Origin of the sequence: Rhodanobacter sp. C05, assembly GCF_002001165.1 — a bacterium.
Lineage (GTDB): Bacteria > Pseudomonadota > Gammaproteobacteria > Xanthomonadales > Rhodanobacteraceae > Rhodanobacter.
The window spans coordinates 517110-615867 of record NZ_MUNQ01000005.1 but is presented as its reverse complement, the minus strand read 5'-3'; the positions used below and the strand labels follow the sequence as shown (position 1 = coordinate 615867).

The 98758-nt window shown below is 63.1% G+C and carries 95 protein-coding genes (1 of these 95 running past the window's edge); 56 read left to right on the top strand and 39 right to left on the bottom strand.

The features are described from left to right. The 4 genes from B0E51_RS02655 to B0E51_RS02640 all read left to right on the top strand — a co-directional run. The coding region (locus tag B0E51_RS02655; protein ID WP_077443244.1) for an energy transducer TonB at window positions 1–439 on the top strand (439 nt) is incomplete at its 5' end. A 119-nt stretch (window positions 440–558) separates the two neighbouring features. Continuing rightward, entirely contained in the window at window positions 559–1287 is a 729-nt protein-coding gene (locus tag B0E51_RS02650; RefSeq protein ID WP_077443243.1) for a MotA/TolQ/ExbB proton channel family protein, read from the top strand. A gap of 11 nt (window positions 1288–1298) precedes the next feature. Then, the gene (locus tag B0E51_RS02645) at window positions 1299–1721 is read left to right on the top strand and encodes a biopolymer transporter ExbD (RefSeq protein WP_077443242.1); all 423 of its coding nucleotides are present in this window, start codon (window positions 1299–1301) and stop codon (window positions 1719–1721) included. 6 nt (window positions 1722–1727) lie between these two features. Then, window positions 1728–2132 carry a biopolymer transporter ExbD gene (locus tag B0E51_RS02640; RefSeq protein WP_077443241.1) on the top strand — a complete coding sequence of 135 codons (405 nt, stop codon included), beginning with the start codon at window positions 1728–1730 and terminating at the stop codon, window positions 2130–2132. A 114-nt stretch (window positions 2133–2246) separates the two neighbouring features. On the opposite strand, the gene B0E51_RS02635 is transcribed toward B0E51_RS02640, so the two are convergent. The 8 genes from B0E51_RS02635 to B0E51_RS02600 form a co-directional block, all read right to left on the bottom strand. Next, complete coding sequence (locus B0E51_RS02635; protein WP_077443240.1) at window positions 2247–2990, bottom strand: pyridoxine 5'-phosphate synthase; 744 nt, start codon at window positions 2988–2990, stop codon at window positions 2247–2249. A 90-nt stretch (window positions 2991–3080) separates the two neighbouring features. Further along, on the bottom strand, window positions 3081–3725 hold the full coding sequence (locus B0E51_RS02630) for a 4'-phosphopantetheinyl transferase superfamily protein (protein ID WP_077443239.1): 645 nt from the start codon (window positions 3723–3725) through the stop codon (window positions 3081–3083). A 68-nt stretch (window positions 3726–3793) separates the two neighbouring features. Next, window positions 3794–5734 carry an acetate--CoA ligase gene (acs, locus tag B0E51_RS02625; RefSeq protein WP_077443238.1) on the bottom strand — a complete coding sequence of 647 codons (1941 nt, stop codon included), beginning with the start codon at window positions 5732–5734 and terminating at the stop codon, window positions 3794–3796. A gap of 224 nt (window positions 5735–5958) precedes the next feature. Then, complete coding sequence (locus B0E51_RS02620; RefSeq protein ID WP_077443237.1) at window positions 5959–6804, bottom strand: transporter associated domain-containing protein; 846 nt, start codon at window positions 6802–6804, stop codon at window positions 5959–5961. A gap of 104 nt (window positions 6805–6908) precedes the next feature. Next, the gene (gene ybeY / locus B0E51_RS02615) at window positions 6909–7376 is read right to left on the bottom strand and encodes an rRNA maturation RNase YbeY (protein WP_077443236.1); all 468 of its coding nucleotides are present in this window, start codon (window positions 7374–7376) and stop codon (window positions 6909–6911) included. Continuing rightward, window positions 7373–8353: a PhoH family protein gene (locus tag B0E51_RS02610; RefSeq protein ID WP_077443235.1), complete on the bottom strand. Its 981-nt coding sequence runs from the start codon at window positions 8351–8353 to the stop codon at window positions 7373–7375. The genes ybeY and B0E51_RS02610 overlap by 4 nt, the downstream gene beginning before the upstream one ends. A gap of 79 nt (window positions 8354–8432) precedes the next feature. Then, entirely contained in the window at window positions 8433–8696 is a 264-nt protein-coding gene (locus B0E51_RS02605; protein ID WP_254424372.1) for a GlsB/YeaQ/YmgE family stress response membrane protein, read from the bottom strand. 177 nt (window positions 8697–8873) lie between these two features. Beyond that, window positions 8874–9128 (bottom strand): hypothetical protein, encoded by a 255-nt coding sequence (locus B0E51_RS02600; protein WP_254424371.1) that lies wholly within the window; start codon window positions 9126–9128, stop codon window positions 8874–8876. Window positions 9129–9258: 130 nt separating this feature from the next. On the opposite strand from B0E51_RS02600, the gene B0E51_RS02595 reads away from it, so the two are divergent. Beyond that, entirely contained in the window at window positions 9259–10374 is a 1116-nt protein-coding gene (locus B0E51_RS02595) for a PA0069 family radical SAM protein (protein WP_077443311.1), read from the top strand. A 35-nt stretch (window positions 10375–10409) separates the two neighbouring features. Here the strand turns inward: B0E51_RS02595 and B0E51_RS02590 are convergent, their stop codons facing one another. The 8 genes from B0E51_RS02590 to B0E51_RS02555 all read right to left on the bottom strand — a co-directional run bounded on the left by B0E51_RS02590 (window position 10410) and on the right by B0E51_RS02555 (window position 18277). Continuing rightward, window positions 10410–10592 (bottom strand): hypothetical protein, encoded by a 183-nt coding sequence (locus B0E51_RS02590; protein ID WP_174570562.1) that lies wholly within the window; start codon window positions 10590–10592, stop codon window positions 10410–10412. Between the two features lie 193 nt (window positions 10593–10785). Then, window positions 10786–11130 (bottom strand): hypothetical protein, encoded by a 345-nt coding sequence (locus B0E51_RS02585; protein ID WP_077443232.1) that lies wholly within the window; start codon window positions 11128–11130, stop codon window positions 10786–10788. Between the two features lie 10 nt (window positions 11131–11140). Continuing rightward, a complete protein-coding gene (locus B0E51_RS02580) occupies window positions 11141–12613 on the bottom strand; it encodes a hypothetical protein (protein ID WP_077443231.1) in 1473 nt (490 codons plus the stop codon). Beyond that, on the bottom strand, window positions 12610–13503 hold the full coding sequence (locus B0E51_RS02575) for an ABC transporter ATP-binding protein (RefSeq protein ID WP_077443230.1): 894 nt from the start codon (window positions 13501–13503) through the stop codon (window positions 12610–12612). Before B0E51_RS02575 ends, B0E51_RS02580 begins: the two co-directional genes overlap by 4 nt. 1 nt (window position 13504) lies before the next feature. Continuing rightward, entirely contained in the window at window positions 13505–13888 is a 384-nt protein-coding gene (locus B0E51_RS02570; RefSeq protein ID WP_077443229.1) for a GntR family transcriptional regulator, read from the bottom strand. Between the two features lie 160 nt (window positions 13889–14048). Further along, a complete protein-coding gene (locus B0E51_RS02565; RefSeq protein ID WP_077443228.1) occupies window positions 14049–16106 on the bottom strand; it encodes a S9 family peptidase in 2058 nt (685 codons plus the stop codon). Window positions 16107–16198: 92 nt separating this feature from the next. Further along, window positions 16199–17125, bottom strand: coding sequence for a patatin-like phospholipase family protein (locus tag B0E51_RS02560; RefSeq protein WP_077443227.1), 927 nt, complete (start codon window positions 17123–17125; stop codon window positions 16199–16201). A 120-nt stretch (window positions 17126–17245) separates the two neighbouring features. Continuing rightward, window positions 17246–18277: a class 1 fructose-bisphosphatase gene (locus B0E51_RS02555; protein WP_077443226.1), complete on the bottom strand. Its 1032-nt coding sequence runs from the start codon at window positions 18275–18277 to the stop codon at window positions 17246–17248. 259 nt (window positions 18278–18536) lie between these two features. Between B0E51_RS02555 and B0E51_RS02550 the strand changes: the two genes are divergently transcribed. From B0E51_RS02550 to B0E51_RS02510, 9 genes are all read left to right on the top strand, one after another. Continuing rightward, on the top strand, window positions 18537–19148 hold the full coding sequence (locus B0E51_RS02550; RefSeq protein ID WP_077443225.1) for a DJ-1/PfpI family protein: 612 nt from the start codon (window positions 18537–18539) through the stop codon (window positions 19146–19148). 10 nt (window positions 19149–19158) lie between these two features. After that, window positions 19159–19371, top strand: a complete 213-nt coding sequence (locus B0E51_RS02545; RefSeq protein ID WP_077443310.1) for a hypothetical protein — start codon at window positions 19159–19161, stop codon at window positions 19369–19371. Further along, window positions 19368–19772, top strand: a complete 405-nt coding sequence (locus B0E51_RS02540; protein WP_077443224.1) for a GFA family protein — start codon at window positions 19368–19370, stop codon at window positions 19770–19772. Before B0E51_RS02545 ends, B0E51_RS02540 begins: the two co-directional genes overlap by 4 nt. Before the next feature lie 67 nt (window positions 19773–19839). Beyond that, window positions 19840–20205 carry a VOC family protein gene (locus tag B0E51_RS02535; RefSeq protein ID WP_077443309.1) on the top strand — a complete coding sequence of 122 codons (366 nt, stop codon included), beginning with the start codon at window positions 19840–19842 and terminating at the stop codon, window positions 20203–20205. A gap of 25 nt (window positions 20206–20230) precedes the next feature. Continuing rightward, window positions 20231–20863 (top strand): glutathione S-transferase C-terminal domain-containing protein, encoded by a 633-nt coding sequence (locus B0E51_RS02530; RefSeq protein ID WP_077443223.1) that lies wholly within the window; start codon window positions 20231–20233, stop codon window positions 20861–20863. Window positions 20864–20947: 84 nt separating this feature from the next. Then, window positions 20948–21652: a YafY family protein gene (locus B0E51_RS02525; RefSeq protein ID WP_077443222.1), complete on the top strand. Its 705-nt coding sequence runs from the start codon at window positions 20948–20950 to the stop codon at window positions 21650–21652. A gap of 95 nt (window positions 21653–21747) precedes the next feature. Beyond that, window positions 21748–22359 carry a ParB/Srx family N-terminal domain-containing protein gene (locus B0E51_RS02520; RefSeq protein WP_077443221.1) on the top strand — a complete coding sequence of 204 codons (612 nt, stop codon included), beginning with the start codon at window positions 21748–21750 and terminating at the stop codon, window positions 22357–22359. Continuing rightward, window positions 22356–24023 (top strand): SulP family inorganic anion transporter, encoded by a 1668-nt coding sequence (locus tag B0E51_RS02515; RefSeq protein ID WP_077443220.1) that lies wholly within the window; start codon window positions 22356–22358, stop codon window positions 24021–24023. The genes B0E51_RS02520 and B0E51_RS02515 overlap by 4 nt, the downstream gene beginning before the upstream one ends. 23 nt (window positions 24024–24046) lie before the next feature. Next, a complete protein-coding gene (locus tag B0E51_RS02510) occupies window positions 24047–25804 on the top strand; it encodes a DUF885 family protein (protein ID WP_254424381.1) in 1758 nt (585 codons plus the stop codon). 25 nt (window positions 25805–25829) lie between these two features. Here B0E51_RS02510 and B0E51_RS02505 read toward each other — a convergent pair whose 3' ends face one another. After that, a complete protein-coding gene (locus B0E51_RS02505; RefSeq protein WP_077443219.1) occupies window positions 25830–26372 on the bottom strand; it encodes an SRPBCC family protein in 543 nt (180 codons plus the stop codon). Between the two features lie 119 nt (window positions 26373–26491). Here B0E51_RS02505 and B0E51_RS02500 point away from each other — a divergent pair, with 119 nt between their 5' ends. The 8 genes from B0E51_RS02500 (at window position 26492) to B0E51_RS02465 (ending at window position 33534) form a co-directional block, all read left to right on the top strand. Further along, complete coding sequence (locus B0E51_RS02500; protein WP_077443218.1) at window positions 26492–26884, top strand: MbcA/ParS/Xre antitoxin family protein; 393 nt, start codon at window positions 26492–26494, stop codon at window positions 26882–26884. Between the two features lie 336 nt (window positions 26885–27220). Further along, complete coding sequence (locus tag B0E51_RS02495) at window positions 27221–27907, top strand: RES family NAD+ phosphorylase (protein ID WP_077443217.1); 687 nt, start codon at window positions 27221–27223, stop codon at window positions 27905–27907. A gap of 26 nt (window positions 27908–27933) precedes the next feature. After that, window positions 27934–28599 carry an SGNH/GDSL hydrolase family protein gene (locus B0E51_RS02490; RefSeq protein ID WP_077443216.1) on the top strand — a complete coding sequence of 222 codons (666 nt, stop codon included), beginning with the start codon at window positions 27934–27936 and terminating at the stop codon, window positions 28597–28599. A 159-nt stretch (window positions 28600–28758) separates the two neighbouring features. Beyond that, entirely contained in the window at window positions 28759–29118 is a 360-nt protein-coding gene (locus B0E51_RS02485; protein WP_077443215.1) for a DUF805 domain-containing protein, read from the top strand. Further along, entirely contained in the window at window positions 29115–31382 is a 2268-nt protein-coding gene (locus B0E51_RS02480) for an FAD-binding protein (protein WP_077443214.1), read from the top strand. Before B0E51_RS02485 ends, B0E51_RS02480 begins: the two co-directional genes overlap by 4 nt. Further along, window positions 31379–32443 (top strand): hypothetical protein, encoded by a 1065-nt coding sequence (locus B0E51_RS02475; RefSeq protein ID WP_077443213.1) that lies wholly within the window; start codon window positions 31379–31381, stop codon window positions 32441–32443. The genes B0E51_RS02480 and B0E51_RS02475 overlap by 4 nt, the downstream gene beginning before the upstream one ends. Before the next feature lie 174 nt (window positions 32444–32617). After that, window positions 32618–32971, top strand: a complete 354-nt coding sequence (locus tag B0E51_RS02470) for a hypothetical protein (protein WP_077443212.1) — start codon at window positions 32618–32620, stop codon at window positions 32969–32971. A gap of 80 nt (window positions 32972–33051) precedes the next feature. Next, a complete protein-coding gene (locus B0E51_RS02465; protein ID WP_077443211.1) occupies window positions 33052–33534 on the top strand; it encodes a hypothetical protein in 483 nt (160 codons plus the stop codon). A gap of 63 nt (window positions 33535–33597) precedes the next feature. Here B0E51_RS02465 and phhA read toward each other — a convergent pair whose 3' ends face one another. Continuing rightward, complete coding sequence (gene phhA / locus B0E51_RS02460; RefSeq protein WP_077443210.1) at window positions 33598–34491, bottom strand: phenylalanine 4-monooxygenase; 894 nt, start codon at window positions 34489–34491, stop codon at window positions 33598–33600. A 141-nt stretch (window positions 34492–34632) separates the two neighbouring features. On the opposite strand from phhA, the gene B0E51_RS02455 reads away from it, so the two are divergent. The 5 genes from B0E51_RS02455 to B0E51_RS02435 all read left to right on the top strand — a co-directional run bounded on the left by B0E51_RS02455 (window position 34633) and on the right by B0E51_RS02435 (window position 42427). After that, window positions 34633–35109 carry an Lrp/AsnC family transcriptional regulator gene (locus B0E51_RS02455; RefSeq protein WP_077443209.1) on the top strand — a complete coding sequence of 159 codons (477 nt, stop codon included), beginning with the start codon at window positions 34633–34635 and terminating at the stop codon, window positions 35107–35109. A 29-nt stretch (window positions 35110–35138) separates the two neighbouring features. Next, window positions 35139–35954, top strand: a complete 816-nt coding sequence (locus B0E51_RS02450; RefSeq protein ID WP_077443208.1) for a lysophospholipid acyltransferase family protein — start codon at window positions 35139–35141, stop codon at window positions 35952–35954. Then, a complete protein-coding gene (locus tag B0E51_RS02445; protein WP_077443207.1) occupies window positions 35951–36964 on the top strand; it encodes an alpha/beta fold hydrolase in 1014 nt (337 codons plus the stop codon). The genes B0E51_RS02450 and B0E51_RS02445 overlap by 4 nt, the downstream gene beginning before the upstream one ends. Before the next feature lie 118 nt (window positions 36965–37082). Then, the gene (locus B0E51_RS02440) at window positions 37083–38855 is read left to right on the top strand and encodes a peptide-N4-asparagine amidase (protein ID WP_077443206.1); all 1773 of its coding nucleotides are present in this window, start codon (window positions 37083–37085) and stop codon (window positions 38853–38855) included. A gap of 269 nt (window positions 38856–39124) precedes the next feature. Then, window positions 39125–42427, top strand: a complete 3303-nt coding sequence (locus tag B0E51_RS02435; RefSeq protein ID WP_254424370.1) for a GH92 family glycosyl hydrolase — start codon at window positions 39125–39127, stop codon at window positions 42425–42427. Between the two features lie 11 nt (window positions 42428–42438). Here the strand turns inward: B0E51_RS02435 and B0E51_RS02430 are convergent, their stop codons facing one another. The 4 genes from B0E51_RS02430 to B0E51_RS02415 all read right to left on the bottom strand — a co-directional run bounded on the left by B0E51_RS02430 (window position 42439) and on the right by B0E51_RS02415 (window position 45427). Beyond that, window positions 42439–43053 (bottom strand): 2OG-Fe(II) oxygenase, encoded by a 615-nt coding sequence (locus B0E51_RS02430; RefSeq protein ID WP_077443204.1) that lies wholly within the window; start codon window positions 43051–43053, stop codon window positions 42439–42441. Window positions 43054–43194: 141 nt separating this feature from the next. Then, the gene (locus B0E51_RS02425) at window positions 43195–43407 is read right to left on the bottom strand and encodes a DUF3820 family protein (protein WP_077443203.1); all 213 of its coding nucleotides are present in this window, start codon (window positions 43405–43407) and stop codon (window positions 43195–43197) included. 19 nt (window positions 43408–43426) lie between these two features. Next, complete coding sequence (locus B0E51_RS02420) at window positions 43427–43849, bottom strand: VOC family protein (protein ID WP_077443307.1); 423 nt, start codon at window positions 43847–43849, stop codon at window positions 43427–43429. 102 nt (window positions 43850–43951) lie between these two features. Beyond that, window positions 43952–45427 carry an AAA family ATPase gene (locus tag B0E51_RS02415; protein ID WP_077443202.1) on the bottom strand — a complete coding sequence of 492 codons (1476 nt, stop codon included), beginning with the start codon at window positions 45425–45427 and terminating at the stop codon, window positions 43952–43954. Window positions 45428–45517: 90 nt separating this feature from the next. Here B0E51_RS02415 and B0E51_RS02410 point away from each other — a divergent pair, with 90 nt between their 5' ends. The 8 genes from B0E51_RS02410 (at window position 45518) to B0E51_RS02375 (ending at window position 51817) form a co-directional block, all read left to right on the top strand. Beyond that, on the top strand, window positions 45518–47161 hold the full coding sequence (locus B0E51_RS02410; RefSeq protein ID WP_077443201.1) for an MBL fold metallo-hydrolase: 1644 nt from the start codon (window positions 45518–45520) through the stop codon (window positions 47159–47161). Between the two features lie 70 nt (window positions 47162–47231). Then, window positions 47232–48320, top strand: a complete 1089-nt coding sequence (locus B0E51_RS02405; protein WP_077443200.1) for a PQQ-dependent sugar dehydrogenase — start codon at window positions 47232–47234, stop codon at window positions 48318–48320. Window positions 48321–48448: 128 nt separating this feature from the next. Beyond that, entirely contained in the window at window positions 48449–49072 is a 624-nt protein-coding gene (locus B0E51_RS02400; RefSeq protein WP_077443199.1) for a YbhB/YbcL family Raf kinase inhibitor-like protein, read from the top strand. 127 nt (window positions 49073–49199) lie between these two features. Beyond that, the gene (locus tag B0E51_RS02395; protein ID WP_077443306.1) at window positions 49200–49355 is read left to right on the top strand and encodes a DUF1328 domain-containing protein; all 156 of its coding nucleotides are present in this window, start codon (window positions 49200–49202) and stop codon (window positions 49353–49355) included. A gap of 53 nt (window positions 49356–49408) precedes the next feature. Beyond that, a complete protein-coding gene (locus tag B0E51_RS02390; protein ID WP_077443198.1) occupies window positions 49409–49768 on the top strand; it encodes a DUF883 family protein in 360 nt (119 codons plus the stop codon). 23 nt (window positions 49769–49791) lie between these two features. Then, window positions 49792–50271 carry a hypothetical protein gene (locus B0E51_RS02385; protein ID WP_077443197.1) on the top strand — a complete coding sequence of 160 codons (480 nt, stop codon included), beginning with the start codon at window positions 49792–49794 and terminating at the stop codon, window positions 50269–50271. Continuing rightward, entirely contained in the window at window positions 50268–50633 is a 366-nt protein-coding gene (locus B0E51_RS02380) for a hypothetical protein (RefSeq protein WP_077443196.1), read from the top strand. Before B0E51_RS02385 ends, B0E51_RS02380 begins: the two co-directional genes overlap by 4 nt. Before the next feature lie 134 nt (window positions 50634–50767). Beyond that, window positions 50768–51817, top strand: coding sequence for an AI-2E family transporter (locus B0E51_RS02375; protein ID WP_254424380.1), 1050 nt, complete (start codon window positions 50768–50770; stop codon window positions 51815–51817). Between the two features lie 6 nt (window positions 51818–51823). Here B0E51_RS02375 and B0E51_RS02370 read toward each other — a convergent pair whose 3' ends face one another. The 6 genes from B0E51_RS02370 to B0E51_RS02345 form a co-directional block, all read right to left on the bottom strand. After that, window positions 51824–52741 (bottom strand): PD40 domain-containing protein, encoded by a 918-nt coding sequence (locus B0E51_RS02370; protein ID WP_077443194.1) that lies wholly within the window; start codon window positions 52739–52741, stop codon window positions 51824–51826. Window positions 52742–52839: 98 nt separating this feature from the next. Further along, window positions 52840–53835: a hypothetical protein gene (locus B0E51_RS02365; RefSeq protein ID WP_077443193.1), complete on the bottom strand. Its 996-nt coding sequence runs from the start codon at window positions 53833–53835 to the stop codon at window positions 52840–52842. Continuing rightward, a complete protein-coding gene (locus B0E51_RS02360) occupies window positions 53807–54565 on the bottom strand; it encodes a response regulator (RefSeq protein WP_077443192.1) in 759 nt (252 codons plus the stop codon). The genes B0E51_RS02365 and B0E51_RS02360 overlap by 29 nt, the downstream gene beginning before the upstream one ends. Then, the gene (locus B0E51_RS02355; protein WP_254424369.1) at window positions 54562–55770 is read right to left on the bottom strand and encodes a histidine kinase; all 1209 of its coding nucleotides are present in this window, start codon (window positions 55768–55770) and stop codon (window positions 54562–54564) included. Before B0E51_RS02355 ends, B0E51_RS02360 begins: the two co-directional genes overlap by 4 nt. Before the next feature lie 8 nt (window positions 55771–55778). Then, the gene (locus B0E51_RS02350) at window positions 55779–56309 is read right to left on the bottom strand and encodes a DUF1579 family protein (RefSeq protein ID WP_077443191.1); all 531 of its coding nucleotides are present in this window, start codon (window positions 56307–56309) and stop codon (window positions 55779–55781) included. Further along, a complete protein-coding gene (locus B0E51_RS02345; RefSeq protein WP_168172556.1) occupies window positions 56306–57106 on the bottom strand; it encodes a PD40 domain-containing protein in 801 nt (266 codons plus the stop codon). The genes B0E51_RS02350 and B0E51_RS02345 overlap by 4 nt, the downstream gene beginning before the upstream one ends. A gap of 702 nt (window positions 57107–57808) precedes the next feature. On the opposite strand from B0E51_RS02345, the gene B0E51_RS02340 reads away from it, so the two are divergent. After that, window positions 57809–58246, top strand: coding sequence for a nuclear transport factor 2 family protein (locus B0E51_RS02340; RefSeq protein ID WP_254424368.1), 438 nt, complete (start codon window positions 57809–57811; stop codon window positions 58244–58246). 294 nt (window positions 58247–58540) lie between these two features. Here B0E51_RS02340 and B0E51_RS02335 read toward each other — a convergent pair whose 3' ends face one another. From B0E51_RS02335 to B0E51_RS02320, 5 genes are all read right to left on the bottom strand, one after another. After that, window positions 58541–59272, bottom strand: coding sequence for an SDR family oxidoreductase (locus B0E51_RS02335; RefSeq protein WP_077443189.1), 732 nt, complete (start codon window positions 59270–59272; stop codon window positions 58541–58543). Further along, window positions 59269–60717, bottom strand: a complete 1449-nt coding sequence (locus B0E51_RS02330; RefSeq protein WP_077443188.1) for an efflux transporter outer membrane subunit — start codon at window positions 60715–60717, stop codon at window positions 59269–59271. The genes B0E51_RS02335 and B0E51_RS02330 overlap by 4 nt, the downstream gene beginning before the upstream one ends. A 1-nt stretch (window position 60718) precedes the next feature. Continuing rightward, window positions 60719–60886, bottom strand: coding sequence for a hypothetical protein (locus B0E51_RS19430; RefSeq protein WP_168172555.1), 168 nt, complete (start codon window positions 60884–60886; stop codon window positions 60719–60721). Between the two features lies 1 nt (window position 60887). After that, window positions 60888–64079 carry an efflux RND transporter permease subunit gene (locus B0E51_RS02325; RefSeq protein WP_077443187.1) on the bottom strand — a complete coding sequence of 1064 codons (3192 nt, stop codon included), beginning with the start codon at window positions 64077–64079 and terminating at the stop codon, window positions 60888–60890. 197 nt (window positions 64080–64276) lie between these two features. Further along, window positions 64277–65524 (bottom strand): efflux RND transporter periplasmic adaptor subunit, encoded by a 1248-nt coding sequence (locus B0E51_RS02320; RefSeq protein ID WP_143525762.1) that lies wholly within the window; start codon window positions 65522–65524, stop codon window positions 64277–64279. Window positions 65525–65667: 143 nt separating this feature from the next. Here B0E51_RS02320 and B0E51_RS02315 point away from each other — a divergent pair, with 143 nt between their 5' ends. Beyond that, window positions 65668–66633 carry a LysR family transcriptional regulator gene (locus tag B0E51_RS02315; protein ID WP_077443185.1) on the top strand — a complete coding sequence of 322 codons (966 nt, stop codon included), beginning with the start codon at window positions 65668–65670 and terminating at the stop codon, window positions 66631–66633. A gap of 26 nt (window positions 66634–66659) precedes the next feature. Here B0E51_RS02315 and B0E51_RS02310 read toward each other — a convergent pair whose 3' ends face one another. Continuing rightward, window positions 66660–67457 (bottom strand): undecaprenyl-diphosphate phosphatase, encoded by a 798-nt coding sequence (locus tag B0E51_RS02310; protein WP_077443184.1) that lies wholly within the window; start codon window positions 67455–67457, stop codon window positions 66660–66662. A 286-nt stretch (window positions 67458–67743) separates the two neighbouring features. On the opposite strand from B0E51_RS02310, the gene B0E51_RS02305 reads away from it, so the two are divergent. The 3 genes from B0E51_RS02305 (at window position 67744) to glnA (ending at window position 74119) form a co-directional block, all read left to right on the top strand. Then, window positions 67744–69798, top strand: coding sequence for a tetratricopeptide repeat-containing sulfotransferase family protein (locus tag B0E51_RS02305; RefSeq protein WP_077443183.1), 2055 nt, complete (start codon window positions 67744–67746; stop codon window positions 69796–69798). Window positions 69799–69840: 42 nt separating this feature from the next. Beyond that, window positions 69841–72399 carry a TonB-dependent receptor gene (locus B0E51_RS02300; protein WP_174570576.1) on the top strand — a complete coding sequence of 853 codons (2559 nt, stop codon included), beginning with the start codon at window positions 69841–69843 and terminating at the stop codon, window positions 72397–72399. Between the two features lie 310 nt (window positions 72400–72709). After that, entirely contained in the window at window positions 72710–74119 is a 1410-nt protein-coding gene (gene glnA, locus B0E51_RS02295) for a type I glutamate--ammonia ligase (protein WP_077443182.1), read from the top strand. A gap of 185 nt (window positions 74120–74304) precedes the next feature. On the opposite strand, the gene B0E51_RS02290 is transcribed toward glnA, so the two are convergent. Next, a complete protein-coding gene (locus tag B0E51_RS02290; protein ID WP_217333053.1) occupies window positions 74305–74748 on the bottom strand; it encodes an HIT domain-containing protein in 444 nt (147 codons plus the stop codon). Window positions 74749–75143: 395 nt separating this feature from the next. Between B0E51_RS02290 and phnG the strand changes: the two genes are divergently transcribed. The 12 genes from phnG to phnN all read left to right on the top strand — a co-directional run bounded on the left by phnG (window position 75144) and on the right by phnN (window position 87962). Next, window positions 75144–75590, top strand: coding sequence for a phosphonate C-P lyase system protein PhnG (gene phnG, locus B0E51_RS02285; RefSeq protein WP_077443181.1), 447 nt, complete (start codon window positions 75144–75146; stop codon window positions 75588–75590). Beyond that, window positions 75587–76165 carry a phosphonate C-P lyase system protein PhnH gene (gene phnH, locus B0E51_RS02280; RefSeq protein ID WP_077443180.1) on the top strand — a complete coding sequence of 193 codons (579 nt, stop codon included), beginning with the start codon at window positions 75587–75589 and terminating at the stop codon, window positions 76163–76165. Before phnG ends, phnH begins: the two co-directional genes overlap by 4 nt. Further along, entirely contained in the window at window positions 76165–77286 is a 1122-nt protein-coding gene (locus B0E51_RS02275) for a carbon-phosphorus lyase complex subunit PhnI (RefSeq protein ID WP_077443179.1), read from the top strand. The genes phnH and B0E51_RS02275 overlap by 1 nt, the downstream gene beginning before the upstream one ends. After that, the gene (locus tag B0E51_RS02270) at window positions 77283–78122 is read left to right on the top strand and encodes an alpha-D-ribose 1-methylphosphonate 5-phosphate C-P-lyase PhnJ (RefSeq protein ID WP_077443178.1); all 840 of its coding nucleotides are present in this window, start codon (window positions 77283–77285) and stop codon (window positions 78120–78122) included. Before B0E51_RS02275 ends, B0E51_RS02270 begins: the two co-directional genes overlap by 4 nt. Beyond that, window positions 78119–78889: a phosphonate C-P lyase system protein PhnK gene (phnK, locus tag B0E51_RS02265; RefSeq protein ID WP_077443177.1), complete on the top strand. Its 771-nt coding sequence runs from the start codon at window positions 78119–78121 to the stop codon at window positions 78887–78889. Before B0E51_RS02270 ends, phnK begins: the two co-directional genes overlap by 4 nt. After that, window positions 78886–79587, top strand: a complete 702-nt coding sequence (gene phnL / locus B0E51_RS02260) for a phosphonate C-P lyase system protein PhnL (protein ID WP_077443176.1) — start codon at window positions 78886–78888, stop codon at window positions 79585–79587. The genes phnK and phnL overlap by 4 nt, the downstream gene beginning before the upstream one ends. Before the next feature lie 51 nt (window positions 79588–79638). After that, on the top strand, window positions 79639–80781 hold the full coding sequence (locus B0E51_RS02255; protein ID WP_077443175.1) for an alpha-D-ribose 1-methylphosphonate 5-triphosphate diphosphatase: 1143 nt from the start codon (window positions 79639–79641) through the stop codon (window positions 80779–80781). A 319-nt stretch (window positions 80782–81100) separates the two neighbouring features. After that, on the top strand, window positions 81101–83749 hold the full coding sequence (locus B0E51_RS02250; protein ID WP_077443174.1) for a TonB-dependent receptor: 2649 nt from the start codon (window positions 81101–81103) through the stop codon (window positions 83747–83749). Window positions 83750–83833: 84 nt separating this feature from the next. Beyond that, window positions 83834–85867, top strand: coding sequence for a tetratricopeptide repeat-containing sulfotransferase family protein (locus B0E51_RS02245; protein WP_077443173.1), 2034 nt, complete (start codon window positions 83834–83836; stop codon window positions 85865–85867). 144 nt (window positions 85868–86011) lie between these two features. After that, complete coding sequence (gene phnF, locus B0E51_RS02240) at window positions 86012–86743, top strand: phosphonate metabolism transcriptional regulator PhnF (protein ID WP_077443172.1); 732 nt, start codon at window positions 86012–86014, stop codon at window positions 86741–86743. Continuing rightward, window positions 86743–87420 (top strand): DUF1045 domain-containing protein, encoded by a 678-nt coding sequence (locus B0E51_RS02235; protein WP_077443171.1) that lies wholly within the window; start codon window positions 86743–86745, stop codon window positions 87418–87420. Before phnF ends, B0E51_RS02235 begins: the two co-directional genes overlap by 1 nt. Further along, entirely contained in the window at window positions 87417–87962 is a 546-nt protein-coding gene (gene phnN, locus B0E51_RS02230) for a phosphonate metabolism protein/1,5-bisphosphokinase (PRPP-forming) PhnN (RefSeq protein WP_217333052.1), read from the top strand. Before B0E51_RS02235 ends, phnN begins: the two co-directional genes overlap by 4 nt. A 76-nt stretch (window positions 87963–88038) precedes the next feature. Here the strand turns inward: phnN and B0E51_RS02225 are convergent, their stop codons facing one another. The 3 genes from B0E51_RS02225 to B0E51_RS02215 form a co-directional block, all read right to left on the bottom strand. Further along, window positions 88039–89340: a DUF5690 family protein gene (locus tag B0E51_RS02225; RefSeq protein WP_077443169.1), complete on the bottom strand. Its 1302-nt coding sequence runs from the start codon at window positions 89338–89340 to the stop codon at window positions 88039–88041. A gap of 297 nt (window positions 89341–89637) precedes the next feature. Next, entirely contained in the window at window positions 89638–90276 is a 639-nt protein-coding gene (locus B0E51_RS02220; protein ID WP_077443168.1) for a response regulator transcription factor, read from the bottom strand. Then, on the bottom strand, window positions 90273–91439 hold the full coding sequence (locus B0E51_RS02215; RefSeq protein ID WP_077443167.1) for a histidine kinase: 1167 nt from the start codon (window positions 91437–91439) through the stop codon (window positions 90273–90275). Before B0E51_RS02215 ends, B0E51_RS02220 begins: the two co-directional genes overlap by 4 nt. Before the next feature lie 133 nt (window positions 91440–91572). On the opposite strand from B0E51_RS02215, the gene B0E51_RS02210 reads away from it, so the two are divergent. The 3 genes from B0E51_RS02210 (at window position 91573) to B0E51_RS02200 (ending at window position 94836) form a co-directional block, all read left to right on the top strand. Further along, complete coding sequence (locus B0E51_RS02210) at window positions 91573–92061, top strand: DUF4440 domain-containing protein (RefSeq protein WP_077443166.1); 489 nt, start codon at window positions 91573–91575, stop codon at window positions 92059–92061. 989 nt (window positions 92062–93050) lie between these two features. Then, window positions 93051–93974, top strand: coding sequence for a type IV toxin-antitoxin system AbiEi family antitoxin (locus B0E51_RS19855; RefSeq protein ID WP_343124652.1), 924 nt, complete (start codon window positions 93051–93053; stop codon window positions 93972–93974). Then, window positions 93967–94836, top strand: a complete 870-nt coding sequence (locus B0E51_RS02200) for a nucleotidyl transferase AbiEii/AbiGii toxin family protein (protein WP_077443164.1) — start codon at window positions 93967–93969, stop codon at window positions 94834–94836. Before B0E51_RS19855 ends, B0E51_RS02200 begins: the two co-directional genes overlap by 8 nt. Before the next feature lie 262 nt (window positions 94837–95098). Here the strand turns inward: B0E51_RS02200 and B0E51_RS02195 are convergent, their stop codons facing one another. Continuing rightward, window positions 95099–97471, bottom strand: a complete 2373-nt coding sequence (locus tag B0E51_RS02195) for a DEAD/DEAH box helicase family protein (RefSeq protein WP_077443163.1) — start codon at window positions 97469–97471, stop codon at window positions 95099–95101. 293 nt (window positions 97472–97764) lie between these two features. Between B0E51_RS02195 and B0E51_RS02190 the strand changes: the two genes are divergently transcribed. After that, window positions 97765–98758, top strand: partial view of a bifunctional nicotinamide-nucleotide adenylyltransferase/Nudix hydroxylase gene (locus B0E51_RS02190; protein ID WP_077443162.1) — the 5' portion only. It continues 56 nt past the right edge of the window; the window shows 994 of its 1050 coding nt (coding positions 1–994); its start codon is at window positions 97765–97767; the stop codon falls past the right edge of the window.

Sequence of the window (98758 nt, the reverse complement as noted above, 5' to 3'; positions counted from 1 at the left end):
GCCGCCGAAGCAGCCGCCGCCGAAGATCATCCAGCAGATCAAGCCGCCGCCGACGCCGCCGCCGCCGACGCCGCCGCCACCGGTGGAAGAGGTTTCGCAGAACGCGGTTGCAGCAGCACCGCCGTCACCGCCGGCACCACCTGCTGCACCGACCGATATCAGTGCGGGTCAGGATCTGAGCTACAACAGTCAGATCAAGCCGAACTATCCACCGCAGGCTCTACGCCAGCGTCACGAGGGTACGGTTTATCTGTTGGTGACGGTTGGAATTGACGGTAGCGTGGTGGATGTGCAGGTCGACAAAACCAGCGGTTACCGCGAGCTTGATCGTGCGGCCATGGAAGCAGTCAGAAAGTACCGATTCAATCCAGAGGTCAGAAACGGGCGGAAGGTGCAAGGATTGGCACGTGTTCCAGTCACCTTCCACATGGACGGCTAGTTAAATATTCACATGCTGTAATCGACCCAATATTGATTACAGTTACAGTTCACGCTTGACTTCCCTAGGGTAGCGTTATGTTCCTACAGACTCCTGCAACAACCGATGCCGCACAGGCTATGGGTGGCAATACCAACGCCGAAGCCATGAAGCAGATGGGCTTCGCCAACCTGATGCAGAACTTCGACTGGCTCGGCTGGGTCGTGTTCGTCACGCTGGTCGCGATGTCGTTCCTGTCGTGGTACTTCATCATTGCCAACGGCATTCGCAACACGATGGTGCGTGGTCGTGCCGACAAGGTCATTGACGGCTTCTGGGGCAATGGCTCCACCCAGGACGCAATCCGTGAACTGGAAGCGCAGCCCAAGGGCGAACCGTTCTCCAAGATCGCGCTGGACGCCGCTTCGGCGGTCGCCCATCACCAGCAGACTGCCGCCGCTGGCACAACCGGTCGCCTGGCTGAATCGTTGAGCCGCTCGGAGTTCATCGACCGCGCCTTGCGCCAGGCTGTGGCTCGCGAGAGCCTGCGCCTGGAAGGTGGCATGACCTTGCTCGCCACCGTTGGCTCGGCCGCACCGTTCGTCGGTCTGCTCGGTACCGTGTGGGGCATCTACCACGCACTGATCGGCATCGCTGCGACCGGCAACGCCTCGATGAACGCGGTGGCTGGTCCGGTGGGTGAAGCACTGATCATGACCGCCTTCGGTCTGTTCACCGCCATCCCGGCCGTGCTTGCCTTCAACTTCTTCAACCGTTCGAACCGCCTGACCTACGCCCGCTTCGACGAGTTCGCGCATGACCTGCACGATTTCTTCGCCACTGGTTCGCGCGTCGAAGGCCAGAAGTGAGGGTTTGACCCATGGCAATGAGTTCCGGAGGCAATTCCGGTGGCCCGATGTCGGAAATCAATGTCACGCCGCTGGTCGACGTGATGTTGGTACTGCTGATCATCTTCATGATCACCGCACCGCTGATGTCGCACACCATCACGATTGACTTGCCTACCGCCAATCCGAAGACCAAGGATGAGGAAATGCCGGTGCCGCCGCTTGATCTCGCGATCAAGCCGGATGGCAGCCTGTACTTCAATGATCATCAGTTCACGGAGTCCGAGTTGAAGGCAAGGCTCTTGGTGGAGGCGCAGAAGACTCCGCAGCCGGAGTTGCAGATCCGCGCCGACAAGACCACCGAATTCAAGATCGTCAAGAAGGTGATCGGTGATGCCAAGGACTCGGGCATGGTGCATGTCGGCTTCATGACCACTGACGCGCCGAAGGGGTGATGAGAGATGGCCTTCACTAGCAACACCAGTGGACCGATGTCGGATATCAACGTCACGCCGCTGGTCGACGTGATGTTGGTGCTGTTGATCATCTTCATGATCACGGCGCCGGTGCTCGCGCACAAGATCAAGGTCGATCTGCCGCAGCCGAATCCGAATGTCGTCAATCCGCCCAATCCGCTGGATCCGATTCATCTGAAGATCGATCAGGGTGGTTCGTTCTACTGGAACGATACCCCGGTCGACGAGTTGGGCCTGAAGGCGCAGCTTGCGGTAATCGCCCAGCAGAGCAACCAGCCGGAAATCCAGATTGCTGCCGACGATGCCGTCGCCTACCAGTACGTGGCACGCGTACTGGCCGACGCCAAGAGCTACAACCTGACCAAGATAGGTTTCACCGAAGCCGATTGATCGGACAGGTTGCTGGCCGCTCCAGGCAGCAAATGGACGAAATGCAAAACCCCCGCCTTGCGCGGGGGTTTTTGTTTGGGTCGTGCCGACTTTATGCCGGTACGCAGACGTTGCTTAGCGCAGAATCTGCAGGTAGTTGCGCACCGTGATGGCCAGTCCCTGGTAGAGCGCCTCGCCGATCAGCGCGTGGCCGATCGAGACTTCCGCCAGGCCAGGAATCGCTGCCTTGAAGGCGCCCAGATTCGCCTGGCTGAGATCGTGCCCGGCATTGACGGCCAGTCCCGCCTGCTGCGCCCGGTACGCAGTATCGGCACACGCGGCGAGCATGCTTGCCGGTTGCCCGTCGGCGAAGGCCTGCGCATACGGGCCGGTGTAGATCTCGATGCGCTGTACGCCGATCGCTGCGGCCAGGGCGAAGTCCTGCACACCGGCATCGACGAACAGGCTGACCCGGCAACCAAGTTCGTTCAACTCGGCAACCAGCGGACGCAGGCGGTCGATATCATGCGCCAGATCGAAACCGTGGTCGGAGGTGATCTGGCCATCGCCATCAGGCACCAGAGTCACCTGGGTGGGCCGCACCTCACGCGCCAGCGCCACCAACCCGGGATATTCGCCGCGCGCCGGTGCGAACGGATTACCCTCGATGTTGTATTCGGCTCGGCCGACCAGCATCGCAGCCAGCGCGCGCACATCATCCGGCCGTACATGGCGCTGATCCGGTCGCGGATGCACGGTGATGCCACCGCAGCCGGCATCGATGCAGGTCTGCGCGGCGTGGCAGATGTCCGGTTCGTGGCCGCCGCGCGAATTGCGCAGCACGGCGATCTTGTTGAGGTTGACGCTGAGCAGGGTCATCGCAGAGAGACAGTCTTTGACGGTGGAGTCGGCATGGTACGACAGTGCCAGCAGGCAGCCAGTAGCGAGCGAACGCAGACAGTGCGCCGATCAGTCCATGCTGGCAAGCGTGCCAAGCAGGATCTGTCGCGGGAGTCCGCGCCAGGCCAGTGCGGCCAGCAGTGTCGTGTCGACTGGCAGCCGCCGTAATTGCCAGGCGAGGACATCGTCATCTTCGAGTTGCAGCAGGATCAGCTGCTCGCTGGCGTTCGCAATGCTGAGCCGATGCAGCCCGAAGGCGATGCCATGCCCGAGCGCCTTGAGTACAGCTTCCTTGGCCGTCCACAGCTCGAGGAACGCAGCACTGCGGTTCGCTGCCGGCAGTGCCGCAAGTGCAGCCGCCTCGTCAACACTGAAATAGCGTTGGGCAATCTCCAGTGCACGTGGCCGCTCGCGCCGACGTTCCACATCAATGCCGGGTGAGACATGTCGCCCAATCGCAATCAGGGCCTGGTCACCACTGTGCGACCAGTTGAATCCCAGGGACTGGTCATGGCCGGCGGCGAGCGCCGGCCGGCCATGTTCCCCGGCAACCAGTGCAACAGCGTCGGCGTCGATGCCGAGATAGGCCGCCAGCACACGGCGTAGCGGTGCCCGACCCTGCGTGGCCTGATAGGTCAGATGCCAGACATGAATCTCGTCATCGCGCAGGCACCCTGCCAGGCTCGCCAGCGTCTGTGCATGGGTTGTGGTCATCCATGCATGGTGCCGCTGCCACTAGCCATGTACAAGCGCACGCGCACATGGCACGCCGCGATCAGCGTTTATTTGATCAACCGTTCGTCGACCAGATTCTTCACCACGCCGGGATCGGCAAGCGTGCTGATGTCGCCGAGCTGGTCAGGCAGGTTCTCGCCGATCTTGCGCAGGATGCGCCTCATGATCTTGCCCGAGCGGGTCTTCGGCAGGCCGGGTGCCCATTGCAGAAAATCCGGCGTGGCGATCGGACCGATTTCCTTGCGTACCCACGCCACCAGTTCCTTGCGCAGTTCGTCGCTGCCTTGTTCGCCGGCGATCAGGGTGACGAAAGCGTAGATACCCTGGCCCTTGATGTCGTGCGGAGCACCGACCACCGCTGCCTCGGCAACCTTGGGATGCGAGACCAGCGCGCTCTCCACCTCGGCGGTGCCGATGCGATGACCACTGACGTTGATGACGTCGTCGACGCGGCCGGTGATCCAGTAATAGCCGTCCTCGTCACGGCGCACGCCATCGCCGGTGAAATAGTTGCCGGGATAGGCACTGAAGTAGGTTTCGATGAAGCGCTGGTGATCACCGTAGACGGTGCGCATCTGGCCCGGCCAGGAATCGGTGATGATCAGGTTGCCCTCGGTGGCACCTTCCTGCAGTTCACCATTGGCATCGACGATGGCCGGCTTCACGCCGAAGAACGGCAGCGTGGCGGAGCCGGGCTTGGCATCGATCGCGCCGGCCAGCGGGGTGATCAGGATGCCGCCGGTTTCGGTCTGCCACCAGGTATCGACGATCGGGCAGCGCTCGTCGCCGACCACGCGGTAGTACCACTCCCACGCTTCCGGATTGATCGGCTCGCCGACCGAGCCGAGCAGGCGCAGCGATTTTCGTGATGCCTTCTTTACCGGTGCCTCGCCTTCGCGCATCAGTGCGCGGATCGCGGTAGGTGCGGTATAGAACAGGCTCACCTGATGCTTGTCGATCACCTGCCAGAAGCGGCTGAAATCCGGATAGTTCGGCACGCCGTCGAACATCACGGTGGTGGCGCCGTTGGCCAGCGGCCCGTACACCACATAGCTGTGGCCGGTGACCCAGCCCACATCGGCGGTACACCAGTAGACGTCGTCCTCGCGCAGGTCGAACACCAGTTCATGCGTGTAGCTGGTGTAGACCAGATAGCCGGCGGAGGTGTGCAGCACGCCCTTCGGCTTGCCGGTGGAGCCGGAGGTGTACAGGATGAACAGCGGGTGCTCCGCTTCCATCGGCTCGGCCGGACAATCGGTCGACTGGCCGTCCATCAGGTTGTGCCAGTAGCGGTCGCGTGGCGACTGCATCGGCACGGCGGCGCCGGTGCGACGCACCACCACCACGGTTTCCACGCTGTTGGTGCCGGGCCGATCCAGCGCGGCATCCACGTTCGTCTTCAGCGCGATCCGCTTGCCGCCACGCACGCCTTCGTCGGCGGTGATCACCAGCTTGCAGGCCGAATCGGCGATACGACCGGCCAGCGAATCGGGCGAGAAGCCGCCGAACACCACCGAATGCACCGCGCCGATGCGCGCGCAGGCCAGCATTGCCACCGCGGCCTCAGGGATCATCGGCAGGTAGATCGCTACGCGGTCGCCCTTGGCTACGCCGAGGTTCTTCAGCGTGTTGGCGAACTTGCAAACTTCCGCATGCAGCTCGCGATAGCTGATCCGGCGCGAATCGCTCGGGTCGTCGCCCTCGAAGATGATTGCCGTCTTGTCGCCACGCTCGGCGAGGTGGCGGTCGAGGCAGTTCGCCGACACATTGAGTTTGCCGTCCTCGTACCAGCGGATGTGCAGGTCCTTCGGATCGAACGAGACATCCTTGATCTTCGTCGGTGGCCTGATCCAGTCCAGCCGCTGGCCGATGCGCCCCCAGAAGCCTTCCGGATCGCTGACCGATTCGGCATACAGGCGCGTGTAATCGTCATGGCGGACGCGTGCTGCAGCGGCAAACGCGGGATTGACCGGATAAAGCTTGGACATGGCAGGGCTCCTGCTGGCATCGACTTGAAGGATGCAGAACCGCGACAGGCCGTAGTGCCCGGCGGCGCTTGAACTTCGAGTGTAGCAAGGAGTGCGATGATGCAGCTGCACGGATGGCGTTTGCGATCGGCGCAAGCGTGTCCGAGACGATCCAGGGATTTGGACGTCCGTATCAGATCTCACGGATCGTCCCTCACTGCTTGCAGGAGAAGGGTATCGAGGCCCTAGCGTTTGTCGTGCTTCGCCACGCGGAACTGCTGCACGCGGCGATCGTCGGCCTCGGTGACATGAAACAGGAAACCGCCGATCGCCACTTCCTCGCCGACTTCGGGCAGGTGGCCGAATTCGGAGGTGACCATGCCACCGACGGTGTCGTATTCCTCGTCGGAAAACTCCGTGCCGGCCTGTTCGTTGAAATCCTCGATCGGGGTCAGCGCGCTGACCAGCCAGTCGCCGCCGGGCTGCTCGTGCATCAGCTCGGGTTCGTCGTCGTCGTGTTCGTCATCGATCTCGCCGACGATCTGCTCGAGCACGTCCTCGATGGTGATCAGGCCGGCGACGCCACCGTATTCGTTGACTACCAGCGCCATGTGGTTGCGCGAGCGGCGGAACTCGTCCAGCAGCACGTTCAGGCGCATGGATTCGGGAATCAGCACGGCCGGGCGCAGGATCGCGTGAATGTCGAAATGCCCGGCGGAGCCGAAGAACTTCAGCAGGTCCTTGGCCAGCAGGATGCCGAGGATCTCGTCCTTGTCCTCGCCGTGCACCGGGAAACGCGAGTGGCCGGACTCGACCACGGTGGCGAGGATCTCGGTCAGCGGCGATTCGGCCGCGAGCATCACGATCTGCGCGCGCGGCACCATCACGTCGTCCACGCTCAGCTCGTTGACCTTGAGCGCACCCTCGACCATGGTGAGGGTGTCAACGGACAGCAGTCCGTTGCTTTGGGCGGCGCGCAGCTCCTCAAGCAGTTCGCTGCGGTTGCGTGGCTCGCCGGAAAACATGTGGCCCAGCCGGTCCCACCAGGTGCGGTGTGCCGGGCCGCTGGTACTGCCAGGGTCGTCGTTCATTCACGGTTGGAGTGCTGCCCGCAAGCGGGCGGTATCCACGAGTCTAGCGGAAAATCCGTGACAATTCAGAGCACAAGCCTAGACTACGCAGCTCGTGAGAACGATCAGGCGTACGGATCGGCGATGCCGAGACCGGCCAGGATGCGGGTTTCCAGAGCCTCCATCGCTTCGGCCTCGCCATCCTCGACATGGTCGTAGCCGAGCAGGTGCAGCACGCCGTGAATGGTCAGGTGGGCCCAGTGATCGCGCGGCAGCTTGCCCTGTTCGGCGGCCTCGCGCAGTACTACCGGGGCGCAGATCGCCAGATCGCCAATCAGCGGCAACGCCACACCGGGCGGCAGTTCGGCAGGAAACGACAGCACATTGGTGGCGTAGTCCTTGCCACGATAGTCGCGATTCAGTGCGCGACCTTCATCGGCATCGACGATACGGATCGCCAGCTCGGCCGGCTTGCGCCGCTTGGCGCCGCGCAGCGCAGCCTCCACCCAGCGGCGGAAGCTGGCCGGCGCGGGCAGCCCGGCACGTAGCACGGCGTAGCCGACCGCCAGCACAATTTCAGGTGGCCGACTCACTTGCCGTCCTCTTCCTTCTGCTCGAACGCCTCGTAGGCGCGCACGATCTTCGCCACCAGCGGATGGCGCACCACGTCGCGCGAAGTGAAGAAGGTGAAGCTGATGCCGCCTACGCCACGCAGCACTTCCACCGCCTGGCGCAGGCCCGAGCGGGTGCTGCGCGGCAGGTCGACCTGGGTGACGTCGCCGGTGATCACCGCCACCGTGCCAAAACCGATCCGGGTCAGGAACATCTTCATCTGCTCGACGGTGGTGTTCTGCGCCTCGTCGAGGATCACGTAGGAATCGTTCAGTGTGCGGCCGCGCATATAGGCGAGCGGCGCGATCTCGATCACGTTGCGCTCGATCAGCTTGGCCACCTTCTCGAAGCCGAGCATCTCGTACAGCGCGTCGTACAGCGGACGCAGGTACGGATCGACCTTCTGCGACAGGTCGCCGGGCAGGAAGCCGAGCTTCTCACCCGCCTCCACTGCCGGGCGCACCAGCAGCAGGCGCTGCACGCGGTTCGCCTCCAAAGCCTCGACCGCACTGGCCACCGCCAGATAGGTCTTGCCGGTACCGGCCGGACCCACGCCGAAATTGATGTCGTGGCTGGCGATCGCGTGCAGGTAGCGCGCCTGGTTCGGGCCGCGGCCCTTGATCACGCCGCGCTTGACCTTGATCGTTACTTCCTGCGCGCCTTCGGCCGCTTCGGCCGTGATCGCGTCGATACCGGATTCGGCCAGATGCAGGTTGATCCTGGCGCCGGTCAGGGCCTCGTCTTCGGTTACGGCATACAGCGCAGCAAGCACTTTCTGGGCGGCCCTGGCGGAGACCTCCTCGCCAATCACCTGAAAGATGCTGCCACGGTGGTTGATCTCGACGCCGAGGCGCAGTTCGATCTGGCGCAGATGCTCGTCGAACGGCCCGCACAGGTTGGCGAGGCGGGCGTTGTCTTCGGGCTCGAGGGTGAATTCGCGCTGATTGAGTTCGCTCATAGGCGTGCGAGAGTAGCGCGCCGCCTGTGCGAGGGCCACCGCGACATGGCCGGCGGTGGCCCTGTTCGGACAGCAACGATCAGGCGCGCCTGATCAGGCCGAGGATGACCAGCAGAACAACGGCGCCAATCATCGCGTAGACGATGCTGGTGACCAGCGGGCTGACGAGCATGAAGCTGATTCCCAGCCTGGGCAGCAGCCAGCCGGCGAGGAAGGCGCCGATGATGCCGACCACGATATTGCCGAGCAGGCCGAAGCCGAAGCCACGTACGATCAGGCCGGCGAGCCAGCCGGCAATCGCGCCAATGAGCAGAAAGACGATCAGGCCGGATGCAGTCATCATGAACTCCCAGGTTTGAGCAGGCAGCTGGACAGCGCCGCGCCAGGGGAAGAGTCCGTGTTCCGCCGTGCAGCGATCGTGATCGAATGGTGATCTGCCGGCTCATTGCCGTGCACGAACTGCCGCGATCCGGGTGTGAACGCCGCACTACGTGCGTTTCTACGATGGATTCGATTCGCTCTACCGCCCGAGGCGATCGTGTCCGAGCGGATCCTTGCCTTCGCGCAGTCGTTTCAAGTCGTATTCGGACAGACTGTCCTCACGCGAGTTGCCGGTGATGCGTGCCTGCGCGAAGGTCAGCGTGGTGGCGACGATGCCGACGAAGCCCACCAGCAGCCAGAAGCCCCAGGCACCGGCACTGTGGCGGGTGAAGCACAGCGCAAAAGCGAACAGGGTGAGAACAAGCAGCAGCCAGCGCATGATGGACCCCGACATACGAAGATCGTGCCGCGTCAGCGGCCGTACCTGCACATCATAACGTCGCCATGGCAGACCGGAGCGGCGCCATATCACGTTGCCGCAGAGTGTCGCGAAGACTGAGACGTCGCCGCGGCAAACTGTACCGATGGATGATTCGCTGCCACCGCCAACCCCGCACGATCAGGCCCAGACGAGTCGCATGATCAAGGGCCGCGGTGCTGCGTCCAACCCCGAGGGTCGTTTCGAAAGCATCCGCCATCAGGCCGAGAATGACGGCTGGCAAAGCGTGTTGCTTGACGAAGATACGCCGCGCCCACGCACCGAGGTCACCGAGGAACGCGCGCGCAGCGTGATCAGCCGAAACGACTCGCCGGACATCGCCTTCAGTCAGGCGATCAACCCATATCGCGGCTGCGAGGGATGCATCTACTGTTTTGCACGACCCTCGCACAGTTATCTCAACCTCTCGCCTGGCCTCGATTTCGAAACCAAGCTGCGCGCTAAGGGCAATTTCGCCGAGGTGCTGCGCGCCGAGCTGGCCAAGCCCGGCTACGTGATCAGCCCGATCAACATCGGCAGCAATACGGACCCCTACCAGCCGATTGAGAAGCAGTGGCGACTGACCCGTGCCGCGCTGGAACTGCTCGCCGAATGCCATCACCCGTGCACCATCGTCACCAAGAACGCGCTGGTCGAACGCGACCTCGACCTTCTGGTGCCGATGGCGCGTGAGCGACTGGTGCAGGTGTTCGTCTCGGTCAACTCGGTGGACAATCATCTAGCCGCGAAACTCGAACCGCGCGCCAGCGCGCCGCATCGGCGGATCAAGGCGATCCGCACGCTGGCCGACGCTGGCGTGCCAGTCGGCGTGCTGGTGGCGCCGATCATTCCAGCGCTCAACGACAAGGACATGGAAACGGTCATGGCTCAAGCTGCCAACGCCGGTGCGCGCTGTGCCGGCTACACCACGCTGCGTCTGCCGTACGAGTTGAAGCAGCTGTTCCGCGAGTGGCTCGCCCTGCACGCGCCGCACCGCGCCGAACACGTGATGAGCCTGGTGCAGCAGATGAACGGCGGCCGCGATTACGACAGCAACTTCGCTACCCGCATGCGTGGTCAGGGCGTGTTCGCCGATCTGCTGCGCCGCCGCTTCGAAGTGGCCTGTCGCAGGCACAGCTTCGGTCGCGCCCGCGAACTCCAACTCGACACTTCGCGTTTCGTGCCACCACGAAAATCGTCGCCGCAGGGCGAGTTGTTTTGACAGAAGCGCGGGTACCGAAGCGCCAGGTCAGCGCATCATTTCCCCGGGCGCCCACGCAATGCGCCGAACATGGCGCCCAGCGCGACACCAAGGCCCACGCCGAGAGCGAGATTGTGCAGCGCGACGCCGAGACCGCTGCCGATCGCCACGCCGATGGCAATACTCGAGCCCAGCGCCAAACCCTGAGAGCGCTTCGGATCCTTGGGTTGTTCGTCCACGTGCAATGCTCCTTTTTACTGGCTGGATGCGAGGGAAGCCGCTAGTTTGTGCGCTTGCTGCTGACAGCATCGGTACACAGCACGGGTAATCGGTGACGCTGTCAGAACGGATGAGTTTGTTCGCGAATGATCTGTTCGGCCGCGGTCCACGAAAGTCCGAATTCGCTCGGCAGCTTCTTCGATGTGATCCATTTCATGCGTCGGCCTTTCCCTTGATGTCGATGCCCAATCGTCGTGCCTTGGCTATGGCGGCAGCAAGCATGGCCGGTCCGGCCAGCCATCGCGCGATGCATATCCAGCCCATCATGGCAGTAACCATGAGCAGTACGAACATCCCGCTGTGGATCAGCTGGCGATACGACGGCATCCAGTGAATCCAGCCGGCAAGCGCTGGCAGCAACAGCCAGCACAGCAGCCATGCCCACGGCTGCCAGCGGTGCAGCAATGCATGTCGCGTCTGCTCGGCATCGATTTCCTGCACCAGCGCGGGCGGCAGCTTGAATTCATCCTGCAGTCGTCGAGTGGTGATGTAACCCATGGACGACACCTCAGTTCGTCAGGAACGGATGCGGTCGCTGCATCAGGTCATGCCAGCCGCGCCGGCCGAGCCAGACCATCGCACCGACCAGCAGCAGCCAGCCGGCACCCAGCGCGGGCAGCCATGGCGCGACCCAGACCACCGGATGACGACCCCAGGCCATCACCGGCAACAGCATGCTCAACAGGGTGAGCACGAAGGTGGTCACCAGCACCATGCCGGTCATCCACAGCCGCAAGGCGCGACCGCCGAACAGGTTCAGCACGGCGGCGGCAGTCACGGCGGCGGAACCTACTTGCGCCAGCAGCGGAAACAGCAGCAGGTTCGCGTGGCTGCGCCAGTACAGCATCGCAGCCACCGCGAGCAGTGCCAGCAGCGCATGCAGGCCGAGCGGCAGACCGAGTCCGGCACGCAGCAACTGCCGCTTGACCCGCTCACTGTCGCCGAGCCCGGGCAACAGTGCCAGCAGCGGCAGTTCGGCGTTGGCACGCTGCCAGCGCTTGCGCAGCCATTGCAGGCTGATCAGGCAGGTCATCGGACCGGCGATGATCGAAAACGAGGAGAGCGCGCCGATCAGGCTGCCGCGCAGGATTTCCGCGGCATGGGCCTGGCGGTCGCCGAGCAGGACGAGTGCGACGATGCAGGCCAGTGGCACGGCGACGATGGCGAGCACGAGGCCCAGCTGGCGGATGTAACTGCGCAGGGTCTGCGGCATGTACCAGCCACCCAGCGCCACGCGCAGCGTCATGTACGGCGCGCCTGGCCCGACGCCGTCGAGGTTCGGCTGCAACTGCAGCCATGCCGGACGCAGGCGCAGTTGCCGTTGGTCGCCGAGATTGCCCCAGTGGCCCCAGCTGCCATTGCGGAACTGCAACACCATCGGCGCCGACCAGCCCAGCGGCTGGCCGGGGCCGGCGCGTAGCAGCTGGCGCCAGCGCCAGGCCAGCGCCGGCAGCAATGCCAGCACGATCCATGCTGCACCGGTCGCGAAGTGTGGATCGCTGATGCCGGGAAGGTTGAGGCGAAGCCACAGCGCGTGCATCAGCGAGGGCGCCATGCCCATGAACGCAGCCACGTAACGCGGCAGCAGGGCGATGGCGAGGCCGCCGCTGCTGCACAACACCAGCAAGGCGGCGGCACCTCGCAACGGCATGCCGGCCGCACCCATCACGACCAGCGGCAGCGCCGGACACAGTACGCCGTACAGCAGCAGGCTGGCCACGATCTGTCGCTGGATACGCGGTACGCGCAGTTGGCGGGCATCCATCGCCACCAGCAGGCTGGACGGAAAGAAGATTGCCCACAGATAGGCAAGGCCGAGACCGTACAGGACCACCGAGCCGACCCAGCGATCCGGGTTGTCCGCGAACAGGCCGATGGCCACGGCGCCACCACTGCACAATGCGAGCACCACCAGCGACAGCCAGCGCAATCCGTGTTGCGTCGCTTGCCAGGGCATCTGGAGCAGCTGCAGCAGGTTCATTCCGCAATCTCCACGAACAGATCCTCCAGCCCCAGCGCATCGACGCGCGCGCCGGGCAGGTTCGCCGCTTCCGGCCATTGGCCGTGCGCGTCGCGCTCCACCACCAGACTGAGACTGCCGTCGTCGTGGCGGCGCCGGCTCAGGGAGTTCATTGGTGCGGCGGCGCTCATCTTGCCCGGCAGCCACAGTCGCGCGTAACGCTCCTTGGTTTCGTCGACACTGCAGCGCATCAGCAGCTTGCCCTGGTGCATGAAGGCGATCTCCGAAGCGACCCGCTCCAGGTCCGACACGATATGCGTGGAAAACAGCACGGTGGTGCCGGACTCGCCGGCGCGCAGCGCCACCTCGCGCAACAGTTCACGGCGGGCTACCGGATCGAGCGCGGCGGCCGGTTCGTCCAGTACCAGCAGCTCCGGCTGCGAGGCGAGCGCGCGGATCAGGTCGACGCGCTGGCGTTCGCCCGGCGACAGTTTGGCCAGCAGCTTGTTGGGCGGGATCTGCCAGCGTTCCAGCATCCGTTTTGCGAAGGCCACATCCCAGCGCGGATAGAAACGGCCGATGAAATCGAACATCTGCTGTGCGGTAAGCCATGCCAGCGCTTCGGGCTGCTGCGGAACATAGGCGATGCGCGCCTTGGCGGCATCGCTGAGTTTCAGTGCCGGTTCGCCGAATACGAAGGCTTCGCCGGCCAGCGGCTGCAGCAGGCCGAGCATGATGCGGATCAGGGTGGATTTGCCGGCGCCGTTGCGGCCGATCAATCCCAGCACGCTGCCCGGTTCCAGCGCCAGGTCGACGCCGGTCAGCACGTTGCTGCCTTCGTAGCAGTGGACGAGCCCGCTGACGGCGAGCGGAGCGACAGTGGATTCCGTTTCGCGAAGTACGGCGTTCATCTCATTCCCCCAGCAGTTTGGTCAGCCGCCGCAGTACCGGTTCGGCAGGCAGTTCGAGTTCACGGGTGTGGCGCACCAGCGCCTGCAGTTGCGGTTCCAGCAGGGCGAGCCGGTGACTTTCGGTCTGCGTGGCCTTGCGCGTGACCGCCACCACCATGCCCTTGCCGCGCTGGCGCTCCAGCAGGCCTTCGCTTTCGGCGATGCCGTAGGCACGCGAAACCGTCATCGGATTGATTGCATGGAAGCCGGCTACGTCGCGCACCGACGGCAATGGATCACCGGCAACGAGCTGGCCGCCGGCAATCAGCCGGCGCAACTGCTCGACGATCTGCCGGTAGATCGGCTCCGGCGCGGTGGGTTGAACGGTAAGCAAAGAAGCATCCATGTGTATCAGTACAGCAATACACTAGGGTGCATGTCAAGCATGACTTGTGGCTGCGGGCATGAACCACCGCGCGTTTCGTTGCCATGGCACTAGAAAGGCCGCCGGTGCCTGGCACTGGCGGCCATGAATCAAGCCATCAGAAAAATCTTTGCAATGCGAACTAGTTTGTTGCGGGCAGGTATTTCTCGAACCAGCCCAAGGCCCGCTGCAGTACATCGCGCTGGTGCACCGGGTCGACGAAGTGATGCCCCTCGTTCGGGTACACCACCAGCGAGGTCGGCACGCCCTGCGCGCGCAGCGCATGCCAGTACTCGAACGATTGCGGTGCCGGGCATTCGGCGTCGCGGTCGCCGACCACGATCAGGGTGGGTGTCTTCGCCTGCCTGATGAAGTTGATCGCCGAGCTCTTCGCGTATACCGCCGGGTCGTCGTACACGCTGGCGCCGAAGAACGGCGGCATCCACTGGTCGATCAGGTTCTCGCCGTAATAGCTCTGCCAGTTGGAGATGCCGGCACCGGCGACCACCGCGCGGAAGCGCTGGGTCTGCGTCGGCGCGAACATGCTCATGAAACCACCGTAGCTCCAGCCGGTGAGGCCGAGGCGCTTGTCATCGACCGGGAGTTTCTTTTCCACGGCATCGATGCCGGCGAGCGTGTCGCGCAGGTCGCCGTAGCCGAAGTCCTTGCGGTTAGCCTGCACAAACTTCTCGCCCTGGCCGTAGCTGCCGCGCGGGTTCGTCATCAGCACGAAATAGCCCAGCGCCGACAACGGCGCACCGCCGTAGCCCACGCTCGGCCAGCTCGGAATCACCGCGCTGGACGGACCGCCGTGCACCACCACGATCATCGGATAGGTTTTCTTCGGGTCGTAGTTGGCTGGATACAGCAGCCAGCCCTGCACATGGAGGCCCTGGTTGTTCCATTCCACCGATTCGGCGTTGCCCCAGCCCGGCTTCAGTGCGGCATTGATGGTGGTGACCGCGGGCGGCGGCGTGCTGGAGAGTGCACCGGCATGCACTTCGGGCGCGGCGGCATAGGAACTCTGGATGAAGGCGATCTGTTGCTGGTCGTGCGACAGCGATACCGCCAGGGCGGCCGTACCATCGCCGACGCTGGCGGGCAGGGTGAACCAGACTTTCTGCTGGGTCGCGCGGTCGCCATGCACGGCATAGTCGGCCAGCTGGATCTGGCCGTTGCTGATCTGGTTCACCAGCAACGATTGCGGGCCACTCCAGTTGAGCCACGCCGGCGTGACATGAATGCCGGGCGTGAGATTGCCGAGCGTGCCACCTGTACTTGGCACCGCATAGATATCGCCGCCGGTGGCACCCTGGTCGCTCATCAGGCCGCCGATGAAGGCGATCCGCGAGCCGTCCGGCGACCAGCGCGGCAGTGCGATCTGCAGGCCGTGCAATGAACCGCTGCGGGCATCGGTCGGGTCGACCAGCACGGTCACGGCGGCATTCGGTTGCGCCGGTTGCACGTACAGTTTGGCAATCCACCAGTTGTTGTCGCCCGGCGGCAACGCAGCGGTGTAAGCGATCCGCGAACCGTCCGGCGACCAGTGGAATTCGTACGCGTACATGCCTGCCGGGGTGAGTTCGCGCAGCGTGCCGCTGGCGACATCGAGGCTGGCCACGTGCTGTATTTCCACGCCGGCCACGCCCACCTCACCGGCCGCCGGCTTCGCCGCCGCCAGCGCGCTGGCGTGGCGGGTGGCCCCGGGCACATACAGAAAGCCGAGCGACCTTCCGTCGGCGGTCCATTGCAGCGCATGCGCGTAGCCTTTCAGCTGTGCCAGTCGCGCAGGTGCATCGTCGCCAGCGGTATCGGCCAGATAGATGTCGTTCTGCATCGTCTTGGTGCTGGTCAGGTCGATGCTGCAGTTGGATACGAACGCCAGGTGGCGTGAATCGGGTGCCCATGCGATACCGGATTCGGCGCAGCCGCCGGGCCTGGTCGCGGCGCTCACCGGATGCACGTGACTGCCATCGGCCGCGGCCACTTCAATCGTCGACTTGCCCTGCTGTTCGATCACCCAGGCCAGCTGCTTGCCGTCCGGCGAGATCGCCACGGCTTCGATCGGCTGTGTCTTGCCCAGCTGGGTCAGCAACTGCCCGATGCGCGGATCAACGCTGGCCGGCTCGGCGAACGCCGCAGGCGTCAACGCCATGGCCAGCAACAGCATCGGGACGGGCAGATGCGGACGTTTCAGCATGGTGGGCTCCGGCGTGGCGAAATCATCACGCTACAACCGGGCCTTATGCGCGCCAAGTGCAGGAGGGCATGGCCTGTCTATGTGGCTGTGGATCAGTGCGCCGGTGCTGGCGCGACAGTGGTCTGACGTGCCGCCGCCATCGCGGCGAGCTTGGCGCGGATGCTCGGGATTGCCGCCAGTGCTGCCCGCTCGCCTTCGAGGATGGCCTGGTTCTTCAGCTCGAAATCGGTCGAACCGATACCGCTGATGTTCGGTCGGATCACCACGTCAGCGCGCGCCATTTCCTGTGCGCCCAGTTGCTGGCCCATGATTGCGATAGTCTGGCCGACGATGTTCACCATGCCCTGCGGATTGCTGCCGCTGGGCTTGGTCGAGATGTCCACCGCGATCACGAAGTCGGCGCCGAGCTGGCGTGCTGCGTCCACCGGTACCGGGCTGACCACGCCGCCGTCGACATAGTGCGTGCCGCGAATGTCGACCGGCTCGAACACGCCGGGAATGCTGGAGGAGGCGCGCACCGCCTGACCGGTATTGCCACTCACGAACACCGTGCGCTGGCCGGTTTCCAGCTCGGTGGCGACGGCGGCGAACGGGATTTTCAACCGTTCGATCGGCCGCTGACCAACCAGCTGGTTGACGTAATCCTGCAACGCCTGGCCCTGCACCAGGCCACCGGAAAACAACCGCACGTCGCGGATCTTCGTTTCATCCAGACCGAACGCGGTCTGCTGCAACTGGAACGCATCCATGCCACTGGCGTACAGCGCGCCGACCACACTGCCGGCGCTTGTGCCAGCGACTACGTCGGGATGGATGCCGCTGGCTTCCAGCATCTTGATCACGCCGATATGCGCGAAACCTTTCGCGGCACCCCCGCCGAGGGCGAGGCCGATCTTCAACTTCACTGGTGCCGGCGGCGGCACAATGACTGGAGGTGCCGGCGTGGGCTTGCTGCCACCGAAGCATGCGCTCAGCGCGAGCGTGGCGAACAACAGCAGCAGTAAGCGGCGGGAGGACATCGGTGGTATCGCGCTGGAGAGGATGCGGAGGTGTAAGTCTATGGCCGGATCATGGCGTGACCGGGGCACGGAACGGGCCATGTGCTTGCGCCCTCTCCATGGGAAGAGGGCGCTGCTGCATCAGCTCTGTGCGCCGTCGGCTTCCTGGTGGTAATGCGTGGCTACCTCGACTTCCTTCTTCGAACCGAGGAACACCGGCACACGCTGATGCAGCCCGGTCGGCTGCAATTCCATGATGCGCTCACGCCCGGTGGTTGCCGCGCCGCCGGCCTGTTCGATGATGAAAGCCATCGGATTCGCCTCGTACATCAGGCGCAGCTTGCCGCCCTGCTTCAGGATTTTCGCGTCCAGCGGGTAATAGAACACACCGCCGCGGGTCACGATGCGGTGCACGTCGGCCACCATCGAGGCGACCCAGCGCATGTTGAAATCCTTGCCGCGGGGACCTTCCTTGCCGGCCAGCAGCTCGCCGACATAGCGCTGCATCGGTGCCTGCCAGTGGCGCTGGTTCGACATGTTGATGGCGAACTCGGTGGCTTCCTCGGGGATCCGGATGCCGCGCCGGCTCAGCATGAAGCTGCCGACCTCGCGCTCCAGCGTGAACTCATGCGTGCCGTGGCCGAACGTCAGCACCAGCACCGTGGCCGGGCCGTACACCACATAACCTGCGGCAAGCTGGGTGGTGCCGGGCTGCAGGAAGTGTTCGGCCTTAGGCTCGGTGACGTCGTCCGGGCAGCGCAGCACCGAAAAGATCGTGCCGACCGAGATGTTCACGTCGATGTTCGAGCTGCCGTCCAGCGGATCGAACAACAGCAGGTGGTTGCCCTTCGGATAGCCGTCCGGAATCTGTTGCGGGTCTTCCATCTCTTCCGAGGCGCAGGCGGCAAGGTGGCCGCCCCAGGCGTTCGCTTCCAGCAGGATCTCGTTGGAGATCACATCCAGCTTCTTCTGTGCCTCGCCCTGGATGTTCATGCTCAGCGCATCGTCGCTGCCGGCCATGCCCAGCACGCCGCCGAGCGCACCCTTGTTGGTGGCCACCGCGATGCGCTTGCAGGCGCGCGCGACCACTTCGATCAGCAGTGAAAGTTCGGCATTGATATGGCCGGCGCGGCGTTCCTCGATCAGGAACTGGATCAGCGAGATGGGCTTCATGTCGAGTCCGGGCAAAAGGAAGGTGCATTGTCCCGGCTCCAGCTGAACGGCGCCAGCGATAGTCAGCGGTCATCAACAAGAGCCGTCATTCCGGCGAAGGCCGGAAGAGCTCTATAACAGCGAAGCTGGTCATCCGGTCTTTGTGGCTGAAGAGCGATTCAGGCCTTCGCCGGAATGACGAGCAAAAAAGCCCCATTGCTGACACTACGTTGGCAGCAGGGGTTGCGCATGCTGAACCTCCACAGCGGAGGGATACGACATGCGCGATACAGTTTACTTCCTGATTTTTGACGGCTTTGCCGACTGGCAGGCCGCGCTGGCCCTGTGTGAGATCCGTCGTCCGGGCGATTGGCGGGTGCAGACGGTGGGCTTTTCGCGGACGCCGGTGGCATCGATGGGTGGCCTCATCGTTCAGCCCGAGCTGTCGCTGTCGCAGCTCGATTTCCAGCGTGCGGCATTGCTGATCGTGCCTGGCGGCCATCTGTGGCAGCGCGGTGAAGGCGCGGCGGCAGTGACCGCCATCCGGGATCTGCACGCAGCCGGTGCACCGGTAGCCGCCATCGACAGTGGCGTGCTGGCGGTGGCCCGTGCAGGTTTGCTCGACGAATGCCGCCACACCGGCAACTGGCCCGGTCAGATCGCCAGCCAGGTGCCCGGCTATGCCGGCGCCGAACAGTACGACAGCGAGGTGCTTGCGGTCAGCGATGGCGGCGCCATCACCGCCAGTCATCTCGGCAGCGTGGAGTTCGCCCGAGAGGTGATCCACACACTCGATCTGTACAGCCCCAGCGATCGCGAGCACTGGTACCGGCTGTTCAAGCATGCACAGCTGCCGCCGTGGTGCGTCGGCGAAACCGTGGCTGCGGCCTGAGGACATCGACATGAAACCGTTCCTTCACCGTACCCTGATGGCTTATCGACTGCTGTATCTGCGTGGTCTGCTGATGGATGGTCAATACAAGTTCCCGATATCGGATGGAACGAATGTCCCGCAGTCATCGACGACGGCGGGCCGACCGCGTCAGCGCATGTTGCTCGCCGCACTGACGGGCCTTTGCCAGCACGGCATCTTTCACCGCCGGAGCAAGTCATGAACAAGATCTATCACGGCAGCTGTCACTGCGGCGCGGTACAGCTCGAAGCCGGGATCGACCTCGCTGCCGGCACCAGCCGCTGCAACTGCTCGATCTGCACCAAGACGCGGTCATGGGGCGTGATCGTGAAACCGGAGGCGTTTCGCCTGCTGTCGGGAGAGGAGGCACTGTCCGATTACCAGTTCGGTTCGAACAGCATGCATCACCTGTTCTGCCGGCACTGCGGCGTGCGTCCGTTCGGCCGCGGTCATCTTGATGTGCTCGGCGGCGACTTCTACAGCGTGAATCTTGCCTGCCTCGATGACATCGAGCCGCAGGAGCTGATCGATGCGCCACGGCATTACGCCGATGGTCGCAACAACAACTGGCAATCGACGCCGGTCGAGACGCGGCACTTGTGATTCAGCACCGCCGGTGCTTCGACGTTCTTGGCACCATCAATCTCGCCAATTTTAGGAGTTCCACATGATCTTTGACCACGTCAGCCTAGCCGTCAGCGACCTCGTCCGCAGCCGTACCTTCTTCAGCCAGGCCCTGGCCCCACTGGATATCGGCGTGGCGATGGAGTTTCCGGATGCGATCGGCCTTGGTCGCGATGGCCAGCCGCAGCTTTGGCTGGCTGCCGGCAGCGGTCAATCGTCACCGCTGCACATGGCGTTTGCCGCGGTAAATCGGGCACAGGTGGACGCATTTCACCAGGCTGCGGTACTCGCTGGTGGCACCGATAACGGTGCCCCTGGCCTGCGCCCGCATTACCACGCCAACTACTACGCCGCCTTCGTGATCGGTCCCGACGGGCACAACGTCGAGGCGGTCTGCCATCAGCCGGATTGAATCCACTCCCAGGAGTCCTGCAGACATGAACACACCAGCACGCGTCACCTTTTTCCATGCCCCGAACAGCCGTTCCGGCGGCACCCGCGCATTGCTTGAAGAAATCGGCGTGCCGTACGGCCTGCACGTGTTGAGCTTCAAGAAGGGCGAGCAGCGCCAGCCGGAATACCTGGCGATCAATCCGATGGGCAAGGTGCCGGCGATCCGTCACGGCGAGGCGTTGATCACCGAGCAGCCGGCGGTGTTCATGTATCTCGCCGACCTCTACCCCGAGGCGAAGCTGGCACCGCCGATCGGCGATCCCTTGCGCGGCCCGTATCTGCGCTGGCTGGTGTTCTATGGCTCGTGCTTCGAGCCGGCGCTTATCGACAAGTCGATGCAGCGCGAACCGGCGGCGCCATCGACCTCCCCGTATGGCGATTTCGACACCATGCTGAAGACGCTCACGGATCAGCTGGAAAAGGGTCCGTACATGCTTGGCGATACCTTCAGCGCAGCCGATGTGCTGTGGGGCACCGCACTGAACTGGACCACGATGTTCAAGCTGGTGCCGGAGCTGCCGGTGATCCGTGCCTATATCGATCGTGTGCTCGCGCGCCCGGCGATGCAGCGCGCAGCGGCCGCCGATGCCGAACTGGCAGCTGCGCAGGCAGCCTGAGTTCGATGGCCTTGCTGTCATGAGTTGCGACAGGCGTGACGTTCGGCGCTGTTCGCCATCACTCGGCTCGGCGATGATGTACGGATGCGTCGTGCCGATCGTCTGTTCCTCATCATCAACGCCCTGCGCGGCCGGCGCACGGCCTTGCAGGCGCGCCAGCTTGCCGAAACGCTGGGCGTTTCCCTGCGCACGATCTATCGCGACGTGGCCGACCTGCAGCTTTCCGGCGTGCCGATCGAGGGCGAGGCGGGTGTCGGCTATGTGCTGCGCAAGGGTTCGGACATCCCGCCGCTGATGTTCACCGCCGACGAGCTCGAATCACTGGTGGTCGGCACGCGCTTCGTGCGCGCATTCGCCGGGGCCAAGCTGGCTGAGGGCGCACAGACCGCTTTGATGAAGATCGAGGCGGTGCTGCCGCCGGAACTGCGCGAGCGTTCGGCGCGCACGCGCATCTATGCACCGATCTGGCGCGACGAGCACAAGCTGGCATTCGCCGCGCGGATCGACCGGCTGCATGCGGCGATCGAGGCGCGCCAGGTATTGCAGCTGGCCTATCGCGACGAGGTCGGCAGCATCAGCACGCGCGAAGTCGAGCCGTTGTGCCTGGCATTCTGGGGTGGCAAGTGGACGCTCGGTACGTGGTGTCGGCTACGCCTGGATTTTCGCAACTTCCGGCCCGATCGCATCGACGAACTCGCCGAGACCGGCGAAGTGTTCGACGAAGGGGACGGCCGCAATCTGGACGCCTATCTGCTCGCGATGCGCGGTTACTACGCTGGCATGGAATAACCGGTTCGCAGAAAATTACGCGTGATAAACAGCCCCCATGCGATACCGGCTCGGGTACGCTCGGCAGCACTGCGTCGATCCCAAGGAGTCGTGCCATGTCAGGTGTGCGCCATCCGTTGTTGACGATTGCTCCGGCCAAGCTGCGGCCGACCCAGCTGACCGTGGGCAAGGCCGAGGTTGCGGCCAAGCGCGCGGAGTGGAAAAAGCTCGGCAAGAAGAAGCGCAAGGAACTACTCGATTCGCACTGGTTCCCCGGTGTGCTGGGCCCCAAGCAGCATGTCTACATCGTTGACCACCATCACCTCGGCCTGGCACTGATGGAGGAGGGCGTGAAGAGCGTGCCGGTGATGATCCAGCGCGACTTCTCCTGGCTGGAGCCGGAGGTGTTCTGGCGCACGATGGAATTCAGCCGCTGGGCGCACCCATACGACCAGCACGGCACCCGTACCGACTACACCGCGATCCCGGCCAGCCTCACCGACTTGGCTGACGATCCGTACCGCACGCTTGCCGCACGGGTGCGCGTCGCCGGCGGCTGTGCCAAGGACGCCACGCCGTACGCGGAGTTCCTGTGGGCGGATTTCTATCGCCGCCATCTCAAGCTGCCGGGTGGCAAGGTCAGCGCGAAGGTGGTGCAGCAGGCGCTGCTGCTTGCGCACAGCCATGACACAGCGTATCTGCCGGGCTGGAGCGGGACGATCGAATGAACGCGAACCCGGCACCTGCTTCCGCGCCGGGTTTCACCATCGGCGTGGATGTACTGGCCGGGTTGTCGATTGCCGGTCTGCTGCTACCCGAAGCGGTGGCGTATTCCGGCATTGCCGGGTTGCCGCCGCAGGCCGGCGTGATTGCGCTCTTCATCGGCCTGGTCTGCTACGGCCTGCTCGGACGCAGTCGCTATGCGATCGTCTCGGCCACCTCGTCCTCGGCTGCGGTGCTGGCTGCAGGCACCTTGGCGCTAGCCGGTCCGGAGGGCGCGACACGTGCCGCAGTGGCGGCCACCTTGGTGCTGCTCACCGGCGGTTGTTTTCTGATTGCTGGTGCAGCACGTCTCGGCGGCCTTTCGCATCTGATCGCGCGGCCGGTGCTGCGCGGCTTCACCTTCGGCCTCGCCTGCGTGATCGCCTTGAAGCAGTTGCCGAACCTGCTCGGCTTGCCGGCCTTGCATGGCGATTTCGTACCGCTGTTGCTGGCGGCGCTCGTCAAATCGACGGGCCAGATCCAGCCGGTCACGATGGGGGCGGGCATCGTGGCGCTGTTGCTGCTGTTCCTGTGCGAGCGGATACGTCGTCTGCCCGGCAGCCTGCTGGTGATCGTGCTGGGCGTGGCGGCCTCCGGCTGGCTGGCGCAGCACGGTGTAACGCTGACCGGCGCGATCAATCTCACCCCGGACTGGTCGATGCCGGCATGGCCATCGAGCGGCCAGTGGCTGCCCAGCATCGAACTGGCGGCGGCGTTGCTGCTGGTGCTTTACGCGGAGTCGTACGGGGCGATCCGCGCGTTTGCGCTGAAGCACGGCGACCCGGTCGATGCGAACCGTGACCTGCTGGTGATCGGCATGGCCAATGCCCTGTCGGGCCTGTTGCATGGCATGCCGTTGGGTGCCGGCTATTCCGGCACTTCGGCCAACGAGGCGGCCGGGGCGCGCTCGCGGCTGGCTGGGTTGGTGGCTGCAGCCAGTGTGCTGCTGATGGTGTTGTTGTTGCTGCGCTGGATCGAACGCATTCCCGAACCGGTGCTGGCGGCGATCGTGATCCATGCAGTGAGCAAGTCATGGCGGCTGGCCGTGTTCCGGCCTTACCTGCAGTGGAAGCGTGACCGGCTGGTGGCACTCTCCGCGGTACTCGCCGTGCTCGCGCTGGGCATCCTCAACGGCCTGCTGGTGGCGATCGCGTTCAGTCTGGTGATGCTGTTGCGCCAGCTCGCCACCCCGCGCCTCAGCGTGCTCGGCCAGCTGCCCGACAGTCATGATTTCGTCGATATCGCGGAACATCCGAGTGCTCATGAGCAGGCCGGCATGTTGATACTGCGGCCGGAGGAGCCCTTGTTCTTCGCCAATGCGGAATCGATGCTGGCGCTGGCGCGCCAGCGGATCGACGAGCATGCCGGGACCCGTGTGGTGGTGCTGAGCCTGGAGGAATCTTCCGACCTGGATGGCACCGCGCTGGAGGCGCTGGCGGATTTCGCGACGTGGCTCGGCACGCGTGACATCATGCTGCGCGTGGCGCGATTGAAGGACGCCGTGCGTGACCTGCTGTTGCGGGCAGCGCTACCCCAGCTTTCGCCACAGGCGCTCGACTTCTGGAGCGTGGAAGATGCTGCCCTGGCGACAGCACCTGCACCGCCACCGACGGGGAAACCACGGCAGTGAAGATCATCACGGGCAAGCAATGGCTGGTACTGGGCGCACTGTGTCTGGCGGTTCCGGCGTGGGCGGCGCAGGACGCGGATGCGCGCTTCAAGCAGATCTACACCGCCGAATGGGCCTGGCGCACCGGGCAGGCCGGAGTCAGCACCTCGGGTGAGGCGCAGCCGAACAACGGCCGTCTCGACGATGTCGACGCGGCCAGCCAGCAGCAACGGCTGGATTACTGGCAGCACGTGCTCAAGCAGCTTGATGGCATCGACGTGGCGCAGCTGTCGCCGGCCAACCAGGTCAACGAGGCGGTCTATCGCGAGCAGATCGGCAACTTCGTCGCCGACCAGAAGTTCATGAACTGGCAGATGCCGTTCAACAGCGACTCGGCATTCTGGTCCGACATCGACTACGACCTTGGCAGCGACAAGCTGCGCACGGTCGACGACTATCGCAAGTACCTTGACCGCCTGAACCAGATTCCCGCCTATTTCGACCAGCAGATCGCGAACATGCGCGCCGGTCTCCAGCGTGGCTTCAGCGTGCCGCGTGAAGTACTCAAGGGTCGTGATGTGTCGATCGCCGCCGTGGCCGAACTGAAGGATCCGACCCAGAGCAGCTTCTACGCACCGTTCAAGCAGCTGCCGGCATCGATTCCGGCCGAGCAGGCGCAGGCCCTGCAGGGCCAGGCGCTGCAGCGCGTTCGTGACGAGGTGATTCCCGCCTATGCGAAGCTGCTGGTGTTTTTCCGCAACGATTACGTGCCGCATGCGCGCACTACCCTGGCCGCCGAGGCGATGCCGGACGGCAAGGCGTTCTATCACCAGCAGATCCACGAATACACCACGCTCGACCTGAGTCCCGACGCGATCCACCAGATCGGGCTGGAGCAGGTGACGAAGATCCACGCGCAGATGCTGCAGGTAATGCAGGACTCAGGCTTCAAGGGCAACTTTGCGGAGTTCCTGAAGTTCCTGCGCAGTGATCCGCAGTTCTACGCGAAGACGCCGGATGAGCTGCTGATGCGCAGCGCCTGGGTGGCCAAGCAAGTGGACGGCCAGATGGCCAGGTTCTTCGGTCATCTGCCGCGCGAGCGCTTCACCATCGAGCCGGTGCCCGACGCCATCGCGCCATACTACACCTCCGGTCGCGGCGGTCCGGACGTCTATCTGGTCAACACCTACGACCTGCCGTCTCGTCCGCTGTACAACATGCCGGCGCTGACCCTGCACGAGTCCTATCCCGGACATGCCTTGCAGCTGGAGCTGGCCGAGGAAGACCACAATCAGCCCGCGTTCCGCCGCAATGGCTATATCTCCGCCTACGGCGAGGGCTGGGGCCTGTACTCGGAATACCTCGGCAACGAGATGGGCATCTACCAGACGCCGTACCAGCACTTCGGCTTCCTCAGCTACCAGATGTGGCGTGCCTGCCGGCTGGTGGTCGACACCGGCATCCATCACCTGGGCTGGACGCGCCAGCAGTCGATCGATTACCTGACTGTCAACACCGCACTGTCCGCGCGCGAGATCGCCAACGAGGTGGACCGCTACATCAGCTGGCCCGGCCAGGCACTGTCGTACGAACTCGGCTACCTGAAGATCCTGGAACTGCGCGCCAAGGCGGAGAAGGCGCTGGGCGCGAAATTCGACTTGCGCCACTTTCACGACACATTGTTGTCCACGGGGTCGGTGCCGCTTCCGGTGCTGGAGCGGCGCATCGACCACTTCATCGCCGAGGGTGGGCCGGAGCCAGACTACGGCTGCGACTGCGCGAAGGGTGAGAAGGCCCCGTAGCAGTACACAGCCGAGTCCGGCGATTTCACGGCCTGGCGGAATCTGCGTGACCGGTTTCCGCATAACGCTGCAGCCGGTCCAGCTGCTGCATCAGGACTTCGTTCACGCCGGCAGCAAGCTTGTCCAATCCACTGCCGCTGGCGCCGTTCACGCGGTACTCGAATTGCAGCGTGCTGCCACCATCGCCCGGTTTGAGGTTGAACGTCATCACGCCTTGCACGGCCATGTTCTGCAGAGGCCCCAGGGCGCCCTGCAAGCGCAGCAGGCGATCCTTGCTGGCCCATAGCACCTGCATGTGCTGCGCGCTGTTGTCCTTCCACCGCTCGCAGAAGCAGCCACCGGCTTCAGGCTTGAGGCTGAGATTGGCGGCACTGCCGGACCAGGTGTGTTCGCTATTCCACCAGTGCGCCACATCGATGAGTGCCGCATAGGCTTGTGCGGGTGTGGCGTGAAGCACGCGGCTGTCCTGGATCAACACGCTGTCGGCGGCGGCCTGCTTTACCGCCGCATGGCCGGGCACGGGCAGAGCGGACAGCAGGGCAAGCGCGAACAGGGTCGGCAGGCGCATGAAAGTCTCTCCATCTGGCAGGTGGCATGTTTTAGCACGCCGGGATTGCGCCGGCTGTAGTTGCGCAAAACTGCACAAATGGAGTATTTTTACATCTAACTTTCCAAGGAGAGTTCTGCATGCTGGCCCGTCCGCTGCCTGAAACCCCTCCCGCCGACGCACTGGGCGGCCCTGCGCTGCGTGCTTTCTTCCAGCTGGCCGAACAATGGAAGCTGCGTATTGCCGACCAGCGCAAGCTGCTGGGTGATCCGCCGGAGTCGACGTTCTACAAATGGAAGCGCCAGCGCGAGGGTGTGCCAGGTCGCGACACGATCGAGCGGATCAGCTACCTGCTCGGCATCTGGAAATCGCTGCAGATCCTGTTTCCTGATCCGGCCCAGGCTGACGCGTGGCTGCACAAGCCGAACCAGGCGCCGCTGTTCGGTGGCCACTCCGCGCTGGAGCGCATGTTGTCGGGCAACGTCGCTGACCTTTACGTGGTGCGCCAGTATCTGGATGCTCAGCGCGGTTGAACGGGATTGTGTGGACGGTCGCGGCCAGCGAGACGGGCCCTTGCGATGCTGAAGGACGTGCACTGCAGAAACGACCTCTTGGCCGTCATTCCGGCGAAGGCCGGAGGAGCTCTATAACAGCGAAGCTGGTCATCGCTTTATGCAGCTGAGCTGTTTGCTCTTCACAAGATTGATGAATCGATGACCCGCACTATCGTCATGAAGCGATGACCAGCTTCGCTGTTATAGAGCTCCTCCGGCCTTCGCCGGAATGATGCCGTTGAGAAGTTTCGATGTCCTTGTCGCTATTTCGGATATAGGACTTTCGATGCAAGGATTCAGTTCACTGGAGATTCCATGCTGATCGATCTGCCACCGGTCAAACGCATCCGCTGGAATCAGGCGTATCGCATCGTGCCGAGTCGCTTCCCGCCGGTGGGCGTGTATGACCGCATCGCCGATCCGGCGGATCTCGATGCAGTATTTGCGATCGAGGCCATGACCAACCCGCGCCTGCGCGAGGAAGCGGGTGCGTTGAAAATGGTGCCAAAGGAGCGCCGCATCAGCGGGCCGGGTTCCACCCCGGTGATGGCCGCGTTCACTCATCTCAATCCGGAAGGCAGCCGTTTCTCCGACGGCAGCTGGGGCGTCTTCTATGCCGCGCACAGCGTCGCCACCGCGGTGGAGGAAACCGTGTACCACCGCGAGCAGTTCCTTGCGGCTACCGCCGAGCCGGCCTGTGACATCGAGATGCGCTGCTACCGCACCAGCATTGTCGGCAAGCTGCACGACGTGCGTGATGGCTGGCCTGAGGCGCAGGATCCGCACAGTTACATTGCCAGCGTCGCGTTGGCGCAACAGCTGCGCAAGGCCGGCTCCAACGGCATCGTCTACAACAGCGCCCGCCATGCCGGTGAATGCGTGGCCGTTTTCTATCCGGACCTGGTGGCGCCGTGTGTGCAGTCCGAGCACATGATCTACCGCTGGAACGGACAACGCATCGCGATGGTGCTCAAGGTGTCCGAGCTCTCGCGTCCGCGGTAGTCTCGGGGCTTGCCCTAGAGACGACGATGAAACGACTGATCATCCTGCTGTTCGCATTGTTGCCGCTGCTGGCACATGCCCGCGAGAACGATCATGCGCAGTGGAATCCGGCCATCGCCGCCTTCGAGGCTGCCGACCAGACGCATGCACCAGCAGCGGGTTCCATCCTGTTCATCGGCAGCTCGTCGATCGAGCGCTGGAAATCGCTGGCAGCGGATTTCCCGGAAGTGAAGGTGATCAATCGTGGCTTCGGCGGTTCCGTGATCAGCGATTCGACCTTCTTCGCCGATCGCATCGTGGCGCCGTACCACGCACGCGCCATCGTCATGTATGCCGGCGACAACGACCTGCAGGAAGGCAACAGCCCGGCACAGGTGCGCGACGATTTCGCCGCCTTCGTACGCAAGGCGCGCGCGGTCGATCCCGGTGTGCCGATCGCTTTCATCGCGATCAAGCCGAGCGTGGCGCGCGCGGTACTGCTGCCAAAGATTCGCCAGGCGAATGCGCTGGTCCGCACGTATGCCGCGACACAGAAGGGCGTGACTTATCTGGACGTCTTTACACCGATGCTTGGCAAGGACGGCGGCCCGCAGCCTGGGCTGTTCGGCGAAGACGGGCTGCACATGAACCGCAAGGGCTACCTGCTGTGGATCAACATCATCAAGCCGTGGGCGGATGGTGTGCCGCGCTAAGCCAGCCTCATCAGCCTTGATGCGCATCTGGACCACCGTACCGTTTCCCGGTATGAATGCGCTTGAAGGCAGACCGAAACACTGCAGGTCAGCGACGGGTCACGCGTTTGACGGCAAATTCTTCTTGATCAGCCAGAAGCTTCCATAAGGAATGTGTGCATGCGGATGAAAGATGTGTTCCTGTCCTTCCGGGGACGTCTGTTGCGTTCGACCTTCTGGGCGTACTCCCTCGCAACATGGATAGTCTTCATCTTTCTGTTTGTGGGTTTCGAGCGTGTGTTCGGGCACGCCAGCACGCTGTTGCTATACCCACCGCTCCTTATAGTACTCGTCGCCCTCATCACCAAACGCCTGCATGATCGCAACAAGCGTGGCGCGTGGATTCTCGTCGTTCTCATTCCTATCGCCGGACCGATTCTGCTGGTGACCGAGCTTGGATTCCTGCGCGGAAGCGCGGGGCCCAACCGCTACGGACGCGATCCATCCGAGTTCTATCCTGATTACCAGGTCGTCAAATGAGCGCCGTTCCGCTGACCACGGGCGACGCCCGGCAGATCGTCAATGACGTCACCGGTCTCAATCCGGTACCTGTGTGGGCGGTAGTGACACCCACGAGCACGGAAGACATACGGGTCGCCATCGAGCGAACGAGCGGCCCCATTTGTATCGGGGGCGGACGTTTCAGCATGGGTGGCCAGACTGCCAGCCCTGGTGCCTTGCATGTCGACATGCGCCGGATGAATGCCGTGGTGAGCTTCTCACCTTTGCATCGTACGATTCGTGTGCAAGCCGGTATTCGCTGGTGCGACCTGCAACGATTTCTCGATCCGCATGATCTGTCGATCAAGATCATGCAGAGCTACGCCAACTTCACTGTCGGCGGTTCGTTGAGTGTCAACGTGCATGGTCGGTACATGGGCCAGGGTCCGTTGATTCTGGCCGTCCGCTCGATTCTTGTCGTACTGGCTACGGGTGAAAGCGTGGAGGCCTCGCCAAGCGTCAATAGCGAGATTTTCTACGGCGCCATCGGTGGCTATGGTGGTCTTGGCGTCATTGTCGAGGCGGAACTCGATCTGGCCCGTAACACACGCGTCAAACGCGTGACGACTAAGCTGCCGCCCAATACGTATCTGGCCCACTTCACCGAGAAAGTGCGCAATGTACCTCAGGCGATCTTCCACAACGCCGATCTTTATCCGCCGCAGTTCACAAGGGCACGCTCGATCACCTGGGAGGAAACGGATGATCCCGTTACCGTGCCGTACCGTCTGGTTCCGACGCGGCGTACTTATCCGATCCAGAAGTACTTCATCTGGGCGATTTCCGAAACGCCGCTGGGCAAGTGGCGCAAGGAATACCTGATCGATCCGCTGCTGTATCTGAGCAAGCGCGTGCATTGGCGCAACTATGAGGCTGGTGCCGATGTGGCCGAACTGGAACCTCGTTCGCGCGTCTTCCGTACCTTTGTGCTCCAGGAGTATTTCGTACCGGTAGCGCGATATCAGGATTTCGTGACCAGGATGGCTGAAATCCTGCAACGCCATCGGGTCAACGTGCTGAATATTTCGGTGCGTCACGCGACGGCTGATCCAGGCTCGCTGCTGGCCTGGGCGCGCAGCGAGACGTTTGCCTTTGTTCTCTATTACAAGCAGCGAACGCGCGTAAACGCCAGGAATCGCGTAGCGGTGTGGACCCGCGAGTTGATCGATGCGGCCATCGAGTGCAGCGGCGCCTACTATCTGCCCTATCAGGTACATGCCACTCCGGAGCAGTTCCACAAGGCATATCCACGCGCACATGAGCTGTTCGCGCTCAAGCGCCGGCTGGATCCTGATTTTCGCTGGCGCAATGTCATCTGGGATACCTATTACGCACCGACGTTGGCCACCGCGAACCAGCCTGCTGGCCACACGCCCACCTGTGAATTTCATCGCGTGTTCGACGACAGGCGCATGCACGATGGCTTCTACCGCTTCCTGCAGAACATCTATCGCCTGTATCCGGAAGATCGCTTCCATGCCCTGATCAAGGCTACCTGCGCCGAACACAAAGACGACGAAGCCATATACCGCCAACTCCAGCGTGACCTCCCCGGCATCAAACCGCTGCTTTCCGAGCTGACTTACGCCGTCCCCGCCTTGCTCAAGCAGAAGCGCGAGATGGCACGCCAGACGCTGCAATTGCTGGGCGATCGTCGCCATATTCATGGTTACGTCGAAATAGGCACCACGGGTCGCTACATCAGTGAGCTGCGAAAACACGTGCGCGTGGAAGGTGACATCGTTCTCGTGAATGATGTCGCCCCGGGTGGTTCTCCGGTTGATATTGTGGAGCGCGGCCAGATCGGCAAGCTCGGGCGATTCGTACCCATGAACGATTACGCGCCGATTGCCGAGGCCGATGTGGCGAGTGCGAGCGTGGATGTGGTCACCTGCTACATCGGTCTGCACCATGCACAACCCGAACGGCTGCGGGATTTCATCCTCTCGATCGAGCGCATCCTGCGCCCTGGCGGTGTGTTCATTCTCCGTGACCACGATGTCACCACGCCCCTGATGCACGATTTCGTGTCGCTTGCGCATACCGTGTTCAACGCAGGCCTTGGCCTGCCATGGGAAAGCAACCGCAACGAATTGAGGTTCTTCGCCCCGGTGGCCAGCTGGAGCGAACGTTTGCAGGCGGCTGGGCTCATCGACTCCGGCAATCGCCTGCTGCAGGCAAACGACCCTTCCGACAACGTCTTGATGTCGTTTGTCAAAGACTCGCGCGAGCGTGCAGCATGATTCGCAAACGCGCCTGGATGCGTCGCGGTTGGCTTGTGATCCTTGCATCGATGCTGGTCGCGATGTTCGCTGTGAATTCGTTCGCTGCCGACGAAGTCATCGTGACGCCGCAGGAGCATCGCCGCGGGCCCGAGCAAACCTTTCTCACCTATCCGGAATGGTTTCTGGTCTTCAGCCCGGCCGAGTATGCGGTGTTCGTTCGCGAGCACAATCCGAGCGATTTCCCCTTCCTTGGCCACATCGGACAGTTCTGGCAAGGCTATGGAGCTGTCTACGAGGCAACCCGGAATCGATACCCCATGAACTGGGGATATCACGTCATGATCATGGTCATTGGCGTGAGTACCACCGTCGAATACGGCCTGCGCGCCGGTTACGAAACGCTGATCGGCCGCATAGCCGAGCTCACCCGCACGCATGGCCAGACCGAGGAGGATCGCTACGCCTCACGCGTGGCGCAGGATTACGTCGATTTCATTCGCGTCGAGCCTTGGTACAAATTCGATTTTCGCAGCAGGTTGATCGGCCTGTGGAAGGACACCAGCCTGTGGGGACCCGATGCCATAAGGAAGTGGGAGCGCAAGTACGCGTTGACGACGGAATACGGAGTCAAGGCGGCGTACGGCTGGTTGATTGGCGTGGCCACCAAGGCGAGCTACGACGAGCCGGTTCCCGTCACGGCCGTCATCCTTGATCGTTTGCCCGATGGCGCAAGCGCCGAACTTCCGAACATGAAGCTGCTCAGGCAGGATGCCGGCGGCACGGCGCTGGTAACGCTGCCACGCTATCAGGAGTTCACCAATGAAGCCGCTGTGCTTGCGAAACTCGGTGCGCAGTTTGAAGAGATCGCGGGGAATCGTGGTCCGATACTGCTGAGCCTGATTGCACCCACCGCTTGGGCTCCCCCCGTGCCTGCGCGGGACATCCTGTTCACGCAGTCCATTCGTACAGTTCCAGGGAAAAAACGCGTGGTACTTGCCGTGCAGGTGGATTCACTGGGCGCACTGCTGCGTAGTATCAACGGACAGTCACTGTCCATAGAGCACATCTACGACTACTAGATAGCGGGTGTCTTGAAGATCACCTCGCGGACCTTTCCAGGGCGATCCGTTGAAAAGGAATTACCAATCGTGTGTTCTGGAACATCTGTATTAAGCCGTCCTATAACCGTCGCCGTCCTTGCGTTGTCCGTGATAACCAAGGTGAATGCGAGTGCCACGACGACGGATGTGGTTATGCCAACCACCTACGAATCCGGGCATTTTTACGCCACACCAGTACTCGATAACGGCAAGGCCATGCGCATGGTCTTGGATACTGGGGGCGGCTTCTGGCCGAGTTATTGGATCAACAAGGTCCAGGCTGACGCTCTGTCCCTGTCTGCCAGTGACTCGTGCGAGGTGGATGGCAGACGTATGCGCTGGCTCATCCCCGGTTCAAACCGGGCAAAGGTGTACCCAGTTTCTCAGGACCTTGCCAAGGAGTCGTCATTGTCCCCACAGGCGATGAAGCGAAAGCAGATGGCCAGCTGGTACCGCTCTACTTTTCCCAAGGCGTCTGGACGTATGACTATCCGGGCCGCAAGGTGACTGTGAGGGCCAATGGAGCACTGCCTCCCAGAGGTACCCACAAGACAGCACTCGGGTTTCGCGTTTCTCCGACGGGTCTCATGTTCGGATGGCCGCGCATTGCCCTGACTGTGGATGGTCAGGCACTCGATATGTTGCTGGATACGGGGGCGACTGCCCACCCAACCGCCGAAGGTCTGAAAGCCAGCGGCATCAGCACTACTACCGAGGGAATCGGTGTAACCAGCTACATCACCAAATCGACCATGGATGTCTGGCGCAAGAAACATCCTGACTGGATGGTGATCGAGCAGGGTGACGACCTGATTCCCCAGAAAGTCTTCCCCATCATCCGCGTTCCCAAGGTGCAGATTGCTGGCTGGGAAGTGGGGCCGGTGTGGTTTACCGAGCGACCGGACAGTGCTTTCCACGACATGATGGCGTCATTGATGGATCGGCCTCCGGAAGGTGCCGTGGGTGCCAATATTCTTGAACACTTCCGGATGACCATCGATTACCCGCACAGGGACGCGTGGTTCGAGTGCGTATCTGACTGCGTGCCACCTTCAGGTGCGAAACCTTAAGCCCGGCCGATTTTCTGGCCGGCATATTCGCCGGCCTTCAATTTCACGGTTCGAAATGGATGCTCAGGTATCCGCGTTGGTCGCCCAACCCTCGCGATTGCCGCGCGTGAACACGCGATCGCCATCCAGCACATCGCCGGCCGCGTGCGCAGGCAGCTCATGCAGCTTCGCGTAGATCGGCGTGAAGTCCGGATGCGTCGCCTCGAACAACTGCTCGAAGCCGTCGATCACGAAGTAGGTCTGCTGGTAGGTGTCGATGCGGTAGCGCGTGCTCATCACGCGTTCCAGGCCGAAGCCGATGCGGTTCGGTGAGGCCGAATCCAGCGAGTAGATCGACTCGCCCTTGGAGCTGACGATGCCCGCGCCGTAGATGCGCATGCCCTCGTCGGTGTTGATCAGGCCGAACTCCACCGTGTACCAGTACAGCCGCGTGAGGTTCATCAGCGCTTCGGGCCCGATCGCGAAGGCCTTCATGCCGCCGCGGCCATACGCCTGCATGTAGTCGGCGAACACCGGGTTGAGCAGCAGCGGTACGTGGCCGAACAGGTCGTGGAACAGGTCCGGTTCGCTGAGGTAGTCGAGCTGATCGGGTTTGCGGATCCACCAGCTGACCGGGAAGCGGCGGTTGGCCAAGTGATCGAAGAACACTTCATCGGGGAGCAGGCCTTCCACCGCGACCACTTCCCAGCCGGTGGCGGCGCCGAGCACCTTGTTGAGTTCAGCAAACTTCGGGATGCCGCCGTCGCCGAGGCCGAAGCGCTCGACACCGGCCATGAACTCCTTGCACGCGCGGCCGGGCAGCATCTCGCGCTGGCGCTTGAACAAGGTGTCCCACACTTCATGGTCGGTCTGGCTGTAGCTGGCCCACGGTTGCTCAACCACGCCGGTGGCGTACACCGGCACGTAGCCGCGATCGGTCTGCTGGTGTTCGACCTTGCGGGGTGTGGTGTTTTCCATGGCGGGAGGCTCCGGGGCAGGGATGATCCAGCCCACAGCATACGGGGGATTCGACGCACGAAGCTTGTTTTATTGCCACAGAAGGGCTATTGATTGCATCATCCTTGCGTAGCAAATTATATTAATGAAGTTTTATTGCACATGACGTCACTCGACCGTACCGACCTTCGTCTGCTTGCAGTGCTGCAGAGTGAGGGCCGCATCACCAATGCCGAGTTGGCCGAGCGGGTCAGCCTGTCCGCATCGGCCTGTCTGCGCCGGCTGCAGCGGCTGGAAGCGGACGGCATCATCACCGGCTATGCCGCGCAGATCGATCCACAGGCGGTGGGCTTGGGCCTGCAGGCTTTCGTGCGGGTCCAGCTGACCAAACATGAGGCTGAGGCGATCGAGCATTTCGTCGAACACGTCAACGGTTGGGACGAAGTGGTGGCCTGCCATGCGCTGACCGGCGACATGGACTACCTGCTGCACGTCTATGTGGCCGACCTCAAGGATTTTTCGCGCTTCCTGCTCGACCATCTGTTGAATGCGGCGGGTGTTGCCGATGTCAATTCCAGCTTCGTGCTGCGCACGGTGAAACGTTCGCCGTCACTGCCACTGAGCCAGCTGGAGCGTTGAGCGCCTGTGCCCGCTAAACTAATCGACTGATGAGCATCGATACCACCACCGTCCCCGAACGTGACCTGTTGCGCCCGCTGCGCTATCTGTGGCGTGTGCCGCTGGTGCTGCTGCATATCGTGCTGGGCATCCTGCTGTGTTCGCTGATCCTCAGCTGGAACCAGCATGTGGTGATGAAGGATGGCAGGGAGCCGTTCGCACACAGGATGATCCGCTGGTGGTCGGTCAAGCTGCTGCGCATCTTCGGCATGCGCTCGGTCCGGGTCGGCCAACCGTTGGCCGACCCGGTGCTGTTTGTTGCCAACCACACCTCGTGGATCGACATCGAGCTGCTGCACAGCCAGCGCGCGGCCTGCTTCGTGGCCAAGGCCGAGATCGCCGGCTGGCCGCTGGTCGGCTGGCTTGCGGCGAACGGAGGCACCATCTTCCATCGCCGCGGCAGCAACCATTCGCTGTCCACCGTGATGCAGGTGATGGTCGAGCGGCTGCGCGATGGCCGTTCGGTGGCGGTGTTCCCGGAAGGTGGCACCGGCTACAACGGCGTGCTCAAAGTGTTCCATGCGCGCATCTTCCAGGCTGCGCTGGATGCCGAAGTGCCGGTGCAGCCGGTGGCGCTGCGTTTTGCCCGTGGCGGCCGGCGCGTGATCGATGCCGGCTTCCGTGTAGACGAGAGTTTCATGGGCAACATCGTGCGCATGCTGGGTGAGGCGCCGATGGATGCCGAAGTACATTTCCTCACGCCGGTGCCGGCCAGTCCGGATGCGCGACGTCGCATGGCCGAGCAATCGCGCGAGCGCATCGATGCGGCGCTGCAAGATGCCGCGCCGGACGACGGTCGCGCATGAGCCTGCCCCGCGGAAAGGATTTCCGTCCGCCCTGGCCGCTGCGCAGCGGTCACATCCAGACCATGCTGTCCTCCAGCGGCGTGCGCCGCATGTTGTTGCCGCGTGCCGCGCAGACGGTAATGGACGGTGCCGAAGCAATCGTGGTCGATGGCGGTGGTGGCGTGCGCCTCACCGGTGCCTATACCGCACAGAAGATCCGCCCGCAGGCACGTGGTCTTGCCGTGCTGTTCCATGGCTGGGAGGGCAGCGTCGATTCCACCTATGTGCTGCAGACCGGCAGCCGCCTGCTCGCCGACGGCTGGGACATCGTCCGGCTGAACTTCCGCGATCACGGCGACAGCTACAACCTCAACGAGGCGCTGTTCCACTCCTGCCGCATCGACGAAGTGGTGCATGCGCTGGGCGACATCGCGCAGCGCTGGCCGGCGCGCCCGATGGCGCTGGCCGGGTTCTCGCTGGGCGGCAATTTCGCGTTGCGCGCCGCGTTGCAGACTTCGCGTACCGGCATTCCACTGAGTTACGTGCTGGCGGTGTGCCCGATCATCGATCCTGGCGAAGGCCTGTTCTCGCTGGAGGAATCCGCGCCGTGGTTCTACCAGGCCTACTTCATGCGCAAGTGGCGCCATTCGCTGCAGGCCAAACAGAAGGCCTTTCCGCATCGCCAGTACTTCGAGATGTCCGAGCTGAAGCAGAACCTGCGTGGCCTGACCGAGGCGATGGTGCTGCGGCATACCGACTTCCCGTCGCTGCAACAGTATCTGGACGGGTATTCGGTGGCTGGTGACGCGCTGCTGGCGATGCAGATACCGGCCACCATTCTTACCGCGCGCGATGATCCGGTGATCCCGGTCGACGCCTTCGAAAAACTCCAGCTGCCGCCCAACGTGGAACTGGACATCGCCGACTTTGGCGGTCACTGCGGCTTTATCCGCGGCTACGGCATGACCAGCTTCACCGACGACTACATCGCCGCACGCTTCAACACGCTGGTCGACGGTGGAGCCGCCTGAAAAGCCCGGCCCGGCCCTCTGTGACCGGCAGCGGAATTTACGCAATATTTGACCCCTGGGCTGCAATCCGCGTGCTAGCGTCATTGGACAGGGGGCACCATCACGCGGGGATTTGCGCATGTTACCGAAGCGATTCGCTGGTCGTTGCCTGGCGCTGGCCGGGTTGTCTCTCACGTTTGCCTGCGGCGCATTTGCCGCGCCGGCCACTAGTAGTCCGGTCGGTTCGAACAACGTCACCGTGGCCGATCCCAGCGTGCCGCGCCCGTCAGGCACGCCCTGCGTGGTGCAGCTGTTCCAGGACGATACGTTCACCGATTTCAACACGCGTCCCTACAGCTACACACCGCCTAGCGGTTGCGGCAAGCATTGGTCCAAGGTGGTGCTGGAGGCGGATTTCTCGGTGACCGCCGGGCGCCAGTTCGACCGCACCGCCACGTTGTGGCTGGGTGGCGTGAATCTTTATTTCGGTACTACCGAGGAGCCGTCGTCGACGGTGGCACCGAGCTGGCATGTGGAACGTGACCTCACCGACTACAGCACACTGCTGTCCGCGGCAGGCAACGGCCAGGCGATCATCGGCAACGTGGTCAACAGCACCTATACCGGGGTCATCCACGGCAGCGCACGGCTGCTGTTCTATCCGGCCTCGATGCTTGCACCGGCGGCACAGGTACCCGATGCGGTGTACCCGTTGGGCAGTGACGCGGTAGGGAATACCACCGAGCTCGACAGTTCCACCAGCCAGTTGGCGAAGACGTTGACCCTGCCACGCAATGTCGAGCGCGCCTATCTTGATGTGTTTGTGCAGAGCCAGAACGCCGACGAGTTCTGGTACACCTGCGTGCCGGATCAGTATGCCGCCGAGGTGCAGGAATGCGGCGGTGGCAATTTCCGCGAGGCCGAAGTCAGCATCGACGGCCAGCCAGCCGGCGTGGCACCGGTGTATCCGTGGATCTACACCGGCGGCATCGATCCCTACCTGTGGCGGCCCACACCCGGCGTGCAGACGTTGAACTTCATGCCGTACCGGGTCGATCTCACGCCGTTCGCCGGCGTGCTCAGCAATGGCTCGCCGCACACGGTCGCGCTGAGTGTGGCGGGTGCCGACAACTATTTCTCGGCCACTGCCAGCCTGCTGGTGTATCTCGATCCGCATGCGCAGCAGGTCAGCGGCCAGCTCGTGCGCAACACCCTGGTCAGCCAGCCACCCACACCGACCATCGGCGACACGTTGCAGCAGGATTCTTCCGGAAATATCACCGGCAACATCACCACCAACCTGAGCCGGCATTTCGTGATCGAGGGTTATGCCGATACTTCGCGCGGTCGTGTGCAGACCACGGTGGATCAGACCGTGGGCTTTGCCGATACCCAGGGTTTCACCATCAACGCCACCACCTACCGCCAGGTCACCGACCAGCTCACGTCGGTGGACGGTGTCAGCCGCAGTCGCATTGGTCACACCGTCGTCGGCGAGTACCGTGAAAAGCTGAGCTACCCGCTGCATCTGGACATCAACGAACAGGTGGCCACGGACGGCAGCTTTACCCTGGCCACCATCGCGCACCAGGACTACCAGAAGCACAGCGCACACCAGCTGTTCGGTATCTCCGTGTATTCGGCAAAAGTGGGTAACACGGTGGATAGCGCCGACACGCTGGATTTCGATGCCAGTGGCAACCTGACAGCGCACACGGGCCAGCACAGCACGCAGACATTCGCGTTCCACGACTCGCTTGGAGGCTGCTATCGCGCTGACGTGGGTACGCTCGATGGCGTGGTTTCCAGCTATGACAGCGGCCAGGGTTGCCCGGACCATCGCAACCGCGTGTACTGGTTCAGCCATCCGGATGGTTCGCCGGACAACGGTGACATCGTCCAGGCCTGGTAAGGCTCATGGCGGTCGTCACCTGATCGGTGGCGGCCGTCGCATCCTTCCTCGTTATAGCAATGCCGTTTGACACGATTGATTTGGATCGCTTCAAATCACTGGCCATCCGCGTCTGGCGCCAGGGGCAACGGTCCTCTCGGTCGTTGACGGTAAATTGAGTGCACGTGCATCGGCGAATCAGTGAGGAACGGGGCATGAAGGCATCGGCGTGGCATCGTGCGGGTTGCTGCGCCTGGTTGGCTGCAAGCGCATGTCTCGGCTGGATGCCCATGCCGACGTACGCGCATGACGGCAACTTCCACACTTCCTTCGAGACAGGCGAGCCCGCATCCGGACCGGTTGCGGCGCAGGCAAGTTTTACGGCGCAGGTTGCGGGTGGCCCGGATCAGTCCAGCGCACTCACCGCCAAACCCGGGGTCGGTTTCAGCGGGCTGCACGCGCTGCATTACCGCGGTAGCGTGGCCGGGCCGCAACAACAGCGCCTGTTCGATGTCGACTTGCCGGTGCAGACCGACACCCAGTTGTCGTACCTGATCTTTCCACAGCGTGTCGAAGGTGATCTGCGCGATCCGGCCAACTACGTGGCGGTGGATCTGCTGTTCGATGACGGCAGCCGGTTGTCCACCCGCGGCGCAGTCGACCAGCATCGCATCGGTGCTTCGGCACGGGCGCAGGGCGAAGGACGCGTGCTGTATCCGGATCAATGGAATCAGGTGACGATCGATGTCGGCAGCATTGCCGCGGGCCGCACGATCAAGCGCATCGTGCTGGCGTACGATGGCCCGGCCGCGGCGTTCGAGGGTTACCTGGACGATCTGCGGATCGGCCCGGCTGTGGCCGATGCGCGCCAACGCCCCAGCGACTTCGTCGAGACGCGTCGCGGCACCAACTCCAACGACCGCTTCTCGCGCGGCAATAATTTCCCCGCAACGGCCATGCCGCACGGCTTCAACTTCTGGACGCCGGTCACCGATGCCGGTTCCAACTGGATCTACCAGTACCAGCAGCGCAACGGCGCGGACAACCGGCCGCGGCTGGAGGCGTTCGCGCTGTCGCATGAGCCCAGCCCGTGGATGGGCGACCGTCAGACGTTTCAGCTGATGCCGGCAGCAGTCGCGAACGGTGCACCGAATGCAAACCGAACGGCGCGCGCCTTGAGCTTCAGCCATGCGAACGAGGCCTCGCATGCATATACCTACCGCGTCGCATTCGACAACGGCATCGTCACCGAGCTGGCGCCGACCGACCACGCCGCGATGTTTCGCTTCACCTTCAAGGGCGATCGTTCGCAGCTGATCTTCGACAACCGCGACGACCGCGGCGGCATCACGCTCGATCCGTCCGGCCGCAGCTTCAGCGGCTGGTCGGACGTGAAGAGCCGGCTCTCCACCGGAGCCACGCGGCTGTTCTTCTACGGCGTGGTCGATCGACCGGTCAGCGAAAGCGGCCGGCTCACCGGCGAGGGTCGCGACCATGTCGGTGCGTGGTTCGGCTTCGACACGCACACGCAAAAGGTGGTGAACCTGCGCATCGCCACTTCGCTGATCAGCCTGGCACAGGCGCAGCACAATCTCGCGCTGGAGATTGCACCCAGCGACAGCTTTGAGGACGTGCGCGAACGCGCGCAACGGCAATGGGATGCACAGCTCGGCATCGTCAGCGTGCAGGGCGCCAGCCGCGACGAGCTGGCCACGCTGTATTCCAACCTTTACCGTCTGTTTCTGTATCCGAACGAGGCGTACGAGAACACCGGCACGGCAGCGCAACCACACTATCGCTACGCCAGCCCGTTTTCCGCGCCAGCCGGTGCCGACACGCCCACGCAGTCCGGTGCGCGCATCGTCGACGGCAAGGTATTCGTCAACAACGGTTTCTGGGATACCTACCGCACCGCGTGGCCCGCCTATGTCTTGCTCACGCCGACGCAGGCCGGCGAGATGATCGACGGTTTCGTGCAGCAGTACCGCGACGGCGGCTGGATCGCGCGCTGGTCGTCACCCGGTTACGCCGACCTGATGGTAGGCACCAGCGCCGACGTGGCGTTCAGCGATGCGTGGCTGAAGGGCGTGCACAACTTCGACGTGCGTTCGTTCTATCAGTCCGCGCTGAAGGACGCCACGGTGGTCAGTCCGCTCGCAGGCACCGGCCGCAAGGGCCTGCAGAACGCGATCTTCAACGGCTACACCGACACCGGCGTAGATGAAGGACTGTCGTGGTCGATGGACGGCTATATCAATGACTTCGCGATCGGCAACCTGGCCACCGTGCTGGCCCAGCAACCGACGGCGGACGATCCGTACGCCGCGCACTACGCCGATGATGCGGCGTACTTCCACAACCGCGCACTCGACTACGTCAACCTGTTCGATACCGCCGTGGGCTTCTTCGTCGGCCGCGACGCCGCGGGGCACCGGCGCTACGATGCCAAGGATTTTGATCCGCTCCGCTGGGGCGGCGACTACACCGAGACCGACGCGTGGAACATGGCCTTCCATGCACCGCAGGACGGTGCCGGCCTCGCCGCGTTGTACGGCGGCCGCGCGGAACTGGCTGCCAAGCTCGATGCGTTCTTCGCCACGCCGGGCAACTTCCACGTCGGCAGCTACGGCGAGCCGATCCACGAGATGCTGGAGGCACGCGCGGTGCGCATGGGTCAGTACGGCCACAGCAACCAGCCCTCGCACCACATCATCTACATGTACGACTTCGCCGGGCAGCCGTGGAAGGCGCAGGACAAGGTGCGCGACGTGCTGTCGCGCCTCTACGTCGGCAGCGAGATCGGCCAGGGCTATCTCGGCGACGAAGACAACGGCGAGATGTCTGGCTGGTATGTGTTCAGCGCCGCTGGTTTCTACCCGTTGCGCATGGGCACGCCCGACTACGTGATCGGCGCGCCGTATTTCCCGCACATGGATATCCGGCTGGAGAACGGTCGACACATCGTGATCAATGCGCCTGCGGTCAGCGACAGCAACCGCTATATCCAGAGCCTGCGCGTCAACGGCCAGCCGTGGAACCGGCTGACCCTGCCGCACGCGCTGCTGGTGCAGGGCGCCATGCTGGATTTCGCGATGGGGCCGCGGCCCTCGACGTGGGGGAGCGACGAGGCCGCGTTGCCGCCGTCACTGACTGCTCGCGGCAAGCCGCAACCGCTGCGCGATCTCACCGATGGCGACCAGGGTGAAGTCAGCAGCTCGCCAGCCATCCCGCAGTTGGCGGCACTGTCCGACAACGACAGCAACACCGAAGCCACGCTACCCGCGGTAGTGACCACGATCAGCTGGCACTTCGCACAACCGCGTGAGGTCGCGATGCTCACGCTCACTTCTGGCGCCAGCACCGCCGCACCCTCGGACTGGCAGCTGCAGGCATCCAGCGATGGCCAGCACTGGCATACGATGGATACGCGTCAGCACGAGCGCTTTGCATGGCCGCAGCAGACACGCGCCTTTATCGTGCACGCGCCGGGCAACTATGCGTATTACCGATTGCGCCTCGATCCATCGACAGGTGCGGCGCCAACGGCGCTAGCCGAAATCGAACTGCTGGGGTCAGACGCGGCGAGCCCGTAGGCGGCGGAGTTTCAAAACGTCGGCGCGAGTGCCCGCTGCCGCATCCAACAGGCGATGCTCATGCGGTCGCGCGTAGCCGGCAACACTTCGTGCTCGAACTGCGCCGAGAGAAACAGCAGCAACTTGCCCGCGTGCGGATAAATGTCACGATGCGAACCGCCGTCCAGATACAGCCGCAGCGCACCGCCATCAGTGTCCTGCCAGTCTTCGTTGAGGTAGAACACCGCCGACACCACCCGCGCATCGCTGTCACGCAGTCGGTCGATATGCCGTGTGTAACCGGCGCCCGGTGGATACACCGCGTAGTGCGATTCGCATTCGATCAGGCCGAGCATCAGCTCGCGATTGAACGCAATGCGCAGCGTATCGAGGCGATCGGTGAACGCCTGCTGCGGTGTGCTCATCGCCCCAGCCTGGAACCAGTGCGTGCTGTCGCCACGCAATGGCGTGGCGGTGCGTGCGGAACCGACTCGCGCGGGCGCCAGCTGTCGCGCCTCGTGCATGGCGCGGCATTCGGCTGCCAATGCCTGCGTCTGTGCGGCCGGCAGCAGATCCGGCACCACGCACCAGCCATCGGTGGTCAGTGCGTTCACCACACTGCTGAATTCATGGGAGTCGGTATTCATCGGGCGCCAGTGTAACCAGCGGTGCTAGGCTAAGGATGCTCTAAAAGGTCGTCATGCCCGCGAAAGCGGGCATCCATTGCGAACATCCACTTGGATGCCCGCTTTCGCGGGCATGACGGCAGAAGGCTTGTTCAGATCTTTCTAACGCTTGCGCAGCGGATCGAGCAGCGACGACAGTCCGTTGTGATCCAGCTCGAGCATCAGCGCCAGCAGCCGGCCCAGCTCGCCGTTCGGAAAGCCCTTGCGCGCAAACCATGCGAGATACGCACCGGGCAGATCGGCGATCAGCCGCCCCTGGTACTTGCCATACGGCATGCGCACGCTTACCAGCTTCGGCAGGTCTTCCGGATCCATCACGGTTGCTCCTGCCGTGCTACTTCGCGAACAACTGCGCGCGATCCGCGAACGCCTTGAATTCCAGCGCATTGCCGCAGGGATCGAGCAGGAACATCGTGGCCTGCTCGCCGGGCTGGCCCTTGAAGCGGATATGTGGCTCGACCACGAAACGCGTGCCGGCCGCTTGCAGCCGCTCTGCCAATGCCTGCCACGCATCCATCGACAACACCACCCCGAAATGACGTACCGGCACGTTGTCGCCATCCACGTCGTGTGCTGCCACAGCGCGCGCTTCCTCCGGCGCCAGATGCGCCACGATCTGGTGACCGTGAAAATCGAAGTCCACCCAGCTGTCGCTGGAGCGGCCCTCGGGGCAGCCGAGCAGATCGCCGTAGAACGTACGGGCCGTGGCCAGAGATGTCACCGGGAAGGCAAGGTGAAAGGGTGGCAGCTCGTGCATGGTCGGGCCTTGGTAGAAAAGTGCGCAACTCAGCGATGATGATTTCGCGGTCAACACAGAATACATAGCAACCTTGATGTAGACAGGTGCGGCTGGAAGACATCAATCCGCCGCCACGCACCGCCCTTGCGCCCACGCCCGCAATGCTTCCACCTGTTCGCGCATCAGCACCGACAACGGCCGCGTCTGCTTCAGCGCATTGAGCAAGGTCGCCTGATCCGGTGGCGTGCCGTTGCTAGCTGCGTCATACAGAGCGCTGACGATGGTCTGTTCGATTTCGGCGCCGGAATAGCCATCGCTGGCTTCAGCCAGCGCGGACAGCTCGAAACCGGCGACATCGAGCTTGCGGCGGCCCAAGTGCATCGCGAAGATCTCGCTTCGCACGGATTCCTTCGGCAGGTCGACGAAGAAGATCTCGTCGAAACGCCCCTTGCGCAGCAGTTCGGCGGGCAGCTCGTTGACGGCATTCGCGGTGGCGACCACGAACACCTTGGCCTTGCGCTCGGCCATCCAGGTCAGCAGGTAGCCGAGCACGCGGCGCGACACGCCGCCATCATCGCCGCCGCCGGCGAGGCCTTTCTCGATCTCGTCGATCCACAGCACGCACGGTGCCAGCAGCTCGGTGCTGCCGAGTGCCTCGCGCAGGTTCTTCTCGGTCTCGCCCTGGTATTTGTTGTACAGCGTGCCGAAGTCCAACCGCACCAGCGGCACGCCGAAGCCGCCGGCGATCGCCTTCGCCGCCAGGCTCTTGCCGCAACCTTGCACGCCGAGCAGCAGCACACCCTTCGGCGGATCGAGCATCGGCGTGGCGGACGGATCGAGGAACACGGTACGCCGCCGCTGCACCCATTCGCGCACGCGGCTGACGCCGGCGATGTCGGCGAAGCTGGCGGTGGCGTACTCGTAATGCAGCAGGCCGGAGCGGTTGAGCAGGTCGAACTTGGCCTGCATCAGTTCGGGCAGGTCGGCGTGGTTGAGTGCGCCGTCGTTGTAGATCAGCTTGCGCACAATGCGCCGCGCATCCGGTGCGGACAGGCCGAGCAGGTTGCGCACGATGGTGCGCGCGGCATCGTTGTCCACCTCGACCTTGCGGCCCTGTTCGCGCTGCCAGGCCACGGCTTCGCCGCGCAGGATGCCGGCCAGTTCCTTGATGTCCGGCAGCGACAGCGGCACGCGCAGGGCCAATGCCTCCAGTTCCTCGGGCAATTCGATCTTCGCACCGACCAGCACGATGGTGTGCGCGGCGCAGCGCTGGCGCTGCACGATCTCGCGCATCTGGCGCAGGCTCATCGCATAGCGCAGCAGGGTGTGGAAATCGAACATCAGATAGATGCCACGCTCGCCCTGCGCGCGGATCGCGTCCAGCGTGGCGGTGGCATCCGGCGCTACCTCGCCGTCCGTCTGGGCGAAGTCGAGCCGGCTGAGACCGTCGGTCAGCGTCCAGCGCCACAGGGGATGCAGCGCCTGCGCGATCACGTGGCGGAAACACTCGATCACCCGCTGTTCGTCCACCGTCTCGATCACCAGCAATGGCGTGGCCGCGCGTACCAGCGTGGTCAGATCCTGCAGTTCGCTCATGCGGCCTCCCTGTAAAGTACGCCACGTTAGCAGAGCCATCGCGTGGTGCCCGCGGCGAGGCATGACTTCCCGCACGGCATGACTTTCCTCATGGGGCGCTACCGCGCAAACCTCGTAGGCTGCGGCATCCGCCCGTTGGGCCTGATCGAGCGACAAGCGATGAACAGCCGCAAGCGTTGGTGCAGGATTTCCCCGGTTGCCGCGCTGACGGCGTTGAGCCTGATCGCTACGGCTGCAACGCATGCCTCCGCATCGTCCCGGCCGGATGGTTCCCGCGAAGGCATCGCTGGCCGGCCCGGCTGCGAACGGCTCGATGCGCGTGCCTGCCTCGACCTGGCGCTGACCGCGATGGGCGGTCGCGACAAGCTGGCGGCCATCCACAACGTGCAACTCGACGTGATCGGGCACACCGCACTCACCGAGCAGTCGTACCGGCAGGCACCGTTCATCAGCAGCTACGAGCGCGACCAGCTCACGCTGGATTTCGACAAGGGCCGGCTGCTGCAGCATGCCCGCGCTGTATGGCCGGAGTCCGACCCGCATCAGGCAGACATCGAGCAGACCCTGGTGGCCACCGCCCAGGGTGGCGTGTATCGCGGAAAGGACGGCGACTCGCCGTGCGGGTTGTCCGATCTGGAAGATACCCGTGCCACGCTGGCGCTGGGGCCGGAGCGCCTGCTGCTCACCGCGGCGGCGGCACCGGACCTGCATTACACCAGCGGCGAATGGCTGCGCTCCACCCCGCACAGCGTGCTGGAATTCAGCTGGAACGGCCGGCCGGTACGCGTGATGCTCAATGCGTTCAACCACCTGCCGGATGCATTCGAGCGCACGGCGACGTTCCAGGATTTCTGGTTCGCCTGGGGTGATGTGGAACAGCGTGTCTACTATGACAACTGGAAACTTCTGAACGGCACGGTGTTGCCGACCAACCGCATCGAGCAACGCAACGGCGTGCTGTGGCAGTCGATGCAGATCCTCGATGCCAGCTTCAATAAGGCGCTGGACGACAAGACCTTCGCGATGGATGCGGCAGTGGCGGCGAAGAGTGCGCAATCGAAGGGCTGGAACCGTGAATTCAGCGACAAGCACCGCGTCGAGCTGGCACCGGGCATCGAGCTGTACAGCGGTGCGTGGAATGCCACCCTGATCAAGCAGGACGACGGCGTGCTGGTACTGGAAGCGCCGATCTCGCCCTATTACGTCGCCGGCGTGCTGGCCAAGGCGCGCAGCGCGTTTGCCGGTATGCCGGTGAAGGCGGTGCTGTCCAGCTCCGATTCGTGGCCGCATATGGCCGGCGTGCGCGAGGCGGTGGCCGAGGACTTGCCGGTGTACATCCTCGACCTGAACCAGCCGCTGCTGGATCGGTTGGTCGCGGCCCCCCACCGACTGCAGCCGGACCATCTGCAAGCCGCGCCCAGAGCCCCGCAATGGCATGTGATTTCGGGCCGGCAGGAGATCGGCAGCGGGGCGAATCGGGTGGTGATCTACCCGCTGCGTGGCGCCTCAACCGAGCGCCAGTACATGGTGTATTTCCCGCAGCACAAGCTGCTGTATGCCAGCGACACACTGGCGCTCAATGCCGACCACACGCTCTACGATCCCGAACTGATGCACGAGGTGGTGCAGGCAGTGGCACGCGAGCACCTGGAGGTAACCACGGTCTACGCGATGCATGAAGGCCCGACGCCCTGGTCCGAGGTGGTCCACTTGGTCGATGCGGCGACGAAATAGCCGCGTCGACCGACATTTCATGCTGGCGGCGTTAGCATCACGGTCTACCCGTCGATGCGGAGGCCGACCGATGCGCACGAAACTGTGGTGGTTGCTCTATCTGCTGGCGGCGCCGGCCTTCGCCGCGCCGCAACTGGACAAGCTGACCCTGCCAAAGGGTTTCCATATCGCGGTGTATTCGGATCAGGTGCCGAATGCGCGCGAGATCACGCTGGGTGCGAAAGGCACCGTGTTCATGGGTTCCAACGACGCCGGCAAGGTGTATGCGTTGACCGACACGAAGGGCGATGGTCATGCCGACAAGGTGCGCGTGATCGCCAGCGGGCTGCAGCTGCCGGTCGGTGTGGCGTTCAAGAACGGTGACTTGTATATCTCCGCGGTGAGCCGGATCTACGTGCTGCGCGATATCGAGAACCATCTGGATGATCCGCCGAAACCGGTCGTGATCACCGACAAGTTTCCCACCGAGACGCACCACGGCTGGAAGTTCATCGCGTTCGGCCCGGACGGCAAGCTGTACGTGCCGATCGGTGCGCCGTGCAATATCTGCGATCCGGGTCCGGATCACGGCAAGCTGACCCGCATGAACGCGGACGGCTCCGGCATCGAAGATGTGGCGCGCGGCATCCGCAACACCGTTGGTTTCGACTGGCAGCCGGGCACGAAACACTTGTGGTTCACCGACAACGGCCGCGATCTGATGGGCGACGACATGCCCAGCGACGAGTTGAACGAGATCACCAAAGTCGGCGAACACTTCGGCTATCCGTATTGCCATCAGGGCGACACGCTCGATCCCGAATTCGGCAAGGGCAAGAGCTGCAAGGATTACGTGCCGCCGGTGCTGAAACTCGGTGCGCATGTGGCTTCGCTCGGCATGCGCTTCTACGAGGGCAAGCAGTTTCCGGCCAGCTACCAGGGCGCGATCCTCGTCGCCGAGCACGGTTCGTGGAACCGCAGCAAGAAATCCGGTTACCGGGTGATGACGGTACGTTTGAACGGCAACAAGGTGCTGTCGTACGAACCGCTGATTACCGGCTTCGAGCAGAACGAAAGTGCGTGGGGGCGCCCGGTCGACGTGCAGCCGCTGCCGGATGGCAGTGTGCTGGTGAGTGATGATCTGGCAGGGGCGGTGTATCGGGTGACGTACAAGCCTTGAGTCCACCATGTCATTCCTGCGTGGTGGCGAAGAGCGATAACCAGCTTCGCTGTTGTGAAGCGATTCCGGCCTGCGCCGGAATGACGAGCTATATAGAGCTAACGGGCTTTGAATCCACGGAGACATACATGCAACTACGCAGTGACAACTTCAAGAACGGTGAGTCGATCCCGGCCGAATTTGCCTTCGGCAAGCGCGCCGATCCGTTTGCACTATCGGACAACCTGAGTCCGCATCTGGCGTGGAAGGATGCACCCTTGGTTACCCGCTCGTTCGTACTCACCTGCATCGACACCGACGTGCCCAGCCGAGGTGACGACGTGAACAAGGCAGGCCGCACGGTGTCGGCCGACTTGCCGCGAGTGGAGTTCGTGCACTGGCTGATGGCGAATATCCCGGCTGAATGCGGCGAGCTGGCGGCCGCCGCGTGCAGTGACGCGATCACTCCGCGTGGCAAGCGCGAGCCGTTCGGACCGCCCGGCAGTGTGCAGGGCGTGAATGACTACACCGGCTGGTTTGCCGGTGATGCCGAGATGAGCGGCGAATATCTCGGCTACGACGGCCCGTGTCCACCATGGAACGATGCGCTGCTGCATCACTATCACTTCAAGGTACATGCACTCGACGTGGCGGCGTTGCCACTCATCCAGGGTTTTTCGCTGGCCGAACTGCGTGCTGCCATGGTCGGCCATGTGTTGGCCGAAGCGGAGCTGGTCGGCACGTACAGCCTCAATCCGGCGGTCGCCGGCTGAGCCAAACGTCGGCGCCGCGTGCACGGCGGCGCCGGTTCCCTTCACACCCGCATGGCACGGGCTATGGGTGAATGACCGCATGCGGCAGCGCTGGCTGCAGCAAGCTTTCATTCAAGAGGACACTGCCATGCTTCATTACGCCCTGGTTTTCCTGGTCGTGGCTATCATTGCTGCCGTACTCGGGTTCGGCGGCATCGCGGGAGCCGCGGCCGGTATAGCGAAAATCCTGTTTGTCATTTTTCTGATCCTGGCGATCATCTCGTTCTTCCGTCGCGCCAGATGAATGGCCGTCCGTTGCAACACGTTGCGCCATACTGAGTCCCTCCGGAGCATGCAATGAACAAACAAGTACAGAATCCCGAGCCGAACGGCGACCGCATCGACGAGCGTGCCGAGCGGATCAAGCAGGCCACGACCAGTGCGGTGAGCAGTACCAAGGAAGCGGTGGACCGCGCGGCCGATCACGTCGAGGAAGGCCTGCATCGCGCTACCGACAAAGCCGCCGAGGCTGCCCATCGCGCCACCGACAAGGCGGCCCACGTCAGCGAGCGTGGTCGTGAGGTCTATGACGAGACGATGGATCGCGCCGATGCGTGGCTGGAGCAGGCACGCGATTATGTGCGCGAGAAGCCGGTGCAGGCCGTTGCCATCGCGCTTGGCGCAGGCTGGCTGCTCGGTCGCATCCTGCGGCGTTGAGCCGCGCATCAGCGGGACAGGGAATGCACAACGAGGGTGATACCCCCCAAGGTGAGACGGCGCCGGATGCGGCGCCGTCTTCGTCTGGGTTATTGACCGAGATCGGCCAGCTTGGCCGCGCGGTCAAGCGCCTGTTCGGTGCGCAGCTGCATCTGCTGACGGCGGAACTGGGGCTGGCGCGCAGCGCCGTGTCATGGATGCTGCTGGCGGGTCTTGCTGCCACGGTGGCCGGCGTCGGCTTGGGCCTGACGGTGCTGGGTCTGCTCGGCGTACTGCTGGCGACCTGGTTCGGTTCATGGATCTGGGCGCTGCTGGTGTTGGCGGTGTTGCAGGCATTTTTCCTGCTGGGCTCGATCGTGCTGTTCCGTCGATGCATGCACTGGATGAGCCTGCCCGCTACGCGCAACGAGTGGAGTGCGATGATGCGTGACACCGTGCAGAAGGCCGAAAGCGGAATCAGCCGTGCGGCCGCGCAGGGTGATGGGAGGGAGGATCGGCCATGAATGTCTTAGATCAACTGGCCAAAGTGCGCGTAGCGCAGCTGCGCATGAGCGCGGCACGGCAGGATTTGAGCACGCCTGCCGCGGCCTTGCTGACGCGTGGCCATCAGCATCCGTTGACGACGGTGGGTGTGGCGGCCGGTGCAGGTTTCGCGCTCGGTAGCCTCAACGTGCATCCGTTGCGTGTGCCGGGTCTGGGTCCGCTGCTTGGCGGCGGTCTGGCCGAAGCGGTCGCGTTCGGCACGCGCCTGATCGCGGAACTGGGCACGGCCGGGCTGGGCGCGTTTGATCCTGGCGCAAGGGATCGCGAGCAGGATGATCGTAGTGTCGAAGAGCCGGCCACGGGTGGCAGCGAATCGTCATGAGCGAGCCTGAACAATTCGCGCCACCGCCGGAGGATCTCGAAGGTGACAATGTGGTGCCGGTCATCCTGATGGATCAGGTCGCGCCGGGTTATTCACAGCGGCAGCTGGTGCGTGGGTTGCAGACGACACTTGGCATGCGTCGCCATCTGCGGGCGATCCGTGGGTTGTTGAACATGCTGCTGTTCCTGGCGCTCATGTACACCATCACCTTGACCAAGGCGTTGCTGATTCCGCTGGTGCTGGCCGCTTTCCTGGGGCTGGCCCTGAATCCGCTGGTCGCCGCCGGGGCACGCATCCATCTGCCGCGCTGGTTGACCGCGAGCGTGCTGATGATCGGCCTGATCGTCGGCATCGGCAGCGGTGTGAGCATGCTGACGCAACCGGCCGTCGGCTGGTTCCATGGCGCACCGCAGGCTCTCAAGAGCTTCGTGCCGAAGCTGAAGCACCTCACCCAGCCGCTGGAGGCGGCGAACCGCGCCACCCAGACTCTGGTCAGCGGCAATACCGGCACCATCCACACGCCGGCCACGCCATCTCCGCCGATGACGATCAGCGCCTGGGACGTGGTCTCCACCACGCCCAAGGTGCTGGCCGCGGTACTCAGCGTGGTGCTGCTGGTGTTCTTCTTCCTGGTCTACGGCGACACCATGTTGCGCCGGCTGGTGGAGATCACCCCGGGCTTCGGCTACAAGCGGCACGCGGTGGTGATCGTGCGCGGCATCCAGACCGAGGTGTCGCGCTACCTGCTGACCGCGCTGCTGATCAATGCCGGTTTGGGCGCGGTCACCGCAGGCATGCTGTGGCTGTACAAGGTGCCGGATCCGCTGCTGTGGGGCGCGGTGGCGATGTTCGCCAACTTCATTCCCTACGTCGGTGCGATCGTCACCACTTCGGTGCTGGCGGTGGTGTGCATGCTCTATGCGAACGAGATGAGCCTGCATGTATTCCTGCCGGTGCTGACCTTCGCCGGCATCACCGCGCTGGAAGGTAACCTGATCACGCCGATGATCCAGGGCCACAGCATGCGACTGAGTCCGATCGCGATCCTGCTGTGGCTGCTGGTATGGGGCTGGCTGTGGGGCATTCCCGGCGCGCTGCTGGCAGTGCCGATGCTTACCTGCACCAAGCTGATTGCCGAGCGCGTGCGTAGCTGGCACTGGTTCGCGGTGATGGTGCAGCGCTGAAGTCCGTTACCGCTTCACCGTGCCCGATGGAGGTTGCTTCAGCCACCCTGCAAGCGAAAGTCGCCAGATGCCCGATTGCCCGGTGACATAGACCGTGTCGCCGGCGGTCGAGACATGCGCACCCCACGGCATATCCTTGTTGACGACATCGCCCAGGTCGACGGGTCGGCTCCAGCGATCGCCTTGCCTGAAGGCGATGCACAGGCGGCCGAGGCCTCCCTTGGTCTTGCCGTAGTCGAACACGATGAACGACTGGTCGGGCGCGATCGCGGGATCATGCGTGGAGACGTCTGGATCGCCCAGGCCGACACGCACGGCAGGCAGGTAGCTGCCGTTGCGATACAGCGAGCGCCAGATATGCATCGCCCGCGCTTGCTTGTCCCAGCGGATGAAATACAAGGTCCCGTCGGTGGCGATGCTCGCAAAATCGACGAAGGGATCGTCGTTGATGATCGGCCCCAACCACACCGGTGCCCCCCACGCATCGCCCTTGCGCTCCACTTTCCAGATGTTGCTGCCCGGCGCCTTGCCGCCGACGAAGTAGTCCTGCGTCAGCGGCTGGCCGCCAGGAGTCGTTGGTCGGTCGGAATTGAACAAAAGGTACGAACCGTCCGGCGAGACGACCGGATCCTGATCGAACCAGTGGCCCGAGAAGCTCGCGACCTGCGGGGTCGACCAGTGCCCGTCCACCTTGCTGGAAACCATGACGGTCTTGTGCGGCCCGTTGCTGCGGTCGAAAAACACCGTGTTGCCATCAGGAGTGAAGGCGAGGGTATCGTCGCTGTCCGGATGGATGATGCCGTCGAGCGTGATCGGCGCGGGCGCCGCGATAGACGCCGTGCCGGCGACCGCGAGCGACGAGGCGAAGCAGGGCACGGCGGCCGCAAGGCAGAACGAATAAGCGATGGCGGGAATGCGGCTCATGGGGCATGACTTCTCAAGTGGCGTAACGAATGGGATTTTGCTCGATGCCAAAGCGCAAGGCGTGATCCCGTTTTTCGTGTATCGGTGGCCGGCAACGATTAGATCGTGTCTTGTGACAGGTCGAGCAAGGTATAGGAGCGCTGCTCGCCCTCGAATTTGTCGCCGCCCTTGGACACCAGCGTCACGCGTCGCTGCACCATGATTTCATCGCTGACGATGACGCCCTTGCATATCGTGGTGTAACCACGCCAGGTGGTCTGGCCCGGGATCACCGAGACGTCGATGGTCTTTCCGGCCGTGGTGGTGATCTGCGTCGGCGTTCCGCTCTGCTGGCGGTACTGGTCGTCGGATGACGGGCCGCTGCCACTGCCATGGCGGGTCAGCGCGACGACATCATTGAGCGGGTCGACGCGAACCACCCGCACCTGCTCGGTGCCGGCCGGGCCGATTTCCCAGGGCTTGGGGATGGTGACCGTCCAGGTGGTTCCCGCACGGATGTCATCCGGTGCCTTGCCCCACAACAAAGAATTGAAGGTCAGCCCGCTGGTCTCGTCGTCGACGGCACACTTGCCCTTGTAGCAATTGGTGATGCCGTCCTGAAGTATCTTGATATCGTGGGTCACGCCATGGGTTGGATGCCCGTCATAACGACCTTCCTCATCGAAGATGAAGGCCTCCGGCGTTACACCGGTCACCGTATAGTCGGCGCTGCCGCTTATGCGATCGACCTTCTCATTGAATCCCGTTCCCTTTATCGAGACGGTTTTCGAAAACACATCGGACAGACGTTCCCCCACCTTGAGGTTGGGGCTTAGATACGCCGCGGTCGACTCGGCACAGGCCGATGAACCAGCCAGGCAAAAGATCGAAGCGAAAAAGGCGGCAGTAGCGACAACACGGGAACGGGGGTTCATCACGGTCTCCATGGAATGTTCGTTGCCAACAGGCTCCAGGAAGCCTGCAGTCGATCGGGGTTCGCCGCGCCAGCTTTGTGATGTTCGGTGTATCGGGCGTGACGAGTGGTCGGCAGTGATGCTCGAACGGTCAATGACGTCGGCCGACGGATCAGGCCATGCCGAGCGCGCGTCGCGCATGGGCGCGGAAGCGCCGACTGAGATGGAGTCGGGTGCCGTCGTGCAGCACCACTTCGGCATTGCCCTGGAACAGTGGATGGACTTCGGCCACGCGATCGAGGTTGACCATGATGCCGCGGTGGATGCGCAGGAACTGCGCCGGGTCCAGCGTCGCCAGCAGGTGGCGCAGCGTGTCACGGTGCAGGAAGCGGGCGTTGCCGACATGGAGGTGCACGTAGTTGCCGTCGGCGCGGATCCAGTCGATGTCGGCCGTGCTGATTACCCGGATATGTTCACCATGGCGCACACTGATTCGTTGCGCGTAATCGTCCGCGCCCGTCACAGCGGCGGGGTCGGGCTGTGCGTATGACGTGTGCAACCCCTGCCAGTGCTGGTTGACGCGTGCCATCGCCTGGTCGAAACGTGCCTGTTCGATCGGCTTGAGCACATAGTCCACGGCCCTGGCGTCGAATGCCCGCAGCGCGTGTTCGGCAAAGGCAGTGGCGAACACCACCAAGGGCAGGCAATCGGGTGCCAGTTCGTGCAATAACTCGAAGCCATCCATGCCCGGCATCTGGATGTCCAGGAACAGCAGGTCCGGGCGTAGTGCACGCACCGCCTGCATCGCCTCGTCGGCATTGCCACATTCGCCGACGATCTCCACTTCGGCATGCGACGCCAATGCCTGGCGTAACGCAAGGCGTGCCAGCACCTCGTCGTCGACCAGCACGGCGCGCAGGCGTGGCGTCATGAGGCGATATGCACGACAAAGGGCAGGCGCACCTCGACGCGCACACCGCCGCCGGCCAGCGACGAGAGTTCGAGTCGTGCCGAGTCGCCGAACAGCATGTGCAGGCGCGAACGCGTATTGCCCAGGCCGATACCTTCCGGCGTGCCTGTAGGAGGCAGGCCGAGACCGTCGTCGTCCACGCGCAGCTGCAGCTGGTCGCCGGCACGTCGCGTGGAAATGCGCAGGATGCCGGCACCGGGCTTGTTCTGCAGGCCGTGGCGCAGCGCGTTCTCCACCAGCGGTTGCAGGATCAGGTTGGGCACCGCCGCGTCCAGGGTGTCGTCGTCCACGTCCAGCTGCATGCTCAGCCGGTCCTGGAAGCGCACCTGCTGGATGCCGAGATAGCACGCGAGGAATTCCAGCTCGCGTGACAGCGGCACCTGCGGTGCGTGACTTTCCTCCAGCGTGAGGCGCAGAAAATCGCTGAGCCGCGCAATCATCAGCCGTGCCTGCAATGGATCGGCCAGCGCCAGCGCCGAGATGGCGTTGAGCGTGTTGAACAGGAAGTGCGGCTGCAGCTGCATGCGCAACGCCTGCAATTGCGACTGCGCCAGTTGCGTCTCCAGCTGCGTACGACGCAGGCGTTCGTCACGCAGGTGCCGGCGCGATTCCATTCCGCGCAGCACCACCAGGATTACCCAGTAGGTCACCAGCCCTTGCTGAAACTTGTAGGCGAACTCCATATGGATGAAGTCGCCGAACGTATCCACCGGCATCTTGCCCGGGCCGCATAGGGTCCAGAAGATCAGCAACTGCAGCACGGTCTGCGCCAGTGCGACACCGAGGCTGAGAGGCACGTGCACAGCCAGCAGGCGCGGCCAGCTAAAGGCCGCCGTACGTCGCCCGAGCCGGCCGACCCCGGCCGCCAGCAGCATCCACAACCAGAAGTCGGTGAGGTTCCAAGTCAGCCCTCGCAACCAGGCGGCATCGCGCCCTTCGCTGAGCGAGGACAGTCCTGAAGTCAGCGCGTAGGACAGCGCCAGCAGCGTCCAGAAACCGAAGGCCAGTGCCCAGTTCAGGAGTCGCTGCGAGCGGTTGTCGTCAGGTATCTGATCTTCGCCGACGATGGTCGTTGCTTGCGCCACGTTCATTCGCGCAGTGTGCCAGTGCCGGCCGACCGACGGATGTGCCGGAAGATACGCCGGTACGGGACGGCGTTCGCGCATCCGCAGATTCAAGCTGGCGACCCCGCATCGCGGCGACAGGTGAGCTCGTCGCCCGGTTGCCATGCACCACGGCCATCGAGGTGCGCATAGCTGACCCGGTATTGCGCATCGCTGCTGCGTCGGAACACGAAGCGATCGATGTAACCGCTGGTCGCGGTGTTCCGCAGGCTCAGCGTGGTACCCGTCCAGCCGGAAGAAACGTAGTGGCGCACGCCGCCGGTGTTGTCGAATACGGTCACCACGAATTGCCTGGTGGCGTGGTCGTAGCCCCACCATTCGTCCGCGGCGTAGCGATTCGGTGGTGTGTCTGCGTGCTGCATGCGCAGCCAGTGGCCGTCCATTTCAGCGCTGAAGATTTCACGGGAATGGATCGGGCTGCCGTTGGAGAACTGGCCGGCGCACTGCCATGTGCCGACGAACCAGGCCAGCGGTGCCAGTTCATTCGTCATGCCGGCCGATGCCGATGCGGTGGTCGCGGGAGACAGGCCGGCGGCCAGCAGCAGTGTGAGCGCCGCACGACCAATGCATGATCCATTCATGGTTTCTTCTCCACATGTTGCGCCAGCCAGCGGGCGATCGGCAGGCAATAGATGCGATTGTCCGCTGCCGTGAAATACAGCGTGGACAGATCCGGATCGAGACGCGCCTCGATGCCGGAAGGCCCGAGCCGGATCGGCTGGCCCCAGCCGGTGGCCGTGGCGAACGCCACGAACAGGTCGCTGTCATTGGGCGGCGTGGGCGGCCGGTTCGAGCTGAACACGATGAAGGACTGGTCGGGCGCTACCGCCGCATCGTAATCGGCCACCACGCCGTCGCTGAACGGCATCGGTTGCGGCGTCTGGAATCGGCCATCGGCAAAGTGGCTGACGTAAAGCCGCGTGTGATGCGTTTGCGGATCGGGATGCGTGAAATAGACGCTTCCGTCCGCGGCCACGGCGGGCGAGTACGTCGCGGTACTGGCATTGACGATATCGGGCAGGCGTTCAGGGTTGCCCAAGACGTTGCCCGTGAGGTTCACGCGCCACAGATTGCCGCCGCGGCCCGGTCGCGATTTGCCGTTCCAGTAGCCATCCAGCGATTTGCCGCCGGGTTTTGTCGGCCGGTTGGAAATGAAGACCAGGTACGAACCATCCGGAGCCATCGCTGGTTCCAGATCCATCCACTGATCCGAGAACGGTGCGCGCTCCGGTTTCGACCAGAGGTCGCCATCCCGATGGGCGATATAGAGGTGCCGCGTCAATCCGTTTCCGCGCGCGAACACGACTGTTTTCCGGTCGGGCGTGAACGCGGGATCGGCATCGTCCTGCTTGCTCCACGGCGTATCTGACTCGGACATTACTGCGCTTGTCGAAGCGAGAGGTGCGATGCCGGATGCTGCCGCGACCGCGCAGGCAGGTATGGCGCCAGAACCCGCGCACAGGGTGAGGAGCAGAAACAGGCGACAAGGAATCATGGATCGTTTCCACACAGATGAGCAGGGCAAGTCCCGATGCATGGACCTGCATGAGGACTTTCGTGGGTGGGCGACAAGCGGCAGGGCATCGGATGACGTGGCGCGTGCGGTGCCGAGCAGGCTCGTAGTTGCAAGGATCACGAAAGTGGCTGGCAATCGCATGTCAGTCTTCCTCTTGCCGCGTGCCCGATGGGTATCCGGTCAGACGACGGTGTCGATGTGGATGATTCACACAGGCTGGCATGGGCGACCATCGCCGTCGCCGATCTTGTGACGATCGGCATCGTGGTTGTGACAAGCGGTACGAGTGCCTGTGCAGGTGGCTTGAAAGTCATGAAGATGGGTGCCGGATCATGCCTTTATCCGACGCGGTCAGACCGTCGCGTCTGTGATCACCGCCGGCAGGCACATATCGACCGTTTGTCACGCCGTCGCAGTCGGTCGTCACAGGAACGATGCGGCCCACTGCCGCGCCGTGCAGTCTGCGACTGCGGTCATGTTGCCGCGGACGAGGACAGAAATATGCGCAAGCAGTATCTCTTCAGGATCGGCATGGCGTGTCTTGCCGCAGCCACGATGGGAAGCATGAGTGCGTTCGCGGCAAGTTCCGACATGCAGGCGACCAGTACCGACGAAACCGCCAGGAACGAGGCGGCAGTGATCGCGGTCGACCAGCACTGGCTGGAGGCGGAAGAGAGCGGCGATACCGCATATCTGGATGATCTGCTGCTGCCCGACTACCGCTCGGTCGGCGCCGATGGTGTGGCACATCCGAAGTCCGCCATCGTGGCGCATGCGGCGAAGAACCGTGGCTCGGATACCGAGCGCCGCACGGTCGAGGCGTGGATCAAGGCGCATCCGTCGGGCAAGAGCGTGGTGCTCCATGGCGACACCGCGATCCTGTCGTTCTACGATCCGGCGTCGGGGCCGCAGCAGGGCGTGCGTTCCTCCGACATCTTCGTTTACGTCGACGGCCGTTGGCATGCGCTGTATTCGCAGCACAGCGGTTTCGGCAAGGGCTAGGGATGCTCTGATCTATTCAGCGCAGGCGTCACCGGTTCTGTCTGCTCGCAGATTCGTGGTGCGCTGACGAAGGCAGGCGTCCGCCTGTCGAGGAAGTGCGTCGCGGAGATGTGGGCAGACAGAACCGGCCCCCACTGCTTGAAACATAGTGATGGGGTGATGACCAGAAGGCCCGCAGGCGGCAGCGCGCGGCTTGCCAAGGCAGCCAGCCTTGGCTGCGCCACGCACCGCCCCCTGCGAGCCTTCTGGTCATCATGCCGCCTGTGCTGAATAGATCAGAGCATCCCTACCCGTTCACCACGGAATGATTTCGCCGTCGCGGAAGAATCGTCCCGTGGGTGCCGGCACGGGCAGGCTGGCTGCCCACACGATGCCGGCCGCGCCGCGCTCCACCGGCCGTCCACCGGGGCCTCCGAGTTCGGTGGCGACCCAGCCCGGACACACGGCGTTGACTGCGATACCGCTGCCTTCAAGCTCTGACGCCAGCGTCCGCGTATACGCGTTGAGTGCGGCCTTGGAAGTGCGGTAGGCCACGCAGTTGCTGCCACTCGATGCGGTGGCGCACCCGCTGGAGATATTCACGATGCGGCCGTAGCCGTGCTTGCGCATCAGCGGCAGCATCGCGCTGGACAGACGCCAGGCACCGAACAGGTTCGTGTCCAGTGCGTCGCGCGCGGAGGCGAGGTCGGGCGTGCTTGCATCAGTCTCGTGATCGTAGTGACCGCCGGCATTGTTGACCAGCACGTCGAGCCGGCCGTAGGTGACCTCGATCCAGCGCGCAAGGGTATCTACTTCGTCTTGATGCGTTACGTCGAGCTGCACCGCGATCACCTCGCCCGCTGCACCGGTCAGCTTGCGCGCCGCATGCAGCCCCTTGTCGAGGTCGCGTGCACCCAGCAGCACCGTCATGCCGCGTTCGCTGAGCTGGCGCGCCACCTCGAAACCGATGCCGCGGTTGGCACCGCTGACCAGTGCGACGCGGTACACCGGCGTCGTCACCGGTGTGCGTCTGCCCGCGCGGTTCATGGCGCGACGCTGGGGTCAGCCTTGGCAACGGTGCTGCAATGCTCATCACCGCAAGCCTGCCAGCCGCCACCGAGTGCCTTGTACAACGCCACGGCGCGGGTGTTGATCGACGCTTCGGCCTGGGCCAGATCGTCCTCGGCCGACAGCTGGGTACGTTCGGCATCGAGCAGTTCGAGGAAGCTGGTGGCGCCTTCCTGGTAACGCACCTGCGCGAGTTCCGCGGCGCGCTTGCTCTGCGTGCTCTGTTCGATCAGGTGATCGACGCGCACGCGCTGCTGGTTGAAGCCGGTGACGGCGTTGTCGATGTCTTCGATCGCCAGCAGCACGGTCTGCTGGTAGTTCGCCTGCGCCGCATCGGCGCGTGCTTCACTGGCGTGCAGGTTCGCGCGTACGCGCTGCACGTTCAGGCCCGGCCAGCTGATGCTCGGCGCCAGCGACCATGCGCGTGTCGACGGACTGCCGAAATCGTTGCTGCGTCCGGCCAGGAAGCCGAGGAAGCCGCCCAGCGTGATGTGCGGGAAGAAATCCGCCTTGGCCACGCCGATGCGCGCGGTGGCGGCGGCGTATTCGCGTTCGGCGACATGCACGTCGGGCCGGCGCGCCAGCACGTCGCCGGCGTCGCCGATCGGCAGGTTGATCGCGATTGGAGTGAAGCTTTTCGGCGAGACGTCGATGTCGAGTTCACCCGGGCGTTCGCCCAGCAACACGGCGAGTCGGAATTCGCTGGCGCTGACCTGCGTTTGCAATACCGGCAGTTGCGCCTGCACCGCGCTCAGCCGGGCCTTGGCGCTGGCGACGTCCTGTTCGGAACCGGAGCCGAGCTGATTGCGTACCTCGGTGAGGTGCACGGTCTGCTGCTGGTTGTCGATGTCGCGTTGGGCGATGTCGAGCTGCAACTGGCTGCCGCGCAACTCGAAATAGTTGCGTGCGACTTCGGCGAGCAGGCTGACCTGGGCATCGCGCAGGGCGGCTTCGCTGGCGCCGAGGTCGGCGTGCGAGGCCTCGACCGAACGCCGCACGCCGCCGAACAGGTCCAGTTCCCATGACGCGTCGAAACCGGCCTGATAGGTGGTGACGGTGGTGCGTTGACTGGTGAAGCCAGGCTGCTGCTCGCGACTGCGCGTGTAGTTCAGATCGGTATCCACCGTGGGCAACTGATCGGACTTCGCGCTGCTCAGCAGCGCACGCGATTCATGCAGTCGCGCCACCGCCATGCGCAGGTCCAGGTTGTTCGCGGCGGCACGCTGGATCAACGCATCCAGCGTGGGGTCGTTGAACTGCTTCCACCACGCGGCCTGGAATTGCGCATTGCTTTCCTGCGTGGCATCGAGTCCCTGCAGCTGCGGTGCGGCGGGTTTCACTTCGTGGTAGTTCGGGCCGACGCTGGCGCAGCCGGCGAGGATCAGGGCCGCGCTGAGTGCGGCGATCTTGAGGAGCGGTTTCATCTCAATGGTTCTCCAACCCGGCAGCGTGCGCGCGTGACTCGCGGCGCTCCGCCAGGGCGTGAATGACGACGTAGACCAACGGCGTGTAGATAAGCCCGAACAGGGTGACGCCGAGCATCTCCGAGGCTACGGCGACACCGACAGCAGCAATCCTGAGCAACGGTTTCATCTCAATGATTCTCCAGCGCCGGCTGGGCATGCGCGGCGGCGCGCTCGCGCGCCCATGCCTCGCGACGCTCGACCAGGGCACGAATCAGGACATAGAACAGCGGCGTGTAGATCAAGCCGAAGATGGTCACACCGAGCATGCCGGAGAACACCGCCACACCCATCGCATGCCGCATCTCGGCGCCGGCGCCGTGCGAGGTGACCAGCGGCACCACACCCATGATGAAGGCGAACGAGGTCATCAGGATCGGACGCAGGCGCAGCTTCGCCGCTTCCAGCACCGCTTCATGGCGGCTCATGCCTTCGTGCTGGCGTTCGCGCGCAAACTCGACGATCAGGATCGCGTTCTTGCACGCCAGTCCGACCAGCACGATCAATCCGATCTGGGTGAAGATGTTGTTGTCGCCACCGGAGAGCCATACGCCGGCGATCGCGGACAGCAGCACCATCGGCACGATCAGGATCACCGCCAGCGGCAGCGACCAGCTTTCGTACAGCGACGACAGCACCAGGAACACCAGCAGCACGCACAACGGGAACACCAGGATCGCGGTGTTGCCGGCGAGGATCTGCTGGTAGGTCAGCTCGGTCCATTCGTAGCTGATGCCGTCCGGCAGGTTGTCCTTCGCCAGTTTTTCCATCGCCGCCTGCGCCTGACCGGAACTGAAACCGGGCGCGGGGCCGCCATTGATCTCGGCGGTGGGATAGCCGTTGTAATGCTGCACGCGATCCGGACCAGCGCCTTGCTGCACGGTGACGAACGAACCCAGCGGGACCATCTGGCCCTGCGCGTTGCGCGTCTTCAGCTGCAGGATGTCCTGCGCCGAATGGCGGAATGCCGGGTCAGCCGAGACGTTGACCTGATAGGTGCGGCCGAAGCGGTTGAAGTCATTGACGTAGAGCGAGCCCATATAGGCCTGCATGGTCTGGTACACGTCGGCCAGATTCACACCTTCGGCCTTGGCCTTCTCGCGATCCACGTCGGCATCCACCTGCGGCACGCTGACCTGGAAGCTGGAGAACAGCCCGGCCAGTGCCGGCACCTTCTGGCTCGCCGCGATCAGGCCCTGGGTCTGCTTGTACAGCTCGTCGAAGCCACGATCGCTGCGATCCTCCAGCTGCAACCGGAAGCCGCCGATCGTGCCCAGGCCCATCACCGGCGGCGGCGGAAACACCGCGATATAGGCGTCCTGGATCGCCGCGAATTTCTGATTCAATGCACCAGCAATCGCACCGGCCGACAGATCCGCGCTGCGGCGTTCCTCGAACGGCTTCAGCGTGACGAACACGATGCCCGAGTTGGTCGAGTTGGTGAAGCCATTGATCGACAGGCCGGGGAAGGACACGGCGTGCTCGACGCCGGGCTGCTTCAGTGCGATCGCGCCCATGCGCTGGATCACATCCTCCGAACGGTCAAGCGAAGCGGCGTCGGGCAGTTGCGCAAACGCCACCAGGTACTGCTTGTCCTGTCCCGGCACGAAACCGGTCGGCACATGCGAGAAGCCGAACCAGGTCAGGGCGATCAGGCCGGCATACACCACCAGCGCCAGCTTGCCCTTGCCGACAATGCGCTTGACGCCGCCGACGTAGCGTTCCGAGCCGCGATGGAAGACGCGGTTGAACGGACGGAACAGCCAGCCGAATGCGCGATCGATCCCGCGGGTCAGGCGATCCTTCGGCGCGTCATGGCCCTTCAGCAGCACGGCGGCCAGTGCCGGGCTCAGGGTCAGCGAGTTGAACGCCGAGATCACGGTGGAGATCGCGATGGTCAACGCAAACTGGCGGTAGAACTGGCCGGTCAGGCCGCTGACGAAGGCGGTCGGGATGAACACCGCGCACAGCACCAGCGCGGTGGCCACGATCGGACCGGTGACCTCGTGCATGGCCTTGCGCGTGGCCTCCTTCGGCGACTGCCCGAGTTCGATATGCCGCTCGACGTTTTCCACCACCACGATCGCGTCATCGACCACGATGCCGATCGCCAGCACCAGTCCGAACAGCGACAGTGCGTTCAGCGAGAAGCCGGCCAGATACATCACCGCGAACGTGCCGATCAGCGACACCGGTACCGCCACCAGCGGAATGATCGAGGCGCGCCAGGTCTGCAGGAACAGGATCACCACCAGCACCACCAGCAGGATCGCTTCCAGCAGCGTATGCGCCACCGCTTCGATCGAGCCGCGTACGAATACGGTTGGGTCATAGACGATGCTGTAGTCGACGCCCTGCGGGAAATCCTTCTTCAGCTGCGCCATGGTGGCGCGTACTTCGTTGGAGATCTGGATCGCGTTGGAGCCGGGCCGCGCGAAAATCGGCAGTGCCACCGCCGGCTTGTTGTCGAGCAGGCTGCGCAGCGCGTAGTTGTTCGAGCCCAGGTCGACGCGGGCGACGTCACGAAGATGGGTGACGCCGCCATCGGCGTTGGTACGCACGATGATGTTGCGGAAATCGTCCTCGCTGATCAGGCGCCCACGGGTATTGATGTTGAGCTGGAACGCCGAGTTGCTCGGTCCCGGCGGTGCATTCAGGGCCCCGGCTGCGACCTGCACGTTCTGTTCCTGGATCGCGTTGATCACGTCGCCGGTGGTGAGCGAGCGCTGCGCCAGTTTCTGCGGATCCAGCCATACGCGCATGCTGTATTCGCCGGCACCGAAGATCTGCACGTCACCGACGCCGTCGAGCCGGCCCAGCACATCCTTCACGTGCAGCCGTGCGTAGTTCGACAGGTACAGCATGTCGTAGCGCTGATCCGGCGAGGTGAGATGCACCACCATCGTGAGGTCAGGCGAACTCTTCTGCGTGGTCACGCCGAGCCGCTGCACTTCTTCCGGCAGCTTGGGGAGCGCCTGCGCCACGCGGTTCTGCACGTCGACCTGGGCGGTCTGCAGGTCGGTGCCCAGCGCGAAGGTCACCGTCAAGGTGAGCGCGCCATCACTGGTCGCCTGCGAGGAGGTGTAGAGCATGCCTTCCGCGCCGTTGATCTGTTCTTCCAGCGGCGTGGCGACGGTTTCGCCGATCACCTTGGGATTGGCGCCGGGATAGCTGGCATGCACCACCACGGTGGGCGGCACGACTTCGGGGTATTCGCTGATCGGCAACCGGAACACCGCGATGCTGCCGGTGATCACGAACAGCAGCGACAGCACGGCGGCCATGATTGGCCGGTTGACGAAAAACTGGGCAATGTTTTTCATGAAATGAATCCTCGACGAAACCTTTGCGGCTCCGGTCTTCTTTGCTCCTCCCCCTGCTCGCAGGGGGAGGTTGGGAGGGGGTAACGCTCTTGTTCTTGCTTCGCGGTTCGCTGGAGGGCTTCACCCCTCCTCAGCCTTCCCCTGCTGCATGTCCCACAAGGGAACTTCCTTCTGTCGCAGGGGGAGGGCGCGCGGGTTCAACCTTGTGGAATCTTTGGAGTCGCCGTGGTGGTTTGTGCGGTGCGCGAGTCATTGGCATCCGCTGCATTGCCACGTTCGACGAATGCCTTGTCGCTCGCATCGAGGCGGTACTGCATCGCCACCTTCTGCGGGTTGACCTCGGCGCCGGGGCGCACGTGCTGCAGCCCGTTGACGATCACCACGTCGCTGGCGTCGAGACCGCTGTCGACAATCCGCAGGCCGTGGAACAGCGCGCCAGTGCTGACCTTGCGGTATTCCACCTTGCGGTCCTTGTCGACCACGTACACGAACTGGTTGCCCAGATCAGTGCCGATCGCACGGTCGTCCACCAGCAGGCGCGGACGAGCCTGGCCACTCTGCAGTTGCACACGGGCATACAGGCCGGGCGTGTACAGGCCATCGCGGTTGTCGAACACCGCGCGCAGACGCATCGTGCCGGAGTCGGTATGCAGCTGGTTGTCGACGAAGTCGAGGCGGCCGTCATGCGGATAACCCGCTTCGTCGGCCAGGCCCATCGTCGCCTCGATCCGCGCATCGCGGCCAGCCTGCGCCGCACGTGCACGCAGATGGTCGAGCTTGAGCCAGGTCTGTTCATCCACGTCGAAATAGACATAGACCGGATTCACGGTGACCACGCTGGTCAGCACATCGCTGCTGGTGACCAGGTTGCCGGGGGTGATGCGGATATTGCTGACGCGGCCGTCGATCGGCGAACGCACCTGGGTGAAATCCAGGTTCAAGCGTGCCGCGGCCAGTGCCGCCGTGCTGGCTTCCAGTTGCGCACGGGCGCTCTGTTCGGCGGTGTCCTGGCTGTCGGCTTCCTGCTGTGCCACGGCGTGCTGGGCCAGCAGCATCGCTGCGCGGTGCTGATTGGTTTCGGCCAGGCTCAACGCGGCTTTGGCCTGCGCCTGGTTGGCGCTGAGCCGGTCGACCTCGGCCTGGTACGGGCGCGGATCGAGCTGGAACAGCACGTCGCCCTTGTGCACCAGCGCGCCTTCCTGGAAATGCACCGAGTCCACGAAGCCGCCGACCCGCGGCTGCACCTGCACGGTGTTGACCGCCTGCAGGCGGCCGGTGAATTCGGCGCTGTCGCTGACCTCGCGGGTCAAGGCTTGCGCCACCGTTACTTCAGGTGGCGGGCCGCCGGGCGCGGTCTGGGCCTGGCTGCTATTGCCATGCAGAAGAATCCAGCTGCCCAGTACACCGGCGGCAACCAGCGGTGCCAGCATCCATTGTTTTTTCATCTTGCGCTCCCAGAACCGTGTAGGCCGGGCACGTATCCCCGGCGAAGGGTCGAGAGAATAGGTATACTTGCCGGTATAGAAAACCCATTTCTTGCGCACTACACTCATGACTCGTAATCACGAATCGGCCAGGAATCCAGGCAATGGAAGACTTTTCAGCAATTTCGACCTTCGTCCGCGTGGTCGAGGCCAAGAGTTTCGCCGCCGCTGCCGCCCAGCTGGGCATGACGCCGTCGGGCGTCAGCCGGGCCGTGGCCCGACTGGAAACCCAGCTCGGTGCGCGGCTGCTGTTCCGTTCCACGCGTTCATTGCGTTTAACCGACGATGGGGCTGCGTTCCATGCACGTTGCAAGGAGATCCTTGCAGATCTGACCGAAGCGACCGAGGCACTCAACTATTCGAACCGCAAACCCACCGGCAAGCTGCGTGTGGGTATTTCGCTGTCGGTCGGCCGGGCCGCCGTGATTCCCCGACTGGCCGAATTCGAGCAGCGTTACCCGGACATCCGTCTGGAGCTGTCGATGAGCGACATGCCGATGGATCTCAACGGCGAAGGCCTCGATTGCGCGATCCGGGTCGGCCAGCTGGAAGATTCGAGCCTGATCGCGCGCAAGATCGGCTACCTGCGCAACGTGGTATGCGCCTCGCCCGACTACCTGCGCAAGTACGGTGCGCCGCGCAGCATCGATGACCTGAAGGACCACCGCTGCATCAACTATGTGTACCCGAACGGTCGCCCGCGGCAGTGGCAGTTCGACACGCCAAGTGGTCCGCTCGCCGTGGATATCGACGCGCATATGCTGATCAATGACGGCGAGTCGGTGATCCAGGCGGTGGCGGCCGGTCTGGGCATCACCCAGGTGCCGCGCATGCTGGCGGCCTGCATGCTGGAGAAGGGCATGCTCGAACTGGTGATGACCGATACCGCCTCGACCGGCAAGCCGGTGTGGATCGTCTATCCGCAGAAGAAGCACCTGTCGGCCCGCGTGCAGGCGTTCATCGAATGGGTGCGCGAGCTGTTCGATCGCACCAATGAGCCGGCTTATCCCAAGCATCCGGCAGCGGTCGAGGCGCCGATGACGGCCACGGTGGAAAGCGTGGCCGCCTGAATAGAGTGCTCGGCGCCGGATGTGCCTTAGCCGCCCGTAGGCACCAACGCGAGCAAGGCCACGCCGAGCAGGATGCGATAGATCGCGAACCAGGTGAAGCGGTGTGTGCGGATGTAGCCGAGCAGCCACTTCACCGCGACAAAGGCCACGATCAGCGACACGATGAAGCCGATGATCAATGCGCTCCAGTCCTCGTGTGCGATGTCACCACCCTTGAGCACCTTCAGCAGCTCGTAGCCGGTGGCGGCGTACATCGTGGGGATACCGACCAGGAACGAGAATTCGGTGGCCGCCGCACGATTGCTGGTGCCGGCCAGCATGGCGGTGAAGATCGTGGCGCCCGAACGCGAAGTGCCGGGGAAGATGCCGGCCACCATCTGCGCGATGCCGACCAGGATCGCCACGCGCCAAGTGACCTGGGTACGATCCACCTGCTTCGCGGCAATCGCTTCCGCCCCGATCATCCAGAAACCACCGATCAGCAGTGCCCAGGCGATCGGAGTCACCGTCTCGGGCAGCTTGAAGCCGTAGTGGGTGACGATCAGTCCGAGCACGGCGGTGATCATGAAGGCAACGAACAGCTTGAGCAGATAATCGCGGTTGGCAGGGTCGCGCCATTGCGTGAACAGCTGCCAGATGCGTTTCCAGTAGATCATCGTGATCGCGAGGATCGCGCCGGCCTGGATACCGACATTGAACAGATCCGAGCGCGCGCCGAGACCGAACTTCTCGGCGATCAGCAGGTGGCCGGTGCTGGAGATCGGCAGGAACTCGGTGATGCCTTCGATGATGCCGAGCAGGATGACGTGGATCAGATCGGTCACGGGACAGGTCCAGATGGAAAGTGAAAGCGCGCCGACAGGCTCTGGCGCGCCGGCAGGAAGCGGCATAGCTTACGGGTTTTGCTGGCGCGAAAGATGGCTGGTTGCGGATCGCGAGGCACGACGATCGCATTTTGTCCGCGCCTACTATCTGCCCGCCGAATTCGGTTGTAGATTGCCGAAAGACCTGTGAGGAGCTGCTGTCGCCCATGCAACGCGCCATGTCCCTGCAGCAGTGCCTGAGAGCCGATCCACAGCGGCAGCTCGCATCGTCGCGGGGAAGCGAGTCGTGACGGATCTGTCTGCCACCGGTACGGTGGAACAGGCACTCGTTCACGCCACGCGCTTGCTGGACAGCGATCCGGCACTCGCCGTCGAGCAGCTCACCGAGGTACTGAAGGTGGCCGAAAGTCATCCGGCCGCACTGAGGCTGCTGGCGAAGGCGCGGTCAATCCAGGGCGATGGGCAAGCTGCGCTCGACATCCTCGTGCCCTTGACACGGACCCAGCCAAACTGGGCGATGGTCCACCTCGATCTGGGCCTCGCCCTGGACAATGCAGGCCGCGGGCAGGAAGCAATCGATGCGTTGCGCCGCGCGGTGGCGCTGAAGCCCGATCTGCCGCAAGCCTGGCGCGTGCTGGGCGACCATCTCATGGCGGCCGGCGAACAGGATGCGGCCGACGCGGCGTATGCCAATCACGTGCGCCATTCCACTCACGACCCGCGCCTGCTGGATGCCGCCATCGCATTGGCCGAGAACCGCATCCCTGCGGCCGAGGCTTCGTTGCGCGAACACTTGAAGCAGGCGCCGACGGACGTTGCCGCGATTCGCATGTTCGCCGAGGTGGCCGCTCGTCTGGGTCGCAACGAGGACGCCGTGAACCTGCTCGCGCGCTGCCTGGAGCTGGCACCCAGTTTCCATGCCGCACGCCAGAACTACGCCTTGCTCCTGCATCGCAGCAACCAGCCGGAACAGGCGCTGGTCGAGATCGAGCGTCTTCTGGCGGCGGAACCCGGCCATCTCGGCTGCCGCAATCTTCAGGCGGCGGTGCTGTGCCGGATCGGCGATTACGAGCGTGCCATCGGCATCTATGCCGACTTGCTGGAACACTACCCGCGCAATGCGAAGGTGTGGGTGAGTTACGGCCATGCGCTGAAAACCGCAGGGCACACCGACCGTGCCATCGCTGCCTATCGCCGCAGCCTGGAGCTCGAACCGTCCTTTGGCGAAGTCTGGTGGAGTCTGGCCAATCTGAAGACGTATCGCTTCAGCGCCGACGACCTGGCCGCGATGCGCCGACAACTGGCGCGTGCGGATCTCGCCGGGCCGGCTCTCTCTGAGGCGGCTCTCTCCGAGGATGATCGCCTGCATCTGGAGTTTGCCGTCGGCAAGGCACTGGAGGACGCCGGCGAATACGAAACATCCTTCCGGCATTACGCCCAGGGCAATGCGATCCGCCGCGCGCAACTGCACTACAGCGCCGACGACACCAGCGCGCGGGTGCGGCACATCCGCGAGCATTACACGCGCGACTTCTTTGCAGCGCGCGCAGGGGCGGGCAGCCCGGCGCGTGATCCGATCTTCGTCGTCGGCCTGCCACGCTCCGGTTCCACCCTGATCGAGCAGATCCTGTCCAGCCATAGCCAGGTCGAAGGCACGATGGAGCTGCCCGAGGTCACCTCGATCACGCGCATGCTGCGTACGCAAGGCGCTGCCGACAGCGCGCTGCCGTACCACGATGCACTGGCCGCACTCGATGTCGACGCCTTGCGTGCGCTCGGCGAGCGCTATCTTGCGCACACCCGGATCCAGCGCAAGACCTCGGCACCGCTGTTCATCGACAAGATGCCGAACAACTTCATGCATATCGGCCTGATCCACCTGATGCTGCCGAACGCGAAGATCATCGATGCACGCCGGCATCCGCTGGGCTGCTGCTTTTCCGGCTTCAAGCAGCATTTCGCACGGGGGCAGAGCTTCAGCTACGAGCTCGGGGATCTGGGTCGCTATTACCGTGACTACGTCGCGCTGATGGAGCATTTCGACGCGGTGCTGCCGGGGCGTGTCCACCGCGTCATGTATGAGCGCATGGTCGAGGACACCGAGGGGGAGGTTCGCAAACTGCTTGAGTATTGCGACCTGCCGTTCGAGGACTCGTGCCTGCGGTTCTTCCAGAACGCGCGGCCGGTACGTACCGCCAGTTCGGAACAGGTACGCCAGCCGATCTACCGGGAGGGGGTGGATCACTGGCGGCATTACGCAGCATGGCTGGGGCCTCTGGAATCGGCGTTGGGGCCGGTGCTGGAGAGCTACCCGGACGTGCCGGAATCGGAGCAAACGTAACTACTTCTGCTGGATTGTCGTGGACTAGAGAGGGGAGCACTAATGCACGCGAGCAAGTCCAAAAAAATCACGAGAGCGCAACGAGTGAGGCTGGTCCGGTTGCCGCTTGCCGCGGCGATCTGTCTCGCCATGGCGGCACCGGCCTTCGCGCAGGACGCCGCGCCGCCAGCGTCGTCGACCACGACACCGGCCACAAAGCAGAAAACCACGACGCTGGGCGAGGTGACGGTGACCGCGCAGAAGCGCACCGAGAATCTGCAGAAGGTGCCGATCAGCATCAACGTGCTGGCGCAGGATCAACTCGAGGCACTGCAGGTGCAGAACTTCAACGATTACGTGAAGTACCTGCCCAGCGTCACCTTCCAGCAAGGTGGCGGTGGCATTGCCACCGGCCCCGGCTTCGCCACGATCTACATGCGCGGCGTGGCCAGCGGCGGCAACACCAACCATTCCGGCTCGCAGCCGAGCGTGGGCGTGTATCTCGACGACCAGCCGGTCACCACGATCCAGGGGCCGCTCGACATCCACATGTACGACATTGCCCGCATCGAGGTACTGGCCGGGCCACAGGGTACGTTGTATGGCGCGAGCGCCGAGGCGGGCGCCCTTCGCATCATCACCAACAAGCCCGATCCCAGCGCTTTTGCGGCCAATTACACCGTCGGCACCGACCAGGTCGATCACGGCGGCATCGGCGATACCTTCGAAGGCATGCTCAATCTCCCGATCAGCAGCAACGCGGCCGTCCGGCTCGTCGGTTGGCATGAGCACGATGCCGGCTACATCGACAACGTGGCCGGCACGCGTACGTTCCCCAACCGCACACCTCCGGATCCTCCGAGTTGGGGCGGTACGATCAGCAACGCGGACAATTGCACGCCGAGTGCGACGCTGCAGTGCGTCGGGCACGCCAGGAAGGACTACAACGACGTCAACACCAACGGTGCACGAGCCGCGCTGAAGGTGGATCTCAACGACGACTGGTCGATCAGCCCGACCTTGATGGGGCAACAGACGATCTCGCATGGCAGCTTTGCCAGCGATCCGGCCATCGGCAGTCTGGCGGTGACCCACTTCTATCCCGAGCGCGTCGATGACCGCTGGTGGCAGGGCGCGCTGACCGTGCAGGGCAAGATCGGCAACTTCGACCTGACCTACGCCTATGCCCATCTCAAGCGCGATCAGGAAGAACAAACCGACTACAACGACTACTCGTTCTGGTACGACACCCTGCTCTCCTACGGTGCGTATATCCATGACAACAGCGGTGCCCTGATCAATCCGTCCGAGTTCATCACCGACCGGGATGCCTATACCAACAGCAGCCACGAACTGCGTATTGCCTCGCCCAGCGACGATCGCCTGCGCCTGGTGGCGGGCGCGTTCTGGCAGAAGCAGAAGCACGACATCATGCAGGACTACCAGATCAACGACCTGGGGTCCGACCTGTCCGTGCCGGGCTGGCCGAACACCATCTGGCTGACCAAGCAGATGCGTTACGACCATGACGAGTCCGTGTTCGGCGAACTGTCCTACGACTTCATTCCCGACGTGCTCACCGCCACCGTCGGCGATCGTTATTTCCGTACCCGCAACAATCTGTACGGCTTCTACGGCTTCAGTTCGGGCTTTTCGCCGGGCTCGAGTTATGGCCAGGCCGGCTGCATCTCGCCCGAACCGTTCCTGGGTGCGCCTTGCATGGACTTCAACAAGCAGGTTAAGGAAAGCGGCTCGCTCAAAAAGTACAACCTGACCTGGAATATCTCGCCTTCCAAGATGCTCTATCTCACCCGTTCCGAGGGCTTCCGTCCGGGTGGTGTCAACCGCGCCGGCGATATTCCGCCCTACCAGGCGGATTTCCTGACCAATCTCGAACTGGGCTGGAAGACCACCTGGCTCGACAATCGGCTGTCGTTCAACGGTGCGGTGTTCCGCGAGACCTGGAATCACTTCCAGTTCAACATCCTTGGTCCGAATGGCCTGACCATCATCGAGAACGCCAATTCGGCCCGCATCGACGGACTGGAGTCGCAGCTGAACTGGCAGGCCAGCTACAACCTGACTCTCACAGCCGGCGTCGCTTTTTACGACGCCAAGCTGACTGCGCCGTATTGCGGTTTCACCGATGCCAATGGCAACCCGTCCACTAATTGTCCCGTGGGTACGATCAACCCATCCACGGGCCTGGACGGGCCACAGGCCGCCACGGGAACTCGATTGCCGATAACACCCCGATTCAAGGGCAACCTTATCGCGCGTTATGCCTTCAACCTGGGTGGCAATGACGCCTACGTACAGGGCGCGTTCGTGCATGTGGGTGAACGCACGACCGACCTGCGGGCGGTCGAGAGCAACCTGCTGGGCAATCTCCCTTCCTACAACTCCGTCGACATTTCCGCAGGCATCCAGAAGAACAGCTGGTCGGTAAGCGTCTACATCGACAACTTGTTCGACACGCGTGCGGCGCAATACAAGTTCACCGAGTGCGGCGTAACGATTTGCGGCGCCCACGGTGTGGTGCCGCAATACCCCGATGGGCAGGTCTATACCGGCTTCAGCCAGCCGCGCACGATTGGCATCCGTTTCAAGCAGGACTTCTAGACGATCGACTGCTTGTCACGCAGGATGAAAAGCCCCGATGTGAGTCGGGGCTTTTCATGTGGCTCCCATGGCCCGACCGTAACGGGAATCTGGTTTCCAACGCGCTGCTGGGCGACATGGCGCAGGGCCGGGATCAGCATGGTGTAATGCACCATGATGGTGCGACTGTGTCATTTCTCCGTGTTGCGTTGGTGCTACCGTAGGCGTTCGTCATACCCGTTTAGCCTGCCAGTGCCGGTGCCACAACGATTTCACGTCATGGCACGGGGCTTGCTCTAAAGCGTTATCCCTTTCCCTGTGAGGCTCCGCCATGTCTGCTCAAAAAGTGCTCGATCTGATCGTGGAACACGAGGTCGAGTTCGTCGACTTCCGTTTCGCCGACATGCTCGGCGTACATCACCATGTCACCTTCCCGGCCCACGCGATCGACGAGTCGACGTTCGAGGACGGCAAGATGTTCGACGGCTCCTCGATCACCGGCTGGAAGGGCATCAACGAATCGGACATGGTGCTGATGCCGGATCCGGACACCGCCCACCTCGACCCGTTCAGCTCGCACGTGCAGCTGATCCTGCATTGCGACGTGCTGGAGCCATCGACCATGCAGGCCTATGGCCGCGATCCGCGCTCGATCGCCAAGCGCGGCGAGGCGTTCCTGAAATCCACCGGCATCGCGGACACCGCGTTCTTCGGTCCCGAGCCCGAGTTCTTCATCTTCGACTCGGTGCGCTGGCAGAACGACATGGGCCGCGTGTTCTACGAGATCGGTTCGCAGGAAGCGGCGTGGAGCTCGCGCTACAAGTACGACGGCGACAACACCGGCCACCGCCCGGGCGTGAAGGGCGGCTACTTCCCGGTCAGCCCGGTCGACTCGCTGGGCGACCTGCGTGCCGACATGTGCAAGGTGCTGGAGTCGCTGGGCCAGAAAGTCGAAGTGCATCACCACGAGGTGGCGAATGCCGGCCAGTGCGAGATCGGCGTGCGCTTCAACACGCTGGTGAAGAAGGCCGACGAGCTGATGACGATGAAGTACGTCATCAAGAACGTGGCGCACCAGAACGGCAAGACCGTCACCTTCATGCCGAAGCCGATCGTCGGTGACAACGGCTCGGGCATGCACGTGCATCAGTCGCTGGCCAAGAACGGCGAGAACCTGTTTGCCGGCGATCTGTACGGTGGCCTGTCGCAGACCGCGCTGTGGTACATCGGCGGCATCTTCAAGCACGCCAAGGCGATCAACGCGTTCGCCAACTCCACCACCAACAGCTACAAGCGCCTGGTGCCGGGCTTCGAGGCGCCGGTGATGCTGGCTTACTCGGCGCGTAATCGTTCCGCGAGCTGCCGCATCCCGTACGTGGCCAGCCCGAAGGGTCGCCGCATCGAGGTGCGCTTCCCCGATCCGATGAACTCCGGCTACCTGGTGTTCACCGCGCTGATGATGGCCGGCCTCGACGGCATCATAAACAAGATCGACCCGGGCGCGCCGGCGGACAAGGATCTGTACGACCTGCCGCCGGAAGAAGAGAAGAACATCCCGCAGGTCTGCTCCAGCCTCGACCAGGCACTGGAAGCGCTGGACAAGGACCGCGACTTCCTCAAGGCCGGCGGCGTGTTCACCGACGACTTCATCGACGCCTATATCGAAGTGAAGATGAAGGAAGTCACCCGCTACCGCGCAAGCACCCATCCACTGGAATTCCAGATGTATTACGCGATCTGATCGCGGTGAAATAAAAGAGTGAAAGACAACGGGCGCCATGGCGCCCGTTGTTGTTTGTGCTCACGCAGCGCGTCAGTGAGTCGCGGCAACCATCAATCGCGGATCGCCGCGGCAATCCTTGCGGCGATCGCCTTGCGGTCCAGCTGTCCCTGTGCGTCCTGTACAAACGATGGCGGCTTGCCGTTCTAGTAAGGTACCACATGCACATGCAGATGGAACACGGTCTGGCCGGCGGCGGCGCCACTGTTTTGCTGGACCACCACGCCGTCAGCGTGCAATGCGATGCGCTCGGCCCTCGCAATCCGCTGCGCGACCAGCATCACCCGCACGAGATCCTGCGCGGGCAATTCCATGATGTTGCGCGCCTTCGAGGTCTTCGAAATAACCAGCACATGGCCGGGAGCCTTCTGGTCGAGTGACAGAAAGGCAAGCACGTAGACGTCTTCATAGACCTTGTCGGCGGGCAGCTCGCCGCGAATGATCCTGGCGAACGGATTCTGCGGGTCGTAACGAGCATCTGCTGACGTCGGAGGCGCCCGCGTGACCGCCGTGACCTGGTTCGACCACGCAGAAACCGGGAAAGAGCCCAGCATGCAGGTGGCAGCGATCGCGCCGAGTAGATATTTCATCATGGATCCTCAGGAGAATCGGAATCCCGCAGCTGGCCAGCCACGTGTGGTCGAGTATCCGGACCGGTATTCGGAATAGGCAAGCGGCTGCTCCGCAAGACATGTAACTCGACAAGGTAAGGCATTGGTAGCGTTTGCAGGAAACGCGTCGTTTCCAATGGACCTCAATCTCATAGCCCATGCTTCGAAATAAGGCATGGTTCGTGCGAAAAGCATCGCGACTGACTCGTGACACGGGTTCTACCCCGATTTCGCTCATACCTATTCCTCAACTTGTCTATTCGCCGTCATGGCAGCGGCACGCTGGCCTGCTGGAATGGCTTGCATGGAGCGCCTCTCCTCGCGCCCCGATCTGTCTAGATGACTAGACATTTGCAACAAGCCCAGGAATACGCATGGATACCCTCCCTCATTTGACGCGGGCGCAATGGATGTCGCTGCTGGCACAGGCCGATCCGGCCGAACTGTCCGCGTCCATGGATGCCTTCGCACCACCTGCCGACGCTGCCTGGCTGCGTCCTGCGCAGACCGGGCTCTATATGCTGCGCGGTCGCATCGGCGGCACCGGGCCTCAATTCAACTTCGGCGAGATCACGGTGACCCGTTGCAGCGTGCAGGCCGGTAGCCATATCGGCCATGCCTGGGTGCGCGGCAGCAATGTGCGTCATGCGGAGCTGGCCGCGCTCGCCGACGCGATCCTGCAGGACGACGAGCAGCACGCACAGGTGCGCACCCAGGTCGTCGAGCCGCTGCGTCGTGCGCTGGACGAACGCCGCGATGCCGCCAGCCGCAAGGCGGCGGCGAGCAAGGTGGAGTTTTTCACCGTGGTGCGGGGCGAATGATGCTGGCCGCCTTTGCCGATCCCGTCTTCGACAGCCAGCGCACGTTTCGTGAGCTGTTGCAGGCGATGGCCCGCCCGGCCGCGCCGCGCCGATTGCCCGTGCTGCCGCCGTCGCCCGCACCGATCACGCCGGCGGCCATGGCGATCCTGCTCACGCTATGCGATGCCACCACCACGGTGTGGCTGCAGCAGCCTGAGCAGGAAGCGGTACGCCACCTGCGTTTCCACGCTGGCCTGAAGCTGACGGAAAAGCCGCAGGATGCCGATTTCGCGCTGATCACCGAGCCCGCTTCGATGCCGCCGCTGGAGAGCTTTTCCCGCGGCGACCTGCGCTATCCCGATCGCTCCGCCAGCCTGATTGTGCAGGTTGACGGTTTCCGCACCGACAGCGGCGCCCGCTTTGCAGGTCCCGGGATACGCGATACCCAGACGCTGGCCATCGATGGACTGGCCGAGCCTTTCTGGCAGCAGCGCGCTGCGCTGTCGACCCAGTTGCCGCTGGGCATCGATCTTTATTTTGTCACCGCGCAGCAGGTGGTTGCCCTGCCGCGCACGACCCGCTGGCTGGAGAGCTGATGTACGTTGCCGTGAAAGGCGGCGAGCAGGCGATTGCCCGTTCGCTGGAATTGCTGGCCGAGGCACGTCGTGGTGACACCGCCGTGCCGGAACTCGAACTTGCGCAGATCCGTGAGCAGCTGCGTCTGGGCGTCGCGCGGGTGATGCAGGAAGGTTCGCTGTACGATGAAGAGCTTGCTGCGCTGGCGATCCGCCAGGCGGCGGGCGACATGCTCGAGGCGATCTTCCTGCTGCGCGCCTACCGCACGACCTTGCCGCGCTTTGGCTACACCGAGCCGCTGGATACCACCACGATGCGCGTGCATCGCCGCGTGTCGGGCACGTTCAAGGACGTGCCGGGCGGCCAGGTGCTGGGACCCACTTACGACTATACGCAGCGCTTGCTGGAGTTCGACGCGACGCAGCCCGTCGCCATCCAACCCGCCGATGCGCCGTTGCCCGGCTGCATGCCGCGCGTGCTTGATCTGCTCGATGCAGAAGCGTTGATCGAACGCATCGATGCCGGCGACGATCCGGAGCCGATGGATCTGACCCGCGAACCGCTGATCTTCCCGGCCGACCGCGCCACCCGTCTGCAAAACCTGGCACGCGGCGACGAAGGCTTTCTGCTCGGCATGGCCTATTCCACGCAGCGCGGTTACGCGGAAAGCCATCCGTTCGCGGGCGAGATCCGCATGGGTGAAGTGGACGTATGCGTGTGCCCGGAGGAACTGGGTTTCACGATCGAGATCGGCGCGATCAAGCTGACCGAGTGCCAGATGATCAACCAGTTTCATGGCGGCAATGGCGTGCCGCCACAATTCACGCGCGGCTACGGGCTGAGCATGGGCGAAGGCGAACGCAAGGCGATGTCGATGGCCCTGGTCGATCGTGCCTTGCGCTGCGACGAACTGGGGGAGCCGAACTACGCGCCGGCGCAGAATCAGGAATTCGTGCTGTCGCACTCGGACAGTGTCGAGGCGTCGGGTTTCGTGCAACATCTGAAACTGCCGCATTACGTGGATTTCCAGGCCGAGCTGTCGTTGTTGCGCACGCTGAGTGCACAGCATGCGACGGCGCAGGTTGATGTGCAGCCGGCTGATGCAGAGCCGGCGCGCATGGCCGAGGAGGTCCAGCCATGACGCCAAGCTACAACTTCGCCTTCCTCGACGAAGACACCAAGCGCATGTTGCGCCGCGCCCTGCTCAAGGCGGTGGCAATTCCGGGTTATCAGGTGCCGTTCGGCAGTCGAGAAATGCCCTTGCCGTATGGCTGGGGTACGGGCGGCATCCAGGTGACGGCGGCCCTGCTTGGGCGTGACGATATCCTGAAAGTGATCGATCAAGGCGCGGACGACACCACCAATGCGGTGAACATCCGCCGCTTCTTTGCCCGTGTCGCCGGGGTGGAAACGACCGAGCACACCGTCGATGCCAGCCTGATCCAGACCCGCCATCGCATTCCTGAAACACCGTTGCGGGAAGATCAGATCCTGGTGTTCCAGGTGCCCGAGCCCGAACCGCTGCGCACGCTGGAGCCCCGCGAAGCCGAAACACGCACCCTGCACGCCCTGGCCGACTACGGACTCATGCACGTCAAGCTGTACGAAGACATCGCCCAGTACGGGCACATCGCCACCAGTTACGACTACCCGGTGCTGGTCGATGACCGCTTTCTCACCTCGCCTTCGCCGATTCCGAAGTTCGACAATCCCAAGCTGGACCGCTCCCCCGCGCTGATGCTGTTTGGCGCCGGCCGCGAAAAGCGCCTCTACGCGATTCCGCCATACACGAAGGTGGAGAGCCTGGCCTTCGACGATCATCCCTTCGAGATCCAGCGCTGGGAACATCGGTGCGAGCTGTGTGGATCCGCTGAAAGTTATCTAGACGAAGTGATCGTCGACGACCGCGGTTCGCGCATGTTCGTCTGTTCCGACACCGATTTCTGCGGCGACCGCCGTGCGGAGGCGCAGGCATGAGCGCGTTGCTGCAGGTACGCGGCCTGAGTCGTCACTACGGGCAACGCATCGGTTGCGAAGATGTGAGCTTCGATCTGCATCCGGGCGAACTGTTGTGTGTGGTGGGCGAATCGGGTTCGGGCAAGTCGACCTTGCTCAGCACCGTTGCCGCCCAGCTGGCACCCAGTGCCGGCACGGTGCGTTATCGCCAGCGCGATGGCGAATGGCTGGAGCTGGGCACGCTGAGCGAAGCCGACCGCCGTCGCCTTGCGCGCGAGGAATGGGGTTTCGTGACCCAGAATCCGCGCGACGGCTTGCGTCTCAACGTGAGCGCTGGCGCCAACGTTGCCGAGCGTCTGATGGCGCTGGGCATGCGCAATTACAGTCAGCTGCGCGGTATCGCACGCAGCTGGCTGGAGCGGGTGGAGATCGACGCCGCGCGCATCGACGATGCGCCCACCAGCTTTTCCGGCGGCATGCAGCAGCGCCTGCAGATCGCCCGCACGCTGGTGACGCAGCCGCGGCTGGTGTTCATGGACGAACCCACCGCCGGCCTCGATGTCTCGGTGCAGGCGCGCATCCTCGATCTGTTGCGCGGACTGGTCAACGAACTGGGCCTGGCGGCCGTGATGGTGACCCACGATCTTGCCGTGGCGCGCCTGCTCGCCGCGCGCACGATCGTGATGCAGGGCGGCCGCGTGGTCGAAACCGGCCTTACCGATCAGATCCTCGACGATCCGCAACATCCGTATACGCAATTGCTCGTTTCTTCGGTATTGACCACATGACCGCGACCTTGATGCTTGAACTGCGCGACCTCAGCAAGTCCTTTGAATTGCACCATCAGCACGGCGCGCGCCTGGACGTGCTGCGCGGTCTGGACCTGCGCCTGCATGCGGGGGAATGCGTGGTGCTGTCCGGTCCGTCGGGCGCGGGCAAGAGCACCTTGCTGCGGGTGATCTATGCGAACTACCGGCCGAGCTACGGCGCGGTGCACGTGCGCCACGCGGGACGCTGGCTCGATCTGGCCAAGGCCACGCCGCATGAGATGCTGGAGGTTCGCCGCCAGACTCTTGGTTACGTAAGCCAGTTCCTGCGCGTGATTCCGCGCGTGCCGGCGCTGGATATCGTTGCCGAACCGCTGTTACAGGCGGGCGCCGATCCGCAAGCAGCGCGCCAGCGCGCCGCCGATCTGCTGCGTCGCTTGAACGTGCCGGAACGTCTGTGGCCTTTGCCGCCGGGCACTTTCTCCGGTGGCGAGCAACAACGCGTGAATATTGCGCGTGGCTTGATCGTGCCGCGACCGGTGCTGCTGCTGGACGAACCGACCGCTTCGCTCGACGCCGACAACCGGGTCGTGGTGGCGGAGCTGCTGGCCGAAGCGCGCGCTGCCGGTTCCGGCGTGCTCGGTATTTTCCACGACGAGGACATGCGCGATCGCGTCGCCACGCGCGTGTTCCCGATGCAGGCTCTCGAAGCCGCCTGATGGGCTGTTTTGACAGCCCGTCCATAAATGACCCCTTTCGTTGAGGCGACCATGAATGATCTAGTTCTGACCAATGCGCGCATCGTGCTCGACGATGGTGTCCTGCACGGCACGCTGATCGCCCGCAATGGCGTGATCCGGCTGGTGGAAGAAGGCTCGACCCAGGCGCCCGGTGCGATTGATTGCGAGGGCGATTACGTCGTTCCCGGACTGATTGAATTGCACACCGACAATCTGGAAAAACACCTGATGCCGCGCGCCGGCGTGATCTGGCCCTCGCTGTCCGCCGTGCTGACGCACGATGCACAGATCGTGGCGGCCGGCATCACCACCGTATTCGATGCGCTGTCGGTGGGCGATCTGGAAGAGGAAAGCGTGCGCATCGAAACCTTGCGCAGTACTTACGATGCCATTCTGGCGGGGCAGGCCAGCGGGGCATTGCGCGCGGATCACTGGATTCATCTGCGCTGCGAACTGGCCTATCCACGCCTGCTCGAGGCGCTGGAGCCTCTGATGGATCACAGCAGTGTGCGTCTGCTTTCGCTGATGGATCACACGCCGGGTCAGCGCCAGTACCGCGATCTGCAGCAATACCGCAAGTATTACAGCAAGAACCACATGAGCTGGACCGAAGACGAATTCGCCGAGGTGGTGAAGCGCCGTACCGAGCAGCAGGCCAGATACAGTGCCAAGCACGAGAGCGCCGTACTTGCCATGTCACATGGCAGGAACATGACGCTGGCCAGCCATGACGATACGGATGCGCAGCAAGTCGACCATGCGCAACGCATCGGCGTGACGATTTCGGAGTTTCCCACCACCCAGGAGGCAGCCGCTGCCGCTCACGCGCATGGACTCGTCACGGTGATGGGTGCCCCCAACGTGGTGCGTCGCGGTTCGCACTCGGGCAATGTGGCGGCGCTGGATCTGGCGCGCACCGATCGTCTCGACATGTTGTCGTCCGACTACGTGCCGGCCAGCCTGCTGCACGGTGCTTTCATGTTGCACACGGAAGCGGGCTGGTCGATGCCGCGCGCCATGGCCACCGTAAGCAGGAACCCCGCGAAGGCGCTGGGTTTCGACGATCGCGGACAACTCAAGGCCGGCATGCGCGCCGATGTGGTGCGCATGCGCGATGTGGATGGTCTGCCCATCGTGCGCAACGTGTGGGTGAGCGGGCAGCGCTCGTTCTGATTTCTTTTTGTGCGATGCCTTGCACCCCTCCTCCTGCTTGCCCCGAAAGGGACTCCCTTCGACCGCAGGGGAGGGAGTCAGTCCGCATGTCGGCTAGCGGGCGGGTGATGCAGACAGGTTGCTAGACAAGTCGGTCTAGACAAGCAGCCCGGGATGTCGGTTCCGCGAAGGCATGGCGCAATCCCCGCACAACCTCCGTGCAATCAGAAGCGGTTGAAATGGTACGTGCCGTCATCAGCAAGGCGTACCCAGGGAGACGCCCGCACATTTCCACTCGCCTTACTGGTGACATCCGGCTACAGCCCATCTGGAGAGACCTTTGAAAATCAACAAGATTGCCTTCGCGGTGCTGACTGCGTTGGTTGCTAGTCATGCGGCTTACGCAGCTGATGACAACGACAAACCCACCAACAACGCGCCGGCCGCAACCACCGCTGCGACACCAACCGCTGCCGCGGCTGCCGATACGTCGTCCAGCACGACCACGCTTCAGGCGATCACCGTCACAGCTCAGCACACCGTCCAAGACATCCAGGTCGTGCCGATCACGATTCAGGCCTTCACTGGCAACACCTTGCAGCAGTTGAACATCACGTCATTCAATGACCTGATCAAATACCTGCCCAACGTGACCTTTGCCGCGAACGGTCCAGGCCAGGGCAACATCTACATGCGCGGCCTGAGTACCGGTTTCCTTGGCAACCAGTCCAGCGCGACCATCGCGCCGTTCCCGAACGTGGCCGTCTATCTTGACGACCAGTCCATGCAGTTCCCGGCGCGTAACCTCGACATCTACATGGCCGACATGGAGCGCGTCGAAGTCCTCGAAGGCCCGCAGGGCACCCTGTTCGGCGGTGGCGCCGAAGCCGGCGCGGTGCGCTACATAACCAACAAGCCCAATCTCGACAAGGTCAGCGGCAGCGTCGAAGCCAGCACCGGCATCACCGCTGGTGGTGGCCCGAACAATTCGGCCAACGCGGTGCTGAACCTGCCGATCATTCCCGGTACGTTCGCTGTGCGTGCCGTCATCTTCAACGATCATCAGGGCGGTTACATCGACAACGTGCCGAGCACATTCACGCGTCAGCCCACCGACGGTGGCGGTGCGATGGCTCCATACGTAGCTGCTGGCGGCACTCCGGTTGCCAACAACTATAGCGTTGCGCAGAACAACTGGAATCCGGTCGATTATCAGGGCGCCCGCCTGTCCGGGCTGTGGAAGATCAACGATAACTGGAACTTCCTGATCGCCGAGAGCTACCAGAACATGGATGCCAACGGCCAGTCCTCGACGTACCCGGTCGGTGCGGATGGCCAGACGCTAGGCACCAATGAGATCACCGCGTTCGTACCGGGCTGGAACAATGACCATGACACCAACACCGCCTGGACATTGAATGGCCAGATCGGCGACCTCTCAGTGGTTTACACCGGCGGCTACACCAATCGTCGCATCAGCGAGCAGCAGGATTACACCAACTACTCGCGCAGCGCGGGTGGCATGTATTACCAATGCACCGGTACCTCGGCGGGTATTTCCAGCGCCGGCAAGCCCACCTGCTATTCGCCGGCCGGCTACTGGAACGACAAGGTAGCCAGCACGCACCAGAGCCACGAGTTGCGCCTGAGCACACCGGAAGACTATCGCTTCCGTGCCATCGGCGGCCTGTACTATGAAGACTTCAGCATCGACGACCACATGCGGTTCGACTACAACACGATTCCGTCCTGTACGCCGCAAAACCTCGCCAGCGCGCTCGCCGGCGGTAATCCTTGCGTGGCCGTTGCGGAGTCTTCGCCGGGTGTCGTTCTCCCCGCTGGCACGGCCTTCGGTGAAAACGCGCAGCGTGGCTACAAACAGGAAGCGGCATTCGGTTCGGTGTCGTATGACATCATCCCGGATGTCCTGACCGCGACGGCCGGCACGCGCTATTACCACTACTCCGAGTGGGAGACTGGTACGGAGTTCTATACCACCAGCGCCCAGGTGAACGTCCCCAACGGCACCTACGTGGGCGATGACACGGTGATAAATTCACACACCACATATAATGGCTTTAAGAGTAATGCGAACCTGACGTGGCACATCACGCCGGACACGATGGTGTATTACACCTACTCGCAGGGCTTCCGTCCGGGTGGTTTCAACCGCACGTCCTCGGACGTGGCGAAGCTTGATGGCGAGCCGCAGTACAAGAAGCCGATCAGCTACGCGCCCGACACGCTGACCAACAACGAAATCGGTTTCAAAGGCACCTTCCTCGAGGATCGCCTGCTGTTCAACGCCTCCGTGTATGACATGCGGTGGGACAACGTGCAGATGCAGTTCTTCAACCCGTTGGTGCTGGGCAACACCACCTTCGCGGTCAATGGTCCGAACTACAAGGTGCAGGGTCTGGAACTGCAATTCCAGGCGCGCATTACGGATGGCTTGACCCTCATGGGCGCGGGCTCGCTCAACCATTCCAAGCAGACCAACTCGCCGTGCCTGGTCAACAATATTCCGGGGTCGACTGGCTACAACACGTGCATCGTCGAAACCGGAGCCATTGGCGACGTGGCGTCGTTCGCCAATCCGTTCGGCGAAGTGGGCAGCACGCCGGCCTTCTCGCCCCGTTCGCAGTTCAATCTGCGCCTGCGTTACGACTGGACGTTCGGCGACGGCATGAAGGCCTTCTGGCAGGTTGGAGCAAACCGCACCGGCTCGATGTACAACCAGCCGGCAACCTATCCGAGCGGCACGGGCGTGACGAACGTCACCACGGTGGAGCTGCGCTACCTGCAGGCCGCCTATACCACCGTCGACGCATCGCTGGGTGTGGCCAAGGACAACTGGAACGTGTCGCTATACGGCACCAATCTGAACAACAGTCACGCCAGCGTGTTTACGTCCTCGGCCGAGTTCATCGAGTCGCAGGTGCCGATCCGTCCGCGCGTGATCGGCGTGAAGGTGGGCTTCAAGTTCTAAGCGCCAATCGCGTGCGAAGTCGATGCAAATAGAATGGGGGTGGGTTGGAAGCCTGCCCCCAATTTGACGGTTTTTTTGGTCCCCATGAACACTACGGCAGTCCACCAGATCCTCTCGCCGCTGGAGCTTCACCTGCAGCGCATCCGTCAGTTGCAGGTGGACGGGCAGCACGCGCACGCGTTGCCGGCCGCCCAGGCGTTGCTGGCCGAGACACCCGACCATATCGAGATGCTCTATCTGGTAGCCCGCAGCCAGCGCTACCTGGGACAGATCGACGCCGCGTTGCAAACGCTGGCACGCATGGAACAGCAACATCCTCATTACAGCCGGGTACACGAGGAGCGCGGCCACTGTTACGTGGTGCAGCGCGATGCGCCGCGCGCGATCGACGCGTTGCTGCGTGCGGTCAACATCAACCCGGCGCTGCCTTCAAGCTGGAACCTGCTCGAAGGCCTTTACCGCATGGCGGGCGATAACGCCAATGCGGCGACCGCCGCCTCGCACGTTGCCACGCTCAAGCGTCTGGCACCCGAGATCGTGCACGCGACCAGCCATTTTTCCGATGGCGAACTTGACCCTGCCGAACGGATCATCCGCGCCTATCTGCTCAGGGCCGGCAACGATGTCGAGGCGATGCGCCTGCTCGCCCGCATCGGCCTGAAGCGCGACGTGCTCGACGATGCCGAAATCCTGCTCGACGCCGTGCTGAAGATCGCCCCGGATTATCGTGCGGCACGCTACGACTATGCATCCGTACTGCTCGAGCGACACCTGTACCAGCGTGCCTGCGAAGAGGCCGGCAAGCTGCTCGCGATCGAGCCCGATCATCTCGATTACCGGGCGCTATACGCCAGCGCGAGCGTCGGCCTGGGCGAACACGAGCGTGCCATCACGCTGTACCAGAAGCTTGTGCAGGAGCTGCCCGGCGCGGCCGATCTGCATCTGTCGCTCGCGCATTCGCTGAAGACGCAGGGACGGCAGGCGGAAGCGATCGAGGCCTATCGCGCCGCCGCTGCCGCACGCCCGGATTTTGGGGATGCCTACTGGAGTCTGGCGAACCTGAAAACGTATCGCTTCTCCGATGCGGAGATCGCCCGCATGCGCGCTGCCGAAGCAGCGCCGGCCATGCAGCCCGTCGATCGTCAGCATCTGTGCTTCGCGCTCGGCAAGGCGTTCGAGGACCGCAGTGATTACGCCGAATCGTGGCGCTATTACAGCCAGGGCAACGCGCTCAAACGGTCCGGGAGCCGCTACCGTGCCGAGATCATCGAAACCAATACGCGCCAGCAGATCGAAGTCTGCACGCGCGAGTTCTTCGCCGGCCGCGAAGGCGTTGGCGATCAGCGCCCGGACCCGATCTTCATCGTCGGGTTGCCGCGTGCCGGCTCCACCTTGATCGAGCAGATACTGGCATCCCATTCGGGCGTCGAAGGCACCCATGAGCTGGGCGAGATTCCGCGCATGGTGCTCGACCTGCAGGGACGGGAATTCGATCTCGACAACCCGCGTTATCCGGGTGTCCTGGCCGATCTCGCGCCCGAGGATTTTCGGCGGCTTGGCGAAAAGTACCTGGGCGATACCCGCATCTATCGCGGCAACGCGCCGTACTTCATCGACAAGATGCCGAACAACTTCCGGCATGTCGGCCTGATCCATCTGATCCTGCCCAACGCGAAGATCATCGACGTACGGCGCGAACCGATCGCCTGCTGTTTCAGCAATCTGAAACAGCTGTTTGCCACGGGCCAGGAATTCACCTACAGCGTCGAAGACATCGCGCGTTACTACCGGACCTATCTCGATGTGATGCAACACTGGGATGAGGTACTGCCGGGCCGCGTGCTGCGTGTCCATCATGAAGACGTCGTCGACGATCTCGAGAGCAGCGTGCGTCGAATTCTCGATTTCTGCGGACTGGCCTTCGAGCCGTCCTGTCTGGAGTTTCACAAGACCGCACGCAGCGTGCGCACGGCCAGCTCGGAGCAGGTCCGTCAGCCCATATTCCGCGACGGGATGGATCAGTGGGCGAAATACGAGACCTGGCTGGGTCCGCTGAAAGAAGCGCTCGGCGACGCTCGGACGCGCTATCGCCAGAGCGGGGTCACCACGCCAGGCTAGGGCAGGTGTCCGCGCATCTTCCTATGCTTGTCACAATTGTCTAGTTATCTAGACAGACCGGGCGTCTCGTTCCGGTGCAGTGCATTCCAGCTGGCCAGCGTGCCGCTGCCATGACGGTGGATAGGCCGGTGAAGGAAGGGTGGTATGAGCGAAATCGAGCGCGGGCGTGGCGTGGCGCTATGGAGCCAGATAGCCGACATTCTTGCCGACGACATCTTCAAGGGAAGGTTGCGGCAGAGCGAGCAGCTGCCTTCGGCGCAGGAACTGGCCACTCGTTTCGACGTCAACCGGCATACCGTGCGCCGGGCCATCGCGACGCTGGAGCAGCGCCGTCTGGTGCGCACGGAACAGGGGCGCGGCACCTTCGTGCAGGAGCAGACGCTGGACTACCCGATCAGCCGGCGCACCCGCTTCAGCCAGAACATGCGCAACCTCAACGTCGACACGGACATCGAGATCCTGGACGACGCACGCGAGATCCCACCGACGCATGTGGCGGAGGCGCTGGGCCTGGGACGCAATGAGTATGTCTACCGTATCGACTCCTTGAGCCGCGCCGATGGCCATATCATCGACCACAGCACGGCCTATTTCCCGGCGACGCGCTTTCCGGGCCTGCCGGCGGTCTATCGACGCACCCAGTCGGTCACACAGACGTTGAACGAGTTCGGTGTCGGCGACTATGTCCGCCTGCACACCCGCGTCTCCGCACGCCTGCCCGATGCCCATACGGCGCGGTTGATGAAATTGCCGGCGAACCGCCCGCTGCTCCATGTGCAATCGATCAACACCGACCCGCGAGGCGGTCCGGTGCAATATGGCATCGCGCGCTTTTCGGGCGACTGGGTGCAACTCGTGCTGATGGCGGGCGATTGATGCGCTACGCGATCTATTTCTGCCCGGCCAACGACACTGCGCTGGGACAGCTGGGTCGGGACTGGCTTGCGGCATCAACCGATGCGCCCGAACTGCCCGGCATCAGCATGGAACGACGGGATGCGTTGCTGGCCAATGCACGTCGCTACGGCTGGCATGCCACCATCCGCGCCCCGTTCACGCTGGCGGCGGATGTCGTCTATGACGATGTACGCCGCGCCGTCGCTGCCGTGGCACGCGACTGCGCATCGTTCGAGCTGTCTCTGCGGATCGAACGGCTGGCCAGCTTTCTTGCGCTTCGCCCAGGCGTCGACGGTGCCGCGCCACAGAAGCTGGCGGCAACCTGCCTCGAAGCATTGGAACCGCTGCGCGCTTCCCGGCCGAACGCGGCGCAGGATCGTCGCGGCGCCAGTCTCGATGCGGCTGAACTCGTCCTGCTGCAACGTTACGGCTATCCCTATGTGCTCGATCGCTACCGCTTCCATTTCACCTTGTCCGCGCCGGCAACCGAGTCGGAAGAACAGGTCATGCGCCAATGGCTGGAGCCGCGTGTGGCCGAGCTGCCGTTGACACGCGTCGATGCGCTGTCGATCTGTCATGAAGCTGCACCGGGCGATGCGTTCGAGCTGCTTGAACGGATTCCGTTATGCGCACCCGGCATGGATCGCACGTCGTGAACGAGGGCCGTCTGTATTACGTGATGGGACCATCCGGTGCGGGCAAGGACAGTGTGCTGGGCTGGGTACGTTCGCATGGCGTTTCGCATGATGTGATCTGCGCGCACCGCTACATCACCCGTCCGGCGCAGGCCGGTGGCGAAAACCATGTGGCGTTGAGCGAGGCGGAGTTTCTATTGCGTGTGCATCGCGGCCTGTTTGCCTTGACCTGGCGCGCGCATGGGCTGCACTACGGCATTGGCCGCGAAATCGAGCACTGGCTGGAACGTGGCGCCAAGGTCATGGTGAATGGGTCGCGCGATGCGTATCTGCAGGCACTGGAACGCTACCCTGCGCTGCAACCGGTACTGATTACCGCCAGCCGCGAGACCATGGCCACGCGCCTGGCTTCACGCGGCCGGGAAACCAGCGAGGATATCGCTGCACGACTTGCACGAAGCGATGCCTACCAGATGCCGGCAGGCGTCCTTGTGATCCACAACGACGGCGATCTTGCCGAAGCCGGCGCCGCGTTGCTGGACGCGATCACGCAAACCCACTGAATCGACATGACCATGGTCGAGCATGTCTCGACCATGGTCCATCAGTTGCAGCCTCTGACTTTCGATGCAACGACCTTCAGGCGAGCGTCGGCAGCGTGGCCGGCATGCCGGCATGCTGGGCCTTGGCCTTGAAATAGAAGGCCGAAGCCAGCGTGATCAGCATGCCGATGCTCGAAAGTCCGACGACCAGGCTGGCGTAGAACGCGGCCCATGACAGGTGCGCGCCGCCGAATTCCTTGAACAGGATGACCGCGACGCTGCCCATGTAGCCGCTGGCGTCGGAGATGTACATCATGAAGCCGACGTTGCCGGCCACCTGAAATGTCGCCAGCATGCGCTCGAAGAACGTGCAGTTGTACGGCACGTAGGCAAGATACAGACCGAATCCGCTACCACCGACCCACCACACCGGATCGATCAGGCCGCGGCTGTGCAGCCAGGTGGTGCCCACCGCGATGGCAAAGCCGCTGAAGATCATCACATGGTTGAGCATCAGCGCTTTTAGGTTGTCACGCACCGCCATCGTGCAGGCCGTAAGCAACAGCACGGCCAGCGCGATAGGCACCTCGGTCTGCGTGAACACCGCGGCGTTGTGTCCGCGCCCCAGGTCGGACCAGATCTCGGCAGCGAAGTTGTCGCGAAAGTCGCGCATCACGGTCAATGCGACATAGGCCATCGCGATCATGATCACGCCGGGTAAAAAGCGGGCCAGGAAGGCGCTGCGGCTGTCGGCGTCCATCGGCGTGCGCACGTTGCGGGCGGCAATATCATCGGCACTGGGTGCCGGCAGGCGTTCAAGCAGCCAGGTGGCAAAGCAGAGCGGTGGCACGAACACCAGGCCGGTCGTGAACGGCATCCAGAACTCGCTGACCCCATAGCTGACCATCAGGTATTCGCCCACTGTTTTCACCACACCGGAAGCGACGATGAAGCTGGCACACATGAAGGCACCCATCAGCTCGGTAGCGCGCCGGCCCTCCAGGTAGCCGAAGATCACGCCCCACACCATGCCCAGCGGCAATCCGTTGAGAAACAGGCAGGCGATATTCCACGGCGCCGGAATCAGGGCGAAGCCGAGCAAGGCGATCCAGGCAAAGCCGATCAATCCCGCCAGCGTACGCACGCGATTCTGCCGCTGCATCTCGGCGACCCAGGTAATGCCACGGACCTTGCTCAGCATGTAGCCGAAGACCTGGGCGATCACCAGCCATACCTTGTAGTCGACGCCGGCGAAGTGCATGCCGGTGAACTCGGCGGCGGTGAATGGCTTGCGGAACGCGTACATCGAGGCGTAGGCCAGAAACGCCGCACTGCCTGCAAGCAGGTTGACCGCCATCCGATGATGGCGCTGGCCGGAAAACCACGAGGCGACACGCATGCAGGCAACCCTTGACGGAATGCCTCGCATCTTGTGGACGGCACGTTACAGCGTCGTGGCTTTGTTTAGGCAGGAATGCAGATATGGCGCTTTGCGGGGGCGCCATCCCAAAAACCATGTTTTCTGGCACATGAACACCAATGTTTGAGGTGGTGAGCGAAGCCCCATGTCTGCAGCACTTGCTGCAAACATGGGTGTCTTGATCATCCACATGGACAGAACCGCAAAGTCTGTGCACTTTGGTGCCCCATAAGACGAGCTGCTTTGGGCGATAGCTTCGAGCGTCACCGAGTCTGATCAGACGAGCCTTCGTTCCAGCGCCCGGAGCACCGCGCGGGTGCGGTCGCTCACGCCGAGCTTCGACAGAATGCTGGAGACGTGGTTGCGTACCGTGCCTTCGCTGAGACGCAGCGCCTCGGCGATCTCGCCGTTGGAGATGCCGCTGGTCATCAGCTTCAGGACTTCGCGCTCGCGCGGCGTGAGCGCGTCGGGCGTCTCGAACGCGTCATCGCGCCAGGCGCCGGTGCGGGCAGCGTCCAGACCTTCCGCCAGCGGGGCGAACAGATACGCGCCGCCGCCGGCGACGGTGCGGATCGCCTCCACCAGCGTCTCGGCGGTCACGGCCTTGAGCAGGAAGCCACGCGCACCCGCCCGCACGCCAGCCACCAGGGCCGCATCGTCCTCAAAGGTCGTGAGCAATAGCGTGGGTGGGAGGACACCTCGCGCGGCGAGGGTCTCGACGACCTCCACGCCGGTCAGCTTCGGCATACGCACGTCCAGCAGCAGGACGTCCGGCCGGTCGGTAATGACGGCGGCGACTGCGGCCTCGCCGTCGGCGGCCTCAGCGCAGACGACGATGCCCTCGAACAGGGTCAGCAGGGCTTTGAGGCCGCTGCGGATCAGCGCCTGGTCATCGGCTATGCAGACGCGGATCACGGCCGCGCGCCCACGGGCGGAATCGCGCCGCTGACCTGGAAGCCTTCGCCGCTGTGGCTGAACACCGCCAGCCAGCCGCCCAGGGCCTCAAACCGTTCGCGCATGCCGGCCAGGCCCTGGCCCTCGGCGACGTCTGCGTCTGCTCCGACGCCATCGTCCTTGGCCGTCAGCCGGACCTCCCCGTTGGGAGCCTGCGCGAGCTCTATCCGGAGCTGACGTGCGCCAGCGTGCCGCCGGGTATTGGTGATCAGCTCCTGCACGCACCGCAAAAGGGCGTCCGCCCGAGGCGCGTCCAGTGCACCGAGTGCTTCGGGCAGGACGAGCCGAACGTCGAGGTCGGCTGCCCCTTCGGCCAATGCCAGCAGGGTCGCCTGCAAGTCCACGGGCTGGACGCGTACCTGCCTCACCACCTTGCGGACTTCGGCCAACAGCTCGCCGGCGATTTCGCGCGCCTGGCCGAGGTGGGACGCCGACTGGCCCTGCGCCAGTCGTGCGGCCACATCGAGGTGCACGTGCAAGCTGGTGAGATGGTGGCCCAGCACATCGTGCAGATCGCGCGAAATGCGCAGCCGCTCGCCCATGCGGGCGCTCTCGGTCAGCAGGGCCTGGGCGGCGGTCAGCTCCGCGTTTGCGCGGGCCAGGCGCTCGTGCGCTGCGGCCTCGCTGCGGGCAAGGTGGGCGGCACTGATGGCGAAGAGCTGAAAGCCGCAGCTCGAGACCAGGATCACCGCCGACATGCCTTGTCCGCCGACGGCGCACTTCTGGGCGACCAGGGCCGCGGCCAAGGCGGCGGCCGCCAGCAGCGCCGTGCGCAGGGAAGCGATCCAGGCCACCTGCCAGGCGATCACGACGATCATGCTCGTCACCAGGAAGCTCGGGTAGAGCCAGACCAGGTATTGCGCGGCGAAACCCTCGAGGAAGAACAGGGCGGCCTTGCGCGGTGTCAGGCCCGGGCTCCCGTCCAGCTCGGCCGCGACATAGGCCGCGACCAGCACGCCATAGGCGGCCGTCCACTGGAGGTCCCAGTGCGGATGGGCAGCAAAGGTTTCCGGTCGCAGCAGGCGGGTCACGAGGGCCAATCCGCCGGCCGCCGCCAGCATCAGAACGCACGCGGCCTGGACGAGCAGACGGATGCGATCCAGAGATGTGCGCGGCCAGGGCATAAGGCCGACCTTAACTCTCGGGCACGATCCTGTCCCATGACGCTTGTCATGGGCAGCGGGCATGACAGCACTCACTTATCGGGCGGGGCAGATCTGCCCAATCCTGAGTCGACCATCAACCAAGGAGACAACGATGCTTCGCTCGCCCCTGCTTAGTCGTACCGTCCTCAGTGCGCTCGCCGGCGCCATGATCCTTTCCGCTTTCGTCTTCCAGGCCCGCGCCGCGGACCTGTCCGCGGCGGCATGCGCCGGGATTGCCACGCCCGATCAAAAACGCGATGCCTCGACGATCCAGCGGATCGAGCAGGCTTGGCTGACCGCGGAATACCACGGCCACCGGGAATATCTGGCGTGCCTGCTGGAGCCTGACTACCAGACCTCCAGCCGATCCGGTCTCGTCCGCTCGCGGCAGGACGTGATCGATCGCGTCCCACAGGTTGCCGACGACGCACGCGAGGTCCCGAAGCTCGAGACCATCGTCGTGATCCACGGAGATTCCGCGACGGCCCATTCCATCCTCAAGACGACGGACAAGGCGGGCAATCCGAAGGAGGTGCATTTCGTCGACGGCTACACCTTCCACGACGGCCGCTGGTTCGCCTTCAGCGGCGCGGATCTCTGATCGCTTGGCGATGCAAGACCGGACCGTCGTTCGGGCGACAGTGCTCAGGAGTTGATTGACCCCCCGAGTTAGCAAAGGCCGCCATAAAGCATGTGCGCCAAGGATGGCGCCAAAGTCTGTACAAGAAGTTACAGACTTTGAAGCTCTGTCCAAGTGGGATTCGTGTCGGCGTTGCTTAACCCTGTCGTTCGGTCAGAAGCGAAGATAAATCATGAGCTTAGCTTGGCGCACACACGCGGGGCGAGATTGCCATCGACAGGGTTAAGTAACTTTTGACGACCAGCGACATGATTAAGTGACTTTTTGTAGCCCGGCGACGGGGTTAAGCCGTAATCGGAAAAGCAGATTGAGCGTTAACAAAAAAGCGCAAGCTTCAGCGTGAGGAAGCTCGCGAAAGCCGGCCCTGTTTCTGTCGTTAGCAACGAGTCGGAGCAGACGACGATGACCCAGCACTTCCGCTGATCTGTATAGGCGCTCTTGAGTCATCGAATACGTTCCGTACCGACGAACATTTAGTACACATCATTCGCAGTCAAAGGTCATCGAGGCTATTCCGACCCGCACGCTACCGAAGCGGACATCAAAGATGTTGGCGTGGCAGTCGTTTACGAAATCATCGCACAGAGGAGCGGGTAGCCATGAGGAAGTGGATGCGCGAAAAGCCGCGTGCCGCTTAACTCAGGCGCTGAGGCCGTAGAAAATTACCTGCCGCATGTGCTTCATCACCAGGCGAGACGGCAAGCTACAGAATGACCTGAAGAGGCTGATAGCGGCGCGGTAGCCACGGCCTTGGGCTCGCTATGCTTCACCCAGTAAAAGTAGACTATCACTTACACTTTGTGTCCTTAGGACACAAAGTGTAAGTGATATACGAATTCTAGGCAATAGGGGCTGGTAGCATGTTTAGGCCGGGGTCACTCGCCTTGCGCAAATTCATTCACTAGATATACACTACGTGTCCTGAGGACACGTAGTGTATATCTAAGGCAATGAAATCTAAGTTGGGCGTCCCTGCCCGTATTCCGTTGCCTAGCGCGGTGGAATTGCTACTTCGCCGCGATATACGAGGCCCGGTAATTTCCGGCTATGACTTGGCGCGCTTGGTGTTTCGCGTGGTTACCGATGGGCAGGTTGAAGGCCGCGAGCTGCGCTTAGCACGTCGAATCGCAATGCGCTCAGACCTATTTTCGGTGCGGCGAACGTTGATTGCGCGTGGCGCACTCTTAGAAGACAAGTCGCTTCCACGTAGCGTCCTCAGGACAGGAGCAACATCCCGCCCAGACGCCGAAGTCGTTTACTGCGCTCTAGATCCCTTTGGGTACGTATCGCATCTAAGCGCTATGGTTTACCACGGACTCAGCAACCGCTTGCCCAAGGTCCTGTTCGTTACCAGTCCAACCCCTGAGGCTTGGAAGGACCTTGCAGCCAGTCGCATGGAGCGTGATCTGGGTGACGAGCTCCCAGCCTTCCGAGCAGCCAACTTTCCCAACCTCGTTCGGCACAAGGTCGAAAAGCTTCAAGGTCAGACCTTAAATGTCGTGCACACAAAGGAGATCGGCGGTGGCTTTCGGGTTGCCCAAGATGGCCTGTTGCGCGTCAGCACCCTAGGACGCACCTATCTCGACATGCTGCGGCGCTCCGAGCTATGTGGGGGTATGGCCCATGTCATCGAGATCTTTGAGCAGAATGCGAGTGAGCATATCTCGCTCATCCTCAGCGAGCTGGAAAAGCACGGATCAAAAATTGACCGCGTTCGCGCGGGCTACATACTTGAGGAGCGCTGCGGAATTCGAGATGCTCGAATCGACGCTTGGGTAATTGATGCACAACGAGGGGGGTCGAGACGTTTGGATCCTGAGAAAGAGTACATGCCTTCGTTTTCGGACCGCTGGATGATCTCTACCAATGTCTAACGTTGACCTAATCAGCTGGGTTGGAGCTTCCAAAACTGAAACGGAGCTTCAGTTCCGGCAAGCGATCCATACAATTGTGAGTGCCATGGCAGCTGACGGTGAGCTCGCAGATATGAGCTTCATGAAGGGCGGGATTTTGCTTGCACTCCGCTACCACAGTCCTCGATACACGCAGGACATAGACTTCTCGACCCCAAAGGGTTGGTCACAGGAAGAAGCAGACCATCTCGTCAAACGGTTGAGCCGGGGGTTGGCCGAAGCTGTAGACCGGCTAGGGTATGAACTTGATTGCAAAATCCAGTCCGCAAAACCAGACCCCAAACCTAAGGAGACATTCACGCATTTCTGGATCAATCTGAAAGTAAGCATCGGATACGCGAAGCGAGGTAGCCGCGATCATAAGAACCTCATGCGAAACCAGGCTCGGCGTGCTGTCCAAATGGACTACAGCTTCGATGAGCGTGTACCAACAAAGGATATCTTCCAAGTAGGAAGTGATGGCTTACTGCGTGTTTATGCACTAACAACCCTAATCGCGGAGAAATACCGCGCGATGCTCCAACAGGTGAGTCGTGACCGGGCGCGTCGTCAGGACGTTTTCGATTTGTACTTTCTGCTATCCAACTACGACTTGCGGAGTGACGAATGCCGCCTCGAAGTTCTCGAAGTACTTCGAATGAAAGCAGAGGACCGGGGCGTTGATGTGACGCAAAATGCCATTGCCAATCCCGAGGTAATCGAGCGGGCTCGCAAAGAATACCCATCGCTAGCCAACGAGCTCGACGAGGGCATACTCCCGGCTTTTGATCAGTGCTACTCGGTTGTCCGTGCCTACTATGAAGAGTTGCCTTGGGAGGCATGAGCGACGGGGTTAGGTAAACTTCGTCCACGTAGTGACAGGTTTAAGTGACCAGTTACGACCTCATTCAGAGGATCTAATTGTCCAACAGGCTGCTGGACAATTGAGTCATCAAATTGCTGGCGAAGGGATCTCCATCTAGCCTGCCGCCGTAGGAGGCGGCAATTTGTGCAACAGCCTGTTGCGCAAATTGGTCAACGGGTTGTTGACCAATCGCCATTAGCCGGATCACGGCATCTCTGTGATGGCCTGCCCATCCAGTTGGCTACGACATTCCCATGTGAGGTTTAGCCATCTGATAACCCATAGCGCGATAGCCGCGTTGCCTCTTGTCCCACATCCGCAACAGCGCTGGGTGGCCTGTGTCTACGAAGTCGATGACGCGGACATCGGTCTTGGATGCGTGCTCACGATGCAGGCGGCCGGCATACTGCTGAAGTGTCCCTCTCCATGAGATCGGCATCGCTAGCACCAGCGTATCAAGCGGTGGATGGTCGAAGCCTTCGCCAACCAGCTTTCCTGTGGCGAGAAGAATCCGCGCTAGATCAGGTGGCAGCTCATCGAGTTCCTGGATCACCTTGGCACGCTGCTTCTTTGGCATGCGTCCGTGGAGGACGAACGGAGTGGGCACTTTGCCGAGGAGTGCGGTGGCCAAGGCATCGAGATGTTCGGTACGCTCGGTCAGTACAAGTACCTTGCGTCCCTGATTGAACGCGTCCCGTACAGCATCGGCGACCGCGGTTGTGCGCGCGGGGTCATGGATGAGATGACGGAAGACGTCTTGAATGCCGGCTTCCTGGGGCAGGTCGATGGATGTGCCCAAAGTGTGCGCCACAACTTCCAGATCGTGCGGCGCGCTCGATGGCTGGGCGGCGGTGTAACGGGTCGGCCCGCACTGCATGAAGACGATCGGTTGCTGGCCATCACGGCGTATTGGCGTAGCGGTCAGGCCAAGCACAAATTTTGCCTTGACTCGTTTCAGGATGGCGTCGAACGATACAGCGCCGACATGGTGACATTCATCAATGATGACGTGTCCGTAGTTCTCGACCAGTGAGTTGATTTCGCCCTGTCGCGACAGAGATTGAATCACGGCAATATCAATCTTTCCCGTTGGCTTGGCCTTGCCGCCGCCGATGGTGCCAACCACGCCTTTGCCGACGCCCAGAAAAGACTGGAGGCGCTCCTGCCATTGCTTGAGCAGTTCGGTGCGATGAACGAGCACCAGCGTATTGACGCCTCGTCTGGCGATCATGGCTGCCGCGGCCACCGTCTTGCCGAAGGCCGTGGGTGCACACAGTACCCCAGTATCGTAATGCAACATTGCGACCACCGCGGCTTCCTGATCATCGCGCAGCGTGCCGGCGAAACTCACTTCGACGGGCTGCCCTTCGTAGCGTTCATCTCGCACATGGCACACGATGCCGTTGAGCTCCAGTAGCTCCTTGATGGCGTCCAGGCAACCGCGCGGTAACGCGATGTGGTTGGGGTAGTTCTCGGCGCAGCCAATGATGCGGGGCTTGTCCCATACGGCGAAACGCATCGCCTGCGCCTTGTAAAACTCAGGATTCTGGAAAGCGGCCAGACGGATCAGGCGGTTGGCAAGAGGTTGTGGAAGCCTCGCCTTCTCGAAGTAGATGAGATTGGCCAGTATGACCGTGAGTGACTTCGGCATGGCCCCGACCAGCTTGTTGCTCGAAGGTGAGGAGTGCTTCCACGGCTCCTTGTGATCTTCCTCATCAATGAAAGTTACATCCAGCGGATGCGCTCCACCCGTGGCGCGAAGGATGGTGGGCTCGATATCGTGCGCTGGCATGGGCTGCAACGAGGCCAGGAAAGCCCACTGATCTGGGTGGGGGCGCAGCATGTCGTCGACGAACACACTGCAGCCATTTTCGCGAGGCTCCTTTTGCAGGGGCAGTGCGATCAGGTTTCCGAATCCACCCTTGGGCATCGTGTCTTGATTGGGGAATAGGCGATCATAGGAAGTCAGCTTCAACTGGCGGGTGCGAGCGCAGGTGTGGCTGATGAGGGCGACACCGAGTCGCCGGGCATCACGGGCAGATACACGACTGGCAAAGAACACCCACGCATGGGCCCCGTCGCCCGAGCGGGAGATCTCAAGTGCGACAGGAACGCCAAGGTCACGGCAGGACCGTGCAAAGGCCAAGACGTCCTCTTTCCATTCGGCCTCATCGAAATCCGCTGCCAGGAAGTGACAGGTGTCGTCGGACATCAGCGGATAGACACCCGCCGTATGCTTTCCTGCCAGATGGTCATAGAGAACAGCATCCGATAGCGGAAGAAGCAATCGATGGCTGCAATCCGAACATTTGATGCGCGGCTTTTGACAGACGCCAGGGTGCCATTCGTTGCCGCAGGCTGGCGAGTACCCTGCCTTGCCGGTGGACTTGCTCGCCCAACGGACGGGATAGACATCGGTACGTCCTTGAAACAGGCGGCGGAAGAGCCTCACTTTCTCAGCGGTGCTGAGTTTCAAGCGCTCAGCATCTTCGAGAGTTGCAGGCGAAGGCTTTGGCACTGCCGGCAAGCGCCATTCAACGCCGTGAGCTTCCAACAGTGCGACAAGTCGGGCGTTTTCCGTCTGGAGGGCGGTTAATGTCACATTGTTCGCCATCGGAAAAGCGCCTCGTCTTTCATCTCTCGCTGCGATGTCAGCAAGTCTATCGGCCCAGCTGACCCTTTGGAGTGCAAAAAGCTCGATGCGGACGCTCGCATCGTGGGGAATGGGGTATGTTGTGAGCTGGCGAATTGTGCAGCAGGTTGCTGCCCAAATGGGTCCGCCGCAATTGGCCAGATCATGGCACCTCCGCAGCGGCCTCATATCAGTTGACCGCATCACTGGTCGGCGTAACATGTACTTTACTTCTTGGGACAGACCCGAGAATCCATTCACCGTGAGGGAGCCTCATGGATTTTGAGTACCTGGTCTTCATTGGCCGTTTTGAGCCCTTCCACATCGGCCACGCGGCCGTCGGCCGCCATGCGCTGGGCCACGCGAAGAAGCTCATTTTCCTGATTGGTTCTGCCGACACCCCCCGTTCGCTGCGCAATCCTTGGACCGTCGCCGAGCGCGCGGTGATGATTTGCGCTGCTCTGGAAGATGTTTCCGAGCGGCTGATCGTCCTGCCGTTGCGCGATCACCTCTACAACGAAGCTCATTGGATAGCCGCCGTACAGCGGGCCGTCGCGGAAGCCGTCAAAGGTGATGGCGGGGAACCGGTTGCACGCGTCGGGATGATTGGTCGGGAGAAAGACGCCAGCAGCTACTACCTGCAGGAATTCCCGCAGTGGCCTCTGGTGCATCTCCCCCATACCGAAACGCTTTCCGCGACGGAGCTTCGTCGCTACCTGTTCGAAGCCGCGGATGACGCGGGTCGGGGTGCGTTGCGCATGCTGCAAGCCAACGTACCAGCACCCGTCTTCGAGATGCTCGAAGCCTTCCGCAAGAATGCCGCCGTGTATGGGCAACTGGTCGCGGAGCATCGTTTCATCCAGAACTACCGAGCCGCCTGGTCGACCGCTCCCTATCCTCCGACGTTCGTCACCACCGATGCCGTCGTGGTGCACTCGGGCCACGTCCTCCTGGTTCGCCGTCGTGCGGAGCCAGGCAAGGGACTATGGGCATTGCCTGGCGGCTTCGTGGGTCAGGATGAGTCGATCCTGGCTTCCTGCCTGCGCGAGTTGCGCGAAGAAACTCGCCTCAAGCTTCCGCTGCCGGTGCTCAAAGGGTCGATCAAGGGTCAGCACGTCTTCGATCACCCGGAGCGGTCACAGCGCGGACGCACCATCACCCACGCCTACCACTTCGACTTCCCGACCGGTGAGTTGCCGGCCGTGAAAGGTGGCGACGATGCCGACAAGGCGCACTGGTTTCCGGTGAGCGAAGCACTGGAGATGGGTC

Excerpts from the sequence above, each read along its gene's own strand:
- B0E51_RS02650 (WP_077443243.1), top strand. The coding sequence starts at position 559 with ATGGGTGGCAATACCAACGCCGAAGCCATGAAGCAGATGGGCTTCGCC.
- B0E51_RS02645 (WP_077443242.1), top strand. The coding sequence starts at position 1,299 with ATGGCAATGAGTTCCGGAGGCAATTCCGGTGGCCCGATGTCGGAAATC.
- B0E51_RS02640 (WP_077443241.1), top strand. The coding sequence starts at position 1,728 with ATGGCCTTCACTAGCAACACCAGTGGACCGATGTCGGATATCAACGTC.
- B0E51_RS02635 (WP_077443240.1), bottom strand. The coding sequence starts at position 2,990 with ATGACCCTGCTCAGCGTCAACCTCAACAAGATCGCCGTGCTGCGCAAT.
- B0E51_RS02630 (WP_077443239.1), bottom strand. The coding sequence starts at position 3,725 with ATGACCACAACCCATGCACAGACGCTGGCGAGCCTGGCAGGGTGCCTG.
- acs (WP_077443238.1), bottom strand. The coding sequence starts at position 5,734 with ATGTCCAAGCTTTATCCGGTCAATCCCGCGTTTGCCGCTGCAGCACGC.
- B0E51_RS02620 (WP_077443237.1), bottom strand. The coding sequence starts at position 6,804 with ATGAACGACGACCCTGGCAGTACCAGCGGCCCGGCACACCGCACCTGG.
- B0E51_RS02610 (WP_077443235.1), bottom strand. The coding sequence starts at position 8,353 with ATGAGCGAACTCAATCAGCGCGAATTCACCCTCGAGCCCGAAGACAAC.
- B0E51_RS02605 (WP_254424372.1), bottom strand. The coding sequence starts at position 8,696 with ATGATGACTGCATCCGGCCTGATCGTCTTTCTGCTCATTGGCGCGATT.
- B0E51_RS02600 (WP_254424371.1), bottom strand. The coding sequence starts at position 9,128 with ATGTCGGGGTCCATCATGCGCTGGCTGCTGCTTGTTCTCACCCTGTTC.
- B0E51_RS02595 (WP_077443311.1), top strand. The coding sequence starts at position 9,259 with ATGGATGATTCGCTGCCACCGCCAACCCCGCACGATCAGGCCCAGACG.
- B0E51_RS02585 (WP_077443232.1), bottom strand. The coding sequence starts at position 11,130 with ATGGGTTACATCACCACTCGACGACTGCAGGATGAATTCAAGCTGCCG.
- B0E51_RS02580 (WP_077443231.1), bottom strand. The coding sequence starts at position 12,613 with ATGAACCTGCTGCAGCTGCTCCAGATGCCCTGGCAAGCGACGCAACAC.
- B0E51_RS02575 (WP_077443230.1), bottom strand. The coding sequence starts at position 13,503 with ATGAACGCCGTACTTCGCGAAACGGAATCCACTGTCGCTCCGCTCGCC.
- B0E51_RS02570 (WP_077443229.1), bottom strand. The coding sequence starts at position 13,888 with ATGGATGCTTCTTTGCTTACCGTTCAACCCACCGCGCCGGAGCCGATC.
- B0E51_RS02565 (WP_077443228.1), bottom strand. The coding sequence starts at position 16,106 with ATGCTGAAACGTCCGCATCTGCCCGTCCCGATGCTGTTGCTGGCCATG.
- B0E51_RS02560 (WP_077443227.1), bottom strand. The coding sequence starts at position 17,125 with ATGTCCTCCCGCCGCTTACTGCTGCTGTTGTTCGCCACGCTCGCGCTG.
- B0E51_RS02555 (WP_077443226.1), bottom strand. The coding sequence starts at position 18,277 with ATGAAGCCCATCTCGCTGATCCAGTTCCTGATCGAGGAACGCCGCGCC.
- B0E51_RS02550 (WP_077443225.1), top strand. The coding sequence starts at position 18,537 with ATGCGCGATACAGTTTACTTCCTGATTTTTGACGGCTTTGCCGACTGG.
- B0E51_RS02545 (WP_077443310.1), top strand. The coding sequence starts at position 19,159 with ATGAAACCGTTCCTTCACCGTACCCTGATGGCTTATCGACTGCTGTAT.
- B0E51_RS02540 (WP_077443224.1), top strand. The coding sequence starts at position 19,368 with ATGAACAAGATCTATCACGGCAGCTGTCACTGCGGCGCGGTACAGCTC.
- B0E51_RS02530 (WP_077443223.1), top strand. The coding sequence starts at position 20,231 with ATGAACACACCAGCACGCGTCACCTTTTTCCATGCCCCGAACAGCCGT.
- B0E51_RS02525 (WP_077443222.1), top strand. The coding sequence starts at position 20,948 with ATGCGTCGTGCCGATCGTCTGTTCCTCATCATCAACGCCCTGCGCGGC.
- B0E51_RS02520 (WP_077443221.1), top strand. The coding sequence starts at position 21,748 with ATGTCAGGTGTGCGCCATCCGTTGTTGACGATTGCTCCGGCCAAGCTG.
- B0E51_RS02515 (WP_077443220.1), top strand. The coding sequence starts at position 22,356 with ATGAACGCGAACCCGGCACCTGCTTCCGCGCCGGGTTTCACCATCGGC.
- B0E51_RS02505 (WP_077443219.1), bottom strand. The coding sequence starts at position 26,372 with ATGCGCCTGCCGACCCTGTTCGCGCTTGCCCTGCTGTCCGCTCTGCCC.
- B0E51_RS02500 (WP_077443218.1), top strand. The coding sequence starts at position 26,492 with ATGCTGGCCCGTCCGCTGCCTGAAACCCCTCCCGCCGACGCACTGGGC.
- B0E51_RS02495 (WP_077443217.1), top strand. The coding sequence starts at position 27,221 with ATGCTGATCGATCTGCCACCGGTCAAACGCATCCGCTGGAATCAGGCG.
- B0E51_RS02490 (WP_077443216.1), top strand. The coding sequence starts at position 27,934 with ATGAAACGACTGATCATCCTGCTGTTCGCATTGTTGCCGCTGCTGGCA.
- B0E51_RS02485 (WP_077443215.1), top strand. The coding sequence starts at position 28,759 with ATGCGGATGAAAGATGTGTTCCTGTCCTTCCGGGGACGTCTGTTGCGT.
- B0E51_RS02480 (WP_077443214.1), top strand. The coding sequence starts at position 29,115 with ATGAGCGCCGTTCCGCTGACCACGGGCGACGCCCGGCAGATCGTCAAT.
- B0E51_RS02475 (WP_077443213.1), top strand. The coding sequence starts at position 31,379 with ATGATTCGCAAACGCGCCTGGATGCGTCGCGGTTGGCTTGTGATCCTT.
- B0E51_RS02470 (WP_077443212.1), top strand. The coding sequence starts at position 32,618 with ATGCCAACCACCTACGAATCCGGGCATTTTTACGCCACACCAGTACTC.
- B0E51_RS02465 (WP_077443211.1), top strand. The coding sequence starts at position 33,052 with ATGTTCGGATGGCCGCGCATTGCCCTGACTGTGGATGGTCAGGCACTC.
- phhA (WP_077443210.1), bottom strand. The coding sequence starts at position 34,491 with ATGGAAAACACCACACCCCGCAAGGTCGAACACCAGCAGACCGATCGC.
- B0E51_RS02455 (WP_077443209.1), top strand. The coding sequence starts at position 34,633 with ATGACGTCACTCGACCGTACCGACCTTCGTCTGCTTGCAGTGCTGCAG.
- B0E51_RS02450 (WP_077443208.1), top strand. The coding sequence starts at position 35,139 with ATGAGCATCGATACCACCACCGTCCCCGAACGTGACCTGTTGCGCCCG.
- B0E51_RS02445 (WP_077443207.1), top strand. The coding sequence starts at position 35,951 with ATGAGCCTGCCCCGCGGAAAGGATTTCCGTCCGCCCTGGCCGCTGCGC.
- B0E51_RS02440 (WP_077443206.1), top strand. The coding sequence starts at position 37,083 with ATGTTACCGAAGCGATTCGCTGGTCGTTGCCTGGCGCTGGCCGGGTTG.
- B0E51_RS02435 (WP_254424370.1), top strand. The coding sequence starts at position 39,125 with ATGCCGACGTACGCGCATGACGGCAACTTCCACACTTCCTTCGAGACA.
- B0E51_RS02430 (WP_077443204.1), bottom strand. The coding sequence starts at position 43,053 with ATGAATACCGACTCCCATGAATTCAGCAGTGTGGTGAACGCACTGACC.
- B0E51_RS02425 (WP_077443203.1), bottom strand. The coding sequence starts at position 43,407 with ATGGATCCGGAAGACCTGCCGAAGCTGGTAAGCGTGCGCATGCCGTAT.
- B0E51_RS02420 (WP_077443307.1), bottom strand. The coding sequence starts at position 43,849 with ATGCACGAGCTGCCACCCTTTCACCTTGCCTTCCCGGTGACATCTCTG.
- B0E51_RS02415 (WP_077443202.1), bottom strand. The coding sequence starts at position 45,427 with ATGAGCGAACTGCAGGATCTGACCACGCTGGTACGCGCGGCCACGCCA.
- B0E51_RS02410 (WP_077443201.1), top strand. The coding sequence starts at position 45,518 with ATGGGGCGCTACCGCGCAAACCTCGTAGGCTGCGGCATCCGCCCGTTG.
- B0E51_RS02405 (WP_077443200.1), top strand. The coding sequence starts at position 47,232 with ATGCGCACGAAACTGTGGTGGTTGCTCTATCTGCTGGCGGCGCCGGCC.
- B0E51_RS02400 (WP_077443199.1), top strand. The coding sequence starts at position 48,449 with ATGCAACTACGCAGTGACAACTTCAAGAACGGTGAGTCGATCCCGGCC.
- B0E51_RS02395 (WP_077443306.1), top strand. The coding sequence starts at position 49,200 with ATGCTTCATTACGCCCTGGTTTTCCTGGTCGTGGCTATCATTGCTGCC.
- B0E51_RS02390 (WP_077443198.1), top strand. The coding sequence starts at position 49,409 with ATGAACAAACAAGTACAGAATCCCGAGCCGAACGGCGACCGCATCGAC.
- B0E51_RS02385 (WP_077443197.1), top strand. The coding sequence starts at position 49,792 with ATGCACAACGAGGGTGATACCCCCCAAGGTGAGACGGCGCCGGATGCG.
- B0E51_RS02380 (WP_077443196.1), top strand. The coding sequence starts at position 50,268 with ATGAATGTCTTAGATCAACTGGCCAAAGTGCGCGTAGCGCAGCTGCGC.
- B0E51_RS02375 (WP_254424380.1), top strand. The coding sequence starts at position 50,768 with ATGCGTCGCCATCTGCGGGCGATCCGTGGGTTGTTGAACATGCTGCTG.
- B0E51_RS02370 (WP_077443194.1), bottom strand. The coding sequence starts at position 52,741 with ATGAGCCGCATTCCCGCCATCGCTTATTCGTTCTGCCTTGCGGCCGCC.
- B0E51_RS02365 (WP_077443193.1), bottom strand. The coding sequence starts at position 53,835 with ATGCGCGACGCGCGCTCGGCATGGCCTGATCCGTCGGCCGACGTCATT.
- B0E51_RS02360 (WP_077443192.1), bottom strand. The coding sequence starts at position 54,565 with ATGACGCCACGCCTGCGCGCCGTGCTGGTCGACGACGAGGTGCTGGCA.
- B0E51_RS02355 (WP_254424369.1), bottom strand. The coding sequence starts at position 55,770 with ATGCGCGAACGCCGTCCCGTACCGGCGTATCTTCCGGCACATCCGTCG.
- B0E51_RS02350 (WP_077443191.1), bottom strand. The coding sequence starts at position 56,309 with ATGAATGGATCATGCATTGGTCGTGCGGCGCTCACACTGCTGCTGGCC.
- B0E51_RS02345 (WP_168172556.1), bottom strand. The coding sequence starts at position 57,106 with ATGTCCGAGTCAGATACGCCGTGGAGCAAGCAGGACGATGCCGATCCC.
- B0E51_RS02340 (WP_254424368.1), top strand. The coding sequence starts at position 57,809 with ATGAGTGCGTTCGCGGCAAGTTCCGACATGCAGGCGACCAGTACCGAC.
- B0E51_RS02335 (WP_077443189.1), bottom strand. The coding sequence starts at position 59,272 with ATGAACCGCGCGGGCAGACGCACACCGGTGACGACGCCGGTGTACCGC.
- B0E51_RS02330 (WP_077443188.1), bottom strand. The coding sequence starts at position 60,717 with ATGAAACCGCTCCTCAAGATCGCCGCACTCAGCGCGGCCCTGATCCTC.
- B0E51_RS19430 (WP_168172555.1), bottom strand. The coding sequence starts at position 60,886 with ATGAAACCGTTGCTCAGGATTGCTGCTGTCGGTGTCGCCGTAGCCTCG.
- B0E51_RS02325 (WP_077443187.1), bottom strand. The coding sequence starts at position 64,079 with ATGAAAAACATTGCCCAGTTTTTCGTCAACCGGCCAATCATGGCCGCC.
- B0E51_RS02320 (WP_143525762.1), bottom strand. The coding sequence starts at position 65,524 with ATGAAAAAACAATGGATGCTGGCACCGCTGGTTGCCGCCGGTGTACTG.
- B0E51_RS02315 (WP_077443185.1), top strand. The coding sequence starts at position 65,668 with ATGGAAGACTTTTCAGCAATTTCGACCTTCGTCCGCGTGGTCGAGGCC.
- B0E51_RS02300 (WP_174570576.1), top strand. The coding sequence starts at position 69,841 with ATGCACGCGAGCAAGTCCAAAAAAATCACGAGAGCGCAACGAGTGAGG.
- glnA (WP_077443182.1), top strand. The coding sequence starts at position 72,710 with ATGTCTGCTCAAAAAGTGCTCGATCTGATCGTGGAACACGAGGTCGAG.
- B0E51_RS02290 (WP_217333053.1), bottom strand. The coding sequence starts at position 74,748 with ATGAAATATCTACTCGGCGCGATCGCTGCCACCTGCATGCTGGGCTCT.
- phnG (WP_077443181.1), top strand. The coding sequence starts at position 75,144 with ATGGATACCCTCCCTCATTTGACGCGGGCGCAATGGATGTCGCTGCTG.
- phnH (WP_077443180.1), top strand. The coding sequence starts at position 75,587 with ATGATGCTGGCCGCCTTTGCCGATCCCGTCTTCGACAGCCAGCGCACG.
- B0E51_RS02275 (WP_077443179.1), top strand. The coding sequence starts at position 76,165 with ATGTACGTTGCCGTGAAAGGCGGCGAGCAGGCGATTGCCCGTTCGCTG.
- B0E51_RS02270 (WP_077443178.1), top strand. The coding sequence starts at position 77,283 with ATGACGCCAAGCTACAACTTCGCCTTCCTCGACGAAGACACCAAGCGC.
- phnK (WP_077443177.1), top strand. The coding sequence starts at position 78,119 with ATGAGCGCGTTGCTGCAGGTACGCGGCCTGAGTCGTCACTACGGGCAA.
- phnL (WP_077443176.1), top strand. The coding sequence starts at position 78,886 with ATGACCGCGACCTTGATGCTTGAACTGCGCGACCTCAGCAAGTCCTTT.
- B0E51_RS02255 (WP_077443175.1), top strand. The coding sequence starts at position 79,639 with ATGAATGATCTAGTTCTGACCAATGCGCGCATCGTGCTCGACGATGGT.
- B0E51_RS02245 (WP_077443173.1), top strand. The coding sequence starts at position 83,834 with ATGAACACTACGGCAGTCCACCAGATCCTCTCGCCGCTGGAGCTTCAC.
- phnF (WP_077443172.1), top strand. The coding sequence starts at position 86,012 with ATGAGCGAAATCGAGCGCGGGCGTGGCGTGGCGCTATGGAGCCAGATA.
- B0E51_RS02235 (WP_077443171.1), top strand. The coding sequence starts at position 86,743 with ATGCGCTACGCGATCTATTTCTGCCCGGCCAACGACACTGCGCTGGGA.
- B0E51_RS02225 (WP_077443169.1), bottom strand. The coding sequence starts at position 89,340 with ATGCGTGTCGCCTCGTGGTTTTCCGGCCAGCGCCATCATCGGATGGCG.
- B0E51_RS02215 (WP_077443167.1), bottom strand. The coding sequence starts at position 91,439 with ATGCCCTGGCCGCGCACATCTCTGGATCGCATCCGTCTGCTCGTCCAG.
- B0E51_RS02210 (WP_077443166.1), top strand. The coding sequence starts at position 91,573 with ATGCTTCGCTCGCCCCTGCTTAGTCGTACCGTCCTCAGTGCGCTCGCC.
- B0E51_RS19855 (WP_343124652.1), top strand. The coding sequence starts at position 93,051 with ATGAAATCTAAGTTGGGCGTCCCTGCCCGTATTCCGTTGCCTAGCGCG.
- B0E51_RS02200 (WP_077443164.1), top strand. The coding sequence starts at position 93,967 with ATGTCTAACGTTGACCTAATCAGCTGGGTTGGAGCTTCCAAAACTGAA.
- B0E51_RS02195 (WP_077443163.1), bottom strand. The coding sequence starts at position 97,471 with ATGGCGAACAATGTGACATTAACCGCCCTCCAGACGGAAAACGCCCGA.